The organism is Arthrobacter sp. SAFR-044 (assembly GCF_059414985.1).
Genome location: NZ_JBPFDN010000005.1, coordinates 23,050 through 138,392, shown reverse-complemented (window position 1 = coordinate 138,392; position 115,343 = coordinate 23,050). Strand labels below are relative to the sequence as shown.

Below are 115,343 nucleotides of genomic sequence, written 5' to 3'. Positions count from 1 at the left end.
GAACCGCACCTACGACCAGGTCTACGGCGACATGCAGAAGGGCAACGGCGATGCGTCCCTGGCCCAGTTCGGGGCGAAGGTGACCCCGAACCAGCACGCCCTGGCCACCCAGTTCGGCCTGTACGACAACACCTACGACATCGGCACCAACTCGGCCGAGGGGCACAACTGGATGATGCAGGGCGATGACCCCGCCTACACCGAGACGAGCGCCGGCGAATACAAGCGCTCCTACGACACCGAGGACGACGTCCTGGGCCACCAGCGCTCCGGCTTCCTTTGGACCGCGATCCAGGACGCCGGGAAGACCGCCAGGAACTACGGCGAGTTCGACTCCGAAGAGGGCAAGCCCGACGGCGCCACCTGGCAGCAGTACTACTGCGCCGCCACCAGCACCATGGCCGGCGGAGACCCCGCCCAGCTGTTCACCCCGGCGCTGCAGATGCACGCCAGCTCGGCGATCCCCTCGCTCAAGGACATCACCGACCCCAACGCGGCACCCTTCGACACCGCCGTACCTGACATCTACCGCTACTCGACCTGGAAGCAGGACTTCGAGAAGAACGGCCCGAAGAACTTCCAGATGATGTGGCTCTCCAGCGACCACACCGGCGGCACCGCCGACCCCCGGGCCCAGGTCGCCGACAACGACCTCGCTGTCGGCAAGATCGTCGACGAAATCTCCCACTCCCAGTACTGGAAGGACTACGCGATCTTCATCGCCGAGGACGACAGCCAGAACGGAACCGACCACGTCGACGGCCACCGCGCCCCCGTCCAGGTCATCAGCCCCTACGCCGTCCACGGCAAGACCGTCAGCACCTTCTACTCGCAGATCAGCATGGTCCGCACCATCCAGCAGATCCTCGGCGCCCAGCCGCTGAACCAGAAGGTCGCCGCGGCCACGCCAATGTTCGACGCCTTCACGAACAAGGCGGACCTGACACCGTTCACCGCCGTTCCGAACCAGATCCCGCTCACCGAAGGCGTCAAGACCGCCCCGGAATGTGGGCTGGATACCCTGGGTCAGACCGGCCCCGCCGCCGCCACCGTCAACAATGAGGCCGCCAAGGCTGTCGCCGTCCCGGCGCCGATGAAAGACACCGCCGAGAAATGGGCGGACTGGTCAGAGAAGCAGCATTTGACCGGCAACGGCGCGAAGGAAGACGCCGCGGATCCCAACCTGTTCAACCGGTGGACCTGGTACCAGACCCACAACTGGTCGGACCCCTACCCCGGGGACGAAAGGATCTACGGGCCCGACGAGGTCCCTGGCATCCCCGCCGGCTCAACCAACCACGAGGACGACTGACCATCCCCTGAACGCCTGGCCACGGGCCGGACGTAGACAAGGTCCCGGTTCCCTTCGCGGGGGCCGGGACCTTGCCCATCCTGGAGCCGCACCTAATGACCTGGTGCGCCTTCCGGCCGGGCGAAGCCCAGTGACTCTGTGAGTCTGTCGCCCTGTCACCCTGCGGCTCCTAGTCCCGCTCTGGCAGTACCTTCTTGAGCGCATACTGGGACGCCCCTCGGCCGCGGACCACCGCGTCCGCCGGCACTTCGATGCCGAACTTCTTCAGGTAGCGGTACATGGTCGGGCGGGACAGACAACAGCCTCTGCCGCCTCGGCAGGAGTGCCGTCCGCAAGGAGCTGGCGTACAGCCTTAAGCTTCGTTTCGATGGTCCCCTGTTTGGGCGCCTGCCGGCCGAACTTCACGCCCCGGGCCTGTGCGGCCATCACCCCAGATCGCACCCGCTCAGTAATCAACTCGCGCTCGTACCGCGCCAGGCTGGCGAAGAGGGCCAACTGGCGGCGATCGGAGGTTCTGTAGAGTTCACGTGTCTCATGAGACATTGGACTCCTGCTGCACCGCTGGGGCCCGGTGGACTCCACGGGTTCCCGCGATTCGATGCTGACCCGGATACTCTCGGGCGAGGTCGTCGTCAATCCCAAGTGCATCCGGGTACTGGCACCTGGCGAACCCTTCCGGCTCTCGTACCAGCGCCCGGTAACCGGCGCAGGATGAGCGGTTGGTGTTGGTCAGGCAGTACTGGCGTTTCAGCCCTACCGGGCGTCGAGGTCCGTTTCGAGTAATGCGGCCAACTGCTCGAGGGCGTCTTCGGCGCCTGGGCCTTCGGCGCGAAGCACTACGGTGTCGCCGTTTCCGGCGCCGAGGCTCATCAGGGACAGGATGCTTGCGGCGTCCATGGCCTCGTCCTTCAAAGCACCGTCGTGGGCGATGGTGACCTCGGTGTCCAGGGCGGCAGCGGCTTCGGTGAAGATGGCGGCGGGGCGGGCGTGGAGACCGGAGGCGCTGGCGATGACTGCTTTGCGTTCGGGCATGGTTGGCTCCTTAAACAGGGATTGGTTTGGTGCGGTTTGGTTTGGTTTGTAGGGTGCTGGGAGGTCTTGGGCGTATCAGTTAACCGGGGACTTTGACGTCGGTGACGAGCCGGGCGACGTGGAGTGCGAGGTAGGCGACTTCGTCGCGGGTCAGGGTAGTGTTGAGGCCCATTTCCAGTAGGTACTGGATTTTGGCGGCGCACACCACCGCTTCGGGATGGCTCTCGATGATGGCGTCGGCCAGGAGGGATGACTCCTCGGAGATCTGTTTTCCGGAGGCTATCCGGCTGAACAAGTACCGCAGGTGGGTGACAAACCGGGCGGCGTTCATCGATTGCTGATCCACGTCGATACCGAAGGTCCGGTCGACCAGTTGAAAGGCTTGCTTTATCACCCCTGTCATTTGCATGGTTTTTTCCATGCCGGGGGTGGCGAACTGCGCGTTGACGAAGTGCATGGCTAAGGCGACGGCTTCGTCGTCACTCAACCGGATACCGAGCGAGGTCTCGACAAGGCCCAGAGCCTCACGGCCCGTGTCCAGTTCCTTTGGGTAGAGCTGGGACACTTCCCAGGCCAAGGGGAATTGGGCGGGGATTCCTTCTTCGAGCCGCTGCACGGCAAAGTGCAGGTGATCAGCCAGTGGTACTACCAATGCCTGGCTGACCCTTAGCCCGAGGCGTTCCTGCGCCAGCGCGGCCACTTCGCCTGCGGCAGTCAGGTAGTCCAGCGGGATGTCATTCAGGAACCGCGCCAGGCGGTCCATGTTGGTGTTTTCTGCCGTGACAAACACTTGGTCTGCGGTGTCGCGGTGAATGTCATCACCGGGTTTGCGGCCGTGCCCAAGGCCCCGGCCAATAGCAACCAGATCCTTGCCGTCATCATCGACTGCCAGCACGGCGTTGTTGTTGAGCACGCGCTTGATCTTCACGTCTTACCGTTCCTTCCAAAAATGCATTGCGGTGGTGCGGGGCTCTACCCCGCACCACCGATGCGCTACAGCCTATGGTGGCAGTCAGCGTCCGGGCTGAGCTGCCGTTGGGGCCGCATGCTCCAGTCGCTCACCGCGGGATGCGATGACGTCCTGGTACCAGAAGTAGCTGTCCTTGCGGATGCGGGCAAGGTCCTTCAGGTCATCCTCGGTGCGGTCCACGAAGATGAAGCCGTAGCGTTTGGAGATGCCTTGGTGCGTTGACACCAGGTCGATTGCCGTCCAGGGGCAGTAGCCGAAGACCTCGACCCCGTCGGTGATGGCCAGTTGGATCTGTTCCAGGTGCAAACGCAGGAACTCGATCCTGTAGTCGTCGTGCACGCGGCCGTCCACCAGTTCATCGAAGGCGCCCAGCCCGTTCTCGGTAATGATCAGCGGCAACCGGTACCGGTCCCAAAGCCGGCGCATGGTGGTGCGGAACCCCACTGGGTCAATCTCCCAACCGAAGGCGTTGACCGGCAGGTGTTGGTTTTTTTCTGCCCGGTACAGGCCGACTTCGCCGCGCACGACCTGTTGGTCCCCGCCCCGGACCTGGATGTCCGAGGCGTCACCGCGGGAAGCACCCACGGTCTGGGTCGAGTAGTAGTTGAAGGCGAGGAAGTCCGGCTTCGCGCCGGCCAGGAGGTCCAGGTCTCCGTCCAGGATTTCCGGCTCCCATCCCTTGGCCTTGAGGTATACCCATGCCAGCGGGTGGTAGCTGCCGCGCACGGACAGGTCCGTATAGAGCAGGTTCCGGATAGCGTCCCAGTCGTCCGCCGCGATCACGTCCTCGGGCGCGCACGTGGCCGCGTACACCGAAACGATGTTTGGCGCGGGTCCGATCTTAGCCTCGGGAAGGATCTCGTGGCAGAGGATCATGGCTTTGGCCTGCGCCAGGAACATGTGGTGGTTTTGTTGGTACAGCTCCCGCCCGGCGACTTGGCCGCTGCGGCCTGTGGTGCCGATGGCCCGTCCGTGCAGGATCATCATGTTTTGTTCGTTGATGGTGAGCCAGTATTTGACCTTTGAACCGTATTCCTCGAAGAGGATCCGGGCGTACCGTTCGAACGCGTCGATGGTGCTCCGCTCGGACCAGCCACCGCGTTCATCGAGGGCTGCGGGCAGGTCGAAGTGGTACATGGTCACTACGGGCTCGATGCCACGGGCGAGGAGAGCGTCAATCACGCGGTGGTAGTGCGCGATGCCGGCCGGGTTAACCTCTCCGTCGCCGTCGGGGACGATGCGGGTCCATGCGATGGAGAACCGGTATGCGGTGAGGCCCAGTTCGGCGAAGAGTTCCACATCCTCGTCAAAGCGGTGGTAGTGGTCGGCGGCTACGGTGAAGTCGGTGACTCCTTCCGGGCGGTGCATGTGGCTGTCGATGACGGATGGGCCTTTGCCGTCCGCGTCCCAGGCGCCCTCTACCTGGTAGGCGGAGGTGGAGGCTCCCCAGAGGAAATCGGCGGGGAACGGTGTGAGTTGTTCGTGCTGCATGCGGATGTCCCTTTCTAGCGTCCGACGGCGGCGATCAGAGTGCCGGGCACGACGTCGCCTTGGGCCAGTGGCTGGACGGGTGCGTCCTTGGGTCCGTTGGTCACGACGACGAGGACGGTGGCGGGGTGGCCGGCTTCGCGGATGGCGTTGAGGTCAGCGGTGACGAGTCGTTGTCCGGCTTCGACCCGGGTGCCGCGGGCGAGCGGGTTGTGGAAGCCTTCGCCCTGCATGGTGACGGTGTCGATGCCGACGTGCACGAGCACCTCTGCCCCGTCGTCGGTTTTGATTCCGAAGGCGTGGCCGGTCTTCATGGCCACCGCGATGGTCCCGGTGACCGGGGAGACGATGGTGTCCTCGGACGGTTCCACGGCGATGCCGGGGCCCATGGCGCCGGAGGCGAAGACGGGGTCGCTGACCTGGGTCAACGGGACCACCGAGCCTGCGCAGGGAGCTGCCAGTTGGATGGTCTCGGTCCGTACCAGCGTGGTGGTGGCGCCGGCGGTGCCGGCGGTAGCAGCTGATACACGGCGTCCGGAAGCCGCGGGGGCTTCCTCTTCCACGGACGGAGCTGCCTTTTCGTCCGTCGCCTCGATGACGGGCTTTTCGTATTTGAAGGACAGGATGAAGGTCAGCCCGCCGGATACTACTGCGGCGATGGCGAGGGCGATGATGATGTTGATGAGGTTCTGCAGGGAATTATCGCCGATGTAGAGAAACACGGCGGGCAGTCCGGAGGAGCCGGTGGCGAAGCGGTGCGTCTGGGTCAAACCGGCGTACAGGCCGCCGGCGCCGCCGCCGATCATGGCCGCGATCAGCGGGTAGCGCTTGGGCAGGGCGATGCCGTAGAGGATGGGTTCGGTGATGCCCATCAGGCCAGTGATACCGCCTGCGGTGGCGATCTGGCGGGTCTTTTTGTCCCGGACGCGGAAAGCGACGACGAGTGATGCGACGCCCATGGCGATGTTGGATACCAGGGCTCCGGGGCCGAAGATGCTCTCCTTGCCCGTTTGGGCGAGCTGGACGACGCCGAGTGGCGCGATGCCGTTGTGCAGGCCGAACATGACCATGACGGGAAGGGCCGCACCCACCAGAAGGGCGGGCGCCCAGGCGGCGTTGGTGCTCAGGAACCCGAAGAAGGAGCCGAGGTAGCCGCTGAGGATGCTGCCAATGGGCCCGAGGACAACAAGGGCCAAGGTGCCCATGATGAGGAACGTGAGCATGGGCACGAAGACGAGGTTTACGGACTTGGGGACGATCCGGGTCAGGAAGCGCTCTACGTAGGACTGTGCGAGGACCACCAGGATGATCGGGATCACCGCCCCGGAGTAGGTGGCCAGCGGGACCGGCAGTACGTCGAAGAAGCTGACCGGGTCCTTCTTGGCGACCATCGCGGTCCACACCGGGTGCAGCATCATAGCCGCTACCGCTGCGGCGAGGATGGGGCTGATCTTGAGCTTCTGCGCGGCCGTAAAGGCCAGAAGCACCGGAAGGAAGTAGAACACGGCGTCTGCGAACATGTTCACCAGCGCATACGTCTGTGATTCCCGGGACACCAGGTTCAGGACCACCAACACTGCCAGCAGCGCCTTGACCATGCCGGCGCCGGACAGTGCAGGGATTACCGGCTGGAAGACGCTGGCGACGAAGTCAATGATGGCCGTGCCGGCGTGCTTCTTGCCGGTTCTGGCTGGCTGGCCGGTAGAACCGGCGCCGCTTGGGGCGGCCGCTTTGGTCGAGAGGTCACCGACTTCGCGTTCGATCTCCTCGAAGACGTCCTGGACGTGCGTCCCGACAACTACCTGGAAGACGCCGGCATTGGACAGGGACTTGGCGATGCCTTCGGTGGCATTCAGTTCATCGAGGGCGACGGCCGATTCGTCCCGCAGGACGAATCGGATCCGGGTCTGGCAATGGTATGCCTCGATGATGTTGGCTTTTCCGCCGATGAGCCGCACGATTTCGGTGGCTAAGGGAGCATATTTTTTGCTCATGATTTATCCTCGCGTTCTTCAGACTGCTTACTGGCAGTCGGGGGAGGGCAACGCGGCTCGGGAAGCTTTCTCTGGGCACAAAAAAAGCTCAAGCCGGTTGACCGATGAAGGTCGAAGAGCTTGAGCCTTGCCCCGCGCGCAGCGGGTTACATACCCAGGTCTCGAAAGAACCAAGAACAGTGTGGCAGGTGATACGTATCACGTCAACCCGGCATAGCCCGGGACGGCGGATCCGATATTGATGGTCCGTGGCCCGCTCCGTGCCGGACGCCAGGGACAACACCGACGAGCTCACCCGCAATGGTGTGAACACCCAACGGACGGCTTCGGGGAAGCCGGACCAGGACCTGGAATCACAAGCCACTGATCGGTATTTGCGGGGAGTGTCCAACGAAGGGTGCTCCAATTCCAGCGAAGTGGAACACCCTTCGGTGACTGGAAGAGGACGCCTGCTTCTCAGGGGTGGGCGGGGTTGGTTGTGTAGGCGCCGGTGGTACGTCCGATGGCCCATACGCTCAGGGCGATTCCGGCGATGACGGCTCCGGCGGCACAGACTAGTGCCCAGCCGCCGGCGACGTAGAGCGCCGACCCGGCAGCGGATCCGATGGCACCGGCGACGAAGTTGGTGAACACGAAGGCGGTATTGACGCGGCTGCGTGCTTCCGGAGCGGTCTCGAACAGGCGGACCTGGTTGAGGAGGTTCTGCCCCTGCACGGCGACGTCGAGGACGATGACCGCGACGAGCAAGCCGATCAGCGACGTGGGGGCGAAGCCGGCGATGACCCACGCTATGAGGGCGGCGACCCAGGCGATGCCGGTCGCGGGGATGGACCAGCCCCGGTCGGAGAGGCGTCCTGCTCGCTGCGCGGCGAGAGCGCCGACGAGTCCTGCAAGACCGACGAGTCCGATCTGGGTCACGTCGAGGGAGAGCGGTGCTGCGGAGAGTTGAAAGGTGAGGACGGTCCAGAACATGGTGAAGCTTGCGAACCCGCAGGCCCCAAGCGGGAGTGTCCAGCGGACGGCACGGTGGCGTGCCACGACGACAAACACGGAGCCGATCAGTGCCGGGTACGCCAGGGACGTCTTGGCGGGCACTTCCGGGAGCACCCGCCAGAGCACGACGGCGATGACCGCGGTCAGTGCTGCGGCGACGAAGAAGATTGCCTGCCAGCCCGCGACGCCGGCAATCAGGCCGGAGACGGTGCGCGAGGCAAGGATGCCGATCAGGAGACCGGACGTCACGATCCCGACCATGCGACCGCGCGTGGTGTGGTCCGCGAGGTCTCCGGTCAACGGGGTGAGCAGCTGCCCGGACACCGTGGTGATACCGATGGCCGCGGACATCACCAGCAGCACTCCGTAGCCTGGGGCAAGCGCGGCGCCCAGCAGCGCCAGCGCGGACACGGCCATCAGGGCGGGGATCAATCGTGAGCGCCGCAGGACATCGCCCAGGGGAACGAGCAGCAGAACTCCGAGGGCGTACCCGATTTGTGTAAGGGTGACGATCAGCCCGGCGCCGGAGGCGGTGAGCCCGAAGTCGTGCCCGATCAGCTCCAGCAACGGCTGGGCCCAGTAGAGGTTGCCGACCGCGACGCCACCGGCGATGGCGAACAGAACAGCGAGGTTGCGCGTCATCCGCGCTGCTGGCTCCGTTTGAGTGCTCATGCCCCGGCCTCACTGTCCGAGTTGGCCGGAGCGATCTTCACGGTGGCGGCCTTCGCGCGGGCGCCGATCATCGGTGCGAGGTAGGGGCTGCCCGCGTATTTGCTGCGGTAGGCGGCGTCAACACCGTCGCTGACGGCTGCTTCGGCGGGGGTGAAGGTGACGTTAAGGGTGTGTCCCCCGGCGCTGATTCGCCCTCCGCCCTTGCTCATGGCGGAGGCGTGCCACCGCGAGGCGACGCCGTTGTAGGCGCGGACGTACAGGTCGCCGTCGACGACGACGGACCAGATCCAAGTCGGGGTGCCGTAGGTGGTGCCGTCGGTGCGGAACGGGGAAATGTGAAGGTCGTCTGTGCCGGCGATGTCCGCGAGGACGGTCGGGTTCCAGGGTGTCACGGGGTGCTCCTGTCGGTGCGTGAGGGATGAAGGGCGAGGATGGCGATGGCCGCCGCGATCGCGACGAGGCCGGCGTATCCGGCGAACAGCTGCGGGAGGGTAATCAGTCCGGCGAGCCTTCCGGCGATAAGGGCGGGTACGGCGGCACCGGTGTAGGAGATCACGTAGATCGTCGACAGGGTTGCCCCGCGCTGACGGGCCGGAGTGTGCTCGAGGATCGTCCGGGTGCCGCCGGAAGCGACCACCCCCTGGGCGATCCCGCCGAGAAGGCTGCTGATCAGGAACGGGATGATCGCCCCGGCCCAGAGCGCGAGGAGCGCCCCGAGGACGGCGAGGGTGAAGATGATCGAGCCAATGCGGATCGCCCGGCGAGGCCCGAGTCTCCCGGCGATAGGGCCACCCAGTGGGGCTGCGATCATGATCGATGAGAACACGGCCGCTGCAACCAGGACGCTGTCGCTGCCCAGGTTGTCGGTGGTGATCGTGGGCGCGAACGCCTGATAGAAACCCCCGATGCACCAGGTCCCGACGAACGCGGCGCCGACCGCGAACACCAGCCTCCCTGCACCATCGGGGACGCTGATCTGAGGGCGGAGGGAGCGCCGTGCTCCCGGCGCGGGGGTGGATGTTTCCGGCGCGAACAAGAGGCCGACGCCGAGAACAGCGAGGACGGCGGCGATCACAACGAACGGGAGCACCCTGGGCAGGGGCGCGGTCTCGACGAGAACCGCGGCGAAAAGGGCACCGAGCGGGATGCCGAGCATCGGCCCGCTGCCGGTGATCATCGCCGGAAGCCACGCCGGTTTTCCCCGCGCCGTATCGAACACGTACGCGCCCATCCCGGATGCGGCGGGCCCAGAACCGAGGCCTTGGAGCAGCCGGGCGACCAACAAAGCCGGCGTCGTGTGCACGCCGGTCATTAGCAGTGACCCGGCGATGGCGAAGCCGATGGAGCCGAGGATCACGGGTTTGCGCCCGGTGTGATCGGAGAGTCGCCCGAGGACAAGCAACGAAAACAGGGTGCCCGCGAAGTAGCCGACGGCGCCAAAGGCGAGGTCTCCGGTCGCGATGCCGTCCTCGGCCCGGTACAGGTCGTACAGCGGGATGGGCGCCCCGGCGGCAGCGAACACCATCACGAACGCTGCCGCAGCGATGATGAACGAGGCTCCGGCTGGAAGCCGAGCCGCTGCCTGGGACGACGACGGCACGGTTCGGGTGTTCATGCGCGGCTCTCCTTTTCGTGGTCTTGTGGTGGGCGATGTCAGTCGAGGGCTCTGCCCGGGCGCGGCCCGGGAAGCGCCCAGGGTCAGTTCCCGGGGGTGAGGAGGACCTTGATGGCGCGGCGTTCGTCCATTGCTTTGTACCCGTCCGCGACCTGTGAGAGCGGGAGGGTGAGGTCGAAGACCTTGCCGGGGTCGATCTCACGCTTCCAGATCCGGTCGATCAGGTCCGGCAGGAACCTGCGCACCGGTGCGGGACCGCCATGCACATGGATCCCGGCGAAGAACAATTCGTCACCGGGAATTTCGATGCCATGGGCAACACCAACGAAGCCGAGATGCCCACCGGGACGGGTGGAGCGGATGGCCTGCATCATCGCTTCCTGCGTGCCGACCGCCTCAACGACGGAGTGCGCACCGAGCCCGTTGGTGAGTTCCTTGATCTTCGCCACACCCTCGTCGCCACGTTCCTCGACGATGTCGGTCGCACCAAATTCGAGGGCGAGCTTTTGCCGGGACACATGACGGGACATGGCGATGATGCGTTCCGCGCCCAACTGTTTCGCGGCGAGGATCGCGAGCAGGCCCACGGCGCCGTCCCCGACGACCACGACGGTCTTACCCGGACCCGCCTCAGCGGCGACCGCGCCGAACCAGCCGGTGCCGAGCACGTCGGAGGCTGCCAGCAGCGACGGGATCAGGTCGGCGTCAGGTATTCCGGGGGTGGCGACCAGGGTGCCATCGGCCATGGGGACGCGCAGCAATTGTGCCTGGGCGCCGCCGACGAACTCGACGTGCTCGCACCGGGACTGGTAGCCGGCCCGGCAGATCTCGCAGGTGTTGTCGGAGGCGAAGAAGGACCCGATCACAAAGTCACCGACCTTGATCGTTTTCACGTCCTCGCCGATCTGCTCAACGATCCCGACGTATTCGTGACCCATCGCGGTGGGGTTGTGGACCGGGTTGATGCCGCGGTAGTCCCACAGGTCAGATCCGCACACGCAGGAAGCGGACACGCGCAGGATCGCGGCGGTGGGTTTTTCGATTACCGGGTCGGTGCGCTCTTCGAGACGCAAGTCACCGGGGGCATGGATAGTGACTCCATACATTCTTTAGTTCTCCTTCTCGGGGGTGAAGACCTTCTTGGCCACGGCCATTGCGGCCATGCCGTTGGGCCAGCCGGTGTAGAAGGCCAGCTGCAGGATCGCTTCTTTCAGTTCGTCCTCGGTGACGCCGTTCTGGCGGGCAAAGTCGAGGTGGAAGGTGAGCTGGTCGGTCTTGCCCATCGCGGTAAGGGCCGCGACAGTAATCAGGCTCCGGTCCCGCTTCGAGAGCCCGTCCCGTTCCCAGACCTCGTCGAACAGCACCCGGTCGGTGTAGTGCACCATTCCGGGCGCGAAATCGCCGAACGCGTTCTGGCCGCCGGTCCAGCCGGTCTTAGGGGTCTCAGTCATGGTTGGTTCCTCCTGCATCTCTGACGGCGCAGCCGTCTGATGGGGTGTGCGTGGTCTAGCGGACGATGGCGATGTTGAAGTCGAAGGTGTCAAGAGCTCCGACGAGTTCGAAGTACAGCCGGGAATACATTTCCGCGCCGCGGGCTCCGCGGATGCCGCCGAGGTCTACGATCACGTCTTCGTCCCAGCCGAATTCGCGCAGGAGTGCGCGGGCGGTCTCCTTCGCGTCCGCGTCCTCGCCGGCGATGAAGATGTTGTGCTTCCCGGGTACTCGTCCCGGGTCGACCATGACCTCGATGAACACTGTGGTGAGCATCTTCACGACCCGCGCCTCGGGGTGGGCGCGCTGAATCTGCTCAGCGAGGCTGTCGGTGTTCGCGACCGTCAACGTCGGCGGCATGCCCTCGGAGAAGTCGAGCGGGAGGGCAACATCGATGAGGACTTTGCCTGCCAGGTTCTCGGCTCCGGTGGCCTCGAGCGCGGCCAGCGAGAGGGCGCCGTGCGTCGCGTTCACGATGACTTCGGCGCGGGCGCCGGCTTCGGCGAAGGGCAGGAGTGCGATCGTCGAGTGGGCTGTGTGCCAGTCGGAGAACGGCGGGTTCCCCATGGAGTCGGAATCGGTGCGTGCGAGGGTTTGCCCGACGTCCCTGGTGCCGATCGCGACGTCGTGGCCGAGTTCGCTGAGCCGGGCGGAGAGGCCGCGGCCGACCATGCCTGTTCCCAGGACGGTGATGTTCATATCAGTTTCCAATCGTTGATGTTGCGGGGAAGGCTGGCGCGGAGGCGATCACTGAACCGCCTCGATGGTCAGGGTGAAATCGGCTCCCGCATTCGAAATGACGTCGAGGCCGTCGGTGACCGTGCCCAGACGGACGAGTCCCGGGTCCGGGACCGGTCGTGAGTCATCGCTGCGGTAGAAGATCGCGACCTCGCCGGTCGGGGACCAATAAGAGATGTCACCAGGCTCGAACGTGAACACCCGTTCCCCGTCGGGCCCCAGTGGCCGTGGCAGCGGGCCCGGCTTCTCTCTTCCGAACAGGTCGTACATTGTCACCGTCACCGGCAGGAGTGAGGCAAAGTCACCGGCGGTGGGGTTGTCGAATAGCGCCGCCATCGCGCTCCGTCCGTTGACGGTCAGTCGGATCTGCAAAGGAAAAGGTCTCCTGGTCCGGGTGGTTGTTGGGGTGGGTGTGGTTACCGTCGGACGTTTCTGCGGAGTAACAGCAAACGTCGTCGGTACCGGTCCCGCAGGGTATGCGCCCCTGCCCACCGACAGCGGGGCGGATGCTGCCGACGAGCGGATCATGCCCAGCACGGTCGGCGCTGTGACGGGGCTCATGCGCATGCGAGGTCCTTTGTTCCGTGGGGTGTACCTCTATGGAACTTCCTTTAATTGGTGCGTGGGAGTCACTGGTGATAGGTGTACTGACAGGGCATCCCTCCCGTGACGGCTCATGCGTAACGTAGGGGTCATGGACAACCGGAACGAGGTGCGTCAATTCCTCACCAGCCGCCGCGCGAAGCTCACACCCGAGCAGGCCGGCCTCCCTGCTGGTGGCAATCGCCGTGTCGCAGGACTGCGGCGTAGCGAGGTGGCGATGCTCGCCGACACGAGCATCGAGTATTACGCGAAGATCGAGCGCGGGAATCTGGCCGGCGTCTCCGACTCCGTCCTGGACGCCATCGCGCGGGCCCTGCAACTGGACGATGCTGAGCGCGAACACCTGTTCGACCTCGCCCGCGCCGCGAACGGTGCCGCCGTTGCCGTACCTCGCCGCAAACCGAAGCAGTGGGTCACACGGCCGGGGCTGCAGCTCGCGCTGGATGCCATCACCGCGAGTCCGGCGTTCGTGCGCAACGGGCGGATGGACATCCTGGCGGTCAACCCCCTCGGCGCCGCTTTCTACGACGAGGTCCTGGACGGACCGGGCCGGGGAAACCTGGCACGCTATAACTTCCTTGACGAACGCTCCCAGATTTTCTACCCGGACTGGGACGCCGCAGCTGACGTCTGTGTCTCGATCCTCCGTACCGAGGCAGGCCGGGATCCCCGCGACAAGCAACTGCACGACCTCATCGGGGAACTGTCCACCCGCAGTGATGAGTTCCGTACCCGGTGGGGTGCGCACAACGTGCGCCGGCACGGCTCAGGGACGAAGAACTTCCACCATCACGTCGTGGGAGAACTGACCCTCAGCTACGAAGGCCTCGAACTCACCGCCGAGCCGGGATTGTCGTTCCTGATCTACACCGCCGAACCCGGCTCGCCCTCCCACGAGCGTCTCCAGCTGCTCGCCAGCTGGGCCGCGACCCAGCAGGCGTCCGCCGGGGAGAGCACCACCCGTCATCGTCACGCCACAACGAACGCAGAGAAAAGCGCCCCATTGAGCGCAACCAGAAGCATTGAGGAGAAATACTGATGGAGATCATCCCGAAGACCGCGACGAGCAAGGGCCCGGCGGAGACCTTCACGGGCGATGTATACGTGGATGCGATCGCCGCACCGCGCGAGCCGGACCAGCGCATGCTCGTTGCCCGGGTCCGGTTCACGCCCGGCGCGCGCACTGCATGGCACTCCCATGCCCTGGGCCAGACACTGCACGTAACCGAAGGCGTCGCGCTGCTCGGCACCCGTGACGGGCAGGTCATCCGCGCCACCCCAGGTCAGACGATCTACACCCCGCCGGGAGAGGAGCACTGGCACGGCGCCACACCCGAAGACTTCATGGAACACCTTGCGCTGCTCGACAACGCTGACGACCCGTCGACCACCACCGACTGGCTGGAGCATGTCACGGACAAGGACTACCGGCAGGGAGCCCGCTGATGCACACCCGCACGCTCGGACAAGGACTCGAAGTGTCCGCCATTGGTCTTGGCTGCATGGGCATGTCCCAGAGCTACGGACCCAACCCCGGGACCCGTGAGGAGATGATCGGCGTCCTGCGCTCCGCCGTCGACCACGGCGTGACGTTCTTCGACACCGCTGAGGTCTACGGCCCCTACGTCAACGAGGAACTCGTCGGCGAGGCCCTCAAATCCGTGCGCGACCAGGTTGTCATCGCCACCAAGTTCGGTTTCGACATCGCCGGCGGCAAGGGCGGACTCAACAGCCGCCCGGAGCAGATCCGACGAGTGGCCGACGACTCGCTGCAGCGGCTGCGCACCGACACGATCGACCTGTTCTACCAGCACCGCGTCGATCCCGATGTACCGATCGAAGACGTCGCCGGAACGGTCGCCGAACTCGTCACCGAAGGCAAAGTGCGCCACTTCGGGCTCTCCGAAGCATCCGCCCACACCATCCGCCGCGCCCACACCGTACACCCGGTAACAGCGCTGCAAAGCGAGTACTCTCTCTGGACCCGAGACCCCGAAGCCGAGGTCCTGCCCACGCTCGCCGAACTGCGCATCGGGCTCGTTCCCTTCAGCCCGCTTGGCAAAGGCTTCCTCACCGGCACCGTAGACCAAAGCACCCAGTTCGCGGCCGGGGACGTGCGGACCACGATTCCGCGGTTCAGCGAGGAGAACCGCACCGCCAACCAGGCCCTTGTCGCGCATGTCGCAGCGATCGCCAAGGCCAAAGGAGCGACGCCCGGGCAGATCGCCCTTGCCTGGCTCCTCGCGCAGCAACCATGGATAGTCCCAATCCCCGGCACCAGGCGCACATCGCGGATCCAGGAAAACGCGGAATCCACCCAAGTGGCGCTCTCGGCCGACGAGCATGCCGACCTCTCGGCCCTCGCCGACCGGGTGGGAGTTGCAGGCGCACGCTACAACGAACACCACCTCGGACTCGTCGGCCGCTGAGGCTTTGGGCAACCTCCATGGGTGAGCTATCGTTCAAGCTCACCCATGGAGATGACTTCTTGGCACAGGTGCAGCCGGCTCCTGAAACGGATGCTCGCCCCGTGCACCGAAAGTGATGAATCAGGTCTTAGGTAGGGTGCATTGCTCAAATGTCGTGAATCCCATGGGGAAAGAGCCGTCTCGCCCGTTTAACCTGTCTCGAAACCTCTTTGTGTTGAAACCCTAGCCATATGAGTCAGTTGGTCGCCGGGGTGCGACATTTAGCGATCACAGAACACCGCCATTTATCGCCGAAAGTCACAGACGGGGCTAAGAAAAATTCACATTGAGCGGGGTGCTCGCGTCTCTACAAAGGATCCTTTATCGAGACAGGAGAAGCGACTTGTCAACCGTTCGGAAGGCCCTCGCTTTGCACCGGTTCCAGAGAACGACGGCGGCTCAACAACGTGTCGCACTTGGGACTGTCTCAATTAAAGGGAAAGTGACCTTTGATGCCCCGGCGCACCCTGATGCATCGCCCTGCACGACCTGGTTAGGAACAACGACACGGTCGGCCTGCTCAATGCCGCAGAGGTAGACCCCGTTGCGACCCATCTATGGGATGTTCCAGAACTTAGAACTGGAACACATCTGGTTGAGCCCGTTCTTCATTTGGTCCGTATCAGGTCGGCGAGTATCAGAGCGGACCAATCGGCGGAGCAGCACGGCGAAGTGCCAGGTTAGAGGGCGGCAGCACCGGGAGTACCTGCCCTCTGTCCAAACACTCAAGGTGCCAGTTATCGGTCCACGCCTGCCCGTCCGCCATGGAGCGCTCCTCCCCCACGCTCTTCAACCCCAGGAGCCGGCTTCGCTGTTGTCCTTCTGACGGCTGCCAAGCGGCTTTCCTGCGCTATCAGGACACTACGCACCGCCAGCAACGCTTAAATTCCCTACGTCGGTCTTCCGCCCGGCGATCAAGGAAAAGCAGACATAAGTGTGGACAGTGTCCACACCCCCTTTGGCAGGACAAACCGCGCGCATACGGCTCGCGGGACGTCTTAGTGGAGCCCACCAAAAAGATTCGCACCCAATTCGACGAAGTCATGTTGTGCCCGCAACCTCTAACCATGAATAGGTGTTGGCCACCCCCGGCCAACCCAACAGAACCGGAAGGAGGGCAGCATAAACCCAGCCACAGCAGGCGGAGGGCCCACCAGCCAGGATCTTGAACCCGCCACCCACACACCTGAATATGCTCAGCGGCAGCCTGGCCACATCCCGCACACCTAGCGTCAGAGGGACGCCACCACAAGCCATGTCAACACGTTAAAGCAAAAACCCCTCTGACGAGGGGATATGCCGTGCCCGAGGTGGGACTCGAACTACATTCCCGCCCTTGCAAACACTGGGAACCCGCGAAAACATAGGGAATCGGAAGCGGTACGGGGTCTGTTCGGCATGGTCAGAGCCGAAGGGCGTTGACACTGTCAACGGGTGTTTTCTCCCCACCTGGAACGTCGCTTCCTGACGGCCCATAATCCAACTTAGGGTGTGGCCAGGGGCCGGAGCGTACGCCCCCTCGGCTTTTATTTGGCGCAAGAGGCAGTCGTATCCGGCGAGAGCCCCAGCTTTAGGCGAATCTTCTGTGCAGTCGCAGCGCGCTCAGGCGGAGTTATCCAGCCGTTCCAAGCAGCAATTAGATTACCTTCCGTTGTTTGGTTGGCAACGTTTTGCGCCCCGCTGACGTCCTCGTACATGCCATTCGCTAATGCGGCAATGTCGGAACTAACAGCCTCAGGCCACATAACTTTTTCGGCGGTAAGGTTCTCGATAGCGGAGCGGTACGCATCCCGCAATGCCCCCGCTTCCGCCTTGGCAGCTTGCAGATCAAGAGGTTTGGTCTGTATAACGGTTGTCGTTTTATCCGCTTGCGCATTACTTGCACAAACAGCAGACAAGTAAGCCTTAGCCGCCTCATCTTTGCTCATGACAGTAGGTGTAGGCGTAGGCGTTGCTGTCGGACTTGCCTCCGGCGTCCCCGTCCCGCTTGCCCCTCCCGATCCGCCAACTGCCTGAGGGCCGCCGCTACAACCCGAAAGTGCAAGTGCCAACACCACGACAACATAAAACTCTTTCAAAGCGCCCCCATTTAAGCCAAAGCAACGATGCATTGAGGCCAGAGTAACACCACCTAAGCCACCTGCTGGTGGACCCTTTACTCCCGCTGCAACGAAATAAGCCGAGGCTAAACGTTTCCCAAATACGGACGTGGACGAGGCAGCTATGACTACCGGTCTGGCAACGCCCGGCTTTGCATTAGCTGTTGTTTGCGAAGTCCCGGCCCGAAAGCTTCTCTACGCGTTCGCGACTAAACGCACTTTGAGGACCAAGAGGCGCTACCGCTGCAGGCTTCGCCATCCTCGCCACGGCTCGTGTGCCTTGCGCGGACTTTCCCGGGAGATTGCCGTGCAGCTCAACGCTGCGTCCTTGCCTGATTATCAGTTCATAAACAACTATATAGATGACCCCTACGCCGTCGATGCCGTCCGCGTTGGGATGCATATTTATGGATCGTCTCGCCCAAAATTAGAGGTGGAAAGGGTAATCCGCCACGTTCCTCTGCTCGGACCTGGGCGGCTCCCCCGCTTTCAGCGATCCCGACCAAATACATGATGGCTGCCGCTGGTTTGTTAATTAGAAAATGTGACAGGACAAACGACCATCCGAGGGCTACCGCACAAGAGATTGACTAACGACTCGATGTTCCCGCCTCGACACCGCAGCACAGTTTTGACGCCAAAGTCAGGAATTACCGGCCATGCCCTCGGAGCAGTTGCTGACCTGGGGTTGGCGGCTTCCGTTCTGGGCCTCCGCCATCGTCGTCGTCGCTGCATACCTGATCCGCCGCCACATCCAGGAGCCGCCCGAGTTCGTAAAGGCCCAGGCTGCCAAGGTGAACGTCGCCCCACTCCGGCATCTTCTGCGCTTCCACTGGCGCGCGGTGCTGCGGATTGTATTCTGTGCGCTCATCGCGGGCACGAGCTACATGATGCAGACCTTCTCGGTGGCATTCGGTACCGCCGGGTACAAGCTGGATAAGCCAACCATGCTCCTGACGACCACAGTCTCGGCAGTGATCGCCCTCGGAGTCACGCCCCTGGCAGGATTCCTTGTGGACAAGATCGGCCGCAAAACGATGTTCCTCATCGCAACGGGCGGCGCAGGCATCACCATGGTGCCCTACCTGTGGTCAATCACGACCGGCAACTGGTCGCTGATCTTCCTGTTTGGCATCATCAACTACTCCCTCTTCTACTCAATGGTGAACGCGTCCTGGCCCTCGTTCTTCGCAGAGATGTTCCCCGGCCGGCTGCGCGTCTCCGGCCTCGCCCTGGGCACCCAGATCGGCTTTGCCATCTCGGGCGTCATCGGCCCCGTTCTCTCGACAGCACTCGCTGGCCCCGATCTGAAAGATTGGGTTGGGCCGTCCATGGTCGCACTCGGGTTCATGGTCCTGGCAGGGATCTCAGCCCTCACCGCCAAAGAGACCAAAAAGTACACGCTCAAGGAACTCGACGAAGTGCAGCAGGGCGAGCGGGAGACGGCCGTCCTCACGGCCGCGACCGTGTCTCCAGGCACGGCTACGCACGGTCTCGCTGGTTAGCCTGCCGTGTGCAAAAGTGACGGGTAAGCGTCCGCCTGAGCCGATCGCGCACCAGCTGTACTGGGTCAGGACGTTCGTTACATCGTGAATACGGAAAGACCTCTTAGTTTGGTGGCTACCACACAGCCAACGACTAAGAGGTCTTACCGTCCAGCCCGTAATGCCCGCTTGGCATAGGGCCCTCCGCGCCCGGGGGTGGAGGTGCGTAAGCCAGAGGTACACCCCAATCTGACAACGGAATGTCTGGGGGTCTGGACTTCGTTGTAGGAGGGCTCTCGAACTGTCGGTGACGGTCGAAAACTGAGCCATCGTGACGGTTGAAAGCTGAGCCACCTGTTCCAAACGATTGGGTGGGTGATCACAGTGGAGGATTGGGCGCTTATTCGGCGGTTGCATCTTGCCGAGGGTGAGTCGATGAGGTCGATTGCTGCGCGGCTGGGGATCTCCCGGAACACGGTCGCGAAGGCGGTCAGTGCGGAGGGTCCACCGACGTACGTGCGTGCGCCGCAGGGGTCCGGGATCAAGGCGATCGAGCCGGCAATCCGTGCGCTGCTGCTGGAGAATCCGCGGATGCCGGCTACCGTGTTGGCTGAGCGGGTGGGCTGGTCGGGGTCTCCGGCCTGGTTCCGGGAGAACGTGGCAAGGATCCGGCCCGAGTATGCTCCGGCTGATCCCGCGGACCGGATCAGCCGCGAACCCGGGGATCAGGTCCAGTGCGATTTGTGGTTCCCGGAGGTGCGGATACCCGTCGGGATCACCATCAATGGGATCACCTCAACCTCGGCCGGCCGGTAACCCAGCGACTCAAAAAAGAAGGACTCCACCGGAAGCGATAAAGCCCTTCCTTTATGTAGGTCTAATTCTAAGGATTACCGGCGTTCGCCATGATGAGCACGACGACCAGCAGCCAGATGACGCCAGCGATTGTGTCGATCCAGCCTAGGATCTTTCCAAGGGTGGCCGAGTGGTGCAGCGCTTCTGCCTTTCTTGCATTCGAGATCGCGAGGGGGCCGAAGACTATACCAAGAATGAAGAAGCCGATCACACCGAAGATGGTCGCTTTTTCCTTGAACTTCGAGCCCTGAAAATGTTCCAAGGAGTTGTTCTGCTGCACGTTCGGGTAATTCGGGTACTGGTAGGGCTGTTGTTGGCTGGAGCCTTGCGGGTAGGACATGACGGACCTTTCTGAGTGCTGGTTACGCGGGGCTTCCCGCGCTACCGCACCTGTCGGCCGTCGATCGTCCCCCGGCTAGAACATACCCTGCAACGCAGTGCTGGAACAGACTTTGCCCTCGATTTTCGGAATTTGTGCCCGCGATCCAGAGCGAAAGTTCTCCCTCTTCGCCTGCGTTCCTCAAGAATGGCGCAGGAAGTACTCACGAAATGCTCAAGAATTTATCAAGGCGGCGATCCAACCTCGGTCAATGGCATGCGCGCAATAGCTCCACGAACATAACTAAACGGGACGCCCGCCCCCTCCGCCGCACAAAGAAGCCCTCAATAAATGACAATGCGCTATCAGTAATCTACTGGGTATGTCACCGGACCCTTCATCAAGGTCATTTCTTCTTTTTATTACGAATACTAATAGTTTTGCGAAGTCCCGGGCGATGGGAATTTTGTCCCATTGCCCGACCACCTGCTACACATTGTCTACTTGGCTTGACGCGGACCAAATAGAAGGCACGCCCGCGCTATTGGCCTGGACGGTGTTATCCATGCCTTCTCACCGACGCTCGGTGAGGTGCGTGACTACGCCCCCAAAGACCAGGAATACGTCCAGAAATCGGCGCGCAAGTTGCTGGGCTGCGGGGCCGGGGCTGCTGGCACTGCTGGGACAGCCTGGATCGCGGCCATGGAGGTGGGTGCCGTTGCGGAGGTGCGTGAGCACGCCGTCGACCCGAGCAGGATAATCGGCTTCACGACTGCGCCTTTGACCCTCCGCCCTGTGGGCGATCCCTTATCGGACGACTTCAAGTCAGGCGAGCTGTCGACCTCCGGAAGCTTTCAATGCTGACGCAAGAAGTGAAAGACTCCACACATGGCGAATGCTCGGGGTGGTGCGATGTCCAACGAACAGGGGATCCGGAAATACATCCTCGTTTTGCAGTGGCCAGCAACATCTGAAGCGGACTTTGATGCGCTCATCTCGATGGAGGGGGCTCTGCTTCAGTCCGATCTCCTGGATGCATACGGCGTCGTAGATGGGCACGACTTTGGCGCCGGCGAGATGAACATATTTATCCACACCGACCGACCGCTAGAAGCTTTTCAGCACGCGATGACGTCACTGGGCACTGATCCGCGATGGCCCAGTGTACGGGCGGCATATAGGCCGGCAGATGGAGAACGCTATGTGGTCGTTTGGCCGAATGCGCTTCAAGTGTTCTCAGTGTCGTGATGCCAGAGGCCGAAGGTGCGGAATGAGTCTTCGGACCAGTTCGAACATTTGCAGCCTGAGGACGGATGCGCACCTGCTTTTTGCGACCGGCTTCTTTTCGACGATCGCTGACATTCCCCTTGGGCTGTAGAGATTGGCGCCCGTAAGCCGGTGGCCCAACGGACGCAGTGCCCGACAGGGGGTGGCTGAGCGGACGCCGCGTCCGGTAAAGGATGGCCTAACGGGCGCTCCTGCGTTCGATAGGGGATGGACTAACGAGCGCTCTAGCGGCGCAGTAGGCAACCGGCTTATTAAGTGGAAGGCTGTGCCTATCACGGCATCAAGGCCGTAATTCGATGGGGGACGAATATGCAGTGGAGCAAGCCCAGACCAGGCAATCCTTGGCCTCAAGACATGCTGATCAGGGTCACGGACGACCCTCACAATCTGACCCTGCTGCTCTTTATCCGGCACGCGTGGTCCATCGCTGGAGACGTGGAGCTGCCCGAACTCGCCCCTGTGCCGAATACAGGTCGTTCGAGCCTTCCGGCGTCCCCTGGTCGAGCCGAGTGGGAAAGGCGGTGGAAGGAATCGTGGAATCAGGCGTGGCAGTGGTTTGAGATTGAGGATCCATCGCGCCATCCCACGTCCTCTGCCGAGTTCCGGGAGCTGACAGACCCAGCTCTTGGCCTCAATCCTGTTATTCCTCCTTTCTGGACGCAGCAGTACGAATGGGAAGGCTTGGATAGTGACGCCTATCAGGCTTGGGATCAAGGTCTCGTCCCGAAATTCCCTCAAGACGCCGAACGACAGGTCCTTTCCGGCGCTGATCCCAGCATGGGAAAGCGGCATCGACAGCATCATCGTTCTGCCTTATCGCGGTTACTTTGCGCGGCGCATAACCCGCCGGCACGTGGTTGTCTCTGCTGAAGTCAGAAGCACTCCCGAGCAGTACAGCCGGGCGCTAACGGAAAGCATCTCCGCGTAGGCCGCCCGCGGCCGGAGTAACTAGGGCACCTTAAGGCGAAGGAGCCGACACATGTGCCGGCTCCTTCTGGGCCTTGGCCCGACCGGCCAATCAAGGATGCGTCTCGCTATTGGTGGCCTCGGAGGTCGCTTGTGTAGTCGCTCCGGCCATAAGACTGATTCTCCACTGGAAGGCTGGTCTGGTTATCCTCTCCGCGGAGCGCCCGGTGAAGGATCCCTTGTCGGGCGGCATATCGCCTGTCAGGAACAGATATTGAGAAAGCCTGTGGCACCGGGACGAACAAGGAAGGTGACGATGTGGCCATTGTCGTCCCGAAATACAGCCTTTGAACCGGACACGGTCACAACGCCGTCCTGATGGGGGTTTCCCCATCCCGGAGGTGGATTGCCCTGACCGTCGTCCAATGGTGTTTCGGCAATGAAGAATGTGTCCTCGACGCGCAATTCCTTGATTCCGCAGTGGGTATAGAGCCGGCTTGGCATGCCCGAAGCAGCGGGGATTGGTGTTTCCGGGGAGGCTTTAGTCACCGGTGTGGCGGGACCTGCGCACGCACACAGGACAGCCGATAGCGTAAGCGCCAATGATGACAGTCTGACTTTTTCGGCCATTCGACCGCACCCCAATTCCCGATCAGGCTCAAGAGTATGCCGCGGGAAAGAGCGCCACAATGCTAAAGCTGATCACGTTTTCCTCACGGCGTCCGGTAGAGGATCCCTCCACCGGGCGCTTGAGACGCCGGTAGGGCCACCGGCTTCCGGCGCTTGTGTTCAGAGGAATGCAGTGAATTGGGTGGCCTATCGTGTTGCTGACCGCTGTTGTAGGCTGCGGCCATGTCAGAGCCGGAGGGTAAGCGTCTTCAGCCGAGAATGACGCGTGGCAGTTGGCGTCTCTCCGTCTGGTCATCAGGCCTGATGGTTCTTTGTTTCTCCGTCCTGGCAATCTGGAGGTTGACTGCCGTTGATAGGGACATCGCTGCACTGTGGATCTACTGTGCAGTCGTCCTGGCCAATGCGGTCTATTTCCTTTACCTCCTCCGTGTCCGTCGAAACGATGCCATTTTCTGGGTCGATGAAGAAAGGCGGAGAGCAGAGTGGGACCGTCGTGGCAGGAAACTGTGAATCAGCCGGCGTCAACGTTCTTCTAAGGATTCCTTAGCCGGGCGCCGATGAGGTCCGTAAGGGCTGGGCTAGACGATGGCTCCGTCGTTGAGCCGTATCCGCCTGGAGCGGCGCGGGAGCCCGCGCGCCCAGAATGCCATCATGAGGCCGGCTGTCGCGGCTCCTCCCGCTTCAATCCAGGATGACGACCAAGATCCTTCCGGGGTGGGAATCGCAAAGGCAACCACCACCACCGCGAGCCCCAGCAGAACCTCCACGCCGGCCTGCAACGGTCTGGCGCGATACTCGGGGTAGGCTAGCCGGACCAAGGGGATGATCGGCAGTACGAATAATCCAGGGCTGAAGACCACGAAGATCACGTTGAATGTGAAGATGAGCAGGCCGAGCACCAGCAGGCCCAAGAACTTCAGGACTTGCAGCACGGGGAGACGGTTCGTTGGTGTCCATCGGCTCAGCAGCAGCCCCCAGGCGGGCAGTCCAAGAAGCCAGCCGCCGGCCCAGAGGCCCAAGTTCAGCAACGCCAGGACCACGAGCAGGGCACCAGGCAGCAGGAATGCCGCGGCCTGTCGCAGCGACGGACGCCTCCCAGTCGGGACGAAGATGCACGCACCGATCAGGAGATATGCGACCACATACCAGGGCAGGAGCTGTATCACCGGCACCTGGGACAGTCCAAACACCAGCAGCGTCAGCGAGGCGATCATCACGCAGACCCCAGCGAACGCCCAGGGCCGGCGAGAAAGGTTTGGTACGGCATCCCCCAATGTCATGAACCGCACTTTACCGGCTTGATGCGCCCGAAAGCCTTGCCATATGTGACAACCGTGCTGCAGTGATGCAGCGCCCTGTGGGGGATCCGCTTACGGGCCAAGCGCTTCAGCTATTGCTGCATCCCGGAAACCTGCAGGTAGTGTTCGCGTACTTGGAACCAGTCGTTTGGTCCAGGCTTCCCGGGATAGGGCAGTGGTGTCATGGCCAGCCGTAATGAAGGGATGACGCCCACCTGCCATTGGTCTTGGTAAACGATCTGGCCAGGATCACCTGAAATTTTGCGCTCCCATGCGACGTTCTTTGCATCGAGGATGTCAAGGAGGGGTTTAAGGGGGCCTGTCATACCGTCAGCGTGCTCTCTGAACCATGTGACCGCGCCAATGGAGTTCCCATCTCCATAGAATGGGGGGTTTGGCAGGTTCTCCTGGAACCAGGCATCGGCTAGGGCGTAGCGGTATATTTCCTCCTCGCTGAGTCGACCCGTGCGGCGTAGATGGTCCACCGCGACGAATACGCCTACGGGCGCGCCTGTGCGTCCCACATACTTCGCCTGGAACCGCTGGAAGATCGCCACACCCGCATGATTTCACCATCGGGCCTCGCAACACCACCCCAAGCAACGAAGGGTGCTCCATCAGCGAAGCTTCTCATAGAGACGTTCCGGGAGCTGTCCGGTAAGCCGATCCCTTACCGGACGCCTCATGGGCTCCCAGCGGCCGTATTGTTGTTGAAACCTAGCCCATTAACGCTTGATTGATTTGGGCCAGCCGATGCAGCGAAATTCCCGTCTGTTGTTCTCTAACCAAAGGGTGGTCGATGGACGGGTCGAGTACACAACAGGGAACCACTCCTGGTTCCCTGTTGTGTACGTGCGTTGCTAGGGACGTCGTGGGCTGGTCGTAGGGCAGCTCGTTGCATAGCCAGCCGAACACAGGGGGCATCGAGGCTCGCGCGGGGTCATCCCAGTGGTCTGCTATTTTCTGGACGCTTTCTTGGCTGAGTGAGACCCAGGCAGACCAACTAAAGACTTCACCGGGTGCATCAACAAGAGGGATTTCAATGTGTCCTCTAAGGAAGTAATGCCGTTCCCGGGACTGCCCCGGCTTTTGTTGACTCGGGGTCTTAGGCCGCTGTGAGCGCGGTCCGGTTGACGGGGAATTAATTCGGTTCCTCTCCTGCTGGTGACACCGCATTCAACTGGTGGGCAGTGGTTGCTGACCTGCTTTGGAGCATCCAGAGGGCGAGCCAGACGACCGAGGCGCCCAGTAGCGCCAGGGCCAGATCAAGTGCCAGCTCCGGGACGAAGTTGCGTAGCGCGATTGGAATGGTTGCGATGCCGGAGGCGATTGTTGGGATCCGGGGTGCTTTGCCGTCCCGTAGCAGCGCCAGAGAATACAGGATTGATCCGAGTAGGAAGATCATTGAGGCTGCCACAAAGGCTGTTCCGAGCGGACCTGCCCGCAACGTAGCGATCTGGGAGGGGTCGAGTCGGACAAATACCAGGTTGATCACCCATTCCACACCGGTCGCGGCGGCGAGTCCCAGGACGTTCAGCACGAGGGCGACCGCGGAAAACTTTGATGATTGGCGCAGGGCAACCGCGGCTAGACCGATGACCAGAATGATTGCGAGTGCCTGTGCCAGGGGCGCAGCAAGCTGCGTCGCTGAATTGAGTGGAATCAGTTCGGCACGCTTGGCCGCATTGACGAACAGGACCGCGGCTGCGGCCAGGCCCGTAACTGCTGCGAGGCGGACCGGAAACGGGGCAGGTGTTTGTCTGTCGAGAGTTGGGCTGGTGGTAGTCAACATGGGGTTCTTCTTTCGTGGGGGTGTAGCGGATTGCGGCGATGGGACTGGCGCATCCTTTGTCAGGACAGGTCAGTTTCCTTATTGGATGTGAAAGTGCGCATTTAGATCTGATCCTTTTCAGGATGCGGGTGTTTTGATCGTTAGGCGGGGGCGTCACTGCGGGCGGGCGTCGTGACGGCAGGCGCCATTCCTGTCGTGATGGGACTGGGCCTGAAGCCTTTGGCGACCAGCCAAATGCCCAGCGAAAATTCCCAGAGCGCAAGCAGGAGTGCGCCGATCCCGGACAGTATGGACACTGGTCCCCAGAGTCCGAACAGCGTTCCGGCAACAGAAGCGACGAGCAGGGGCGCTCCAATAAATCCCAGCATGGGAAGAATCCGCGGCACCAGCCGCGACTTGTACATCAGGGAGCCCAACAGCAGGGCGTTCAGGGCCGGGAGGAAGCCCTGTCCGAGGACCGTGGTCCAGGTGTGCAGGGAGAGCAATGCCTGCCCTGTGATCAACGCATCTGCTCCGGCTCCGGCCTGCCGCAGGGTCACAATGGCGAGGAGGGCCACGACACCGGCGAAGATGGTGGCGGCCTCCAGTACCCGCACGCTGACGAAGCCCAGCGCGAGCCCTTCGTTCTGCCTCTTGATCACCGGGTACAGCGCGACGCCAGTGCCGATGCAAGCAAGGGCCACGATGATCTCGAGGACGCCACCGAAGATGATGGCGGTGTCCGGTCCCGGTCCGGCGATGTAGTTAGGGTCCGTTCGCACCGGACCGTAGAGAGCGAGTGTCGGGATCGAGATAAAGGTGATCAGGTAGAGCACGCCCGCGGCCAGCGCGGTCTTTCGCAGCGAGCCCATCGGGACTCGTTTCGTTGCTGCTAAAGGGTCGATGCTTGTCATGGTGTCGCTCTCCTTCGTGGAATGCCTGGGAAGCATGAGCTATCGGGGCTCTGTGGTGGACTCGGGCTTGTCGGGTTCAACCTGAGTGACAGAAATCAGCGGCAGGCCGATATCGCGCACTTTTTGGAGCAGACCATGCAGTGCGGCCTGGTCAGCCACGTGGCCGTGGAGGATTGTGGTGCCGTCGTTTTCGTTCGTCAGGCTCAGTGCGTCGAACCAGGCAGTCCACCGGGAATCCAGGTGGCCTTCGAGTCGAATGTCGTACCATCCGGAGTTGTGGTGATGGCCGGTCGGTATTTCGCTCACGGCGCTCCTTTCACTGTGTCCGACTGGATGGACCTCAGCCGGCGTTGCGGCTGTTTCGTTGTCCTGATCGAACGGTAGAAGGAGACCTAATGACCACGCGTCATCACACATGGTGATTAGCGTGGTGATTTATTCACCGGGCCTTGTCATGCCATATTCCGTCCATCCGCGGCGGCCCGGGCTGGCCGGTCGCTGGATCAGGACAACAGGCCCAGTTCTTCGGCCCTGCGGACCGCTGCGCGACGGCTGTTCACGCCGAGCTTGGCGTAGATATGACTGGTGTGCGTCCGCACCGTGTTCAGGGACACCGTGAGTTCGTGAGCGATGCCCGGACCGTCGAGGTCCGTTCCGAGCAGCCGGAGAACGTCCAGCTCGCGTTCACTCAGCGGCTCGATCAAGCCCTGATTGACGGGTGCGGTCTCTTCGGTGTTGTTGTTCATTGCCGTCAGGAGCCGGCGGAGGTAGCCCGGGGCTGTCCGTTGTTTCACAGCCGCCCTGAGCAGTGAAGCCATCGGTGCGCCTTCATCAGCGAAAATACGAACGTAGCCCTCCGGCTCGGACAACGCTGCGGCTCGCTGCAGGAATGCCAGCGCCGCCGGGATGTCCCCTCGCATCTGGTCGGCAAGCGCATGAAGCACGAGGATCTCGATGATGCTTCCCGTTCTCCCGCCATCCTCTGCCGCTTGCAGAAGGCGGCCCAGCAGTCGGATTGCCTCGTCAAGGGAGGGCGTTGAGCGCTCTGCTGTGTGCCGGGCAAGGAGCACCCGGGCAAGAGTGATGTGCTCGAACTCGCGAAGGTAGCTGAGTTCATCTTCCGCTGTCAGGGCCCGCTCCCGCACCCAGCCGAGCGCTTGCCCCAACCGCCCTTGCGCGACCCAGGTCCGTGCTCTCAAAGCCGGCACCGGACGAACATTGGGGAAGTAATCGCTGACGTAGAGCCGGTCAGCCTCAGCCAGGAGGTCGAGCGCTCCGGCCAGGTCTCCTTCCGCCTCCCGGATCCGAGCCATCGCGACGCGCCAGCGATACAGATTTTGCGGCAGCTCGCTGAGGGGACCGAGCTGCTGGCTGCGCACTAAGAGCCGGGCTGCGCCCTGCAGGTCGCCGCGCTCCCGGCAGACCCCGCTCATGCCCACATACATGTCGGCTGTCCCCCGCAGAGCCGATCCGTGCTGTTCAGGGACGCGCTCCAGGGCCCGTTCGTAGGTGCGCATGGCGTCATTGAGATGTCCCTGGGCCAGCCGGATGTCCGCCAGCGCGATCGCGCATCCGAAGGTGTCGGCAAGGTGCCGTGCACGGTGCAGGCCGGCCATGCATTCGGCATACGCCCGATGGGCTGCCTCGAGCTCCCCACGCCCCCAGTAGGCGAGTCCCAGCAAGCCGGATGCGGCGGCACGGCTGAGATGATCCCCCTCAGGTGCAAGCTCAAGTGCACGCTGGGCATGACCCGCCGCCCCGGATCCATCGCCCCGGCCCAGCGCCAGCGCGGCCCGATACACCTCAATCGTCTCGGGAAGGCGGCGAAATTCCTCCTCGTCGGCGACGACCATTTCCGCTGATCGGCCTTGGATTTCCTTACTCGTATCCGTCGGTGACTTCAGCCACCGTTCGACCTCCCGCAGCCGGGCCTCGGCTTCCTCGACATCGCCGCTTACGACCAACGTCCCGACCAGCCCCACGCCCAGCACGGGCCTGACGCGGACCACATCGTCCGGGAGCACCTTCAACCAGCCGCGCAGCACGGCCTCCTGCCGGTTCCGCCGAATGGCGGGAACCGCTAGCTCGACGAGGTGCGCCGCCCGATCGAAATCCTTCGCGGCCACGGCATGGCGGACAGCATCGAAGGCCTGACCATTCTGTTCGTACCAAGTGCTCGCCCGCCGATGCAGAACCGGGAGCTCTTCGCCGGGCTCCTCCAGCAGGCGTGCCCGTAGAACGTCGGCAAAAAGCTGGTGATAGCGATACCACTGACGGCGGTCATCCAAGGGAACCAGAAACAGGTTCGCTCGCTCCAACTCCACGAGCCTGAGCTTGCCGTTGTCCTGTCCGGTGACGGCATCGCACAGCGGGCCGGTAAGCCGATCCAGGATGGAGGTTTCGAGCAGGAAGCGTTGGACATCCTCTGGTTGGCGCTGCAGGACCTCCTCGGCCAAGTAGTCGACGATGTATCGGTCGTCCCCGGCAAAGCCTGCGATGAAGGCGGCGAGGTCTTCGCGACCCTGCATCGAAAGCGCAGCGAGCTGGAGCGCCGCGATCCACCCTTCGGTGCGTCCTTCCAGCGCTACTATATCCCCTGCCGTCAGCTCCAATCCCATGGCGCCGTTGAGGTAAGCCGCCGCCTCGTCCGCAGTAAATCGCAGATCGGCGGCGCGGATCTCGACGAGCTCGCCCCGTGCCCGTAACCTTGCCAGCGGCAACACCGGGTCGGCTCGGCCGGCGATTACGAGATGCACCTGCGGTGGCAGGTGCTCCAGCAGGAAAGCAATCCCGTCGTGTATATCGGGTGCATCGATAACGTGATAATCATCGAGAACCGAGACCACATCGTTCGAGACGGCGTGGAGGTCATTGAGCAGGCTGGCGAGCACCGCTTCGATGGGCGGCTGCGCCGACTGCAGGAGCGAGAGCGCAGCGGCGCCAACCCCATCGGACGCCGTCTTCAACGCCGTGATGAAGTACGTCCAGAACATCGTGGAATCGTTGTCACGCTTGTCAAGCGAGAGCCACGCCGCCGACCATCCATCAGCGGAAGTGGATGCGAGCCACTCCGTCAGCAACGTCGTCTTACCGAAGCCGGCCGGAGCCGACACCAGCGTCAACGTGGACTCCGCTCCACGGTTCAGACGCTCGCTCAACCTCGGACGCTCTGTCAGACCCCGTCGCCGTCTGGGGACGCGGAGCTTGCTCTCAAGCAGTGGGCCCGCCATGACCGCCTCCCCTCTGCAGACAGTGTACGGCTGCCACGACTGGTGCCAACGGCCCATTCCGAGTCGGCAGGGCGAAATGCTCGGCCCGGGTGATCATCAATGTGGACTGTGAACGCCCAGTACTAGCCAGCTTCTACATAGCAAGACATAACCCCGTTCACCTGACCCGGTTTTTCACATCCAAGGATGAGGCGATGACCTGGCTGACGGACGGTCTTTTGCTGACCTGCCACCTGTAGGGCAGGGGTTACGGTTTGGTCGTCATGGTTGGAGGCAACCTATCCAGCCGTTCGTCTCCAGCTGTCCCCGGGCGCCTTCACGAAGCGCTTCCACACGTAGTCCCAGGGCGTCACGGCCAGGATGGCGGTTACAAAGAGAATACTGAAGAGCATGTCGGAGGCGGCCTCGTCCATGTCGTTGGCGATGAGGTGGGGCAGGGCTACGATTCCCAGCCAGAGCACTTTCCAGATCACTTCGAACATGAGAATCGGGAGCATTCCGATGGGGTACCTGAGTCCCAGGAGCGCCAGAAGCGACATCGCTGTCAGAATGCAGACGACTACGCCGTCCATTACCGGCATTGACGCTGCCTGGAGAAGCAGGGGCCATTTGACGATGATGAGCCCTACTGCCATCAGCAGGTAACCGCCCCGCATCATGTGCAGGCGGAAGGTCGGCAAAACCGCGCCGGCCGGGCCGTCCTTCCCGGGTATAACTGTCCGGGGATGATGATTCAGGGGCAGTGAGGATGCGGCGGGCTGTGACATGGTCAGAATCCTTTGATGTTTGGTGGTCCGGCCCGCGGATGCGTTGCCGGGGCCCGTGGCTTTCCGTTATCCGCTGCCGCAGCAAAAATCATGGCCACCTACCTTACTACCGAGCAGTACAGGTGGGGACTTCATAAGATACGTGACGCGAGGGCCGGAACCGGCCCGACGTTACGCAGCTTTGGGCGGGGGCTGGGCGGGCCGGGCAGAAGGGCCGGACGCCGGTCCGGGTCCGTGGGCGCGGCGGTAGATGAAGTACTCGGCTACGGCGAGGCTGAGAACCCATGACGCCCCGATCAGTAGCGCCAGGGTGAGTTCGTCAAATGGTCCTATCAGCAGGATCCAGGGGATGGTTACTACGACGATGGTTCCCTGGGCGATGCCGATGGCGTATGCCCGGGACATCCACTCACTGTGCCGGACGTAGTTCCGGCGCCGCACGGCGATGAATCCCAGGACAATGAAGGCCACCATTGCGGAGCCGAAGACCAGGCGGAGGGCGAGCAGCAGCGGCCCGTCAAGGGGTGGGAGGTCGTAGAAGATTGCCATCCACAGGCCGGACAGGGCGGCGAGCAGACCGGTGGGGGCAAGAGTGCGTCCGGCAATTTTGTGCCAACTGGTCCTGCCGCGCTTGCCCCGGCGAAGCGAGGGAACGAACTGGAACGCCCCGAGCACCAGGTACACGGTGACGGTGGGGATGTGGATCAGGACGGGGATGGGCGAGTCGAAGAACGCGGCGTTATCCGGTGTGATCTGACCTCCCGATAGTTCGGTCAGGCGCAGTCCGCCGGCGATGATCGGGACGAGGCTAAGGAGTATCAGGGAGGAGGGTACAAGCCATCGGGCCCGGGGTGGCTTGGGACGGGAGCGGGGAATGGTTTCGGCTGTCATGGTGTCGCTCTCTGGTGGGTGCGCTCACGCACTCGTCGGGTTGAGTCGGTCCAGGAACCCCCCAGAGTCCCCTTGTGGTTGTGCTGCAACCAGGCTTGGTCACCGCGTGGCCCCGGTCGGCATCATGCAGGTGTGGGAGACCCAGCAGGGTTCGTTGGAGGATCGAGCGCGGCCTTGGTCGAGCCGGAACGGAGGGTACTTGTCACTCATCAAGGCCGCGTACGTGATGGTCCGCACGGTCCAACGGTTAATGCCCATCAGCAGGTCGAAGATCCCAAGACGGTAAACGCCGGTGAAGAGCAGGATGACTGCGGCGATGCATGCCAGCAGGCTCAGCACTGAGATGCTCGCCGTCGATGACGATGACACGCTTCCTGTGAGGGCGGTGACGATGAGTAGTTGTGGCAAGGCGAACAGCCAGGACTTGAAAAGTACCTTCCAGTGCGAGAGCTTCACCGGGTAGGCAACGTCCAATTCCGCCGGATAGTCGCTGCGGGCGAGGGTGAAGGGCGGATAGCGGTCCGTGGCAAGGGCGCCGTATGCATAAAGCGTCACGCGCCAGTTCCAGCGGAGTACTCCGACGGTGAATTGGAAGAGCGAGGCCGGATAGCGGCCGGTGAACAGGATCGCAAAGCCAGCTGCCACGGTCACGACCAGGAATGCGACCCACAGCAGGGCAAGGATGATGTAGTGGGGAATAACGAGGATCCATTTGGCCAGCCAGAGCCATCTCGACAGCCCCGGGTCAAGGTGCCCGGTAAGTTCGGACGGTTCGTTCCCAATGCGGTCGGCCACCTGCGAGGCCCCGGGCGCGATCCCTCGTCCCGGGCCCCCGGCTCCCGGCTCCCAGAAGAATTAGGAGTACCGCCGTGCCGATTAGTAGGAGCGCGGTGGTGAGTCCATCCATTTCCCGCGGAAGCGAACGGTAGGCCGACAGCGCACCCACCGCGGCGAGTCCGAGCAGGACCCCCAGCATCAGGATGGCCATGGGCAGCGCGGGCATTCTGGCTACTGGTGAATTGGGCCCGCGGGCAGGATTGTCGGGCATTGACGTGGACATGGCTTGCTTCTTTCATAAAGGGCTCACGGTTGGAGTGCCAAGAGCCGGCGACCGGATTAACCGCCCGCCACAGCACAGGTTTCGTACTGCGTACGGTCAACATACCGTACCTAGTACGAACACGCGATAGGGAGAGGGGCGGACAGGTACCGTTACCGCCGGGGGTGTGGCTCAGTGGGGCTGATATTCACGCGATGCGCCTGTGTATCGGACCGCCGTCAACGACCGTCCCGGCGTGGCGGAAACCGCGGGCGATGAGCCAGATACCGAAGACCACTTCAAATAGCCCTCCGGGAACAGCTCCGATGAGACCCGCACCTTTGACGCCCAACAGCTCCAACAGCGAGCCGGCGGCAAAGAACGCGTATCCAACAAAGCCACATCCCGCCAGGAATCTGGGAGTCAGGCCTGAGCGGAAGAGGACCGCGCAGAAGAATAGGCTGCCGATTCCAAGTCCGGACATTGCGACGTTGTAGGCGACGAAATTCCCGGAGATCGCGGCTGAGCCGTTGAGTAACAGCAGGCAGCCGACACCGACGGCGAGGCCGATGCCCTCAAAGATCCTGGTGGCCAGATACCCCAAGGCAACGGCCTTGCTGTGCGGCTGCAGGATGGGGAGCATCAGCACGCCGATGCCAATGACGACGAAGGAATTGGTGAGCATGAGCGCGGCGCCGACGACGAGCATTGCTCTGGAGCTTTGGTCAACAGACCCGGCCAGATTCGTTGCGATGGCGTTGCCGATCCCGTAGGTCAGGAAGCCCGCAAGAAAGAGTGTCCCGACGATCCGGGCTGTCGCCCGCACGCTTCGGGTTAACGGCCGCTTAGGGATGCTGGGTTGCCGGAGGTATCCGCTCGGCATTGAGGCTGACATGGCTTTCTTCTTTCGGGAATGTCTGGCTGGGGGTGGTGTGCAGGTTCGGTCCGGCGGGAATTCGACGGGTCCCCTGCCGAATGACAGTCGCCGGCCAGTCTTAGTCGCGCTTTTGGCCGCTTGGACGGGGTTCCGTGTAGGGAGGTTCCGGATCATCCCCGGAAGGTCCTGAAGATTGGTTCATGGAAGAGATGCGTAAGGAGCTCTTCGTACTTTGTACGCTGAGCATACCGTACTAAGTACGACAAAGCCATAGCGCGGCGGTACCAGTCGACGGCGTACGGGCTGCGCGATAAGCCGCGGGGACCCATTGAAGTGCCGGGCCTGCATTCGCCGTGTTCCTTCGACTCCAGCTGCAGGGCACCTCCCTGTCGTTACCTGCTTTTGGGATCCATAGGCTCCGCGGACGTGGTCACTCCTGGGAATCGGCCGGCCAATCGCAGGAAGCCGGATGGTCGAGTATTCGCCCTCCGCTCTTCACCACACGGTTCGGCCGTGATGGGTGTTCGTTCCTTTACGTCGTCTGCTGCGACTGGTCCTTGCCGCTGCTGGGGATCGCCCGTGTGAGCCCGTCGAGAATGACGTTCAGCCCGAAATCGAACTCGTCCCCGAAGTCGTACCCGGGTTTGAGGACGTGCTCAGTGGCGATCTCAACGAGATGGGGGTACTGCCCGCCTGAGAAGCGTTCAACAATCGAGGCGGTCACCTCGACGGCGGCGTCCGGGCCATGGAAGGGCAGGGCGGCTTCCTGGAGGGCTGCTCCGTAGATGTAGCTGTCGAGGAGCGCGTAGGCGTGGGCCGTCATCTGCACGGAGAATCCCGCGGACCGCAGGGTAGCAAGGGTCGCCTCGTGATGGCGCAGGGTTGCAGCCCCAGGAGATGCGCGGGCCTCCAGCAGCCCCACGGCCCAGGGGTGGCGCTTGAGCGCAGCCCGCACTGCGTGCGCCCGTCGGTGCATTTGGTCACGCCAGTCCCCCGCCGGGGATGGCGGCTCTATTTCGTCGAAGACCATGTCCACGATGCCGTCCAGGATCTCATCCTTGTTGGCCACGTAGTGGTAGAGCGACATCGGCTTCGTCCCCATGCTGTTCGCGAGGGAACGGATGGTTAAAGACGCGATTCCCGACTCATCGGCGAGGTCGAGGGCGTATCTGAGTACCCTTTCCCGGCTGAGTGGAATGCGTTTCGGGGGCAGGTTTTGCGTGCTGACTGACATCGTGACTCCCAGCCGTATCGGTTTAGTACTATGTACGCTACCATAACCGTACAGCGTACGAAATTGCGCTTTCAATCCAGCATCTAAGGAGAGCGGCCATGACCTCACCGGATCAGAGCGTCACAGAAGGTCTGTTAGGACGCCCAGCGTCAGCAGGGGAAGTGCCCATGCGGGCCATAGTGCAGGAGGCCTACGGACCCGCCGATGTCCTGCACCTGGCGCACATTGCCCGCCCCGCCATTAGCGAAAAAGAGGTTCTGGTCCGTGTGCACGCGGCGGGACTGGACCGGGGCACCTGGCATGTCACCACCGGACTGCCCTACGCCTTGCGGTTGGTCTACGGCACCCGCGCCCCTAAAAACCCTGTCCCGGGGCTGGACCTTGCCGGCACGGTCACGGCAGTCGGGGCAGCCGTGACCAGGTTCTCGGTCGGGGACGAAGTCTTCGGTTTCGGAAAAGGTCCCTTCGCTGAGTTCGCCGCCGCCCGGGAAGACAAACTCGCCCGCAAACCTGCCAACCTGACCTTCGAACAAGCCTCGGTCGTTCCGGTCTCGGCCAGCACCGCCCTGCAGGCGCTCCGCGCCGCCCGCCCCATAACGCCGGGGCAGAAGGTGCTGGTCCTGGGCGCCTCAGGCGGGGTCGGCAGCTATGCCGTGCAGTTGGCCAAGGCGGCCGGGGCCGTGGTCACCGGCGTGGGCAGCACCGCCAAAATGGACCTGATTCGCTCCCTCGGGGCCGACCACGTCATCGACTACACGCGTCAGGACTTCGCTGACGGCACCGCACGATACGACCTGATTCTGGACATCGCAGGAAACCCCACCCTGGCCAGTCTCCGCAACGCCCTTACCCCTAAGGGAACCGCTGTCATCACCGGCGGGGAGGAAGGCGGATCCTGGACCGGCAGCATGGACCGGCAGCTCCGGGCCCTGGCCCTCAACCCGTTCATCACCCAGCGGCTGACCATGATCACGTCAAAGCAACGCGCGTCGGACCTCGAGCACCTCACTGGACTTATCGAAGCTGGCACCCTTACACCGGTCATCGATCGGGCCTACCCCTTAGAGCAGGTCCCGGACGCCATGCGCTACTTCGACGCCGGCAAAGCCCGCGGAAAAATCTCCATCACCATCCAAGCCCCACTAGCCTAAGAGAGAAGCCCGCCATGTCAGTATCAGCACCCTACGGTTCCCTGGACGCCACCGGCAACCGACTCACCAAATCCCTGCGTGCACCCAGCCTGGTTGCCGGAACCGCGCTGCTGCTCATGGCGGTACTGTCCGCCTGGGGCAACTTCGGTATCCTGGAAAACCTCATCACCACAGGGGACACAGCCAAAACCGTCGCGGATATCTCCGCTTCAGAAGCACTGTTCCGCATGGGCGTAGCCGCCCTGGTCGCCGTCGTCGTTCTGGACGTCATCGTCGCCGCAGCGCTGTTCGAGGTGTTCGAGTCCGTGGACCGGGGCCTATCGATGATGGCGGCCTGGTTCCGGCTCAGCTACTCAGCGGTCTTCCTCGTCGCCATTTGCCGGCTCCTGGAAGTGCCCGCACTCCTGAAGAACGACGGTGGGCAGGCGGTGCGTATGCTGGACGCCTTCGATGCCACCTGGAAAGTCGGGCTGGTCCTCTTCGCCGTCCACCTGCTGCTGATCGGCTACCTGGCCGACCGGTCCGGGTTCATGGCAAGGATCTTCGGCGTCCTCCTCACCATCGCCGGACTGGGCTACCTCGCTGATGGATTCGCCACCATCCTCGTCCCTGATTTCCCGCTTGGCTTCGCCGTGTTTGTTTTCGGCGGCGAAGTAGCACTCATGTTCTGGCTGCTCATCAGGGGCCGCCAGGTCCGGGTCCCCACCGATTCTTCCCCGGTTCCCGGAAAAGACATGCCATGAACACGCCCCTGCCCCCGGCCCGGAACATCAGCCGATCCTACGGGCGCGCCACCATGCGCTTGGACGCCCTAAGGGGAGTTTCGCTTCAGATTTGTGCCAGTTAATCCCTGGCCATCGTCGGTAAGAGCGGCTCAGGAAAGTCGGCGTTCATGCTTCTACTGGCCCTCCTGGACCTGCACGACGGCGTCGCAGTCCTTATCGGAGGAGGAAAAGACGCCACTGGCTACTCAAGCACCCGGCAGGGCAACCCTCAGCACAGAGGAAACCAACCATGAAACAGGACCACGGCCACGCAATGAATGGCCCGATCGTGCTGACCACCACCGCCACCGAAGGAAGTAGGAACGCCCAAAGGGACCCGCACGCAGGCGTTGGATTGCCTACCTTCCGCTTGAACCTGATGCGGGGCGGTTACCTGCTGATGGCAGTGGGCCTCATCATCGTCAAATGGCCCCTCCTCCGCCAGGCCGCTTCCATGCCCGTGCCTGACGGAGTGATCGTCTGCCTCCTGACAGCGATGTCGCTCCTGGCACTCCTGGGCCTCAGATATCCCATCGGGATGCTGCCGATCCTCTTGTTCGAGGTAATCTGGAAAGTGCTGTGGTTGGGGATCGTAGCGCTGCCCTACCTTCTCGCCAACGACATGGACACCGCCACGGCCGACATGCTCTTCAGCATCCTCTTCGTTGTCGCCATCCTGGCCGTGACCCCCTGGGACTACGTCTGGAAGCGCTACGTACTGACTCCCGGGGACAGTTGGGGACGAACCGCCTGACGGCGCTTACGTTCGGGTAAGCCCATCGAGCACTTTGTGAAGTCCCCATCTGTACTGCTGGGTAGAGACGTAGGTGGCCATAATCGCTGCCGCTTCAGCGGAGAGGGGGTAGCTGGTGGCCGGTATTGCCGAAAACCCCTCCAGGCGGGAGGCAATTTTCTCCGCTTCCGAAATTCCCCTGGGCCCATCACCCAGCTCTGCCGCCTCGAGGGCTATCGAGCCGAAGACGTAGACGATCAGCAGGTAGGACGCCCTCGCGGCCTCGCCGGCGTCGAGCCCGGAATCCCGAAGCGTTTCCATGAGGTGTTCGTTCAGGGCAAGAGCCCGCGGGCCGTCCATGGGCCCGCCGATCATCAGGTTCACCGCTCCCGGATGGGCGGTGAGCCGCTCCCTGAGTTCCAACGCCAGGGATTCAATGCGCTGGCGCCACGGAACGTTGCGGTCCGAGAATACGGCCAGGTCAACCTGCCCCAGCAGGTGCTCAACAATGGCTTTGATGACTGCCGCCTTATCGGGGAAGTACGTATAGACGGCGTTCGGGGCGACCCCGACCCGGGCAGCAATCCCCCGCACGGAAGCGGCATTAACTCCGCCCTCGTCGAGAAGGTCAAGGGCTGCGTCCATGATCGCGTTCTCGGTCAGGGTCCTGCGGGGCCCCGGTTTCGAACTGCGTGCCTGCGTCGTCATTAATTCCTCTCTTGACTTTCCTCTGTACAGCGTACACTATTTGTACAGCGTCCAGATTGCACGCCGTACAGAAATAGGCAGGAAGACCGCCATGAACACCGCGCCAACCACGAAACTTCGCATCACCACCGGTGGGCTGTTTGCCTTCAGTGCCCTCGCGTTCGCGGCAGCGGCCACAGCCCTGTCCGTGATGTTTGACTGGCCGGACGTATTGCGGGAGCCGGCCGAGGTGGTGCTGCCTGCCTTTACCGCCGGCGGCCCCGCCCTCGTGTGGGCCTGGTTCGCGGCGGCCTGGACCTACGGGCTCCTCGCCATCCCGATCCTGCTTCTGCCGGCAGCTCTCGGCCTGCAGGGGAATCCCATTGTGAAGGTTGCCACCTATGCCGGGGCTGCCTCGGTACTCCTGTCACTCATCGGGTTCCTGCGCTGGGTGTTCGTCGTCCCGGCACTGGCCAGCACCTACGCGACAGGGGACGGGCAGACGCGGGCTGCGGTGGCCGCTGCCTGGACAGCGCAGCACCAGTTCGGCGGTGCACTACTGGGTGAGCACCTGGGCCAGCTGCTGGTGATCGGGTGGTCCGCCGCCGTCAGCATCGTGATCCTGCGCAGCGGGATTCTTCCCCGATGGATCGGCGCCGCCGGCCTCATCACTTCCAGCATCTATCTGCTCAATCAGGGCGACATCCTCGCCACCGCCGTCCCGGGATTTCCCGTCTGGGACCTCGCCGGCCTTCTCGGCAGCACAGGTTGGGGCCTCTGGGTTGCAGGGCTCGGTATCAGCATTCTCATAAAGCGTTCAGTGGCTGCAAGGCCTGTGCTCACCACGCATTTACATCCTGCCCAGCACGGTATGGCCTAATGAACGGACATCATGACCCACACAACGACTTCGCGGGCAAGCACGATCCGTGCCTGGCTGCTTTGGACCACCAGCTTCTTGGCACTGCCAATCGGCGGATACGCCGGCACCATGATCAGTGGCCGCATCGACGACCCGCTTTCTGCGGTCATCGGTGGGGCCACCGCCGGACTCATCATCGGTAACGGGCAGGCACTGACCAGCAGCCACAGGGTCCGGCCCCTGGCCTGGATCCCGGCGACCGTCCTGGGCATGGGCGCCGGACTGGCCCTGGGCGCCGCGGCCGCAGGCTACGGCACCGCCCTTCCTGACCTTGCCCTGATGGGCGCACTCAACGGGCTCGTCCTGGGTTTCGCCCAGGCACGTGCCCTTCCACGGCAGGTGGGCCGGCACCGCTGGATCTGGGCAGCGGCCATGCCTGCACTATGGAGCCTCGGCTGGACAGTAACCACGCTGGCCAGGATCGCTGTCGATCAGCAGTTCATCGTTTTCGGCGCCAGCGGAGCCCTCCTCGTCACCGCGATCACCGGCCTCATCCTGAACCGGTTGCTACCCGTCCCGCTGCTCAACAAGCCGGCCATGTCCCCCACGAACGCAAAGGTTCAGTCATGAATACCGGGCTCCACGTCATCTTCGGTACCGGTGCCATCGGGCTGGCCGCGTTCGACGCCCTCCGGCGGCGAGGCCGGACCGTCCGTCTGGTCAACCGGTCCGGGCAGGCCACCGTGCCCGAGGGTGTGGAAGTCATCGCCGGAAACGCCGCCGACCCCGTCTTCGCCGCCCGCGCAGCCCACGGTGCCACCGTTATCTATCAGACGATGAACCCGCCCTACCACCTGTGGAGCGCACAATTCCCCGCACTGCAGACCGGAGTGCTTGCGGCGGCGGAAGCCACAGGCGCCCGGCTGGTCAGCATGGAAAACGTCTACATGTATGGCCGCCCGGCAGGACGCCCACTGACCGAAGACCGACCCAACAATGCCCACACGATCAAGGGCCGGCTCCGCGCCGCGATGGCTGAGGAACTCCTGCACGCCCACCATGCAGGCCGCGTCGAAGTAGCCATCGGCCGCGCCTCCGATTACTTCGGTCCGCGCGGCGGAGCACAATCGAACCTCGGCGACCGCGTCTTCCCGGCAGCCCTGGCCGGAAAAACCAGCACAGTACTGGGCGACCGGCACCAACCCCACACCTACACCTACATTCCCGACATCGGTGAAGGCCTCGCCGTCCTGGGCGAACACCCGGACGCGCCCGGCCAAATCTGGCACCTGCCCAACGACCCCCACACGCGCAGCACCCAGGAACTCGTTGACACCATCTACCGTCAGGCAGGCCAACAGCGAACCAGGATCCGCGCCGTCCCGCCATTTCTCCTGCGCGCTCTGGCCATCACCAGCCCCGTCGTGCGTGAACTCCTCGAAATGCAGTACCAGTTCGAAGAACCCTTCATCGTTGACAGCAGCAAAATCACCACAAGGCTCGGCGTCACAGCCACGCCCCTGGACGAGGCCATCGCAGAAACACTCAATAGCTACACCGACACCAGCCAGCCCTACCCGGAACGAGCACAGTCATGAAAAACAAAAACATGAGACCCATGGCGGGCAGGACAGTGGTCGTCACCGGCGCAACCGGAGGCATCGGCAAGGCAACCGCCCACGGTCTGGCTCTGATGGGGGCCCACGTCGTCATCATCGGCCGGGACACCAAACGCGCGCAAGAAACCGCCGAAGAACTGCGTTTGGCCGGCGGCGGAAAGGTGGACGCCTTTGTTGCCGACCTGTCTTCCCAAACCCAGGTACGCCGGCTCGCCGACGAGCTGCTCACCCTCCCCCGCATCAATGTGCTGATCAACAACGCCGGAGGGTATTGGAACACCCGCCACACAACAGTCGGCAGTGCCCGCGGCGACCCCGACGACGAGGTCGAAGCCTGCATCCGTTGTTAAACCATGCCGGTAACCGTTGATCCACAGCAGCAACACCATGAGCGTTCATGCCGTCCATTTGTTGCCATCAACGAGTGGACGGGGACCGGGCGACCGACTCCCACAAGGCGGCCGTCTTCACCGCCAATTCCGGATAGGCTTCCGCGCGCATGACAACCGTAGCCAGCCTGGCCAATGCCGAGGCCAACAACCCGACATGACGGATATGGAAGCCCGTACCGATCAACTACCTGAAGAGGGTCCTCAATGTCCAGGTACGCTGTCACGCGCCCTCAAGGCGCTTCAGCAACTCAGCATCATGACTCATTACAAAATCAAGGCCCTCGCTGATTTCACGGCGCCGCGTGTGACGCTGCAGAACCAACTCAGCACCCTCCAGCAGAAGCGCGGACTTGGACGTGTGCTCCTCGGCAGCCAACTTCTCCAGCCGCCGATCGAGGTCTTCAGGAACACGGAGATTCATAGCCATGTCCTCATGGTACAAAAACGGTACCGGCCTGGATCGCTTGGCTGCTGATCCCGGAAGTGTGGTTCCTTCCGGCCTTACTCTAATCCCCTCGAGCCGACGCCCGCTCCCATGTCTCATAACCAAGGATGATTACCAGATGGTGGCTACGAAGTTAAGAGACATAGTTACGAGAATCGTCCTTGCCATCGCGCGTCGAAGACTCTGTGGAAATTCAGCGACCATGCAGGCCGGACGCCTATTCGTTCGATGAGAGACATCTCGTTTCCCGCGGGTTACGAGACGCAGTTGCCGTCGGATCTCTTGAGCCAGTTAGGCCCGGGCGGAGTAAAGCTGGCACCAAATTCGGCATTTCAACGCTGCCTCAGGGCGGTCCTGTCATTTCGGGGGTGGCATGAGTCGAAGCTGGTCTCCGTACAACTCTTCATTGTCACGGGTTCTGTGCTGGAGGAGACTTGATGCAACGGCCCCCCATTTCGGGCCGCCCGCGGGGCCACCCGGCTGCGGGGCCTCACAGCACCCTGTAGCGGCCTTGGTGGATCGATGAGCTCCATGACACTCCTCGAAAAGGCCGCTCAGCGGCCCCTCCACCTCTTGCCCCTGCTGGCTATCGCACTGATTGGATTTCTCGGGGGGTGCCAGTATGAGTCCAAGGACGTCCCCCTCCCGTCCTCCAGTTCTCCGAATACGGAGGCTGGCACGCCCCCACCGCGGCCGGACGGCGGCGGCACCGCCACGGTCCCACCGCTGCCGAAGAGTGGCGCTATCGGCGCCGGCACGTACCTCGTCACCAGCTTTGCAGAGAATTTCGAGATTACCGTCCCAGACGGCTGGTCGGCCGACGGTGATGGCCTGGGAAAGGACGACCCGAATCACCCGGATGCGATGGGGGTCTTCGTCGGTTGGTGGCCCTCAAACCATGTGCCGAGGGACGCGTGCAAGTGGCAGGGCTCGCTCGTCGAGGTCAAGCCGTCGGCTAAGGCCTTTGTCGACGCGATGATGGCGCAGACGTCCACGTCCAGCACCCCTCCCTTCGAGGTCAAAGTGGGCGATTACTCAGGCGTCGAGTTCGACCACTCCGTCGAGGGCGACGTGGACATCAGAGCCTGCGACAACGGTCAGTTTTGCGTCCACTCGGAATATTCGAACCTATGCACACGCTGGTACTCGAGCGCCGCTGAGCGCGAAACCTACAGAGTGGTCAACCTGAACGGCACGCGTGCCATGTTCTGGGTGGTTCAATTCCACGAATCGATCCATCCGGAGCTGACGAGCCAGGCACGCACCGTCTTCGACTCAATCGTGTTCAAGCTCCGACAAGTGACCAGCTGATGCGATAGGCGATCCCGCCCTCGGGCGCCGCCTCCTTCTCTGAAACCCACCTGTACGTCTCATAACTAAGGCGCCTCAAATCCCAAGGGTTTCGAGACAGCCGGGGTGTGTAGCGTTTAGGGCACCTTCACCGGGCATTTATGCGGGCGGGGTATACGGGACACCTCGAAATCCGTCCTCGCAAAGCCGCACGTCAGAACCAGGTTGTCGCAGTTAGGGACCGGCTTACGGGCGGTCGGTGCAGCCAGGTAGGACCTACCATCGAGGAGTGATAGAAGAACAGGTCAAAACGCTTCGACGACAGTATTCGGGCCATGGCTGGACTCCAATCAGCATCGGCTGCTCTGGCGCACTGGTTTATAGGCTGGACGGAGCCACCGACCTGTATGTGAAGGTTGGCGGCCTGACAAATAAACACGACGCCGGGTACGACCTGGGCGCCGAGGCGGAGCGTCTGCGTTGGCTTGCGAAGGTTGGGATTCCTACGCCGGAGGTCGTCGAGTACGACGTCTCTGACGACTGCGCCTGGTTAGTCACCACGGCAATAGCCGGCCGTTCCGCCGCCGAACACTGGCCGGCCGACCAGCGCACTAACGTGATAGACGCACTAGCCGATTTCACCCGCACGCTGCATGACCTTCCGATCGAGGATTGTCCCTACGAACGGAACCTCGCTGTCATCATGCCTGCCGCCGAACATGCAGTGCGGCAGCATTTGGTTGATCTGGACCGGCTGGACCCCGCCTATGTGGATTGGACACCGCAACAACTCCTCGATGAGCTTTTCGCCACCGTTCCCACCTCCGAAGACTTAGTTGTCTGCCACGGTGATCTCTGTCTGCCGAACGTACTGCTCGACCCCGACACGCTCACGATTACAGGGCTCGTCGACGTTGGTCGCCTAGGGAGGGCCGACCGGTATTCCGACCTCGCCCTGGTCACCAGGAGCATCACCAGCGCCCAGAACCCCCAGTACGGCCTACACCACGCGGATCGGTATCTCACCCGTTACGGCATAGAACAGGCCGACACCAACCGCCTCACCTTCTACCGGCTCCTTGACCAGTTCTTTTAAGAATGAAGGGGGTCCCCGCCCGTAGCGTCCGGTGAGGGATCATTTGTGAGACCGGTCCCCACCGTGCCTATTTTTTGCACATCCCGCCGGACGAGGTCCGCCTCAGACCGAAGCGCCTGCAACCGACGTGTCAGTGGTAACGCATATTCTGTGATGATGGGCTTTACCCGGAAGATCGATTCAGCAGAGCCCGTGGATCATGGATCGTCCACCGTGAGCCACTCTGCTGGGGCCAACCGCGGAATGGTTGTTGATGCGCTCTAAGGTTGGATGATGGGGAACGAAAACGGACGCTCGGATCACGAGAAACACCAAGACAGTGCCAGTGAACCTGACTTATTTGCTCAAATAAGGGCCAGCTCGAACTGGCATGCCTGCCGCCAGCTGTACCTCGGATGGACCCGGCAACAAACTATTGAGCGGATGCAATCCGTCGCACCAGGGTTCCCACTCGAAGCCTATGAACGGGAACTCACTCGCGCGATGGAATGGGCGGAGAAAAACAGGCAAAACGGTCTCCGGCGCCGGCAATTAGAAATTGAGGAAGCCAAGACTCTGGATGTGCTGAACGCAGTATTCGTCCTTTACCTCCTCAATACGAGATACGGCAGCCACTACGTCCAGGATGGTCTGGGCTATATCGACATACAGCACGAGCTGGGCAGCCTTTTCTCGTCACAGGAGATCGAAGCGGCCAAGCACAGAGCGGACGACGTTATCAAATACGCTTCGAACCTAGTCTGGCGCTCCTGGGATGGCCCCCACTTAGAAGACCTGCGAGCAAAGTTTCCCGAGTGCAACGACAACAACCTTTCAGTAGCAATCGGGCACGCGTACTGGCTCAACCGATAGCCAGTCCCTGTGAAGGATGGGCTTACGGGCGTGGAGCTCGCTTGGCTAGGTGGCGAGGACCTGGAGGTGGAATTATGCCGGTATGGCGAAATTCCACCGGTTCCAGTCGAACTATGTCGGGCGCACAGGCGCCCCTGTCGGCGTATTCGTGGCGGTCGACCATCTTCGACGCGTGGGGCGACTCAGCGAGGAGGAAGTCGCCTGCTACGCCTTTACCGATGCCTGGTTTCAGGAGAACCTGCCCAACCCGCCGTTTTATGCGGATGGGAACACCATCGGCGCGGTTACCTGGTTCAAGGAGCAGACAGACGGTATGGCGGAGCGTCTTCGGCCGCTTCTAGAGATGCTTGAGGCAAAGAGCGTTTTTTGGGAGTGCGAAACTTCAGCTGATCCTGGTGAGATCGTTTATGAAGATCAGTGGCAGGTGGGCGTCATTCCTTCATCGCGGTTGGCGATGACACCGTTGCCCTATCCCGGGAAGCCCGGGCCCAATGATTGGTTCGAGGTCCGTGAACGCTACCTGCAGGTCGGCCGGGCTGGGCAATAAATCGAGCGCCCGGTTGAGGATCCCCTTGCGGGCTCAGCTCATGCGCCAAATAGCGCCGCCAGAACGCCGCCACTTATCGCCGAAAGTCACAAGCGTGGCCGCGCCCTAGGGAATTCCCGGGTGAAGCCATCGGGCTACCGGAATGTTCTCAGGATGATGTCCGCAACCTTTTTAACGATGTCGCGAGTGACAGGTTGGCGGACCATCCAGGTTTCCAGCGCCATGGTGGGCTCCTTGAGTTGCTTCCACTGCCAGTCCGGCAAGAGGCGGTTGGCGCTGGCCTCGGTCAGCATCACAGCTACCGATGACGTTGCGTCAGCGCAGGCGCGGGCATGCTCGTTGAAGGTGGCAATTCGCCAGGCGGGGGTTACTCCTAGCTCATGTGATGTGGCTAGTAGGCGGTCATGGCCGAGTGGGAACTGTTCCCGCGAATGAATCAGCACTCGTTGGTCGTGAAAGTCGGACAGCCGGCAGTGCTCCTCCTCTTCATTCGCCGGCAGGCCGGGACGTAAGGCAAGGCCGAAGAATTCTTTCCTTACGTGCCCGCCGACAAGGTCTTGGGAGGGCTCCTGGTGTACGAGGCCGATATCCAGACGCCCTTCCCGGACCATTCTCAGCTGGACGGTGGTGTCTCCATCGGTGAGCTCAAGCTCGGCGAGGGGAGCCTGATCCGCCACTGCCGTCAGAAGCCGGTCCACCCACTCACCTGGCAGCCCCGGAGCGAGTCCAAGCGCGACGGGCTGCCGCACCGGCCCCGCTTGACGCGCTACATCCCTCGCCGAACCCGCCATGGCCAGCATTGTGAGCGCATGCTTATGCAGGGCAACACCGGCGGGGGTCGGGAAAGTGCCCTTAGGCAGCCGTTCAAACAACGGTGTCCCGCATTCATGTTCCAGCAGACGGATCTGACGGGTTAAGGCCGGCTGGGATATGAGCAACTGTTCAGCGGCACGGGAAATCGACTTTTGGTTGAACACCGCCACGAAGTAGCGCAGTTGTCGAAGTTCCATGCTCGGCTTCCTTTCCAGTGGGCACCATCTGAAGAACGGCCTGGTGCCATAACTTCAGGGTATGCCCCGGCGTGGAAAAGGGTATTGGATAACGCTGCTCAGGGGCTTCTATATTGTGATGTGTGACATAGACGCACGCCGCTAGTTATGGCTCCGGATCTAAGCGTCACAACAGGGACCAGCTGCAGCCCTCCCCTTTCCCTTCTGTCAACTGCCTCAAAGAAAGAAAGTCAATGACGACTTCGCTACCCGCGATCCGCCAGTCCCCATACCGTTGGGTGATCCTGACCTTGGCCTGGGCTGCCTTCACCATGACCTCTGTTGACCGCGCTACGTGGGGCCCCGCTGCGAGCTTCGTGGGGGAGGACCTGGGCGTGGCTGTGGCCGGCCTGGGCTTGTTCGCCACCACGTACTACATCGGTTACGTCGTTTCGAACCTGTTCGGTGGTTTCCTTGCCGACTGGCTTGGTGGCCGGCTCATCGTCGGGCTGAGCATTCTGCTCTCTGGTTCCTTCATGCTCGCCTTCGGCGAATCGACATCCAAAGACATGGGTCTTGTGTTCCAGGCGTGCGTCGGGTTGTTCGCGGGTGCAGAATTTGGCGGCGGCGTCCGGTTGATCGCCAACTGGTTCCGGCCAGAGAAGCGTGGCACGGCCATGGGTATCTTCATGACAGCAACCTCTCTCGGTCTCGTGATCGCCAATGCTGTGGTTCCTTCCTTGATCCAACAGTCGAGCTGGCGGACTTCCTACCACCTGTTCGGGTTCGTCTCCCTTGGCCTCGGTGTTCTCTGCCTGATCTTCCTGCGCGGCGGAAAACGTCAAGCAGAACCTCAAGAGAAGACGCGGCCCCAGATCATGCCACTCCTGCGGAACAGGAACCTCCTCATGCTCGGCCTGGCCGGTTTCGGCGCCCTCTGGGGCACCTACGGTTTTGTCACCTGGTCAAACCTGCTCATGACCAAAGGCATCGGCATCAGCCCGGTTCAGGCTGGAGTTGTCGTCGTGATTTTCGGTTCCGCGGCTATTTTTTCGAAGCCCCTTATCGGTTTCGTTTCTGACGCGATCAAGTTGACCCGGCGGAACCTCACCATCATCATCCTGTTGGCGTTCTCGGCCACCCTTGTTGCTTTCAGCATGGCCACCAACAACGTGCAGTTCCTCTGGATTGCACCGCTGCTCGGCATCGCCGCTTACGTCTACAGCCCCATCATGCTCGCCATGATCCCCACCCTGGCCGGCGAAAAACTTGCCGGTTCCGCTGCCGGCGGCATCAACGCCTTCTGGCAACTGGGGAGCACCATCGTTCCCACCGTCATCGGCATGGTCTTCGGTGCCACCTCCTCCTTCCAACTCGCTTTCCTGACCCTGGCGGCAGGGCCGCTGTTGGCAGTGATTCCCATGCTGGCGATCCGCCCGGTGAACGCAGCCACTGGCAAAACCGTCCCGGTAGCGGCCTCCCAGCCGGCCCGGTAACACCCCGAATCTTAAGCAATACCTTGAAAGGCAATACTTTGAATCAGCAGTACGACGTCATCATCGCCGGCGGAGGATCGGCTGGAGTCGCTGCAGCCATTGGCGCCAGCCGCGCCGGGGCCCGCACCCTCCTCCTTGAAAAAGGACCTTGCCTGGGCGGAGCCGCCACCCTGCGCAACGTTGTGACCTATGCCGGGATCTTCACGCAGGAAGATGAGCGGCAGGTTGTGTTCGGCGTGATGGAGGACGTTTATGCCAGGCTGCGTGCGATGGGCGCTGTCAGCGCGCCCCGCAAGTACAACGCAGTAACGGTGGTCTTCGAACCCGAAGACGTCAAGTTCGTTCTCGACGAGCTCTGTGCAGAAGCCGGCGTCGACGTTCGGCTACACACCCTCATCGTCGGCGCCGAGGCAGATGATGCCGGAACGATCACCTCAGTGCGCGTCGCAGACCACGAAGGACTGCACCACTTCACCGCAGGAGCCTTCGTGGATGCCACCGGTGACGCGGACCTGGCTTGCCACAGCGGTGCCGAAGTACGCTATGGCCGCGACGGGAAGGTGCAGAACGGCACCCTGGGCGTCCGCTTCGGTGGGATCCCGCTCGACGTGGACGCCGGACGGGCCGCACTCAAGAAAGCCGTCACAGCCAGCAAAGCGGCAGGCATGCCAAACCTTCTCGCTGAAACCGGGCTGGTCGCCCGGCTGCCTGTCTCCGGGGACATCATTACCTACCTTGTGGACGAGGGCTACGACGCCCGCAGTGCAGTGGACACCAGCCGGGCCGAAGCCCACGCGCGCCTCCAGGCGCAGGCCTACCTCCAAGCGCTCAAGACCGTCCCGGGGTGTGAAAACGCCTACATCGTCTCCACGGGACCCGAACTCGGCACCCGGGAATCCCGCCATGTCGTTGCGCCCCTGCGCCTCACCGAAGAAGATGTCCTGCTCCCGGAACCCCGTGAAGACACGGTCGCTATCGGGGCCTGGCCCATGGAGTACCACCCGGGCCCCGGCGTCCCGTCGATCTGGAAGTTCATCGCCGACCCCGGTTACTTCGGTATTCCCCTGGACTGCCTCAAGAGCGTGAACCGGACCAACCTCTTCGCCGCCGGCCGCCTTCTTGATGGGGATCAGGCCGCAGGATCTTCGTTGCGGGTCATGGGAACCGCGTTCGCTACCGGCCACGCAGCCGGCATCGCCGCCGCCCATATTGCCCTCGGCAAGCCCTGCGACACCTCCTCCGTGCAGACAGAACTGCAACGCCAGGACGCCAGGCTCCCGCTCCCCGTCACCACTGCAGCTCGTACCGAAGTGGCTGCTTCCTAGTCCTTCACCAACCACATTTCCTGGGTGGCCCATGCCCCCGATCCCGCTTCACCTATGTCAAAGGAAAGAACTTTCATGGTTTCCAAGATCGCCCTTGAAGAGCACTTCGGTGCTACCGACCCCAACATCGTTGCGCAGTCAGCGGAACACTTCACCGCCGACGCCTGGCCGGCACGTCGGGACATGCTGCTGGACATCCACGAAGACCGGCTTCGGCTGATGGACCAGTGCGGCATCGAAAAGTCCGTACTGTCCCTGCTCTCACCCGGCATCCAGTCCCTTCATAATTCCGAGCAGGCAGTGGACTGGGCGAAGCGCCTGAACGATTACGCCGCCAAGCAGGTCTCCAACAACCCTGATCGTTTCGCTTCCTTCGCCGCGCTGCCGATGCAGGACCCCGACGCCGCCACCGCGGAACTGCGCCGGGCCGTGACGGATCTGGGTCTGGTCGAGGCCTTGGTCAACGGCTACTCTCAGGTCGGCACGGAAGACATTGTGGTGTACCTGGACGACGCCCGGTATGCCGAGTTCTGGGCCACGGTCGAAGAACTCGATGTGCCCCTGTACCTGCACCCCCGCGACCCGCTGGCTTCGCGAAGCCCGCAGTACGACGGTCACCCGTGGCTTTACGGGTCGACCTGGGCCTTCTCCGTTGAAACCGGAACCCACGCGCTGCGGCTCATGGGCAGCGGACTGTTCGACCGGCACCCCGGAATCCAGATCATCCTCGGCCACCTGGGCGAGCTGCTGCCTTTCAACATCTGGCGCACCGACCACCGGGTGGCCGTCGCCCCCCGCGGCATCTCCATCGAGAAAACCTTCGGGCACTACCTACGGAACAACTTCTACCTCACCACGAGCGGGAACTTCCGCACCCCCGCGCTGCTGAACACCATCCAGGAAATCGGTGCAGACCGGTTGCTGTTCTCCTCCGACTACCCGTTCGAGCGGATGGACGAGGCAGCAACCTGGTTCGACAACCTCGAACTCAACGAGAACGATCTGACCAAGATCGCACGCACCAACGCAGCGAAGCTCCTGAAGCTCTAGCGCACCCACGACAGCCACCTGAAGTATTAGGAATAAAAGACATGAGCGCACAAGCAACCGCTGCCGCCTCCGGCGCCAACGCAACACAGCGATTCCGTGAGAACAAGCAGACCAGCGCAGTCGCCAACCAGGAGCGTGTAGCCCTGCTCGCCGGCCGGTTAATCAAAGCTGCAAACGACATCGTGCTCGAAGAAAGGGTCACGTACGAGGAGTACAACGCCCTCAAGGCCTGGCTGATCCAGGTCGGTGAGGATGGGGAGTGGCCGCTGTTCCTCGACGTCTGGCTGGAGCACTCCGTTGAGGAGGTCGCAACCAGCCACCGGAAGGGCAACAAGGGATCCATCGAAGGTCCCTACTATGTCCCGAACTCGCCGGAACACAACAGCCCTGCCACCATCGAGATGCGGCCGGAAGAAAAGGGCACCCCGCTGCTCTTCCAGGGACAGGTGCGCAGCACCGACGGCAGCCCCCTTCCGAACGCGAAGATCGAGCTGTGGCATGCGGACGAGGACGGCTTCTACTCCCAGTTCGCCCCGAACATCCCGGAGTGGAACCTGCGCGGGACCTTCATCACCGATGAAGAGGGCAACTTCCAAATCAACACGATCCAGCCGGCCCCCTACCAGATCCCCACCGACGGGGCCTGCGGCCAGCTCATTGCAGCAGCAGGCTGGCACGCCTGGCGCCCCGCCCACCTGCACCTGAAAGTCTCAGCCCCCGGTTACGAACTGCTGACCACGCAGCTCTACTTCCCCGGTGACCCGCACAACGATGACGACATCGCCACGGCCACCAAACCGGAGCTGATGCTTGACATCCAGCCAGCCGCCGGCCGCCAGGGAGTGCAGACCAGCTACAACTTCGTCCTGGACCCCGAGGCCTAAACACGGGAAGAAATGGGCTAAACCCTGAACTGCCGTTGCGGGATCCGCCCCCAAGGATCCCGCAACGGCTCTCCACGAATACCTGAGTCCATGCCTGACCCCTGCTTACACGCACATCCCAAGCCGGAAGAACCGCCCGTGAAAATCGAACGGATCGAAGCGATCCCATATGCGATCCCGTACACGCATCCCCTAAAGTTCGCCAGCGGGGAGGTCACCACCGCAGACCACGTCCTCGTCCGCGTCTTCACGGACGAGGAAGTCGTGGGAGTCGCTGACGCTCCACCCGGCCCTACACCTACGGAGAGACCCAGGACTCCGTCACGGCGATCATCGACAAGGTCTTCGCGCCACAACTCTTGGGCCCCGAGATTCTGGACCGGGAACGAATCCACGCGGTACTGGGCCGGACCGTTAACAACCACGTCGCCAAAGGATCAGTGGACATCGCCGTATGGGACGCCATCGGTAAGACCCTCGGGACACCCGTGCACAAGCTGCTCGGCGGATACAGCGACCGGATGCGCGTCAGCCACATGCTCGGCTTCCGCCCACCAGAGGAACTGCTCAATGAGGCGCTGCGTTTCGGCGAACTCTACGGCATCACCACTTTCAAGCTGAAGGTAGGGCGCCGGCCCCTCGCGCTGGACCTAGACGCGTGCCGCGTGCTGCGGGAAGGGCTGGGGGAGGACGTCGAAATCTATCTCGACGCCAACCGCGGCTGGACGGCAAACGAGGCCCTCGAAGTCCTCCACCGCACAGAAGGCCTGGGCCTGACACTGCTGGAGGAACCCTGCGACGCCAAAGAAGTCATGAGCCGCCAGCGCCTCGTGGACAAGTCACCAATACCAGTGGTGGGTGATGAATCAGTCCCCACCGCCGGAGACGTCGCCCGCGAGCTGTTGTCCGGAAGCTGCAACGCCATCTGTATCAAAACCGCCCGCTCCGGATTCACCGAAGCCACCCAAAATACTCGGGCTCTGCACCGGTTTGGGAGTCGATGTGACGATGGGCAACCAACTCGACACTCAAATCGGTGACGGCACGACCGCCGACCGGGATGCCCTTGGGCTGGCGGTTCAAAAATGCGTTCACGGCCAGATTGTGTGCGGCTGCCCTTGTAAGTGCGCAAATTAAGTGTGCTTAGGACGGCATGACGCTCACGTTTCCTCGTCTAGGGGAAGGAACGTCACGTAAAAGGGGCGGACTTTCCGGTACTCCTGCATGCGGTGTGAAATCTGGAGCGGATCCGAAGGAACGCGTTCGAAAATATCAAGCCCACGATCGAGGAGAATTCTCCAGCCGCTGTTGGCCACGATCGTCCGCCAGTGAAGATCGGATTCGATCCTGTATTCAAATCGCAGCGGCGTAGCTTTCATACTTGCTGCTACTCGGTCCAAATACCGGGTCTGCGACAGGTCTTTCTTTTCGTCGCCGTCTTTGTCCCGCTGCGTCCTAAGCAGCACCGAAGTCTGAACCCTGCCCCCTTGAGCGCGCACGAGGTCTTCCAGTAGTTCCAACAGATTTCGGACCTGATCCAAGGTGATGATGAAAGGGTCTGTGATTGTGATTTCAGTGGCATCGATGAGATAGGGAACAATCAGCTTTTCGAAGCTGATTCCAGTGTCGCCACGTTTGAATTCGACGTGCTTCTGTTTCAAAGCCGCACTGGATACCGACCCCGATTCCCCTGGGCCATAATCCTCGATCGCATGATGAGTGGGTTGAAGCGTGGTCTCGCGTGTTGTACCGTCCCCTGGTGTTCCCGGATTCATTCGAGGCCCGACCTGTTCAACCAGAAGTGCCCCGCTTTGCGGCTCGCCTGGTGGGGCGATAGAACGCCGCAGTGCGAAGGGATTGTTCCCCGGCCTCGGGCCGCCTGGTGGCCACGTCCTCTCTACCGGTGGAGGGGACAACTGGTCAGCTAATTCCCTCATTCGAGGGGTGAGTGCCGCTCCAGATGCTGCCCATCCGCGGACCTGAGTTACGGTGGCTGAATCCAAAGTAGAAGACGTTGAACGGCACGGAGTCCCTGATGAACGAACGAAGGTGACCAGGTCCTTGGAAGCGAGGTTAAGCTCTTTGGCGAGTTCATGAACTCTCAGTTTCGCCATCGTTGCATCCCGTTCCTGACGTTCTAATCGACATTGCGCCCAATTTTACGGCCCACTTGAATTCGCCTTTCGGACTTGCGGCCGATTGTCGCGATAGCAGCCCTTACCGACCAATCTCCAAAGACATTCCGCAGTGAGACCCGGGACGTGTACTGGATGCTGCCGTGCCGGAACAGCTTCACCGCCAGGGCGATGGCCGCGGTACCGAGGATGAACAGTTCGGCGATGACGACTGCCGCCTCTCCCCCGCTGAGCGAGCCGAGGCCGTTCCGCAGCATGGCGGTCACCGGTGCTGAGAACGGGAAATGGGTGAACAGCTGCGCGACCGGAGAACCGGGGTCGCTGAGGATGAGTGGGATCGCATACAGGGGCACGAACATCATCACAACGATCGCGCCGAACAGGCCGCTTGCTTCCTTGGCGGTGGGCATGACCGAGCCAATGGCGACCAGCGTCCCGGCGAAAAGGACGAAGCCGCCAACCAGCAGCAGCGCCCCTACGATCATTGCGGAGGGCTCTGGAACGAGTGCGGCCAGGGAGATGTCGGGGATGCCGGCGTGTCCGCGCAAGAGGATGAAGGCGGCGGCAGCCGGTATTCCTACGGTGAGCATCTGGACTGCGCCGGTGGCCAGGATCGCGAGGATCTTCCCGACAATCAGTGACGTCGGGTTCACGGAGGTCAGTCGGCTGCAGCAGAGCGTGTTGGCTGTCCGTAGGATTCGTGGATGAGCTTTGAGCAATGCAGAATCAGTTGCCGTCATGTACTGCCAGCGATGCGCTGTGAGAGCACGGTGGCCAGTGCTTAAGCCCTGGAAGTTTACGTGCGGCAACATCCAGGCTGACGAAGAGGGCTATTACTGGTTGCTCAACGGCGTTGAGCGAAGAGACAGGAACGACAGCCTAGACGTACTGGAGCGGGATCTGGACAGCATTAGCGCTACACACATGCGACAGATGTACCGGAAACTGCAGAAACATCAAGGTTCGGATTGGGCCTTCTCCGATATGGTTATTCGCGCTGGCCAGGAGCCTCAGGTGCCCCTGGACTTCGATCCTCGCGATCTTGAACTCCTGCCCGTCACCGGCGTCAGCTTCTCCTTTGATGAGGGGGAAATCCTGCTTGTAATTGAATGTTTCGTAGAGCATTCCAGCAAGTACAACACTGAGACTGACCTCGATGTAGCAACTCTGATATGGCCTCTACTGAGCAGAAAACGCCTATCGCTTATAAGTGCTGAAGTCGAACCATACCCCGATGTCGGCAGGTTGATAACCGTGAGGATCGGATTCAACCCCCGCAGCCGCTGGTTATCCGAGCTGTACGCCGATGGTCTGGATATCAAAGCGTTGCTTGAGGCGTCATCCGGTGACCTAACCCGCGAAACGGTCGCAGAGTTGATACGAAGCGGACACGTCACAGCGCTACTCGGCCAACCTGAAGGCGACTGGCTCGAGGCAAAAAGTCAGCACGCTGACCTCACAACGGAAGTCGGAAAGATACGTCTCGCCCAGTGGGTTTCTCAGTTTGCGAATGCCCGTGACGGTGGCGTAGTAGTTTTGGGGCTAGCCACAAAGAACAGGGGCAGCGGAGACGTGATCACCAAAGTCACGCCCTTGCCGCGCGAATCCGGAATCCGTAGAAAGTACGTCCAGGTCCTCGATTCCAAGGTGATACCACCGATCGAAGACCTTCGTGTCGAAGTTATAGCTCACGGCGGCGACGATCTGGTACTGATCGAAGTGCCCCCTCAAACCGAGGAAAACAAGCCCTTCCTCGTTCATGGCGCCGTCATCGAAGGAAAGGCCCAGGGAACCTTCTTCTCAATTGTGCGACGTCGGAACGATGAAATGGCATCCACCCATCCGGCAAATGTCCACGCCAATCTCACGGTTGGAAGGGCTCTACTACGACGAGGCGAGTTCCCCAAGACTTAGCCATGGCAGCATGCAGTAGGGCGGTTCCTTACCGCGCATAGACCGTGGATAGAGTGATGCCATGAACGGTAGCGGGACTCAGAAAAAGGGGAAATCCAAAAGTGAGCAGCCTGAATACTTAGCAAGTGCCGATTACACACTTCGCGCGGCAAACGCTGTTCTGGCGGTCGACCTCCGGGAGGTGCCAGTAACGCGAGTCAGTCAGTTTGCCGTCGGTTGGCTTCGAGCAGCTTTCGAGCAAAGCCGGAGCATCGCGGTTCTTACAGCATCCGGATTGGGGTACGCAGCTGCTCCCAATAGGCGCGCGTTCTGGGAGTTGACCATTCGTTTTCTCTGGCTAGCAGGCATGCCACAGTCAGAGCGTGCTTTGGCAGCCGACACGATGCTCGACCACGAACGTAAGACGGAAACCAAAACTGACGGATATATGCGGACAAATGGCCTCCCCTCGGACATTGACGTCGCTGAGATGGCAGCGTTCGTCTTGAACGTTTCTGAGGACAAACTGGTCGCATCACAGGCGACAAACCTTACCCACGCTGTAAAAGGCGCTGGTACCAACCTCTGGATGGTTTACCGCCTTTGGAGGGAGGACTCGACTTGGACCCATGCCACGGGCTTCCTGGCTGGTAGCTACGCTCCGACCAATGATGGCGACATGATGGGGAACGGCGAGCCTCCCCACATTGACCGGAATTTGGAGGCGCACAAAATCGCAACGGCGGTCATCACGGCGACCGTTGCCGATCTTCTCCTAGACGAAGGTGCCCCCAGCAACTTGGCTGGAGCCCCGTTGTCGGCCTTTCTACAAGCGAACTGACTGAATCCACCCGTCGCCCAGCCCATTAGGCGTACGGGGACGAAGTTCGCGGGTGGATGCTCTGATCGGGGTAGATGATCGTGCCCATGTTCATGTTGTTGGCTGCGAAAACGGCCGCAAGGCTGACGCCGTGCCGGAGCGCGATCCCGCTCATCGTGTCTCCGGCGACGACGGTGTAGGTGCTGGTCGAGGACGGTTGCAGTGGTGCATGGAGGGCGGACGGGGCGGCGGCATACGCGGAGGTTCCGCTGATCAGGGTGGACAGGGCAACGGCCGACATGGCGGCCCCTGCGGTGACGGCGACGCTCAGGCGGCGTGCGGGCTTGCTCATGGGTGGTTCCTCTATCGTGGCGGCCCGGCCGCACGTGTCGGTCGGCGGGTCAGGGCAGTGGAGAAACCACCGGCGGAAATCCGACGGTGGTCTCGGCGCGGTGCACGGGAGGCCACGAAGGCCGCGCCGGGTCACCTCACGTTATGTGTGCGGTACCGATGCTTAGCCTAACCGCAGCGTTTTTCACCCCTCGTTTCGCCTTTAGGGAAAACCACCCTTGTCCGGCCCTTGGTGCGGGTCCATACCTCCTGGATGGACGAGTCGGAGCGCCGCATCCGGGAGGAAAAAGCCCAACGTGAGGCGGCCGAGGAAAAACGTCATGAAAACGCTGTCAAGCATGCCCTTCCGGCATGGGGCTTCGCTCCGGCTCCCCTAGCTGGTTTCGTGGGCTCGGGAATTCTGGAATTTGGCAGGCTTGAGTGCTACGGCTCCATGACTGGGGGCTATCGACGGATCGCGGACCATTGGTGGTGCGACATGATTCCGGTTTCAGCGGCCAACGACTCCAACTACGGAAACGTGCTGGGATTCGTGATTGGCCTTGTCGCCTACGCCGTCATCTACGCAGTGGTGTACCTCAGGTCCTGACAGCAGGCGGGTTACGCCGCGTCGCGCCGGCTGAGCCGGTCAGCGATGTACGTCTCTTAGAGTTCCCGGCGGGTGGGCAGGATGATGAGCTGCACGGCCACGATCAGGACCAGTGTGGCCCAGTAGGAGGCGGTGGTGTCGCCATCCACGGAGCCGACCTTCTCCAGCCAGGGCAGCATCAGACCGTCCAGGAAGTGGGTCAGCGGGAAATGCAGGATCAGCAGGACGCCGCAGGCAAGGGACCGGGCCTGGCTGATGAAGATCCCGTCGGCGCGGGCGCAGGTGACCAGGGAGATTGTCGAGATAGCCGCCACGATGGAGCCCACGACGACTGTCAAGACGGTACACGCATGCCGAGCCGACGGTCCGCCTGTAGCCGGCCCTGTCTCACTTCACGGTTGAGCAGTACACCGTCTTGGCGGCGACCAGAAGTATCAACGCGTCGTTCTGGCTAAGCCCGTGGGCCTTGACCTTGTCCAAGGCCGCCTGGGCGGAGACCCCCGCAGCAAGGTCTGTGCAGATTCCCCGCCCCATGGAGATCAAGGTCGCGTCATCGATGCTGGAAGGGACCATCTTCCGGGCTCCTGAAAGGAAAGCCTGGTCCAAAGTGGCATCATCAATCGTTCCCTTCCCCAGGGGCTGAGTTGTCACCGACGCAGTCGCGGAAGGGGTGACCGTCTGTGTGGGGCTTGGGGAGGCGGGCACAGTATCAGCTGCTGAAGGCGCTGCGGCTCCTGGCTGTGAAGAACAACCTGCGAGAAGCAGAACAGCGGCAATACCCAGGACGGCAATCTTCATCGGGTTCTTTCTTTCAGTTTCGAGCTGCACGACTCCATCATGCTGGCTCGACGGCTATAGCTCTGGCATTTACCCTGTCAGCCTGTTGCCTGACGTCAGCGACCGACCGATGGCAGCGGGCGAAGACATTCCGAGATTCAGACGGCAGTCGGCCTATCAAACCTGGCCTGGATGGTCATCGTCGCCGTAACCGTTCTCCTGGAAAAGACCTGGACCCAAGGCCGCATAGCCAGCAAGATCGTCGGAACTGCGCTCATCGTATTTGCGGTCTTCGTCCCGGCAAACCCCGAACTCCTGCCCGGACTGTATTCAGCTGCACCGATGTAGCTCCCGCCGCTGGAGAGCGGATCGACGGAACCGGTTGAGCCCAGTACAGAAAACCTGGCAGGCCCGAACACAGCGGCGGGAACCGGGCCGCGACGCACACCAACCTGGGCGTCTGCATCACCACCTATGCAAACTGCGTCATTTCCCAGTCCCTGACGTAGTCGACCGGACCGCAGCGGCGGGTCCGAACACCGGTGACCTCGACCAGTAACCCACATTGATGACCAGAAAGTACGGCGCTGCGCCGTCGCGGGTTGTGTAGGACTGCAACAGCCTGCCGTCGAAATAGACGTCGTTTCGGCCCGCGTTCCGGTGCAAGCCACAGGTGTGCTGACTCGGACTATGCACCTTCGGGCGGTGACGGTACGACAGCTCTGCCACGCAAATCGGACCCGGTATACGCCTCATGCAAAGTCATGTCAAGCTTTGTCAACACTACTCACGCCAAAAGCCGCTGACATGCGGAAACAACGTGCCCGAGGTGGGACTCGAACTAAATTCCAGCCCCTGCAAACACTGGGAACCCGCGAAACATGCGGAAACGGCGGCAGTACGAAGGCAGTAAGACTCCATCCGAAGCAAAAAGTGTGGACAACGTCCACACTTTAATTCTGACCCTTCAGAGAACTCAAACCCCACGGCCACACCCTTCAAGGACAGGGTGCGGTCTTTCTTTGTCCTGACGCAATCGTCACTCGTCGCTCTCGCCTTTCCTCTCCCCTCAACGCGGCGCACCAGTCCTGCACCGCGCGGCCACCGTCGAACGGTCCACATCCCTCAAGGACGCGCAGCACGCCGGGCGTCTATCGCCCAATGAGCTTCGAAACCGGCCCAACCGTCACAACTTATGACGCTCTCTACCATGTGCCGCAAGGCCTTTCGTCATCGGCAGGGCTGCCAGCGGCACTTTCTAATGAAAGGGCCACCGAATAACGCACCGATAACGCGGACCATTCAAACTAGGGTCAGATTTTGAGCCCGTCACTTGGGGTGTGAAATGAGTACGATACCGCGCAAACCGGACGCGCCGCCGGGTGCCGGGGTCCAGACCTCCGTTGCCGCTTCCGCGGCGCAAGAGTCTCTACCGGAGACGCCCACATCGAACGTGCCCGTTGTGGATGTCCGCGAGCTGGAACACCCCTACCAATTCAGTCGGTTTCTGCTGGCGCTGTCATCCACGGTTATCGTGTTCGGGGCATTAGCGCTTTGGGGCTTCATCATCCTACCCGAACTGGTGGTGCCCTACCTGGCGCCCGTCGTCACCTTCGTTCTCATAGCGGCACTCTCCATATGGGTGCTGGTCCTAATCCACCGTTCTCGGTTACTCGGCAGCGCAGTGCTTGTGGCGCCCGAAACCCTCCCGCGGCTTGCCGTGATTATCGAGGAGGTGCGGACCAGCCTGGACTACCGGCGCCGGGTTGACGTCTACGTTGCGGAGAAGGCATCGAGCCCGGCTACCACGTGGAATTTCCTGGGAACGCGGATCATCCTTTTGGAGGGCGGCCTCGTCGCAGACCTTCAGGAGGACGAAAAGCGTCCCCAGCTCGTATTCCTGCTGGGTTCCCAATTCGGGCGGTTAAAGGCACGCCACCGGCAGTTTACGCTGCTGGAGGCATGGCTAGATGGTCAAGAGAACCTAAAGTTCCTCAACCTGTTCCTGGCCCCGTACTTCAGGGCCACGACATATTCAGGCGACCAAATCGGCACAGCGTGCTGCGGCGACATATGGGCGGCAGCAGCCATGATGAACCGTCTCTTAGTGGGCAAAGAGCTGATTCCCAGTCTAGAGGTCAGCGGAGTCTTAGATCAGGCGGCAAGGGTGAGCTCCCGTTGGCTGCCGCGATTGGCCCAACTCGCGATGAATGAGCCGCATCTGACCAACCGCTACCTGAACCTCATGGCGTTCGCGCAGCGGAAGTTCCCCGATGCGGCCCAAACGTACTTTGACACTTTGGAACCAGCCACACGCGAACGCTTGATGCAGGTAATCGAACGGTCCCCGCACCGGCGGAATGCTGCCGCTGTGCGACGGGGCGTGCCGGCACTCATCGCCGCCGGGGCGACGCTGGTCGCATTGGTCTTGGCAGGCATTGTGGGCACCCAGGTCAAGGTGCTGCTGCTGAGCAATGAGACGGATGGGCTGGTGAAGCCGGAGGAATCCATCCCGCCTAGGAAGACCCCCGAAGCTGTACCACCCACCGCGGCTGAAGTGCTGCTCAGCCACCTCCCGGAGTCGTTCAACGGCCGATGCCGCCAGGAAAGCGAGCAGGATCCCGCCCAGGCACAAGGCCTGGTAGTCGAATTAGCCTGCACACCCGCTTCCGGCGACCCTCACCGGATCTACTTCCAGCAGTACGAATCGGTCCAAGCTGTTGAACAGGTTTACTCATACCTGAGCGGCGGAACGACGATGCCGACAAGCACATGCCTTTCCATCAATCCGGGCCGGGGCGTCTTCATCGACGGGGCGACGACCACCGGCAGGTATGCATGTTACAAGACCAATGCCGGCGAGAACGTCTACCTCTGGACCGATCTCAAGCTGGGTATCGTGGGCGCGGTCGCCGATTCGTCAATGACGTTCATCGAATTGCGTACGTGGCAGGGCGTTAATGCCCAGTTGAGGTAGCGATAAAACTGCGTGACGGGCTGGACCGTAACTATTCGCCCGAGGGCCACAAAACAACCGCAGGCCAAAAGTTTCTTTAGAAGTCCAAGGCCTTCTTACGACGCTTGCCTAGGAATCAGGCTCCGTCAGGTGTCGGGCGCTCCACGAGAAAACACGTCTTGGGAGATCCCTAGATGTACTCAGCCAGTAGGTTGGTTGCACCTGCTGATGGGTGGCTTGCCTCCGAGGCTCCCGTGGGGCCGGTGGTTGTTGTAGAAGTTTAGCCAAGGCTGCAGGGCGTCTGTCCGGGCCTGGTTTGAGGTGAATGGTTGGCGGTAGGCCCAGCCTTCCTGGAGGGTGCGGTTGAAGCGTTCTGCTTTGCCGTTCTGCCAGGGGTGGCGGGGTTTGATCAGGATGTGTTTAGCGCCCAGCGCAGCGAGTGCGTCCTGGAAGTCGCGGGAGAGCCGGTAGGCGAAAGCGTTATCCGTCATGACGCGTTTGACGGGCGCGCCGCCGTTCGCTGCCATGGCGGCGGTGGCCCGGGTGAGGAACCCGGCGCAAGTCGGGCCTTTCTCGTCGGGCAGAACCTCGGCGTAGGCGAAGCGGGTGTAGTCGTCCACGGCGACGTGGACGTAGTCAAAGCCCATCCTCTGATGCGACTTGCGGTGGTTTGCCGCGCTCTGGGAAGGGTCGGCTCGCCAGCCTCCGCCGTCGGGGATCCGGCCAAGTTTCTTGACATCGATATGGATCATGTCCCCTGGGGCGTCGTGTTCGTAGCGGCGGTCGGTTGCCCGGGAAGCCCGGATCCGTTCCCCGGTCACCGGGTCCAGATCCCACAACCTGGGCATGCCCGCCCTGGCCAGGATCCGGGAGACCGTCCGGGCGCTTGTGCCGCAGCGCAAAGCCAGGTCCATTGGCCCTTCGCGGTACTCCACGCGCTGGGTCAGAACATCGGCAACGACTTCCGCCGAGGTGGCGTGGGGGCAGGATCTTGGTCGGGAGCTGCGGTCCTCGAGGCCGTCCCAGCCGTGGGCACGGTACCGGCTGAGCCAGCGGTGCGCGCAAGTCCGCGAGACGCCCATTTCCTTCGCAACGTGAGCGACGGGACGGCCTGCGAGGACGCGCTCGACGAGGATCCGCCTACCATTCCGGGTCAGGCGGGCATTACGGTGGGACATGAGGACCTCTTAGTCGTTGGCTGTGTGTGGTAACCACCAACCTAAGAGGTCCTCACCTATTCACGATGTAACCAACGTCCTGACTCAGTACACCTAGAGGGGCGGCGAAGGAACCGGCTCCGGCGCGTCCCTTCCAAAGCTCAACAGCCCATTGAGAACCTACGGCCGTACAGCTGAAGCACGCAGTACCGCGCCCCCAGGCCTGAAGAATGCGGCCCCTGCGGTTGGGGGTACTGCCGCCCCCGAGACACGGACATACCTCTTTCCCATATACAGAAAAAGACAATTCCCTTTGGAGACGCTGGTTGCATTCCGATGATGAGGGTGGTCTTGTCGCTGCAACCGGTCCACAGCTGCCTGGGGGTTTGTCGCCAAAGTCCGGGCATGCCGTGGGTGGACAAGGTGCACACCCCAATTCCGGCTCTAGAGAACATCAAGCCTCGCCCCACACACCTATGGGTCGGGCTGGGTTTTTTGCCTTGAAGGCATGCCGCCAGATATCCAGACGCGCTGTCGAAACTGAAGTATCAAAGCTGCCTGTTATCTGATGTGTCCCTTGATCGGTAGCCGGGCTGGCACTTGCTGCAATACCGCTTCCAGAGCAATTGGCATCATAGTGCGGGCAATCTTGCGTTAATTTTGCAGAAAGACGGGACATACTCCTGATCCAGCATGGGCAGGATCAAAGCTAGGCAACGAAGGGCTGCTAGCAGGCGGAACACCGTCAGACTGGCAGAAGATCCAGGATACATCCCCGCCTATTGTCGAGGGGCAGTAGCCCGCATTATGAAAGGGAAAAAGCGTGTCGGACGACCACGGGTTTGATTCTGCTAACGGTACTGGCGCAGATCAAGGCGCCCCGACCACCGCTGTCATGGTGATCCGAACATGGCATGAACTTGGACAGCGTCCAGGCTTTCGAGCTCGGGTAACCTATGGGCAGTCATCGGAACCTTCCGGGAAAGAGATATCCAGTTCAGACCCCGCCGAAGTCTTAGGTGTTGTCAAGCGCTGGCTTGCCGTCCAGGCTGGAGCCAGCGGCGGCTACTAGGCTTCTCTTCGGGCGCGTGTCTGATTGCTAAGCGCACCGGCAATAAGGGTCTGCAAAGATTCGGACGGCACGAGGGCCATATCATTGGCGAGATGCTTGCGAAAGCGCTCGTAAACGCGAAGCGCAGCAGCGAAGCTTCCGCGCTTCAGTTCTGCGGAAATCAAGTTTCGGACAGCATCCTCATAAAGCGGCTCGATCTCCAAGGCCGCCTCGGCAGCGGCTGCGGCAATGTCTGAATCACCCGCGGCGAGGCTCTTGCGAGAAAGCACGGTAAAGGCGCGCAGCCGATCCTGCTGCAGCCGGTTCTGTTCAAAAATAACCCAGTCCTCGAACCAACCTGGAAGCAGGACGGCATCCCGGCACTCATGTAGCAGGAAAAGATCAGAATTCCCTACCACCTGACTGTTTGTCGCAGCGTTCACAGCGGCGCGGAGCCTATCCAAATCCACTAGCACGCGACAGTTCAAGGAGAGCAACTGCCCCTCGTTCACTATCAGTCCTGGAACTTGCCGTGAAATCAGATGGACACTAACTCGCAAGCTCTCCAACGCCCTGACATCCGGGTACTCTGGCCACAGCAAACCAACAACATAACTACGAAGACACGGACCTTTTATGGCTAATGCAGCGACAAGACGCTGTTGCCGCGCCGCAACGTGCAAATGCACTCCGTTCCGAAGCAATCGCCAAGAGCGGAGCAGCCCTAATTCCAATTCGCCAAAGTCATCATCGCCCATGGGAACCCAGTTTCGATGCCGTCAATTCTGATGATTCAACTCGTAGCAACGAGGATCCTCATTCCACAGACCCGTGTCAACGTGCCGTTCTCCCCTATTTTGACGGTGAGAGAACTCTCTCCCAAAAGGCCGAGAACCTGCCGCCGTTCTGCAAACGCAAAGAAGACTCTTGATATTTCTGCTGCTTACATAATTCGCCTGAGGCGCCCTGCCATGCCGGGCGGTACGGCTCCGAGGCGTCCGACAACCGCAGGGAAAAGGTCGATCCCCCTATTGTTTCCCCAACACCAGCAGCATCGGACCTGATTCCCGTGAACGACTGAACCCGCAGGCGCCTTCCTCGGAGCGTACATTGAGCACGGCCCGTGAGCGGGGGCTGTCCCCTAATGGCCGTTCCGTTTGCATCGCGATACCGGTCGCACGTCCGAACGGCGCTCATTGCCGAGCGGCCGGAAGCTAACGCCCACGGCGCTGAGCCCTTACACTCGTGAAGGTCGCGGAGAGCTATGCTCTTAATGGCAATGCAGCTAACACACCCACTTCCGCGGGTCTACTTAAGGCCTGCTCGCAGCCGCATCTCCGCGGATGATACTTTCCGATGCGAGCTTGCCAGCACCTGGTGGTAATGGTTCAGCGTTTGTCCCCCCTGGAAGGCCTTCGACGAGCTCTTGCGCCCGCTTGTCCAGCAGCCGCGAAAGTGCCTGTTGTCCGAAACCGAAGAGGAGAGCGTAGGCCAGGATCTGCCCCTGTGAATCTAAACGCGACAGGCCCGGCACAAAACTTCCCTGGATAGCCACGACCCCCAGAATGGCAGCAAGCACTCCAAGCGGAACCTTGAGAAAGGCAAGTGCGACGGGCACGTCGTACGGTGTCGAGGTCCCCTTTAGATTCCGTATGGCAAGAGTTGCGGCAGTGGTACCCCCCAATGCGCCCAAGAGTGCGACGACTAGAACGTCGTTTCCGGTTGGCACTGCTTGAGGCCCTGAACTTGTTGGGCAATGTCTCGTCTGAAGCACGTTTGCTCCATTGGATGACGGCTCGCCAGGGAAACAGAAGGGGATGAAACTTGGGTTCTCGGCAACAAACCACACGGTCGGGACCAAGAGGAGCACGAGGAAGCAGGCAGATATCAGGACAATATTCCGGAAGCTCCGGAGCTGAGCGTGTTCAAGGTCAAGTCGCTCGTAGCTGTCTGCGACCACGCGCCGCATCCGGGGCCGAAGATTTTCAACAGTTTCCTGCTGAAGTTCATCGATGGTAATGCGTCTTGGATCGTCACGATGAAGCGTGGCATTAGCACGGGCAACTACCATGGGTATCTCTGCGCGAAGCTCCGCCGGGCTGTACAGGTCGATTATTTGGGCTCGGGCTGCGTGGAGATTTCGGTACGCGGCCTCAACGAGGGTGCCTCGCCACCAGTTAGCTATTGCCCGCGGTACAGGATCCTGTCTATTAGCCGCAAGCCAAGCTTTATGGGAAAAGGAACACACGGCATCAGCTATGGATTCTTGATAGGGGGTCAACCTGGGCTCACGCTTACGCATGGCTGCTATGCGGCTCTCAAGGCGAGCCGTGTCGACGTCTACGTGTTGGACCCAGATCCGTCGGCGCTTCGTTGATCCGACGTCTTTGCTGGCCGTCCGGCCTTGCACAGCGTGAGTCTCGGGACCTTGCTCGGTCATGGCTACACCCTTGGAGAGCGACGGTGTGTTTGCATTAAGGGAAAATCGGTTACTACTGGTCAAGTTCAAGGCTCAGGGTATGGGCAAACTAATGCATGCCGCGTTACTGGCACGTTACTGGTCGCTTCGCGGGCCGGCGCGATTTGAGCCGCCAACATTACCGAGCCGCAGGCATGCCGATCGGTGTCAGGTCCCGAACTCCCGCCCACGAGTTTAATGCCGTAGCCGCCCGCTCCCACAGGGCGAAAGGCGAGCAATCGGAGGTAACTCGGGCGGCAAGTTGATGCGTTTTCGGTGTGGGTGGGCACCGCCGGAACGTTCGATAGTGCCGCGGCGGCAGTGTGGCAGTGTGCGGTCAACCCGTTTGGCTCCGACAGCCCCGTTCTGCGGTAACGCGGCGATAACGCCGCTTCGCTAGATTTCACTGCGCTGGGCTTCCGCCCGCCCGCGTCGCCGACTTCCGCTGTTTTTGGAACGCCCATTCGGTGGCGCCGACAGCATTGAAAGAAGGAATTGTGATGCAGCAAAAGGTTCCGGGCAGCGACGGCGCTTCCAGCATATTCCCAGGTGATCTCTGCGCGGTTTCCATGAGCCCCGATGCGAAAGCACGCTTGAACGAAGAAGTTTCCCGACTCCGTTCCGTTGAGGAAAGGGGAGTTACCTCCCTCCTGGGCTTTGCCGCCCACAGCCGTCCGCTTGGTTTTGACGATGGCTTGATCTTCCCGCCCGAGCACTTCGCACCCGGTACTCCCGCACGTTCGATGGCTGCGGCGGCAGCAGCACGGGCGCCATTGCGAGGAACGGTCAGGGTCATCGTCGTCCTCGTCGAATTCAGCGACAAGCAGCTTGGTCAGACTGCCGCCCACTTTTCGGAGCTGTTCTTTTCCACGGGCGTGCTGCCGCATGGCAGCGTTCGCGAATACTACTCCGAAGTTACTGGAGGGCTGGTGGACCTTTCCGGCGAAGTTGTGGGGCCATATACGCTGCCTCAAACGCTCGCGTGGTATGCCAACGGGAATTTTGGGATCGGCAGGCCCAGCGGTACGGCAAGGGCGAACATTATGGCCGATGACGCGGCCGCTGCAGCCGATCCCAATGTGGACTTCGGCCCGTACGACAACGACGGCAACAACTACGTCGACGCCTTCATCGTCGTGCACGCCGGCCGTGGCGGAGAAGAAACGCTGAACCCGGGCGACATTTGGTCACACAAATGGAACCTGCCCACTGAGCGGTCCGCCGACGGCAAGAAGATCTTCGCCTATCTTACGATTCCTGAGGACAGCAGGATCGGCGTCTGCGCCCACGAACTTGGACACTTGCTATTCGGCTTTCCAGACCTCTATGACACCGACGACACGTCGGAAGGCGTGGGCAACTGGTGCCTGATGGGCGCAGGCTCCTGGAACGGCGGCGGCGATATTCCTGCACACCCCTCGGCCTGGTGCAAGGTCCAGCAGGGGTGGTCCTCTACCATCAACGTCTCGACCGCGGGCACAGTCAGCCTTCCGGACGTGAAGATCAGCCGCAAAGTCCACCGGCTATGGAAAGACGGCGGCAGCGGGCCGGAGTACTTTTTGCTGGAGAACCGCCAACGCACTGGCTACGACTCCGACCTTCCCGGTGACGGACTCCTGATCTGGCATATCGACGACAACCAGCCGGGTAACACCGACGAAAACCACTATAAGGTCGGGTTGGCGCAGGCGGACGGCAAACGGAATCTGGAACTCAACCAGAATCGGGGGGACGCCGGAGACCCCTATCCCGGCACGGCCAACAACACCGTCTTCAACGGCAGCAGCACCCCTTCGTCGAACTCCTACACGGGCCAGGCAACGTCCGTCTCCGTGACATCTATATCCCCTTCGGCGCCCACTATGACAGTCAGGATCTCTGTTAGCACGAAGGGGCCGCGTAAGGAACTGAAGGACTCCAAGGATGTGGTGACGTCCAAGGAGTCGTTCAAAGAACTCAAGGACCGTCAGGACAAGCCGCGGTTGCTGGACAAGTCAGTCGTCAAAGACCTCCGCGACACCAAGAGCGGGGTAAAGGATTACAAGGATCAGCATGACAGCGCGGCCCCGCCAGTCTCCTCTTTGCCGGATGCATGGGCAGACGACGCCGGGACCACCCCCCTCTTGGGAGCAATTAGTGAACTGGAAGACCGGGTCGCAGCATTGGAGGGCCTTCTCGCATCGTCCTTGGGCGCTGTCGAGCCGTTCATCAGTGCGGATCAAAGGCCGGACTTGATCGGTGGAGGGGGCTCCCCCGGCTCCGGCAGCGATTTGACCAGCCGAATGGAACAGGGAGACAGGGACGCGAAGGTCTCCTTTGACGCGCCGCCCCCGCAATGAGCATCGCATTCCTCGTCATTGCCGATCCGCAGGATAGTGGAGCGGCGCGGGTGACGCGCTGCCTCTCCATCCTGCACGGCGGACAGGGCGTGCTCCAAGTCAGCCCGAAAGCACTCAGCCGAAGCAAGTGGTTGCACACTGTATCTCCCACAGGTGCGTGCCACACCACGATCGTTGTTCCGGACGGTCGAACAGTGGATGACCGAATTCTCCGTTCGGTGTTGAACCGGATGGCTTCCCCGCCTTTCGTGCCGGCTTTCACGACGGCTTCGGTGAAAGACCGGGATTACGCAGCGGCAGAATTTCAAGCCCTTCTGACGGGTTGGCTGGCGAGCCTCGGTCCCCGAGTCATAAACCGGGCGGGTCCTGGCTTGCTGGCTGGTGCCTACGGGCCACCCCTGTCGTGGATCGTTCCGGCCGTTGCGGTGGGATTAAGAGTACATATTGCCCCCGCCGCAACGCCCGACCTGATTCTATACAGCGCGACGGACACATGTCTTCAGGATAGGTGCGCCGGTAGTGACCTACTAGTGGCAGGACAACGGGTTCGCGGTCCGCTGGCACCCGTGTTTGGACTGCAATGCCTGGAGGTGGCCCGGCGGCTAGGGCTGGTGCTTGCCTCGTTCAAGTTCGTCCAGTCCGAGGGTGAGCTGAAGCTGGCTCGCGTGAACTGCATGCCGCCACTGGCGCAGGACGGGGAAGTCGACGTCGTCGTGCACCTGATGGGGGAGGAACCCGAAGGGAGGGGCCTTGATCCTTGTCTTCGGGCGGCCTGATGACCCACCCATTGCACTGCTGCTGGACGCCCTCCAGCGACGAAACGCCAGCTACATCTTCATCGACGACAGACATCTTGCATACGCGAGCTTGGCAATCAACCTTGATGGCGGACAAGTGGACGGCCAGTTGAGGGCGGCCGGCGAGGACATCGAGCTGTCGGCCATCGGATCCGTGTACGCGCGACTGCTCAGCCTCGTCATTCCGACCGACCTCGACCAGGCGTCACACATCCAGACATTCCACGCACTGTTTACACAATGGTTAGACCTCACCCCTGCCTTGGTCGTCAACCGCCCCTGGGCCATGGCTTCAAATGCCTCTAAGCCGTACCAGTCCCAGCTGATAGCCGCGGCAGGACTGGAGGTCCCCGAAACCCTTGTCAGCAACGACCCGAAGGAGATTGAGAAATTCCGAAGGGGCGCGGGACATATTGTGTTCAAATCAATCAGCGGCGTTCGCTCAATTGTGGCTGAACTCGGCAATCGCCATCTGGAACGCTTGCCGTTGGTCCGGATCCTGCCTACCCAGTTCCAAGTTTCCATTCCCGGTACAGATGTTCGAGTGCATGTGGTTGGCAGCCGCACTTTCGCCACCGAAATCAGCTCTGATGCTGACGATTACCGCTACGCCGCCCGGTCTGGCACCGAAGTCCAGCTCACGGAAATCGACCTCGACAGCGGTATACGAGATGCCTGCATTCGTCTGGCCACCAGCCTTGGACTTCCCCTCTGCGGTATCGACTTACGGCGCACCCCGAGTGGTCGGTGGGTCTGCTTTGAGGCCAACCCGATGCCAGCCTACAGCTACTACCAAGAACATACCGGAGCCGACATCAGTGGCGCCCTGGCCTCGCTGCTGCTGGACTCTGCCCATCCCCCAACGGACAATAGCTCCATGGTGCAGGCCATCGAAAACCTCGCGAACATCACCGGAACAGTGCTGGCAGTGGAAGAGCATCCCCGTCTCAACGGGTGGAGCATGGTAACGATTCAGCTGGAGACCGTGCAGCCCATCAAGGGCAGCCCAGAGATTTGGAACGGCCGGGTGGGACAGGCGCAAAAAGTCGCCATCCGCAATGGACTGCTGAAAGCGCCCGGGAGACAGTCTGCTATGGCCAGGGCCGAAGCCTCTGCTCTCGTCAATTTGAAGCTGCGCTGCCCCGCCCAACTGACCGTGGACGGCATAATGTGCAAGCCCTACCCGGCAGAAGGCACCTTCAACTTGGGTTCACAGACCAGTGGCAGATTTGAGCTGTAATGCAATCTTTCGCCTCTTCATGCTTCTGTTTGGCGAAAGTGGTAGGAATCTGGCCGCCCGCAAAAGTGCAGGGCTTCGTCGCAGCACGAAGGACACACTTCCTGCTAAGACTTGTGATGACTTGAGGTCGGCGGTGCCAGCGGCGCATTCCGCACTGGAGACCATACGCCACCCACGGTTTGGGCTCAACGAAAAATCGGCCCCAGCCGTCACCGCAAATCTACCAGTCCACGATTCAATAACTGGCAACCCGACTCGAACTGGCAACCCGACTCGAACTGGCAACCCGACTCGCGCTTTACATCCTCTCCCCTAATGTCTGTCCTGCCACACGCAAAAGCCTGCCAGAGTGTGCAATGCCTGGAGAAACCGCCCTCCTAAAATCCAGTCACCGAGAGCATTGCTACTAATGCAAAGTGCTGATCACCGCCAGAAACAGGGTCGCTCCTGTCCCCAGTGTCAGTGGAGTTCGTCCTTTTGGGGAGGTACGCGTGAATCTAGGACAAGTCCATCCATCCCTGAATGCCAAACTCATTTATGGCATATGTGCCGCGGATTCTGGTAACGCCGTAGTAACGCGTCATTGTCCATCATGTGCTTGCTTTAAGCGCTGGAGTGAGGCTTCAGGTGCAGTAGGAACTTACGGGAAGGCGTCAGATGTCCAGGAATCTCGTCCTGTGTCTCGACGGTACAGGTGCACAATTACGTGCCAAGGGCAACACCAACGTCGTCCTGCTGTACAAAATGCTCGATCATTCAGATCCCGCCAAACAGATCGCCTATTACGACCCAGGGGTGGGCACTTTTGCGTCTGCTGGCGCGTGGACTCCTCTCGCTAGAGGAATCTCTCGACTAGGTGGCCTCGCATTCGGGTGGGGTCTGCGGCAGAACCTGGCCGAGGCCTATACATGGCTAATGCAAAACTGGGCGCCGGGCGATCAGGTTTTCATTTTCGGGTTCAGTCGTGGAGCCTACACCGCCCGCGCCCTCGTCGGCATCCTTCGCACCGTCGGCATGCTGAGACCTGGATCGGAGAACCTCGTCCCGTACGTCATCGCAACGTATGCCCGCCGAGGCGGCGAAGACAAGATCGACTGGGACGAGGTCCATTACACCTCCGAGGTGTTCGCGCGCCAGGTGGGCGGCAAATCCACGGTACCGGTGAAGTACTTGGGCTTATGGGACACTGTCAAAGCCGCCGGGTTCCTGCGCTGGGAGATCACTTGGCCTTTCACCCGCGAACTTCCCAACGCTGCGCGCATCCGCCACGCCGTGTCAATCCATGAGAAACGAGCGCCCTTCAAGGAGTATCTGGCGGACGCGCGGACAGACGGATCGGTCGAAGAGGTTTGGTTCGCCGGGGTCCACAGTGATGTCGGAGGAACCTTCGACGACGAACCAGGCCCTGGTCCTTCACACAGACTGCACAAAGAGACTCCTAGCCCTCGGCTCTCTACCATCCCGCTGAAGTGGATTGTCGAGGGTGGAATTGCGAACGGTCTGCTGGTTCGGTCCCGTGCTGCCGAGGCTACCTGCTCGGTCACGGCGGCAGATGCATCTGCGAAGCTTCACCGCCGCGGCTGGGCATGGGTATTCCTCGGCACACGCAGCAGGAAAGTCCCCGCCGGTGCATCGGTCCATGAAAGCGTGAATGCCCGAGCCCTGGCGGATCCCAGATTCAAGGCACCGGCCAACGTGGTCTGGGTCGACCCACACTGGGCCGGGCACCCGGCTGTACCCGCATCGGCGGGGCCTCAGCAATGACAACCACGAAGAAAAACCGGCCTGAGTCCCTGTTGCCGGCCCGGCGGCTACTACGTGCTTACGCATTCGATCCCATGTCGACTCGTCTGTCCGGCCGATTTCTCATCATTGACATCGCATTCGAAACAGACCTCAGGCCGGGACCGTCCGGACGACTCTTGCAGGTCGTCGATTATGACGGGGTCCGCGGCCTCTGGTATTTGCCGGTTGACCTCAACGCCGCCGCACCTCTCGCCCAGCAAGGGATGCGCCCCACCGAAAGCGACCCCAGAACCCACCAGCAAGTCGTCTATGCAGTGGCGATGAGCGTAATCGAACGCTTCGAACGTTTTGGCGGGTTCCGCTTCCGCTGGCGTGGCGACGACAAGCTCCGCATCGTCCCGCACGCCTTCGAGGGACGGAACGCCTACTTCGACAAGGATCGGCGCGCTGTCCTCTTTGGCTACTTCCGTGCCGACTCGAGGGACCCCGGCGCTAACCTGCCGGGGCAGATGATGTTCACCTGCCTGTCCGTAGACGTTGTCGCCCACGAAGTCACTCACGCCATCGTGCACCGCATGCGCAAGTACTTCTCCGAACCTACCCACCCCGACGTGCTCGCATGGCATGAAGCAATCGCCGACCTCGTTGCGTTGTTCAACCACTTCAGCTTCCCCGAAGTCGTCTCCGACGCGGTAGCTAAGTCGCGCGGGTCGCTCGAGGAAGGGTCTGCACTCCTGGACCTCGCAATCGAGTTCGGCGAGTCCACCGGCAGGGGCGCGGCACTGAGGTCAGCAATAGGCTCCCCCCGGAGCCCGGATGCTTTCCTGAAAGCGGTTGAACCGCACGATCGAGGTGCCTGCTTCGTCACCGCGGTATTCGATGCGTTCATTGACACATACACATCGCAGATTGCCGATCTCCGGCGCATCGCCAGTGCAGGCACTGGCGTTCTGCCCCCTGGCGCGCTGCCGCCCGACCTGGTCGCACGCGTCACCGCCGCAGCGGCGACGAATGCCGACCGTATCCTGGGAATGGTGATACGCGCTTTCGAATACCTCCCCGTGGTGGACGTGACCTTCGGGGATGTCGTCCGAGCGATCGTTACAGCCGATCAAGGACTCTATCCCGATGATGCTGCACAACTCAGAGCAACACTGGTCGAGGCGTTCCGTCGACGTGGCATTTTCCCGCCGAAAGTGAGCTCGCTTGCCGACGAGGCCCTGCTCTGGCCCAAACCGCCGCTGGACCTCAACCTAAGCCGAGGAATAGCTGGCGTCGACTTGGCACCGCTGTTCTCGGCAGCAACCCTCGAACTTGACCCCGGCAGCACCGTCCCCTTCGCCGATGATGCGGACGCCCTTCCACCTCCCCGGGAATCCGCTCCGGCTCCGGCGGTCCCCAGACAGGCAGTACGTGCCCATCTAAGCTCGCGGGTCACTGCGAGAAATCTTCGGGAAGTCATTCACCGCTGGGGCGAGGTGCACGCCTACGAACTCGGCCTTGACCAAGCCGCGGGAAAGATCGAGATGGTCAGCGCCCAAGCCGTCTACCTCCAAGCCTCCGACCGGCAACCTCGGCCCATTGTCGTCATCCAGTTCGCCCAACGCCGTGACGACCTGGAAGATCAGAGGACCGACGAGACCGGGGCGCAGATCCCGCGGATCCAGCGAGCAGCTATACGCGCTGGCACAACCGTCATCGCCCGCGTGGACGGCCGGGTCGAATTCCTCGTCACCAAACCCTTGCCACTCTCGGACCGCACGAAACTCGACGATCTGTCGGCGGACATCAAAGAGGCCGCCCTCGCGTTCGACAAGAGTGGCACCGAACGAGTGCAAGCGATTCGCGACTGGATGGGGGAAGTCGAAGACAGGGACGCGCTCTCGGCCTGGACAGTCGAACCGGCTACACTGCGGCTGTCCTTCGCGCGCCTGCATGCTGTCATGGATGGAGCCTGAACATGCCCGCTTCCTCTGTCACCGTCCGCATGTATGATGTCGGCTTCGGCGATGCCTTCCTGATTACCGTCAAGCAGGGCGAACGGGCATGGCGGATGCTCGTGGACTGCGGCGTCCATAGTCTAGGCAAGGCACGACCCCTCCTCGACGTCGTCCGGGCGATCATTTCGGACCTTACCGAAGCGGCCCCACCGGGAACACCACCGACCCTTGATGTGCTCGTGGCAACACACCACCACGCCGACCACATCACGGGATTCGCCTACGATGACTGGGACGCAGTCCACGTTGGCGAAGTCTGGGTGTCATTTGTTGAAGACGAGACCGACGACGACGCCAAGAAGCTGAAAAACGGGCTCGTCCGCGCAGCGAAAAGCTTGCACACCATAGTCGGACGTGCACCCACGGCCCTCGACGGCACATCGCAAACCGTGGCCCTTCGCCTTGCCGGCACCCTGGCCCTGAACTCCCTTGGAAACGAGGACGCCATGGACCGTCTGCTGGGACGCAACGGCAAACACTTCCTCAACATCCCGAAAGTTAGCTACCTCCCCGACAGGATTGCCGAGCTCAACGTCATCCGCACTTCACTGCCAGGTGTCACCGTGCACGTCCTCGGACCGTCACGGGACCCGGACCAGCTCAAACGAATGAACCCTCCGGCATCGGCTCAGTGGCTCGCCATGCAACATACCCTGGAAGAGGAAACCACCCACGAGCCGCCCGGTCCACTCTTCGACGATATCTACAGCGTCACTCCGGACGAAGTGAACCAGCACATCGGTATCGACCTGGTCAGCACCCTGCCGTCGCTCAACCTCGGGACACTTAATGATGCTGCGACTGAACTTCTGGCGGCGGCATCCATACTCGAGCGCTCCGTTAACAACACCAGCATCTTCTTCGTTCTGGACGTCGACGGCACCAGGCTCGTCTTCGTGGGTGACTCACAACAGGGCGCCTGGGAACACGTCCTGCAAGACCCTGCGGCCCGCGCACTCGTAAAAAACCCCGCCTTCTATAAGATCGGCCACCACGGGTCCCACAACGCCACTCCGCGCGATTACGTCACCAACGCCATCGGCAACCACGGTACCTACGCCATGCTCCCGTATGGGAAGGTCGACCAGTGGGGCGACATACCCAACGGGAACCTACTGGCCGCTCTGGCCGAGGTGAACGCGCAAGTCGTGCGAGCTGATGCACCCGTTGCCGATGCGCGCGTTCAGGTCGGGCCCCAGAACCTGTGGACTGAAATCACCTTTCCTGGTTCGGATTGATCGGACGGCCGATCTGTCCACTCAATGGCAACAGGGAGGGTGGTAGCACCTTGGTGCTGGTTCCACCCCAAGGTCGTGTCCTTGGTGTTGCCCCTTCCTGCTTCGGCTGGCGCAATGCGAGGGAAAACTCACCGCGGGTAGGTACGAGGATCCACCTAATGCCGCTTTCAACACATGCTTGATCTCCTAACTTCCCGTTCAAATATGGTCAGGAATGCGCCTTTGCCGCTGCAACCAGCCCGGCAGACAGCAGCCTCGCATGAGGCTGGCCTCTCAGCCCTCCAAAGCGTCGCGGTCCTCAGTAACGCCCCAGTAACAGGGCGCATGTTCCACTTTTCGCGGCAGCAGGCTCACCAGGATGCGTGGTAGGCCTCAGAACCGAACCGTTTAGGAGTAACAAATGGCCGACACCACGACTCGCCCACACTGCAGCGTAAAGCCGAGAACTGTCCGGTTACTGCCCAGCGAACTGCCGGCCAATCGGCTGGAGCTCATACGCGTCCTGGCATCCAAATGGGTCAACGGCACCGTGCTGCACTACTTTCTGACAGAGGGGCCTGAACCGCAGCATCAGGCCGTCCGGGACGCGTTCAGCGAATGGAAGAACCTGCCGATCGGACTGGAATTCGTGGAAGTCACGGACCGAAGTGAATCAGAGGTACGGGTCGGGTTCGACCAGGCCGACGGATCCTGGTCCTACGTCGGTCGCGACATCCTCGGTATCGGAACCACGGAGACGACCATGAACTTCGGTTGGGACCTGACAGACGATTACGGCCATACCACTGCCCTTCACGAGATCGGCCACACTCTCGGCCTCCCCCATGAACACCAAAACCCGTTCGCCGGCATTGTCTGGGACGAAGAAAAGGTCTATGGGTACTTTGGGGGCGCCCCAAACAACTGGTCCAGGGACCAGACCTTCCAAAACGTCCTGCGGAAAATAGATGCCGGCGAAGTCGAAGGCTCCAACTGGGACCCGAACTCGGTCATGGAGTATTGGTTCCCTGCAGGGCTAATCGTGCAGCCAGCGCAGTACCACGGGGGCCTTATTCCGGCCGGCGGCCTCTCCGCGACCGACAAGGATTGGGTCAAACGCTTCTACCCGGCCCTTCCAAACGTACTCCCGAAACTCGAGCCGTTCCAGACAAGGACCCTGTCGCTGAAACCCGGGGAGCAAGCCGACTTCAGGCTTGAGCCCTCGGCATCGCGAACCTATCAGATCGGCACTTTCGGCACAGCTGACTCAGTCCTCGTCCTATTCGAGGACGTAAACGGTGAATTGCGGTACGTGGCCGGCGACGACGACAGCGGGCAGCAACGCAATACCAGCATCTCTGCCAAACTCTTCCAAGGCCGAAACTACGTTGTCCGCGTACGCATCTACTGGACCGGCGGTTCCGGCCAGGCTGCGATCATGTACTGGTAACCCAGGGCCCCACTGGACCGAAGAAAGGCCTCTCCTTTCAAACACAGACGGGGACGTCAGCACAGGAAGACCCGGCAACAGCGAAACGCGGTAACCAAGCGGGTCGCTCCGGTCATGGCGGTGCCTTGGGCTTTCAAAAAGCGGACAATGATCGGGGAAATTCGGCGAGCTCAGGGCGTCCGTGCCGCGCTCGTCGTCGCTGCCATGTTGATCTTGGCGGTGACGTGGCCCCTCAGACCCCTCTCTATGCAGAAGCGGATCCTGACCCCGACACGGGCACCGTTAATGAGGCAATCACTTACGCGGGACTTGACGCTGGATTCGATTCCGAGCGGATCACCCAATTCGAACCCACCACCTTCAGGGGGACAGTCATCTACGGAACTTCCTCGCCAAGTTTGCCGACACTATAGGTTGCCTGGAGGAACGAGACCCAACTTACGGCTGAAAGTGAGGGGACCTTTGACATCGAACCGACATCAGCGTCCCTGCAATTCCTCGACGCCGGCAGACGGCGTTCAAGCGGTGGCTAAGAGCTGACATGAACTTGGAACGTGGCGCCCGTCCTCTCGGGAAACAGACGCCCCTACTCAAAATTCTTCCCGTCGTTGTCGTAGAAGGCGAAGTTGTTCCGTGCGGCAGAGAAAAACTTCGGTCAATATGTGTAAGCTGGCGAATTCTTTAGGCATTGTCAACGGATGTGACGGCATGTACCTGCGACTCAGCAAGTGCTGGCAGTAACGCTGAAGTAACGGCCCGCGTGCTGAACTTCCAGAATTCTCAGAACTCTTACAAAGCTTCCTACCTTTAGGGGGTTGCATTGGAGGCACGGTACCCCGAGGCATAATCGCCGTCGTGCTGGCAGCGGCACTATCCGGCTTGAGGCGGAGCTGTCACCTATGTCCCACAAGTCGCGAAACTGCTATTGCGGCGAAACCCTCCACTTGACATCGCCCAACATCCTCACAGGGAAATAGTGTCACTTCCCAGCTTTCGAAATTTAGACAAACCAACGAGAGTGATCTAGATGCCTAATAACAACGCCGGCACTAAAGGTGTTCGGATGATCTTTGAATACGACGGCGACGACATCCGCCTTATCCACCGCTCCGAGGTCGATGTCGCCCTGACCGGTTTCGACACCCCACCCGAGGTACGCTCGGGCCGGTTCGCAGAGGTCCGGGACGCTGAGGGAAAGGGCTTAACGAGGGTTCCGGTCAGAGTCGAAACGACCAGCGCGGAAGTCTTTCCCGAGACCCCAGGTGAGCCGATCACCCGCGTGACGGTAGATCGACCCAAGGGCGCCTTCACGGTTATCGTCCCGGTACCCGTTGGCGCGCATTCTGTAGCTTTGCTAGACGTCAGGAGGCCGACTCCGCCGCCCGAGGGATTGGCGGCACCATCGCCTTCCGCCAAAGGCGAAGAAACAGTACTTGGAGTATTCAACCTTGAGCTCGGAGGGCGAGAACAGTGACCACGTCAGATGGCTCGGTGACCGGCACGACGCAGATCAGCGGTTCAGCCCCCCGCAAACGCGCGTTCAACATCGTCATGCTCGGGGACGGCTTCCAAACATCCGAACAGACCAGTTTCAACTCCGCCTGCACATCATTCGTGACCGCACTGCTAGGCGCGGCTCCATTCAGCGACTTGGCTCCCGTCATCAATGTCTTCCGGGTGAACGTAAATTCCACAGACTCGGGGGCTGATGACCCGTCGTCGGCCGGCGGTACAGGCGCAACAGCCCGCACGTACTTCGACGCGACGTTCGGCGGGAACGGCATCCGTCGTCTGCTGGTGTGCAATGCCTCAACGGTGCTGATGGTGGCCGCCGCACAAGTGCCAGAATTTACTGTCGCGATCCTCGTCGTCAATTCAACGGTCTACGGCGGTTCCGGGGGCTCCGTGGCCACGTATTCGCTCGCGGGCGGGGCCACTGAGATAGCCATCCACGAGTCCGGCCATACAGCCTTCGGTCTGGCCGACGAGTATCCCTATTATGCAGGCGGCAACGAGACCGGCCACGACCAGCACCCCGCGAACGAACCCTCCGAGCCCAATGTCACGGTCAACACCAATCGCACCACGCTCAAGTGGCGCTGGGCCGTAGCCGCGACGACTGCGATACCCACGATGTCGAACCCGAACTGCTCGACAATTGATGCCAGGCCCAGCCCAGTTCCCTCCGGGACTGTCGGCGAGTTCGAAGGCGCCCACTACTACCACTGCGGCGCATACCGCCCGGAATTCGACTGCAAGATGCGCAACCTGGGCGTACCGTTCTGTGCGGTCTGCCGAGCGGTCATTTGGAACAGGTTAGCTCCCCTGGCCACCCTCGATGCACGGCGCCGGACGCCAATATCAGTGGTGGCGAGATACCCGGAGCACCTGGACGTGTTCGCCGTCGACGCGGCTGGCCGGACTGTGTCCGATTGGTGGGACGCCTCGAGCGGATGGGCCGGCTGGTTCCACCTCTCGGGCGGGATAGCGTCACCGGGCGGTCCCGGATCCCCTGTAACGGCAGTCTCCCGCTACGCCGGTCATCTGGACGTGTTCACGGTGGGCACGGACAACCGCGTGTACAGCGCATGGTGGGATGTGAGCGCGGGCTGGTCACAATGGTTCGCCCTCGGCGGCCTCGTCGCCAGGCCTGGATCGACCGTGAACGTCGTCTCGCGGTACACCGGGCACCTCGACGTCTTCACGATCGGTTCCGATGGTCGCGTCATGTCCTGCTGGTGGGACCAGGCCTCGGGATGGTCGGGGTGGTTCAACGTCTCTGGAGGCATCGCGGCCTCCGGCGCACAAGTTACGGCCATAGCCCGCTATCCATTCCACCTGGATCTGTTCGTGGTCGGTACCGATAACATCGTTTACAGCTGCTGGTGGGACGAACGGACCGGCTGGGCGGCCTGGTTCCGGGTTCGCAGCCAGGCCGCGAAGCCGGACGCGACCGTCAATGTCGTCGCCCGTCACCGTGACCAACTAGACCTCTTCACGACCGACCCCTCCGGCCGCATAGTCAGCACATGGTGGAACGTCCGCAGCGGTTGGGGAACATGGTTCCAAGTGTCCGGAGGAGTGGCGTCACCCGGGTCCCAAGTGACCGCGATCGCGAGATACTCCAATCAACTGGACCTCTTCACAGTGGGGACGGATAACCGGATCTACAGCACCTGGTGGCATGACACCTCCGGCTGGGCTCCCTGGTTCGTGGTCTCCGGCGGAGTCGCCTCACCAGGAAGCACCGTCACGGCCATTTCCCGGTACAGCGAGCACATTGACGTCATTGCAGTCGGCTCGGACGGCAAAGCCTACAGCTGCTGGTGGGACGACGGGGCGGGCTGGGCTAACTGGTTCCAACTATCAGTCAGCTAACCGTGAACAGAACTGCTCCGGATTACGACGTAAAACATTCACCCCCTTAAAAAGCCCAAATTCGCGTAGTGGTTCCGACTCTGCAATACGCAACAACATTGACAAGCAAACTGGCGAAGGGTTCATCCGAGGTAAGGCGTCAGCAGACTTTGACCACACCGTCGCCGTCGTTGCGCCCGTAGAGGCTTCGTGGCGCAACGCATTCCGCGTCAAGTTCCTTTGCAGCCGCTCAGGAGAACTTCGCGGTGTGGTCGGCACTCCTAGATTCCTGACGGATCAGGGATCGGTCCTCGCGCCGAGCCACTCCGTAAGACGTGATCTGCATCCGTTGCACAAGCAAATCCAAAGCGTTGTGGCGGACCGGTTGGCCAACCTGTCGCCCGGCTGTGCGGACATACGCAGACGTGCAGTACGTCTGCCAAGTTGGTACGACGGCTGGGCCATCTTTGGGCAAGCACGACTGAGCTATCTACCACCAAAGCAGGAGGTAAGACCATGAGCGACGGGCAGAGCAACGGGAATTCTGAAACCCTTGTCTCCGGTGCGCGACTCAGACGGTGTCTGGATAGCACCGAATTCTGGGTTGTCCAACTCCCACAATACGCCGATCGAAACCAGCGCAGAGCCGACTTCTGGGCGATCGCCGCTGGCATCTTGGCAGCGGTCACCAGTCTCGCCATCTGGCCAGCTCTCGGTGAAAGTCCTACGATCGAAGCCAAGATTCTCGTATCAGTGGTGTCCTTGGCCGCCGCGATCTGCGCTTTAGTCCCCCGGATCAAAGGGCATGGGGAGCTGGCCGGGGCTGCACGGGTCCTGAGCGCGCAGTATGGCAGTATCCTAGGCCGTTTAGTCGATCTGCTCGCCGAGCAGCCTCTCAATCAGGAGACGGCCAAGGTTGTGGTCAACGAATTCCAAGCTGTGAAAGAGAAAAAGGATGCCTTACGAGGCCTGCCTATTCGCGCTGGCGCGCAGGCCGCCCACCGGGAGTAGGAGCGTCCGCCTCGGCTTCACCTAGTCAGATGCAGCCCAATATGCCGTCGGGCCGGTACCGAAGACACATGAGGTTGAGCTCAGAGGCGTTTTTCAGACATTCTGGTAGTGAAGTCTGTAAATCCAACCCGGCACTGGACCTAACCCTCACATGCCTCGGAAAAACCAGGCATGAGTGTGGACATTGTACACACCCGGTTGGACAGGACAAAGCAACACAGGCCACTCTCCGATTGTCCTTTAGAGCCGCCGGCCGCCGTGTAGGAGAGCAGATTCGCAACAGTCATGTCGTTCCTGCTCCCCCGGCACATGAATAGGTGTAGGCCAACACCGACCTACCAAACAGAACCGGAATGAGGAATCGCAAAACCCGAGCTCAGCACACGGAAGTCTCACCAGCCAGGGACTTGGACCCGCCACCCCACGCACCTGAATAGGCTCCCCGGCAGCCAGGCCAAAGCCAGCACCCCTAGCGTCAGACGCGCCCAAGCACGAGCTTTGTGCACACGTCAAAGCAAGAAAGCCCCTGACGAGGCGATCTGTTGTGCCCGAGGTGGGACTCGAACTACATTCCAGCCCCTGCAAACACTGGGGACTCTCGAAAACATGCGGAAACCGGAGCAGTTCGTGGGGGTACGAGGTACTCCCGATACGAAAAGTGTGGACATTGTCCATAACCTCCGCTGGGGTCAATTTCTCGAACTCGCTCGGTCGTTTTCTGGGCGAATTCACGCTCCCCGATCACCGCCGCCCGCAGCTCCGAAAAGGGTAGTCGGCCAACGATTCCACTCGACGGGAGTGTAGTCATTCTGAACGGCCCGATGATAGCTGGGTGGGTCCTCCGCGCAACCAGGGCACATCCGAGCCGGCCCCGAGAACCGGAAACTTCCCCCCAACGTGACTGCTACCTCGGCCGGACGAAGTTTCCGAACCCCGACGCCGGTCCCCCAAGTTGCACTCCAGCCCCTCCACCCAGCAACTACTCCGCTACCAGAACGACGAACTAACTCAACGATTCCGGGCGGGTAGTCCCAGTCAAAGCCTCCGGCGAGCACCGCGATAGTCGCCTGTCCTTTGCCCTGGCTTCCGGCCAGCACGGCGCGATGGGCGTGGGCGTCGACGCCGTAGGTTCTCTAGCCCGTTGGCGCTGTTGCAGTGCACCTCCCGAAGCCCAGAGCACAACCCTCATGAGTCACCGCGCATGGAGGGTAGCCGTGCTCAGCCAGCCGACCACCGAAGTCTTGCAAACCGCGAGCGGAAACAGGCCATCGTGACACAGCATGGAGGGACACCCCTCGCGTGACATTCCGCATCCGAACCGAATCCGTGGAATGCCGCGTCATATTGTTGGCCCGGGAAAAGTGCACGATCTTGCCCGAACATGCTGCACGACATCCCTGCGACTCGTCGGGGTTTAAATTAACACAGCAGCGTCAACATCCAACCATTTATCGACTGTGTCGAGATAGATTTCGACACGTGCGGAATACGTCGCCTTGTCAAGTCCAACCAAAATCTAGGTCCAAGCCGGTCCGACACTGAATCGAGTGGTAATTGAGGTATTAGCGGAAAGGTCCCAGATCCGCAGCAACACCTTCAACGTTGCCTTGACCGGGAGCGGATTTCAGCCATACCGAAAATTGTAAGGAAGTGGCGACAGCCGCATAAGTCGGGAACACGTTGCCACTTACAATATTGTTGAATATATGTTGGCAACCTTACATCCTGGGCCACGGATCCACCCTGCCGAGAAGTTTTGAACCGCATAAACTTGTCGCCCTGTTTGGCTTCACCCGGACTTGTGACCAAGGAAGTTGTCACGGCTTGGGAAAGATTGAGCGGCTGCCAAGCGCCCAGGCCTGATTCGAAGTTTCCCGTACTCAGGAACATTTCACCATCTCTCCCCGTTGTGGACTAGGGCCGGCAGTTCGGCCCCCGAGATTATTTTCCCCCCACGTGGTTCCTCATAGGTTGGTGCTGAACTCTACTCTTTAAGCTCCAACGAGTCCAGAAATCGACCAATTCTCCAGAGAGCTGTTGGGTAAGGCATCAAGATCAACTGCTGTCGTTGGAGCTGCGATTTGGTTAAAATCGCGCACCCGCGAAGAAAGGAGAAGTCCCTTAGGCCGCCGGTGACAACGCTACCTCGAGAGTCGGCCTCAGTCGCTTACTTAGTAACCATCGCAGCGACAGAACGTTGGCTTTCGTCGGAAAGCCACACCTGCTTCCCGATATCACCCCGCCGCGCAGCAGTTCCTTTCCGCCGCATCTACAAATGATGGCCGTCGGCGGCCTCAGCGTCTAACCGGGTAGCGGTTTTGAGGGCGATCAGGTGCTGCCGAGCAACCGGGAAGGGAGCATAGATACACGGCCGTGGGGAACGAGGGACTGTTCGAGCGAGTGCCCAAGGCTCACCCAGATCGCTACCGCCGCAGCCAACTTACGACGGCGGATACCGTTGCCCCAACCACCCGACGGTGCGCGGACATCCACTTCCTCATGCCGGCCACCCTGCGCGTCTTATCTGTCCACGAGGCAGCTGGCGGGAGAGGAGCCGCGCTGTCACCGTAGTGCGTATCTGCTGGTAATGGGTTTCCCCGTTCCAGTCGACGAAGTCATTAGGGCAACAGATCCAATAAGATTATCCGCCCGTAACGCCGCAGTAACGCGCCAGCTGTTCAGATGATCACGTACTCGAGGATCCGTTCCTGAGAGGTGAACAAAGTTGAGTAACCCCCTAGTCGACATCGTCCCTGCCGCCGTTCGGAAAATTGCCTACGCAGTTTATGCGGCCGTTGGCCTAATCCTAGGGTGCATTCAGGTCGGCATATCGGCCGCCGGAGGCAGCCAACCGGTCTGGTTAAACGTTAGCCTCGCCGTCTTTGCTTTCCTCGGCGGCGCCTTGGGCTTCACCGCCGCATCCAATACCCAACCAATCGAGAAGCCCGTGCGACACCCCTAGGGCAGGACCGATCTGTGGGCCGATATGCAGCTACCACCCAATAAATAGTAGAAACCTCTACTATAAGTGCCAGCCAACGGCGACTCGGCCCGTGCGTTGCGTTTCCGGCGCTGAGTAGTGCGCGAGTTGTTACATGCTCCCGCTCGGACTCTAATACCTCTGTGATGACAGATGCACACCCGCGCCCCGGTCGCCGCAACCAGGCCGGCGTTCGCGCCGGAGGTCACCAACTTCACCCCGTTCAGGCCGCGGGCAGTGAGGTCGCGGAAGAATCCCAGCCAGCCCACGCCGGCCTCGGCCGAGGATGCGCATCGGGTCGGGGGCAAGCCTGGGTGGGCTGTGCCGTTACACCAAGCTAAAGCGTACTACTCATGCCCAATGATTATGCGGAGGAGTTCCGTCAAGATGTTATTGATGTGGCCCGCAAGGGCGAGGCGTCGCTCGTGAAGATTGCGAAGATTTCGGGCTTTCAGTCACGCCGTTGAAGCGTTGGATTGCCCTCGCCGAGCGTAAGGACTCCGGGCCGGCCCGGCAGCGGTGGAGTCCGGCCGACATGCGGGAACTTAAGAAGCGCAACCATCTGTTGGAGCAGGAGAATGAGATCCTGCGCCGGGCTCCTGCCTATTTGGCCAAGGACATCAAGCCAAAATAGTCTAACCGCCGGTCACGGATGTTGCCGCCGACGGTGTCCCCGTGGCAGTGACCTGAAGGGTGTTGGGATTCAGCAAGCATGACTATCACCGGTGGAGGGCCAGTCCGGTGGCGGAACGGGACTGGGAGGATGCGCACCCAGCCTCCTGGCATGCACGCCGATGATCCCGCCCGGTTACCGGTTCATCGCCGACGAACCCCGAGAAAGGCATTACGGCGGGAGGAACAGGGTCCAGCGCTTCTGCCGTGACCACGGCATCTGGGCGGTGTTCTCCAGGAAGCGGAGCGGGACCGAAAGCCGGGACCGCCGGGTCACGACGACTTGGTTGAACGGTACTTCGCCACCGCTGCACCGAACGACCTGTGGCTGACCGACATCATCCCCGTCAGGCCCACGGCCCGGCGGGGCGAGCCATATACACCGCTATTTACACAGTCCTCCCATCAGCGGATACCAATCGCCGTCTCTTGCATTGGAGTGGTAACGACCCAGTAACGGGGCGCATGGGATCCTAGATCCGGCCTGACGTCTGCGCCGGTGCGTAGCCAGCCTTGAGCGTTTTCACGGTGAGTCACTCGACACCTAGGAGGCCGACGATGGGGGGAGCTGGGCGCGAAGGAATCGTTCTGATAGGTGCACTCATCTACGCCGTCGTGTTTGGTATCCGGAAAATGCACGACGGAACTGAAAGCGAAGTCAAAACGGGCCAGCGCATCTTGGCTGCTGTTGCGGCCGTCGTCCTCCTTTGGGTGGCACTAGCCGTGATTTTCGCCCTGAGCTAATGAAGTACCGGTGCAGGGCCAGATAGGCCGTTAGGTGGTACCCGACCCAGCTCCTGCCGCTACCAATGGCTCCAGCGTCCATTTACGCCGGCCCGTGTAGAGTGTCCGCAACCACCGTTAGACGGTTGGGGTCGATACAGAAACCGTGCTCAGAATGCTCAAGTGGAAAGGCTTGTGCAAGGGGCGTCATTCTTCGACTGACTATGTTCAGAACGGAATCGACCGCCGAACGAAGCGCATCTGGATCCAGCTTCTCAGTGAGCAGCTCGGCTTGGTTCTTGCCAGAAGCGACCTGCTCTTCTAACGCCGACATCGTGTCGTCGCGTTCGAGGGAGGTAGTTTCAAGCAACCTACGAACAGATACAGTTCAGGATCCGTTGGATCATCCATCCGAAATCGCATTGGATGCCTGGGCCCTGCTTTCGGATCTGCCGTGACAGGCGAGCCTTGCCAAGTCGTTACCAGATATCCTGTGTCGGAATCATGTGTAAACCGTGGCGGGCACCGAAAACCTCACCCTTCCGAACGAAGAGATCCTATTTCCCGAAGTTCCAGGCGCGAAGTGGGCTGCCCAAGGGAGCAAAAGCTGGGCATTCACCCTTCCAGGAGCCGCCGTCGCCGGCAACACCGACATCTCAAAGGGCTTCACCGGCGGGGCTGACGCGATCTCGCTTGTTTACAACCGAAACTTAGATGGCTACGCCAACGAGAACCTGCTTCCTACGGAGCGCAGAGAGAACGTTGTCCCGACACCTGGTCCGGGAACATTCTCTTGGAGCATAAAAGGGGCAATTATGCCAGCGCCAAGCGGTTACGTGACGGACCTGACGCGAGACGGTATCCAAGCTCAAGTGACGTTTGTCATTGGGGCTGCGGGCGGGCTCCGCACCGGCGATCGCACCTTGGCTTCGAGATAAATTCGAGGGTCTATTCTCGCGACCGAGGCTGCAACGTTTCCCGGCACACCTGAAAGTGCTAGGGAACGGAAGAACCGTCCTCCACCCGGGCGTCAATCGTGCCCATAAAACCCCACCTCAGGGCCCCGGGTCAGGCGGCAAGGACACGATGCGTCTGACATGGGATAAGCGGCAGATGACCACGTGGCCTGCGCCTGGATCTGCTCCCCCGAGGAGGCATGGCCGCGACCCCGGGCCGTTCGGTGAAAATCGCTTTGATCCCGGCGCCTCGAGAGAGACTTAGGGTGCCTGGGTTGTTACGGGGTGGACGTTGCACTGGGTACCGTCGGAGTCAGGTCCCCGGACTCTCGCTCCCGAACGAGCGCAGCACCCGGCCGCTCCCACAGGCGAGAAAGGCGATCAGTCGCGGGCAACTCCAGGGCAGTTCCTGCGTATTGGTACGCGCGCAGTACGCGAACCGGTCGATGCGCCGATTCGAACTCCGCATGGCGCTGGGGTACGAACCCCGAACAGGCACCGGCCTCATTTGACCGGGTCTGGGACTGCCCGAAGGCCGCTCGAGCGGAAGAGCCGAAGTAACGCTGCAGTAACGCTGAGCGGCGATAGTTTCATAAGGCGAATGCGGAACGGAGTCCAGAGCTCATGCGCTGGCCCGATCATCCGGGTCAGCGCCCCGATCACGCCTGCCGCCCGATGATGTTCAGCCTCGGACGGGGACAGGATTCTCAAAACTAAACGGAACACGCTGAATGGACAGTGACATGGATCGAGTTAGAGACACTGCAAACCGCGTCGATGGATCAGGAGTTCCGGTCCATGGTCTGAGTGACTTCGCGGGCGCAGCACTCCTAAACGGCGATAGCCTTGAAGCAGCCAACGAAAACTCGACGGCACTCACCGGAGCAACAGGTGTCCTCCCGAAAGACATTCCCCCGTCAGTGACCATTATTGTTCCATCGGGCGTGCCCGTCGGTGCCCCGTTTAGCGTGCGCGTTAAGGCTAACCCGGGAACGCATTACTATTACACGACCGGTGATGACCCCAGCAACCCCACAAAGCCCCAGCTTCAGGGTGATGACATTGTTCAGTACGAGGGCGGATTTCGCCTGCAGTTCGATAGCGGGGAAACGGCGACCGCCACGGACGTACAGCTGCCGGCCACTGTGACACTGAACCGGCCTGGCTACCACGTGGCCCAGGTAAGCGCACTGATTGCCGGGGGCGGTTCCATCGATTCCCGTGCCGCTCAGTTCATCGCAGGGGCCGTATCCGTTGTCGTCACAGCACCCGGGGAACAGAATCCCCCGGCCGCCGTACCTCTGATGGAAACAGGTGCCGGCGTTACCGTCACGGCCACCGCAGACTGGCTGGGGGGGCTGGCAGTGACCGCCCAAAGCGGACAGAACACCGTCGGCCTTTCTGCCACAGACGCGGCTGGGACGAACTGGCAGGGAGTGCTGCATCTGGATCCGATGCCTGTGGGCCCGCGTTCCATCACAGTAGTGGCCACCGCAACTCTGGATCAGCAGCGCACCAGCACGGTCGTGCGCACAGTCACGGCAATCGACGCGGCGGCACCTCACGTGACGGTGAGCCATCCGACCTCCGGCGGTAAGGTCCTGCTCGGCACCTCCGGCGCCGTGAAACTGAACGGGGTGTGCAGCGACACGCAGAGCGGCATGAGCGGCGGAAAGGCCGCGGTCGGTGTCTCACTTTCACCGATCGGGCCGTTCGCGGCCGCAGAGCCCGGTTCCCCCAGTGATTTCTCCCTGTGGTCTGCGACAGTCACAGCACCGGGCATCGGACCGTTCACCGTATATCTGCGGGCCTCCGACGCGGCCGGCAACGCCGCCGAGATCCTGCCGTGGCCGCTGGAGGCAGTCAGCGACTATCTCCCGGCCACTGTAGACGATCGTCTGAGCGAGACCGAATACCTCGCCGCCCTCATGGTCTTTGCCCGCGACGCCGTGCTCACGCCCGGGGGCCAGGTCAAGACGGCAGACCTCACCGCGGCGCTGCAGCAACCTGTGGACCGGATGAGCCAACCGCTAAGCGCGGCGGCAGTCGCCGGCCTCGCCCCGGTGAATGAACTCCGCCTTCCCGTCGAGCTTCTGCGCGCACGGATTGCCTCCGGCGGAATCCCGCAAGCACCGGGACGGCAGGGGGAAATCGACTACCTACAGACGGCATACCAGACACTGCTGGTCGCTGCCGGAACCAGCTATGACGAGATGCGGCAGGCCCGCGGCGCCGACACCGCAACTCGGGCGGCCTTGGCGGCACGACTAGGCCTCACGCTGCATGGGCCGGCAGGATCGGCAGAGGGCCGGCCTGACCAGCTAGATACCCTCACCCTGGACGGGGCCGCGTTAACCGAGGCCGAACTGGAGCGCCTGTTCGCGCTGCCGCAAACCACCGCAGGTCTCGATCCATTGCGCCCGATCCAGCAGTCCCAGCTGCTCACCTGGCAGCTGGTCACCCAGGCCTCACAGTGGCAGGCCGAAGACCTCAACCCGCCCTCTAATCGGGCATTCACAGTCGTGGTTGACCCTGATGTGATCACCACCGCTGATATACGAGCCGGCAGCACCCTCGCGACCCGCATCGACCAGCTGTTCAAGGCCCGTTCCGGCCTCCTGGCCGAGCATGCCGTCAGCCTCACGGCTACGGTGGCTGGCGCCGCCGATCCGCCGGGCTCGCTGGCTGCTTTACTTGCCGCCGGACTCCCCAACGGCACCCCTGAGCTGCTTTCTGGGTGGCAAGCCCAGGAGGCCCAGGGCGTCGACATCAGCGATCCCCTCGCTGCCGCCGGACTCGACCGCACCGGCTACCGGTATCTGCTCAGCCTGGCAGGCCTAACAGCGGTCGCCCACCCTACCGCCCGGGAGTGGGACGACGGGGTGCAGGTTCTCACCGGAGCCTTCCGACGCCGGAAGTACCCGGAATGGCTGTCCGAGGAAAGCGGCATCATCCTCTCCCCCGAATTCTTCACCTGCGGGACGGAGCGCCCCGATGCGGGCATAGTCCGTATCGACCCGCGCGCACGCGCCGACTGGACCGGCGTCCTGTCTGCACGCACGACACGCCGGCAGAACCTTAGCGACGCCGCTACAGCAGTCATAGCAGCGGCGGAGCAGCGTTCCCTCCCTGTCCTGCGGGACGCGCTGCTCGCCGATGTGGCAGCCACGGTTACCGGGGACGTGGGTGAATTCCTGACCGGCATGTATCAGGTCGACTTCCGCGCCAGCGGAGCGGTGGCCACGACGCGGATGGCTCAGGCCATCGCGAGCCTGCAAACATTGCTGGAACTGGTCCGGTCCGGTGATGTGAGTGCCGCCTCGCCGGCCCATGTCTGGACGCTTGGCGACAGTCAGGCCTTCGACGTGGCGTGGACCTGGATGGGTGGCATCGACAGCTGGCGTCAGGCGATATCTGCATTCCTGTTTCCCGAAGCGGCGCTGGCGCCTCAGGTATTGGACCCTGCCGTGGACCCAACGTCCGGTGCCTCAGAGGAGTTCCACACCCTGGTTCTTGCTTTCCAGGACCTGCCAGGAGATGCCAGCCCGTCACAAGTCCTGGACTTGGTAACGGACTACTGCCGTGCACGCTCCCCCTGGCTGATCAACCAGAATCCGCCCGAGCCCGGGCAGCTGAGCTATCTCAGCGGCCGTAACCGGGACCACCAGGGGCGTCTTGCGGCGTGGTCGGGGTCGCTGCTCGTCCAGGGGAACGACGTCGGACCCGCTGCCGCTGGTGAGATTTTTTGGGCTGTACCCATGCTGGCCGCCCAGCGGCTGCTCGCGGCAGGCCATCACCAGGAGGCGATGGACTGGCTATGGGTCGTATACCCCTACAACGATCCGCAGGCGGTGTCCATTTACGAGCGCATCAACGATGAGGGCGACATGGCGCCCACACCGCCCGATATGAGCTTCCCGCCGAACTGGACCAAAGACCTGAATCCATTTCACCTCATCGCCGCCCGGGGCGGCAGGCCCGCCCCCTACCTGCGCAACACGCTGCTGACAATCATTACCGGCCTCATCGACTACGGCAACAGCGAGTTCAGCGTAGACCGCGACGCCTCACTCGGGCACGCCCGCACCCTCTACCTCACCGCCCAGGGACTGCTTGCCCATCCGCGGTTCGTGCCTGTACAGCCATCGGGCCCCGGCGAAGCAGCCCTTGCGCTGCCGCAACTGGACATCCTGACCACACGCGTGCAAACTCAGCTGGCCAAACTCCGTCAGGGCCGCAACATCGCAGGTCTGCCCCGGCTCGTGGCTGGAGCACCCAGCAGCAACAACGCCATTCGCCAACCCACGCCCTACCACTTCAAAATCCTGCTCGCCCGCGCCCAACAGATGGCCCAGCAGGCCGGACAACTCGAAGCACAATACCTGTCGCTCCTAGAAAAATACGATACGGGCACCCTCAAGCTCAGTGACGCACGGTTCGCCGCGGGCCTGGCCGAGCTCCAATCAAAAGTGCATGAGGCGCGCGTGCAAGAAGCTGACGACGCCGCAAAAGCCGCCGACACGCAACAGACCAAGGCCACCGTGATGGAAGCGGCCTACCGTCAGCAACTGGAAGCCCCCCCGAACCAGTATGAAACTACGCTGCTGGATCAGTACGGTCAGCTGCGGGACTTGCAGGACGTCGTCTCCGTCGCTAACGGCGCCATCGGCATCGCCCAAGCTGCCGCCAGCGCGGCTAGTCTCGATTCGGCGATCTTCAGTTTCGGAGCCAAAGTCGCTCTCGGGGGTATCCAAATTGCCGGATATGGCGTCAAAGCCGGAGCGGAGATCTTCATCAACGACCTTCAGTCCCAGATGCAGGCCAACCAGCTCAGGGCCGGTATTGAGACGCGCCGTGAAGAGACGGCTATTCAGCACACGTCCGCGGCGCAGGACGTGCTCGTAGCCACCGCCCAGCAAACCGTCGCCAAAGACCAGAGGACCATCGCCAAGGCGGAGCAGGACGTGTCCACCCGACAAAACGAACAGGCCAAGGCGACGCTGGCGCTACTGACCAGCCAGTTCACATCCCCCGATCTTTACCTGTGGATGAGCGACACTCTCGGGTCGGTGTACCGATACTTCCTTCAGCAGGCCACGGCCACGGCGCGCCTCGCTCAGGACCAGCTCGCCTTCGAGCGTGCCGAACCGGTCAGGACCTTCATCGGCGTCGACTACTGGAAGGCACCGCAGGGCAGCCGCAAGGCGCCGGTCATGGACACCAAGGGCATGACAGGAGCTGAACTTTTGCTCCAGGACCTGCTGCGGCTTGACCAGTACGCATTCTCCACCGATGAGCGAAGGCTAAACCTGTCCCAGACGTTTTCCCTCGCCCAGATCCTGCCGATGGACTTTCTGCAGTTCCGCCGTACGGGACAGCTAAGCTTCGCAACACCTATGTCCTGGTTCTCCCAGGATTTCCCCGACCATTACCAACGGCTGATCCGGCAGGTCCACCTCAGCCTTATTGCCCTTGTGCCGCCCGACCGCGGCATCCGCGCCACCCTGAGCAATACCGGAATCTCGAGGGTGACGACACCGGGCATATTCGGATCTTTTACCGACGTCGTCCTGCGCCGGGACCCCGTGTCCGTGGCGGTGACTTCACCGTTGAACGCGACGGGTGTTTTCGACCTGGATCTGCAGCCAGAGATGCTGCTCCCGTTCCAAGGCAGCGGGGTCGCGACGCAATGGCAGTTCAGCCTACCGAAGGCGGCCAACCCGTTCGCGTTCGCGAGCATCGCCGACCTGCTCGTCCGTATCGACTACACCGCGCTGGCCGACCCGGACTACGGGGCCCTGGTCATCCGGGAGCTGAACGCGAACCTCGACAGGTCTTCCGATTGTGTGTTCAGCCTGGCCCGCGACTTCCCCGACCAGTGGTACGAGCTAAACAATCCCGGTCCAGACGGCGTCCGCAGCACAACACTGACCCTGTCACGCAACAACTTCCCTGCAGATCTTCAGGGGCTGCTCACAACCCAGGTTGCAATCGGTCTGTCCACTGCCGGAACAGACCCGGTGCCCCAGGTCCAGCTCTCACTCAACCGCACTATCGGCGGCACGTCGGTGGGTGGCAGCACGGAAACGGACGGAAACGGCATCGCCAGCACACGGCGCGGCGCTATTGCATGGTCGCCGTTGGCAGGAACGGATCCCACGGGCAGTTGGCAACTGTCCCTGGGAGCGACGGCCGACCCGCTATTCACCGCCAGCCGGGTGGAGGACCTGCTGTTCGTCATCAGCTGGCACGGCCGCGCACCCGCGTGGCCCGCCTAACCCCGACACACCTATACGGAGGAGTAATAATGAGAAGCCGCTCCGATGCCGTCGTGGTTCCGACGGCCAGTACGGGTCATGCCTGGGCCTGGTTTAGTGATGCATTTCCTCCAGGGGGCGCACGAGGGCTCGAACAGGCCTTGCACCGGGTCTTACGCCATGCGGGCACGCATGAGGCCTTTCTCTGCCTTAGTCGGTGGCTCCGGGGCGTCCGATGAGCGGGCCGAAAATGGGCGGGATCAGTGTTCCCAAGGGTGGCGGGGCACTGACCGCGATAGGCGAAACCTTCCAGCCCGATTTGCATACCGGTACCGGGAACCTGTCCGTTCCCATTGCCCTTCCGGAGGGACGGAAAGGCCTGACCCCATCAATGTCCCTGGCCTACAGCACGGGGGCCGGCAACGGGGCCTTTGGGCTGGGCTGGACCCTCGGCATACCGCAAGTGGCCCGGCGGACGGACCGGGGCATCCCACGCTACGATGACGCGCTGGATACGTTCGTGCTCTCCGGTGCTGAGGAACTGGTGCCCGTACCGGAGGGCACCGCTGCTCCGGCGGCGGGGGCCGTGGGTACGGTGAGCCGATACCGGCCCCGGACCGAAGCCGCTTTCGCCCGCATCACCCACGTAACTGGCGAGAGCGGGGACTATTGGGACGTCCGCAGCAAAGACGGGCTGCGCAGCTACTACGGTACCCCCCGGCCAGCGGACGCCTCGGCCGACTGGGCCGATCCCGCCATCGTCGTCAACCCTGCCGGTGGCATCTTCACCTGGCTGTTAAGCGAGACGAGTGACCTGCTGGGTAACCGGATCAGCTACACCTACCGCCCCGACCCGACGGGTAGCCCGCAGCTTTATCTGGCCGGTGTGCGCTATGCGGACTACGGCGACAAAGCGAACCCGGCATACCTGGTCAGCGTCCGCATCATCTACCAGGACCAGGACCCGGACGGCCCACCACAGCGGCCTGACCCGTTCTCGGATCGGCGGCCCGGCTTCGAGCTGCGCACCACGCTGCGGGCCAAACGCATCGAAATCTGGATCCAGACCGACACACCGGTGCTGGCCACCAGCATCGCCCTGAACTACGTCGATGAAACAGGAACACCCCCGAGTAACAGGGTCTCGCTACTGGGCCGGATCCAGGTCCGCGGTCACGACGGTGCCGCGGAGCAGGCCCGGCCGCCGCTCGAGTTCACCTACAGTGACTGGGATCCGGCTTCCCGCAGGTTCCGGCTGCTGGACCCCGTTCTACCTCCAACCCCGCTCGGTACCGGCGGGCTGGAGTTGGCCGACGCGTTCGGTGACGGTCTGCCGTCCCTGCTGCAGCTCAACGAAACGGCCCGGTACTGGCGCAACCGCGGCGGCGGCCTTTTCGATCTTCCCCGTTCCATCGCCGACACCCCCGCCGGAGTTTCCCTGGATCAGCCCGGAACGCGCCTGACCGACATGAACGGGGACGGCCGACCCGAGCTCATCAGCTCCTCGGCGACCCGAACCGCATCTTGGTCCCTGGCCGCGCCACGTGACGTGCCCGGAGCACAGGCAGGCTTCGACCTGTCCAGCTACACGGCCAGGACCGCCCCGACATTCCCGCTGACGGACCCTCAGGTCCGGCTGCTCGACCTTGACGGGGACCACCAGGCGGACGTGCTGCGCGGAGGTAACCCGCCGATGATGGCCCACGGTGACGGCCACGCCGGGTTTAGCGGCCTGCAGCGACTGCCGGCAACAACGGACCTGCCGGTCCTGGACTTCACCGACCGGCGGGTGCAAACGGCCGACATGACCGGCGATGGATTGACCGATATCGTCTTTATCAACAACAGGTCGGTGATCTACCGGCCCAACCTGGGCTACGGGCGGTTCGGACTGCCCGTAGCCATGAGCGGTGCGCCTGACTTCAGCGACGCCGCCTCCTACACCCGGACCGGATTCGATCCCCGCCGCCTGCTCATCGGCGACGTGGTGGGCGACGGCACCGCTGACGTGCTCTACATCGGTGAGGGCCAAGTCACCCTCTGGGTCAACCAGTCGGGCAATGGATTCGCCGCCCCTGTGATCGTCCACGGAACCCCACGCACCACCGATCTGACCGCGGTACGGCTGGCCGACCTGAACGGCACGGGGGCGCCCGGCATCGTATGGTCAGGGGTCGGCCAGGAGAACCGGACCGCCTTCCTGGACCTGACAGGCGGGAGCAAACCCTACCTGCTCACCGGCATCGACAACCACGCCGGGGCAGCAACCACGATGAAGTACGCGACCTCGACCGCCTACGCCACCGCCGACCGGACCGCCGGGCGCCCGTGGCGGACCACCCTGCCCTTCCCCGTCCACGTGGTGGCCAGTGTAACCACGCATGACGCGTTCGCCCACACGGTACTGAACACCCGGTTCAGCTACCACGACGGTTATTGGGATCCCGGGGATCGGGAGTTCCGTGGGTTCGCCCGCGTCGAACAGACCGACGCCCTTCTCCCCGTCACTTCTGAACCGCTGCCCCCGGTAAAAATTGAACCGCTCGACCCCCTGGCCGCCCCGGCCAACGTGCCAATAGGATTCGATTCGGCCGCCGCGGGCAACCTGCTCGCCAACTTCAGCTTCGACGCCCCCTCCCCCGGCGGCCCCAGCACTCTAACCACGACCGGCGACCACCCGTCGGGCGGCGGCCCATCAGCCGCTGATTCCTGGACCGTCTGGAACAACGCTGCCACAACCACAACCACCGAACTGCTGGCCTCAACCCTGCCCTACGGCCGGGGCGGGTCGATGGTGCACGTCACCACCGGCGCCGGCGGCTGCGGCATCGTGCAGACCTTCCTTCCCGCGCACACAGGCCCCGTCCACGTCATGTCGTCCGCATGGCTCTACGTGATGCGGGGCAGCGTAATGATAGGCACCGGCGACGGGGGAAATACCAGCGAAGATGCCGTCTGTGCCGAAACGGGCCGCTGGATGCTCATGGAGGCTGGCAATCAGAGCACTCCTGGTAATGAGATCGTCATCTACTCAGCCAGTGCAGACGGGGCCGAGTTCTACATCGACCACGCCTGGGTCCGGGAACCGTCCGGACCCACAGAGCCCGTGGACAGCCCTCCGCTGCGCACCGTCACCTGGTTTCATCCCGGCCCGGTCGGGCCGCCTCATGGGGCCTGGCACCAACTCGACTTCAGCGAGGAGTACTGGCCCGGTGATCCACAGCTGGCCGTACACGTCGATTACACGGAATTACCGGATCGGCTGCCACGCCCCTCGCTCCGCGAAGGCGTCCGGGCAATGCGCGGCCGGGTGCTGCGCACTGAAACCTACGCCCAAGACAGCTCTGCCCGCGCCAAGAGCCCTTACGAGGTCCACGACTTCGCCTACCAGGTCGCGCCGGTGCTCGACGGTCGTACCGCCGAGCATGCGGACTGGCAGGCGTCGCCCGTGGTCACGGTCCATCCAACCATGTCCCGGTCGGTTGTGTGGGAACGCGGTATAGATCCCATGACAAGGCTCCTTCTCACCGGAGGCTACGACAGCTACGGCCGTCCGCATGCCAGAGCAGACATTGGGGTTCCCCGCGGCAGAGACCCCCGCGCCCCAGGCGCTGCCTGCCTGGCCACCCTCACCGCCACCGAGTACGCCACCCGCGATGACGCCGGGATCTACCTGGTCGACCGGGTAGCGCGCACCGTCCGGTACGAATGCGGCGACGACGGGACCGGACCCGTGCTCGCGTTCGGGCTGGCTACACTCACCGGCGCCACCACGACGAATCTGCGCGGACTCGAGCTCTCGTACTATGACGGTGAGGCCTTCACTGGTCTGGACTTGGGCCAACTGGGGGACCACGGGCTACCAGTTCGCACCGAACACCTCGTTATCACCCCGGCGCTCCTCACCCAGTCGGGCCAGCCCGGACCCGGCGGCACCGGCATCACACTCCCGCCCTACCTCAGCCTCGATGGGAGCGCTGCCCCGGCCAGCTGGCCGGCAGTCTACCCCGCCGCCTTCCAGCAGGCCATCACCGGTGCCCCCGACACCCGGGGGCCGCACCTGGGCTACAGTTGGCATGAGGATGTCGGAGACTACGTTGCCGGCTACTACGCCCAAACCTCCCGGGTGAGCTACGACATCCACAACAGCCCCCACATCGGTCGCGGCCTAGTCACCGTGTCCCTAGACTCGGTTGGCGCAGAGATTGCCACGAGTTACGACAGCTACCAACTGCTGCCGATCAGCATCACTGACCCGGCCGGACTTACCACCACCGCCGACTACGACTACCGGCTGCTCAGGCCGATCCTGGTCACAGACACCAACGGCAACCGTACCGCCGTCGGTTACACCCCGCTCGGATTGGTCGCCTTCACCGCCCAACTGGGAAAGATTGCAGGAGCGGAGGCTGACACCGTCGCGCAACCAGGCGTGTCCTACGAGTACCACTTGACAGCCTGGGACGACAGCGCACCCACCGGAAATTCCCCCGCCAATGCCCGGCAACCCATAAGTGTCACGACCGTGCGACGGGTCGAGCACCGGTGGACCATCGTAGACCGGGAAAATTCGCGCCGCACCGCCGCGGGCCAGCCGCCACTGACCGACCGGGACATCGCCGCCTTGTTCGGTCCGGAGGAGCAGACCAGCCACCCGGAACGGTTCATTCACATAGTCGAGTTCAGCGACGGACTTGGACGGCTCCTACAGACCCGCACCCAGGCGGACGACTTTATTATCGACGACCTTGGTCTGACCGACGACCCGGCAGTGGCAACCGGTACCGTCACCGGCCACAATGCCGTGCCTGAGTCCCCGGCGGTCGTCGTCAGCGGCTGGACCGTCTACGACAACAAGGGACGGCCCGTCATCGGCTACGAACCATTCTTCGACACCGGATATGGCTATCTGGGGCCCGCTGAGGGGCTTCTGGCGTCTCTGGCGCGTACTGTCCGGCATTACGACCCCCGCGGGCTGTGCATCCGCACCGTCACGGCCGATGGGACGGAAACACTCACCCTCCGCGGCGTTCCTACCAGCCTCGCCAACCCGGACGGCATGGAACCGACCCCCTGGGAAACCTGCACGTATGACGGCAACGACAACGCCGGCCGCACCCACCCCACGGTCAGTCTGGCGTTCGCCGACCACTGGAACACGCCCTCCAGCACCGTTCTTGACGCGTTCGGCCGGACCACTGCTACCACCGCCCGCAACGGTACCGAGATACAGGTCACCACCACCAGCTACGACATCGACGGACACCCGCTGACCGTCACCGACCCGCTGGGTCGCGCATGCGCGGCCACCTTCTATGACCTTGTCGGGCAGGCGTGGCGCACCTGGCTGCTGGATGCAGGCACCACCCACACGATCCGGGACGCCGCCGGCGCCCCAGTCGAACAACGAGACGACAAGGCCGCACTCACACTGTCCGCCTTCGACCGTGCCCATCGTCCACAACTTGGCTGGGCCTCCGAGCATTCCGGCCAGACACCCACGCTGCGCCTTGTCACCGTCTATGGCGACGACCCGACCGGGGCCGGACTGACCCTCGAACAGGCACGCGGCGCCAACGCACTCGGCCGACCCGTGCTTATTCTGGACGAGGCAGGGGCGCACTCCATCAGCGGCTACAACCTAGATGGCAACCCGGTGACCGTTACGCGCCGCATCTTGCAACTGGAACTGCTGCTCGCTGCCCTCCCCGCATCAGGCACAACAGGCGGTGTCTGGGACAACACGAGCTACGCCGCGGACTGGCAACCCGCGAGCGGCAAAAACTACACCGAGCACGCGGACGCCTTGCTAGATCCCATCAGCTACCAGACCGACAACGCATGGGACGCGCTCGGACGCAAAACTGCTGAAACAGGACCGACCGACGTGACAGGGACACGCAGCCGGTACGACTACAGCTACGGCCGGGGCGGCGGCATCACCGCCATCGCTTTGGACGACACTCCCTACCTGCAATCGGTCGCGTACGACGCCCACGGCCGCCGCCTCCTGGCGCATCTCGGCAACGGCCTTCTCCTTCGCTACCGGTACGACCCGCAAACATTCCGTCTCTCCCGCCTCCACACCGCCAACGCCACCCAGCTAAACCCCGTTAGCTGGCAGCCCCACGGGCCAGCACAGCAGGACCACACCTACCGCTACGACCTTTCCGGCAATCTCCTGACGATCGCCGACCGTACCCCCGCATGCGGAATTCCGCCAGCCAACCCGAACGCGCTCGACCGCCGATTCAGATACGACCCGCTCTACCGGCTAACCGCCGCCACCGGCCGCGAAACCGACATCCTGCCCGATCAGCCATGGTTGGAAACACCCCGCAGCCAGGACATCACCCGCGCCCGCGCGTACACGGAAACCTACGACTACGACCGTGCCGGCAATCTTCTTACCCTCCGGCATGCCGCGGACGCCACAGCGGCTGGCGCCTACACGCGCACCTACACCGCCACCGCCGGCAGCAACCGACTCGCTACGCTCGCCACCGGATCCATTACCGCAAGCTACACATACGACCCTGCCGGGAACCTGACCTCCGAAACTACCAGTCGCCTCTTCGAATGGGACCACGCGAACCGGCTCGCCACCTACCGCACCCAGGCCGGGCCCGAACCATCCGTCTACGCCCAATACCGCTACGACGCCTCCGGGACGAGGACCATCAAGCTCGTCCGCAACCAAAATGGACCCGACACCGTCACCATCTACATCGGCGCCGGGTTCGAACGGACTCTCCACACCCTGCCAGCTGCGGCCGCGCCCACCACCCACGACGCAGTGCACATCCTCGACGTCGCCAACCGGATCGCCACCAGCCGTAGAGGCGACCCGCTCCCCGGCGACGTCATGCCACCGATCATCTACACGCTGCCCGACCATCTAGGGAGCAGCACTGTCGTCACCGACCCCGCGGGTTCGCCGCTCAACAAGGAAGAATACACACCGTATGGCGAAACGTCGTTCGGCAGCTATTCACGAAAACGGTACCGATTTACCGGCAAGGAACGCAATGAAGAAAGTAGCCTCTCTTACCACGGAGCGCGCTACTACGCCTCCTGGCAGTGCCGGTGGGTAACTTGCGATCCGATACCAACCACCGGTGGCAACGTATATGGCTACTGTCATGGCGCGCCGCTCGTGCAGAGAGACCCTGACGGGCGAAGCCCAATACCCGTAGTGGATGGCATCGAGAAACACTCGGGCTCAACCGTAGCCGTTTCCCCTTCAGGATCTCGGGCAACGCCCGCGCCCACCCAAGCGAGTACAACGAATGGGCCTGGAACGCTTCCGGACGGACGGACGGATTGGGGCTGGGTAGCTAAAGAGACGCTGAAGCAAATTAACCCTTTCTCCACGCACGAAGAAAGAGTTCAGAAAGTCAATGCAGCACTGGCGCGCAACACGGACTCACTCAGGAGGGCCGGACTTCCTACCGATAACGGTGAGGGAATTCTGTCGGGATGGAGTCTGCTGGGACAAACCTTAGGGGCCGTTGCGGCCGGACGGCTATTGGGTCCCGTCCTGAACAGATTCCTCGTACCCAAGCCCGTGTCGGGCGTGAGGTCAGTTGTCCTGCCGAAGGCGACCGCCTCTACGGAAGCAGTCGTTCCGGAGACCGCAAAATCACCACTAGTAATCGACGTTTCAGAACAAACCCTTCCCGAGCCTATCCGGAGGGCAAAAGCACTTGATGAATGGAATGAATATTTGGGCCCGAACCAGACAAACGTCCACCCTCGCACTGGACTTCCGGACGCCGACCGATTGGTGTCGTCGGATGGCCTACGGAGCATCCGCTTTGGACAGCATGAAATGAATAGTAGCCGCCTGCATTACCACATGGAGGAATGGTTCCCGGATCCAGATCCTGAATTGCCGACACTTATGATTACCAATGACGTTAGAAACGTGAACAAATGAACCTAAACTCGCGTGCAGTCATAGGGCCGCTCGCGCACGAACCGCTGGGTGGCGGCCGACGGCGCTGCTGGTGCGGGTCCGCCCTTACAAATGCACCGGGTGCGGCCGGGTGTGGCGGCAGGACAGAGCGCCTTCGCCCCGTCGGTGACTGTTTTCATGCGTGCCTTACACACGGGGTCCATGAGATTCCTCGCTTTCGCCCACCACACTCAGCGCCCGCGTTCACGAACTGAAGTGTGGAGGCGGCCCGGTATTCGGCAGCCTCCGTGGTTGGAGCCGGAATGATCTTGGCGGGCACTCTAGGCGCTCTCAAATGAGGCACCAGTCGGGATGAGCCACAACGCCTTTTCGTCCGTAGTGCTTGTCCTGGTGGGAGTCGCGTTGATCGCTTTCAGACGTTCTGTATCCCAGCTTCAACTCACAGCACTGGCCAGTGTTGAGTATTTCAGGAAGAACCCCAAGATCCATCTCAAGCGGCTGGGTGCGGCCGCGGTAATTTTCGGGGTGCTGTTCATGCTTATCGGCATTTTCAGATATTTCGCGGTTTGAATCCTTCTACGAGAGTTTCATCCATCTGTGCGTCTAGCGATGGAATCTGCAACACTGACGGACCAGTGGGACTCTGGCTCTGTCCGTGACGGTCGAAAAGCGAGTCTTTGTGGGGGGGCAGCGAATGGGTGAAGGCGTAGTTTTCGCGCTGGTGGCCGCTGTCTGGTTCGTCTTCCGTAAGCGGATAGCGGCATATCAAGTGTTCCTGGTTACAGAGAAGTTTAAACTTCTCCCCGTCAGGGACAAAGCCGAGCAGCTGCGGGGCGTGGAACTTGTAGGCACCTTGTTCTGCGCACTGCTCTTCGTTGCAGGGGTCTTGTTGATGGTTCTCCGCACACAGCTCGGGTAGACCGTTGAGGCGTCCGCTGCTGGATCCTTTTACGGGCGATCAAGTCCTTCGCGAAGTGTCTCAAACCCGAAAGCGCCGATCTGCCTTTCTGGCCTGAATACCGGCAAACAGAACGGTGGACAATGTTGCTGGACACCACCCCGACAGTGGTCCCGGACCCCCGGCAGCAACAACGGCAGGCATGGGAAACGGCAAAGTGGCAGCCGGACACCTGGTGGGAATTCCCCGCCCTGCACTCGACCAACACCACCACCGACGACTGAAAGAGTCCGTACAATGACGTACACCCACAACACAGCTTCCGAAGGCACCGGGGACGACCTGCCAACCACCCTTTACAAAAAGCTTGCCTGGCGAATTCTGCCCCTGGCCTCCGTCTGCTACGCCGTGGCCATCATCGACAGGGTCAATATCGGCTTCGCCAAACTGGAGATGAGTGCCGACATCGGGCTCTCGGCCGCGGCCTACGGCCTTGGCGCTGGCATCTTCTTCCTCGCCTATATCTTCTTTGAAGTGCCCAGCAACATGATCCTCGAACGGGTCGGCGCAAAAGTGTGGATCGCGCGCATCATGGTCACCTGGGGCGTTGTCACTATCGCTACGGGGTTCGTCCAAAACACTGGACAGTTCTACACTGCCCGGATCTTCCTGGGCATCGCAGAAGCGGGCTTTTACCCGGGGATGGTCTATTTCCTGTCCCAGTGGTTCCCACGCAAACGCCTCGCCCAGGCCTTGGCGCTGCTGGTCATCGCAGGACCCATCGGCAGCATGTTCGTCGGTCCTCTGTCCGGGTGGGTCATGTCCGGCCTGGGGGGACTCGCCGGTCTCGCAGGCTGGGAATGGCTCTTCGTGATGCAAGGCATACCGGCTGCCCTCCTTGGCATTATCTTCTTCTTTGCTGTTGCCAGCTCGCCGAAGGACGCCGTGTGGCTCACCGCTGAGGAAAAGGCCGCCATCGCGGCAAGCCTCGGTCCCGCCGGGGCACGTGAGAAAGCGTCAAAACAGTTCAAGAAGGCCATCACCACCAAGCGGGTTTGGCTCCTCGGCTTCATCCTGGCAGCCAACTACATAGGCATCTACGCCGTCGTCTTCTGGATACCGAGCATCATCAAAAACACCGGCGTTACGAATGTAATGACGATCGGGTACGTGTCCTCGGTCCCGTTCGCTGTCGCTGTCGTGGCGACCATCGCCCTTGGCATTTACTGCGACCGTAGCCAGGCGCACCGGCGGGTACTGGTCACGGGCATGGTACTGGCCGCGCTGGGGCTCGTGATCAGTGTGGCCACCGGCGACCAGCTGGCCCCCACCCTTATCGGCATCTCCCTCGCCAGTGCACTCTTCACCGCTACGGGCCCCATCATTTGGGCGGTCACCAACCTCGAGCTCAAGGGCATGACGGCGGCCGCCGCCGGCATCGCGCTGATCAACACCATCGGCTCCATTGGGTCCTTCCTTGGCCCTTACGTCATGGGGCTCGGCCAGGACTGGACGGGCAATGTCATCGTTCCCCTCCTGTTCATCGGAGGCGTGGCGGTAGCCGGGGCACTGGCTGCCCTTGCCATCCCCCGCACCCCAAGGAACCCGGAACACCTCGACAGAGGGCGTGACACTGCCCTGAAACCGGTCCCCCAAGGGAAAGCGGGCGCCCAGTAGTGAACACCCTCTCCGAGACAGTGCGAACCGTGATGGAGGCCTACAACAAAGGCAACCCGGAACCCCTGATCGCCACTTTCCACGACGACATTCAATACACCATCGTCGAACTCGACAGGACATACCGGGGCCTAAAGGCAGTCAGCGCCCTGGCCCGCGAGGGGGCCGGACAAACACGGTTTCACCTGCAGGAAGTCACATCGCACGGGCCGTTGATCGCCTTCACCTACGACCACCACAACCCTCTTGCCGGAATGAGCTACAACGGCCCAGGACTGGCCGTCCAAAAGTACGACGACGACGGACGGCTGCTCGGACAATGGGCTTATAGAGCCTGAAAACCAAACAAAGGACGACGGCGGGATTCCCGCCGTCGTCCTTTGTCATTCTGATCGCTGCTATCGCAGCAGCCCCGAGCCACTACGCCCGAAGACCTGCCGCTGTCAAGCTTTGTCAACACTAGGCACGCCAACAAACGTTTGACCTGCGGAAACACTGTGCCCGAGGTGGGACTCGAACTGCATTCCGGCCCCTGGAAACAGTGGGAGCCCGCGAAAACATGCGGAATCCGGGCCAGTTCGAAGGCTATTGGGCCCAGTACGAGAGGAAAGGTGTGGACATTGTCCACACCCCGTTTCGGGGGTGTTCAAGGACTACCGGGGCACCAGATGTCTGGAAATCTCGGCGGCAGAGTCCAGCAAGTCGATGGTGCCCGCGGCGACTCCGACGACGAGGTCGAAGCCTTCATCCGTGGTGAAGCCATGCCGGTAACCGTTGATCCACAGCAACAGCACCATGAGCGTCCACGCCGTCCGTTTGTTGCCATCAATGAGCGGATGAAACCGGGCGACCGACTCCAACAAGGCAGCCGCCTTCACCGCCAGTTCCGGATAAGCTTCCGCGCCCATGACAGTCGTCGCCGGCCTGGCCAATGCCGAGGCCAGCAACCCGACATCCCGTATATGGAAGCCGTACCGATCAACTACCTGCAGGGCATCCTCAATGTCCAGGTACGCTGTCACGCGTCCTCAAGGCGCTTCAGCAGCTCAACGTCATGACTCATCACGAAATCAAGGCCCTCGCTGATTTCACGCTGGCGAGCGTGGCGCTGAAGAACCAACTCAGCCCCCTGCAACAAAAGCGCAGACTTTGACGTATGTTCCTCGGCAGCCAACTTCTCCAGCCGTCGATCGAGCTCTTTAGGGACACGGAGATTCATAGCCATGTCCTTATGGTACCAAAACGGTACCCGTCCTGCCGCCGTCATGCTGTGCGATCTCTGTGCAGTCAGGACGCGTTGTAAGCGGCAGCACTTCCAAGCTTTATGACGGTTCCATCATCGGCTCTTTAGCAGAACGAGCAGAAGCGGATTAGACGACTCGTGGACGCAGTCCCGTAGAGCTCTGAAAGGCAACCCGTGTGCTTCCTTAAGGCGCAAATGGAGGCAGGAGCTCTTGTGGTGTGACTGCGCTGGGGCAGGCACACTGCCTCCATGCCGGGGGTGTCACTGCAAAGCCGCTGTGCGCTGGCGTCGCTCTTCGCGGGGAATCATCGGAGAGGTTCCGTTCAGGTCTGGAAGTAAAAATGCGTGTGGGCCGCACACCGCTCGTTCAGTCGAGCGGCACAGTTGGGGCACGATGTGGTCGACAGATAAGCGTTTATGGACATCTCGCTTTTGCACACACCGCACAGGACTGCTGGCTCTGCCCACTCGTTTCTTGGCCATGTTAGGGCCGGGTGGTCTGCCTCCTCCTCGTGACAGAGATGGCAGGGATAGTACCGAAGACAGCACTTGAACTTTATGGCTATGACATCTACGTCGGTGTGATAGTGAATGCAGCGGGTTTGGTCGTCTACGGTTTCCCCGAAGATCCTCATAGCCATGCTCCGGCCTCGCTTACTTCACGCGGCGCACGAGGATGTCCGGGAAGGCCTTGTGGGCGGCCACCGCGGCGGCGGATGCCAGTGCGTCCTTTAGGATGTCGCCGGGGTAGAAGATGAGGTCACTGGCGAAGGCAGCCTGCCATGACAGCTTGAGGTTGACCATCATGCCGAGCACGCCGAGCAGGTGCGATGCGACCACGGTGACCACTACCGCGGCGAGGAAGAACCAGAGGCCGCGCCGCTTGGCGGGGAGGCGCCGGATGATTTGCTCGGCGGCTATGCCAACGAGCAGAGCGGCGAGGAGGAACCCCACGATGTATCCGGCGGATCCGCCGGCGAGGACGGCCAGGGCCGCCCGGCCGCCCGAGAAGATCGGCAGCCCGGCGAACGCAAGGAGTAGGTAGAGCGCCACCGCTGCGGCGGCACGTGATCCGCCCAGGACGAGGCCTGTCACCATGATGGCGAGGGTCTGCAGCGTGATGGGCACCCCGAAGCCGCCGACGGGAATGCCTGGGACGATCGCCGAGGCTGCGATCAACGCGGCGAACACGGAGATAAGGGCCAGCGACTGCGCATCCCACAGTGGACGCGGCGTGCGGGGGCTGTTCTGGGCCGGGCGGCGCGGTGCCGAGGTCGAGGTCGTCTCGTGGCTCATGGTTCCTCCTGTGAATGGTGGTCGGTCCTCCGAAGAAGGCTACAGAGCCCTGTCTACGGTCATTTTGTAGCGAAGCCACGACTGCGCCGATGATCTATGGATCAATTGCCACAAACCAGCCATCTGCCTTGCACAGCTCTCGTCCAAGGCCTCACGCGCAAAGGTGTCCGCGTCGAGTTCGTGAAGCAAAGCCTGGTCTCCACAGGCGAGGACTCTCCCCCATGGCCAACCTGATGCTCTCGGTCATGGGCGCCTTCGCCCAGTTCGAACGTTCCCTGATCGGGGAACGGCAGCGGGAAGGAATTGCCCTGGTGAAGCAGCGCGGAGTCTACAGTGGGCGGAAGAAGACCCTGCCCCCGAACGGGCAGCCGAACTCGTGAATCGCGTTGAGAACGGTGTTCCGAAAGCCGTTCTGGCCCACGACTACGGGATCAGCCGTGAAATGGTCTATCAGTACCTTCGTCTGGCCAGGGTCACCTAGAACTCCTGGCAGACAGGTTCACAAACCCTCTTATGACAGCGCCAAGACTGCCAGTTCCGCACTTCGGCAAGCTGACGGAATCTCCATTATCGGCTATCAAATTTTGCCGGGGGAGTGCCCTCAAAAAGGGGCTGCTTCCGGCCATCATTCGTGGCTTTTTCTCCAGGTTCCGTACTTTCAGTGACACACCATGGAACAGGCTCCATTCCTACCGATTCTAGGCGCCGTTACCTTTAGCAAGGTCCATAGCTGCAGTCTTGTCTTAGGGAAGGTTTGCAGTATGAAGGACGCGTTTGATCATTTGCGCCGTCTCGAATTCGAGCCGGCCGTTGTAGAAGCTGTCAGGCTGGATCCGGGAGCCAGAGAAGAATCTGTTTTTGAACACCTGGATAGCTCGATCCGTGCCGTCGTCATATGTGCTGCTTCCAGCGGAAGGGATCGCATATCCGATGGCAGCTAGATCGGATTTGACCTCGGTGACCACTGCGCTATAGTTCGGGGGCTGCCCTCTTCTAATGGGCAGCTTGATATTGGTATCGGCCTTGAAGATGGCGCCGTAGATGTCCTCCACTGGGTTTGACGCTGTGAAGATTGTTGAAGCGTCTGCCGGGGCGAGGCCGAAGCCTGCGGTTTCCAGTCTGGGCCAGTCCAAGCGCTTTCCTGGGTCGAGTGCCTTTCGTCCGACATCGCCGTTTGGATGCAGTCCGATGTCGCTGTGGCCAATGAAGTTTTTCGCTTTTGTTGCCGGGTAAGTGGCTTTGAGTTGGCCCAGTAGCGCAAGGAGGGCGACATACTGAACCTCTTCGTAAGCGACAGTGTCATTGAGGTGGACGATTTCAATACCGATGGACGAGGTATTGAGTGATGGCCTGCCTTTCCACATTGATCTTCCGGCATGGTTGGCGGCGTCGGATGCCTCGTGAGCCATTTTGATTATTTCGCCCGTCCGGGTAATCACGTAGTGCGCTGCTGCCTTCTCAGTTGCCGTCGGGTCCACGAAGTGGGGCGGCAGGTCACTGTTTCCGGCTGTGTGGTGCAGAACCACATAGTCTGGCGATACTCCTGTCGGGCGCGAGGATTTGTGTGGTGTTTTGGCCCAGAGGGGACGGAGTTTGACCGTTATGCTGTCGCCGCGAAGCACGATATTGGGATTGCCGGTGATAGCCGTGATGCGGTTCCCGGTGACCGTCACTTCCGCGCGTTCTTCCAGCCACATCCTGTCAGGTAGCGGGACGGCTGCCGTTGCGGCGAAGCCAGGCCAGTCCGCTGGTTCGGTGACAGAGTGGTCAGGTGTGATGGTCAGGTCGTGGACTCCGTCTTGAAGTTTCTCGTTCACGTCCTTCCAGGTGTTTCCCTTGACGTTGACGGTGAGGTTCATGCTCCCACTGACGATTGAAGCTTTGAACCGGACGTCCGTGTCGGTTGCCAAGAATTTGTTGACGCCCTGGATTCTGAAGGTACGTTTCGCCGCACCGGTTGGAGCGGTTGTGCCGGCGTCAGCCTCCAGTCCCGGCAGGTAAAGGATCCGCCAGTCTTCGAAGATGGCGAGTTTGCTCAGGTCTCCGCCGTTGAACTTCCGGTTGAGCTCGTCGACCGACAGGGTGATGGCTGTTCCTTCATTTGGTGGATTGAAAACTGTTGGGTCGCTGTCGAATGTCTGGCTGATGTCCCATGGGTCGAGAACCTCGACGCGTGCCCCGGTCGCCGTCTCGTCCCCGGCTATGCCGTGAATGACTATTGCGTGGGAGGAAGGTTCCCCGACAACCGTCACGTAGAGGGGGCCCCGCTCGCGCAGCCATTGGCGCCATTGCGCCGCGGTGGGGTATTGGCTGCCGACGAGTTGGATGTCTTTGAAGCCGTAGAAGTCCTTGACGTCCTCCAGGCGGTCCCATCCGTATGACTGCTCGAGGCTGTAGCCTACTTCTGCTGCCAGATGAGTGGCGGTGAGCACCACGCTGGCGGAGGCAGCGATGCTGCGCCGGTATCCCTCAAGCATCGCCATTGCAGCAGCCCAGCAGGAGGTTTTGTTGGGCTGTGGGACCAGTGCTACATCGTAATGTATCGGTTCCTGCTGTTGCGATCGCCCGGAGCTAACTTGGACCTCTTCGGTGCTTCCGTCCGAGTGGGTAGTCTTGGCAGTTACGCTGCGGCCGTCATCGAGGGCTTCCACTGCTGCCGTTGTGAGCGATGGTCTCCGGCTTGCTTGCGCGGCTGTTTCAGCTTGTTGCCGGGCGCCGCCGTCGATCTGCTGGCCCAGGTGGTCTCGGACCAGTTGGCGGTACTCGGGGTCAGTGATGGCTTCGGCATCGTGTGCTTCTTCCAAGGACCGCATGATGGAGCGGGAATTGGCTGAATTGTGGTCCTGCATGGCCATGGTCTTGGCCATTTCCGCGAAGGCTTTCGCGTTCTCCTGGTTTGAAAGGTAGGTGCGAATGACGTTTTCCTGGTTGCCGGCAAGGCCTGTAACGTCCCGGAAAGCTTGGCTGTTGACGAGGGCCGTTGACAGCCCTTCCAGTCCGCTGCCGGGTGCGGGGGCTTCCCTCGGGGTTTGCATTGTTACCAGAGGCTGGGCGAATTGGGCCCAAATCGCTTTCCAGTCGGTCCGCTGGGGTGTGGGTGTGACGACCTGCTGGATCGCTGTTGGTTCTTCGGTTCGGAAGAGGTCCCAGTCTTGAGAGGAGTCCGGCTTGACCTCTTCGCAGGCGTCGCACTGCCCCATCAAAGCCTCCATGTAGACTCCCCGGGTCGGGACGCTCAGACGGTAGGGTTCGACCGGGTGGAGGGGCAGATAGTGATCACGCAGGGTTGGCGTTGCTTCTTCCTCTTCCTCTTTGTTCTCGACGATGAGGGCCTGTGAGACGTTGTATCCGTCGGCTACGGGAAAGACCAGCGAGTTCCCTGCGACAGTGATCAGTTCGTGTTTGACTACGGATGACAGGCTTCGATAGCCGAGGGGTGCCCCGAAGCGGTTGAATATTTGAATGTTGAATCCGTCTAGCAGCATGAAGCGGCGGTCGGCGTCAAGAGTTCGCCACAGTGCCTTGTTGTAGTGCTCGAGGTTGGAGTTCAGGTGGGCCACTAGTTCCTCGACCAGGTAGGTATCTTCTTTGCGGGGGTTGCGGCGGTCCTGGGACGTCAGCGGTGTGGCGAGCAGAGCCCCGCTCGTAGCGAAGTCTTCGTCCAGCAGATCGTTGCCGGAGTAGCCGTTGTGGATATCACCGCTGTAATGCGCTGTTATATACCGGATGCGCACTTTGTCCACGATGAGCGTGGCTAAACCAGCACTCCGTAAGCCGTGGATTACCTGGCTGTTGGAGTGCAGACGCATCTGCTCCGGCAGATCCTTGCGGGGTACGGTGCTGCCGCCGGACAAGCGGATCTGCATGGCGCGTTCTCCACCGTTGTACCTGCTCATCGCTGTCAAGTCGAGATTAAGTGTCCCAATTCGGATAGTGTCAACGATTTTATTGAAAATCAGCGGTGCAATATCCCGATTGAATATTCCTTCCCATTCAGAGATGAGCCGTCCCGCAAAGTAGTTGTCGAGCATCTGGTGAACATCACTGAATTCTCCCAAGATGTTCGAGTAAGACTCCCACTGCTGTCGATCGATGGGGTTCTGAAAAAAGTCGATAATGAATGAATTTCCAGAGATCTCGATTGTCTTTGGGGCAAATGACTTGACACGTATTGCATCGGCTGGGCGCACGGATTGGAAGTTGGCGTCCAGGTCCATGAATGCATCGAAGATACGCGTCTTGACCAGGACTTCTTCTTCCACCGTGTTGGTACCGGGCCCCCCCAGCAGGGATAGGCCCCCAGTGAAGACCGCCACGGCGGCGGTCTTCACGATATCGATTTCTTGGCGTGACACGGTCTTGGTAACGACCGGGAGGGAGACGATGCGGTCGTATCTGGTTCTCGGGCGCGGAAGGCGGGTGCGTAGAGTGAACTCGCCGGTGATTTCGGTGATGGGGTCTTCGGCGTAGCTATTCAGCGGGAAGTCTACCCTTGAGTATCCGCTCAGGATTCGTTCGTTGGCGTCGAAGGCGCGGGTCAATGGATGCTGCTGCCGCACGCTGCCGCGCAGCAGCATGGGACGTAGATAGGTGCTGGACGGCATGGGGAGAAGGTGTGTCGTCAGGACGTCTTTCCATTTTGAGATGTTCCTGCTGTTGAACTCGGTCAGCAAAAATGGGACAAAAACGCATTCTTGAACGTCGGCGAGTTCCTGCGAGATTGCGTAGTGCCGCAGGACTTCGAAATACATCATCGTTATGGAGTGGCAGTGGTTATGGTTGGACACGACTTCGGTGGTGACCGCGTACTCCTGCCCCTCCTTCACGGTGGTCACGACGGATGCGTTAAGGCGTCGGTAGCTTTCGGCGTTCTGTGACAGGGCTTGTCGGAGTTTTTCACCGAAGAATTGGGTGATGCCACGGGACCCGCTTTGTGAGGCCGAAGAGTTTGAGTTTGCGTAGCCTCCTGCGACGCCGAGGGATCCGCTGATGGCGCCGATGGATCCACCTAGGCCAAGGCCGGCGCTGATCCCTGAGGTTGAGGCCGAACTTTGCCCGGCAAGGGTTTCCCGGATTCCGCCGCTGAGCACGTCCGTGATGCTGCGGTCATCCACGAGGGTTGCGCTGAGTCGTTCACTTTGGGTAAGTCTTTGCTCTTCGCTGGCTTCGAGCGTGTTGGCCATGTCGTATGAAACGATCTGCTTTTTTTGTCCTGGGGCCAATGGCAGGGAGTAGACCAGATCACCCAGAGAGTACCCGTCGGCCTTGAAGACGGCTTTGTAGAAGAGTATGTGTCCTGTGGAGACGGTTACCGCCTGGTAGAAACTCAAGGCATCACCTGCCAGTGGCGCGTCCTGCCAGCGGATTGGGTTGCCCAGGTCAACTGGGGCCCGGTTGATCTTCTCGGCTCCCCCGCTTAGTTGGAATGAACCATCGCCATTGCGGGTCAGCGTGTAATTGGCTACGTCCGGGTCGGAAACACGGACGATGGCGTTATATGCATACTCCTGCAACGTCCGGTTGGGTGTGGTGATGCTGATGCATCCACCCCCCAGATCTTGGGAATACTCGTCTGAATTGATTAGATCCGACTGGTCAGGCAGCCGCGTCACACCGGTATTTTTGGTCGCGCAACCGCAGTCCTCCGGATGCTCGGCATGCCCTCCGTCGTCGAGAAGAATGTAGATGAAATCCTCAGAAACCGTCTCCTCCGCGGAAGTGGATGCGATTCCGACATCGACCGCCGCATCGGGAGCGGCGGAAACAAGCGCTTGAGCGGCCACGAACACCCCGCGGGGATAGGGCATCGAAAAATAGCCCCGATCGTTTGTCTCCGCGGCTGACACAATCCGCCACACCACGTCGGTAGCGGTTTTCCCTTGAAGGACGACGGTAAGGCCGCGGACCCGCGTACCGGCGTGGCGGGCTAGCACCTGCCCGCGGATGCGTTTACGGGCAGTGCTGCTCCCCGATCCCCCAGTTCCTTCGATGACTCCCGGGCGGTGAGCCGGAATTTCAATTTTCAAACCATGAAGCAGCGGATCCGAGGCGCCGAAGTCCTGACTCCAGAGCGTAGCCCCGTCGAAGCCTTTGACCCGCACCCGGACCATCCCCTCGACGCCCTCGGCAAAAAGAGTTGGTTGGGTCAGCATTTCGAAGTTCACTGGAACATCGAGAGGGTCCGCCAATGTTCCCCAATCAGCGGTCAACGTACGAACCTCGATGGATCCCGACGCCGACCGGACGGGCACGTCCGCAACAACGCTGTAAAAATCCAAGTCTTTCCGGGTTAGCGGCTCCCCATCTGTTTTCACCAAGAAAGTCCCGGCAACTGTAACTGGTGTCAGTGAGCCCAAGTCAATCAGAAAAGACGTCAATTCATCGAAGCGGGCGTGCACGGATTTCACGAACTCAGCAGACACACTATGCCTCTGGGCCAGTTCCTGGAATTCAGCTTCTGACAGGGAGTCAGCTTCAGCGGATTCCGACGTGAAGGTACCGATGTTGACCAAGAGCCTAAGCAGATAGTTACTGCCTTGCCGTGGCGGGGGCGGGTTGTCAAGGACCATCCGGTCATAGATTGCAGCATTGACTAGGAAAAGCTTATTGGCGAACTCCAGCGTGTCATTGGAGTCGTCATGGGGCCCCACCCGAGGGCCGATGTCCAAAAAAAAGTAGGCACGAAGCGCCCCTCTATCGAGCACAGTCCCGGTTGAGTCAGAAACTGCAAAGGGAACTTCCAATTGCAGCTTCTCGAGGTCCCCCTCCCCCACCCAACCCGTGAACATCTGTCGGTCATCGCCAACAACGAACCGGCCATCATACGGGAACAAAAACGTCTCGTTCGGCACTACCCGGTGAGTCACAGGCTCATGGCGATCCAGGTCCCTTCTGACCCGAAGCACCTCCCTCTCCTCACCAGCGATGTAAGAGTAGACCGGAAGCCGCAGAGTCAGTCTTGTGATAGGTATCGAAGCGCTTCCCGTGTCAATGCGGAGGCTACCTGTCACAATAGCCATCGTTCAGGCCCCCATCCCAGCACCAGGCCACGATTGCGTCGACTCGCGGGAGCCCAACATCTGGCCACGCCGACCGACTGCTTGGACATCGGGTGGAGTGGTCCAGGCCGTTCTCGCCAACAGTTCAGGGCCCCGGCGTCCTACCGTGGATGTCGACGCTGCTGGGCAGAAGGACGTGTAGCAGTTGAAAGGTGTGCTCATCGCGCGCCGCCTATCCGGGCTTTCATGGCAGTAGGAACAGCCCAGCCTATTCAGCGACGTGTTACTGCAGCGTTACTGCTGGCAGCGCACGAACTGCCCATTCCAGACATACGATGGCCACCCAGCGTCAGGGTGCTTATAAATGCACCTTGCAAGGCATAACCCCTAGCCAAGAAGGTCACAACGCCTCCACACTGATTGCACCAGCCTGCTGGGGAGCACCTAAAATCTAGGAGGCTAAAGAAGTGGCACGCTTTTCAACTCACGGGGTAGCCGCGGTCGTCGAGTTCCCGACAAATGTCCGCAGAATCATGCACAACCTTCAAGGAACAACGATTTTTCAAAGCGCCCGAACGGATAACTGGCTACATCTGCCGATAGCAGCGGAGCATTTATCCATAGGTATTCAGCAGCGTGTATCCGAGGTGTTCTTTAAATGCACTTTGAATGAGAACGCACGTATTGATGAGGTTCGCCTGACCGATGAAAATCAAATTGTTTTCCGAAGGACAATCAATTTTGTCGGCGAAGATGTCGATGAACGCATGAGGTTCACCGAGGTACCTTTTGTCGGCGGTCTGGTGCTCACCCTCCATGTTGAATTCCTGGACGGCACTCCTGAGGGAAGGATGGAATTTAGGAACGGCGGCGCCACCACCAGGGCTGTGGGTGTATTTCCAGTTGGGGGATCCGGCGCTTAGCTGGCCATGGAAAAATAGGGTTCCTCCTGGTCCGAGCAGGCCTCATCGCCTGCGTTCGCCGCTTCCTCCCACCGATGTAGTCGCTCGAGAGGTGGGTCTGCCCGTGCTGCATCAGGCCGATCAGGGACTGGGAGAAGCAGCCATCGTAGGAAGACCTCCGTTAAAGGTGGACGTCAGGATTTGCATGCGCTTCGATCCCGGGATGTCTCGGGCCTCTGACATGATCTCGACGGCGCCGGTCCCCGAATGGCAGGCGTCAAGAATCAGGAACATCCCGTCAAGCCATTGCTCAGGCCCGGACAAGAGGGTTTCCACGTGGGTTCCAACCTCATAAGCGGTTCAGGACGTGGATTTTCCGGATTCCCGTCCTTGGGGAGCAGGAAAAACCGTGTGCCTCCTCTGGACTTGTCCCTGGTAACCCCGTGTCCAATGAAGACGATCAGCAGGCTCGCCTGCGCGGAAGCGGCGGACACCACAGCCTCTTCAACACTCGGATCCAGCCGGTGAATGCGACCGTTTCCTTCAGCTTGACATCCCCCACGGCGGGGATCGGTCAGCAATTCAAACAACCGACTCACCCGGTCGGGCACGAAATCCAGATGCTCCAGAGCGTCACACTGCGAGCCGATGACCAGGGCTGACCATCGGCAGCCCACTCGGGTTGCGCACCATCATCTACGACCGCATCTCACCGCAGCCCCCCGAATACCCGGCCATGGTACGGAAGTGGGTCAGCATCGCCGACCGCAACGATCTCGTAGCCGCCGAGCCGGACTTGACCAGACTCTTCGATCGGAACAAACCCGCCGAGGCCGTCCTCGAATCCGCATGGACTGTCGACAATGGAGCCAAACCCCATCAGGGCGAGTACTACCTCGGAAAAGCACAAGCCGGTCGACCGATTGCCGCCGCCCTGGGTAACCGGGAAGCGTCCGATTAGGACTGTGCTGCCCGACCCGTGCTGAGTTGCTGGCAGCCTGCCCCGCAAACTGCTGTGGTCGGGGAGTGTGCCTCGTCGATCATCCGCACAGGAGGCAGTTCGCTCCAGAGCGTCGTACTCATTAATCGGCCGAGGCAGTTGTCATCACTAACTACGACCCCTATTTCCGACGAAATTCACGCCGTCGCCGGCCGCCCGGACGGCCTCACCTCCGCTGCAGTCCCGCTGGCAAGGGATCCACCCGGCTCTGACGCTGTCAAGGGAGGGGGACATCAGTAGCAACGCGCCCTTAGACCGGATAGCCGTTCTGCTCACTCCAGTAGACCAGCCGGTCGCGGGTGGTGAGGGTGTCGGGGTGGTCGGCGCCCTGGATCCGGATGCGGTCTGTCAGGATCCGCCGGTACTCCTCTGAAGCTTCCGTGGCCCCGCCTGTCTCCGCCGTCAAGGTGGCTTGACGTCAGCGGTGTGGGTCAAAAGAACTCGATGTTGGAATTCCTTCGGCCCAGGCGGGGCGATACCAACCCGATCGGCCAGGTAGGTGTTCTTCTAATTATGACTAGTTTGGTTCAAGAACGATGTCGTGGCCGCTGCCAGTGCCATGGCCATCCCTTGAACGGCTCATCCTTCTCATTGAAAAAGGCGTTCCTCTCAACGTTGTCGGCTTCCGTCATGAAACGTAGGTTATCCACTTTCAACCAGAGGTTCTCGCCCGTGCTGCCCGGAATCTTGAGTTTGAGGCTGCCCGGAATCTTGTGATCGATTGACAGTCGAAACTGCTTCGGTGAGTCATTTGAATCGCGATTCGGAAGTAGGTCAAGAATCGGCGCGCCTTCACCTCGGCCAAAGTTATATCCGGCGAGTTCCAGCATCTTCCGAACCTCGTGCGCGTTTGCATCCTGATCTGATTCATTGTGGAGTATCTTCCAAAACTCGTTTCGCGCCGCGTCATACCCCCGCCTAGTATTCGGCTGCTCACTACTCGCACGCTCCCAAACCTCACGCAACGCCGTGGTCTGTCCGAAGTCCGAATGGTACGCCTGGATAGCGGCATACAACTGGGCCCGGTCTTGTGCTTGCTTCGCCGTGCCCTCTTCCTCGCGTCGGAATGATTCGGCTCCGGCGTCGGGGCTCAGCGGTTCGACGGTGCGTTCGGGCTGGGCTTCGGCTTTGGCCCGTTCTGCCCGCTGGATGTCCCGCTCGATCTGCTGGGACTGGCCCCGGTTGAACTGGGAGACCCAGTCGTAGGTTTCCCGGCCGGCCCGTTCCCGTTCGGCCCTGCGGGCCTCTTCCTCGCGTCGGAATGATTCGGCTCCGGCGTCGGGGCTCAGCGGTTCGACGGTGCGTTCGGGCTGGGCTTCG

Annotated in this window: 93 protein-coding genes and 6 pseudogenes (1 of these 99 running past the window's edge); 51 read left to right on the top strand and 48 right to left on the bottom strand. The window is 61.6% G+C overall.

Annotated elements, in window-relative coordinates:
• On the top strand, positions 1 to 1,312 hold the final stretch of the coding sequence (locus ACR65J_RS09815) for an alkaline phosphatase family protein (RefSeq protein ID WP_440168179.1). 1,589 nt of this gene lie to the left of the window's left edge; only the last 1,312 of its 2,901 coding nucleotides appear in the window; the start codon falls outside the window, past its left edge; the stop codon is at positions 1,310 to 1,312.
• Between the two features lie 264 nt (positions 1,313 to 1,576).
• On the opposite strand, the gene ACR65J_RS09810 is transcribed toward ACR65J_RS09815, so the two are convergent.
• The 12 genes from ACR65J_RS09810 to ACR65J_RS09755 all read right to left on the bottom strand — a co-directional run bounded on the left by ACR65J_RS09810 (position 1,577) and on the right by ACR65J_RS09755 (position 12,677).
• A complete protein-coding gene (locus ACR65J_RS09810; RefSeq protein ID WP_440168177.1) occupies positions 1,577 to 1,855 on the bottom strand; it encodes a recombinase family protein in 279 nt (92 codons plus the stop codon).
• A 210-nt stretch (positions 1,856 to 2,065) separates the two neighbouring features.
• The gene (locus ACR65J_RS09805) at positions 2,066 to 2,344 is read right to left on the bottom strand and encodes an HPr family phosphocarrier protein (RefSeq protein WP_440168175.1); all 279 of its coding nucleotides are present in this window, start codon (positions 2,342 to 2,344) and stop codon (positions 2,066 to 2,068) included.
• A gap of 79 nt (positions 2,345 to 2,423) precedes the next feature.
• A complete protein-coding gene (locus ACR65J_RS09800; protein ID WP_440168173.1) occupies positions 2,424 to 3,272 on the bottom strand; it encodes a PRD domain-containing protein in 849 nt (282 codons plus the stop codon).
• A gap of 84 nt (positions 3,273 to 3,356) precedes the next feature.
• A complete protein-coding gene (locus ACR65J_RS09795; RefSeq protein ID WP_440168171.1) occupies positions 3,357 to 4,805 on the bottom strand; it encodes a glycoside hydrolase family 1 protein in 1,449 nt (482 codons plus the stop codon).
• A 14-nt stretch (positions 4,806 to 4,819) separates the two neighbouring features.
• Positions 4,820 to 6,796, bottom strand: a complete 1,977-nt coding sequence (locus tag ACR65J_RS09790; RefSeq protein WP_440168169.1) for a glucose PTS transporter subunit IIA — start codon at positions 6,794 to 6,796, stop codon at positions 4,820 to 4,822.
• A 456-nt stretch (positions 6,797 to 7,252) separates the two neighbouring features.
• Positions 7,253 to 8,461, bottom strand: a complete 1,209-nt coding sequence (locus tag ACR65J_RS09785; protein WP_440168167.1) for an MFS transporter — start codon at positions 8,459 to 8,461, stop codon at positions 7,253 to 7,255.
• Positions 8,458 to 8,853 carry a DUF2255 family protein gene (locus ACR65J_RS09780; RefSeq protein WP_440168166.1) on the bottom strand — a complete coding sequence of 132 codons (396 nt, stop codon included), beginning with the start codon at positions 8,851 to 8,853 and terminating at the stop codon, positions 8,458 to 8,460. The genes ACR65J_RS09785 and ACR65J_RS09780 overlap by 4 nt, the downstream gene beginning before the upstream one ends.
• The gene (locus ACR65J_RS09775) at positions 8,850 to 10,076 is read right to left on the bottom strand and encodes an MFS transporter (protein ID WP_440168164.1); all 1,227 of its coding nucleotides are present in this window, start codon (positions 10,074 to 10,076) and stop codon (positions 8,850 to 8,852) included. Before ACR65J_RS09775 ends, ACR65J_RS09780 begins: the two co-directional genes overlap by 4 nt.
• Positions 10,077 to 10,159: 83 nt before the next feature.
• Positions 10,160 to 11,182 carry a zinc-dependent alcohol dehydrogenase family protein gene (locus ACR65J_RS09770; RefSeq protein WP_440168162.1) on the bottom strand — a complete coding sequence of 341 codons (1,023 nt, stop codon included), beginning with the start codon at positions 11,180 to 11,182 and terminating at the stop codon, positions 10,160 to 10,162.
• 3 nt (positions 11,183 to 11,185) lie between these two features.
• Positions 11,186 to 11,527, bottom strand: coding sequence for a carboxymuconolactone decarboxylase family protein (locus ACR65J_RS09765; protein ID WP_440168161.1), 342 nt, complete (start codon positions 11,525 to 11,527; stop codon positions 11,186 to 11,188).
• 55 nt (positions 11,528 to 11,582) lie between these two features.
• The gene (locus ACR65J_RS09760; RefSeq protein ID WP_440168159.1) at positions 11,583 to 12,266 is read right to left on the bottom strand and encodes an NADPH-dependent F420 reductase; all 684 of its coding nucleotides are present in this window, start codon (positions 12,264 to 12,266) and stop codon (positions 11,583 to 11,585) included.
• A gap of 48 nt (positions 12,267 to 12,314) precedes the next feature.
• Positions 12,315 to 12,677, bottom strand: a complete 363-nt coding sequence (locus tag ACR65J_RS09755) for a cyclophilin-like fold protein (protein WP_440168157.1) — start codon at positions 12,675 to 12,677, stop codon at positions 12,315 to 12,317.
• A gap of 322 nt (positions 12,678 to 12,999) precedes the next feature.
• Here ACR65J_RS09755 and ACR65J_RS09750 point away from each other — a divergent pair, with 322 nt between their 5' ends.
• The 3 genes from ACR65J_RS09750 to ACR65J_RS09740 are packed head-to-tail and all read left to right on the top strand — an operon-like array spanning position 13,000 to position 15,337.
• Positions 13,000 to 13,947 carry a helix-turn-helix transcriptional regulator gene (locus tag ACR65J_RS09750; protein WP_440168459.1) on the top strand — a complete coding sequence of 316 codons (948 nt, stop codon included), beginning with the start codon at positions 13,000 to 13,002 and terminating at the stop codon, positions 13,945 to 13,947.
• The gene (locus tag ACR65J_RS09745) at positions 13,947 to 14,354 is read left to right on the top strand and encodes a (R)-mandelonitrile lyase (protein WP_440168155.1); all 408 of its coding nucleotides are present in this window, start codon (positions 13,947 to 13,949) and stop codon (positions 14,352 to 14,354) included. The genes ACR65J_RS09750 and ACR65J_RS09745 overlap by 1 nt, the downstream gene beginning before the upstream one ends.
• On the top strand, positions 14,354 to 15,337 hold the full coding sequence (locus ACR65J_RS09740; protein WP_440168154.1) for an aldo/keto reductase: 984 nt from the start codon (positions 14,354 to 14,356) through the stop codon (positions 15,335 to 15,337). Before ACR65J_RS09745 ends, ACR65J_RS09740 begins: the two co-directional genes overlap by 1 nt.
• A gap of 1,565 nt (positions 15,338 to 16,902) precedes the next feature.
• On the opposite strand, the gene ACR65J_RS09735 is transcribed toward ACR65J_RS09740, so the two are convergent.
• The gene (locus tag ACR65J_RS09735) at positions 16,903 to 17,304 is read right to left on the bottom strand and encodes a hypothetical protein (RefSeq protein WP_440168153.1); all 402 of its coding nucleotides are present in this window, start codon (positions 17,302 to 17,304) and stop codon (positions 16,903 to 16,905) included.
• A gap of 830 nt (positions 17,305 to 18,134) precedes the next feature.
• Here ACR65J_RS09735 and ACR65J_RS09730 point away from each other — a divergent pair.
• Together ACR65J_RS09730 and ACR65J_RS09725 are read left to right on the top strand one after the other, a co-directional pair.
• Entirely contained in the window at positions 18,135 to 18,980 is an 846-nt protein-coding gene (locus ACR65J_RS09730) for an MFS transporter (protein WP_440168151.1), read from the top strand.
• Positions 18,981 to 19,343: 363 nt separating this feature from the next.
• Positions 19,344 to 19,727: pseudogene (locus ACR65J_RS09725) on the top strand (IS21-like element ISMyma9 family transposase); the annotation flags it as partial.
• Positions 19,728 to 19,842: 115 nt separating this feature from the next.
• On the opposite strand, the gene ACR65J_RS09720 reads toward ACR65J_RS09725, so the two are convergent.
• Positions 19,843 to 20,154 carry a hypothetical protein gene (locus tag ACR65J_RS09720; RefSeq protein WP_440168149.1) on the bottom strand — a complete coding sequence of 104 codons (312 nt, stop codon included), beginning with the start codon at positions 20,152 to 20,154 and terminating at the stop codon, positions 19,843 to 19,845.
• 1,954 nt (positions 20,155 to 22,108) lie between these two features.
• On the opposite strand from ACR65J_RS09720, the gene ACR65J_RS09715 reads away from it, so the two are divergent.
• On the top strand, positions 22,109 to 22,348 hold the full coding sequence (locus ACR65J_RS09715; protein ID WP_440168147.1) for a hypothetical protein: 240 nt from the start codon (positions 22,109 to 22,111) through the stop codon (positions 22,346 to 22,348).
• 239 nt (positions 22,349 to 22,587) lie between these two features.
• Here ACR65J_RS09715 and ACR65J_RS09710 read toward each other — a convergent pair whose 3' ends face one another.
• From ACR65J_RS09710 to ACR65J_RS09650, 13 genes are all read right to left on the bottom strand, one after another.
• A complete protein-coding gene (locus ACR65J_RS09710) occupies positions 22,588 to 22,956 on the bottom strand; it encodes a hypothetical protein (RefSeq protein ID WP_440168146.1) in 369 nt (122 codons plus the stop codon).
• A gap of 578 nt (positions 22,957 to 23,534) precedes the next feature.
• Positions 23,535 to 24,236 (bottom strand): hypothetical protein, encoded by a 702-nt coding sequence (locus tag ACR65J_RS09705; protein WP_440168145.1) that lies wholly within the window; start codon positions 24,234 to 24,236, stop codon positions 23,535 to 23,537.
• A 110-nt stretch (positions 24,237 to 24,346) separates the two neighbouring features.
• Entirely contained in the window at positions 24,347 to 24,811 is a 465-nt protein-coding gene (locus ACR65J_RS09700; RefSeq protein WP_440168143.1) for a hypothetical protein, read from the bottom strand.
• Between the two features lie 160 nt (positions 24,812 to 24,971).
• Positions 24,972 to 25,430: a DUF2199 domain-containing protein gene (locus ACR65J_RS09695; RefSeq protein WP_440168142.1), complete on the bottom strand. Its 459-nt coding sequence runs from the start codon at positions 25,428 to 25,430 to the stop codon at positions 24,972 to 24,974.
• Positions 25,396 to 26,046, bottom strand: coding sequence for a hypothetical protein (locus tag ACR65J_RS09690; protein ID WP_440168140.1), 651 nt, complete (start codon positions 26,044 to 26,046; stop codon positions 25,396 to 25,398). Before ACR65J_RS09690 ends, ACR65J_RS09695 begins: the two co-directional genes overlap by 35 nt.
• Positions 26,047 to 26,186: 140 nt before the next feature.
• Entirely contained in the window at positions 26,187 to 26,939 is a 753-nt protein-coding gene (locus ACR65J_RS09685; RefSeq protein ID WP_440168139.1) for a DUF4386 domain-containing protein, read from the bottom strand.
• Between the two features lie 39 nt (positions 26,940 to 26,978).
• Positions 26,979 to 27,245, bottom strand: a complete 267-nt coding sequence (locus ACR65J_RS09680) for a DUF8691 family protein (RefSeq protein WP_307427566.1) — start codon at positions 27,243 to 27,245, stop codon at positions 26,979 to 26,981.
• Between the two features lie 197 nt (positions 27,246 to 27,442).
• Positions 27,443 to 30,097 (bottom strand): winged helix-turn-helix domain-containing protein, encoded by a 2,655-nt coding sequence (locus ACR65J_RS09675; protein ID WP_440168137.1) that lies wholly within the window; start codon positions 30,095 to 30,097, stop codon positions 27,443 to 27,445.
• 350 nt (positions 30,098 to 30,447) lie between these two features.
• Positions 30,448 to 30,936, bottom strand: a complete 489-nt coding sequence (locus ACR65J_RS09670) for a hypothetical protein (RefSeq protein WP_440168136.1) — start codon at positions 30,934 to 30,936, stop codon at positions 30,448 to 30,450.
• A 171-nt stretch (positions 30,937 to 31,107) separates the two neighbouring features.
• Positions 31,108 to 31,827: a DUF2306 domain-containing protein gene (locus ACR65J_RS09665; RefSeq protein WP_440168134.1), complete on the bottom strand. Its 720-nt coding sequence runs from the start codon at positions 31,825 to 31,827 to the stop codon at positions 31,108 to 31,110.
• A 99-nt stretch (positions 31,828 to 31,926) separates the two neighbouring features.
• Complete coding sequence (locus tag ACR65J_RS09660) at positions 31,927 to 32,622, bottom strand: DUF4389 domain-containing protein (protein WP_440168133.1); 696 nt, start codon at positions 32,620 to 32,622, stop codon at positions 31,927 to 31,929.
• Between the two features lie 452 nt (positions 32,623 to 33,074).
• Positions 33,075 to 33,761, bottom strand: coding sequence for a DUF4386 domain-containing protein (locus ACR65J_RS09655; RefSeq protein ID WP_440168131.1), 687 nt, complete (start codon positions 33,759 to 33,761; stop codon positions 33,075 to 33,077).
• 514 nt (positions 33,762 to 34,275) lie between these two features.
• A complete protein-coding gene (locus ACR65J_RS09650) occupies positions 34,276 to 34,977 on the bottom strand; it encodes a TetR/AcrR family transcriptional regulator (protein ID WP_440168129.1) in 702 nt (233 codons plus the stop codon).
• 167 nt (positions 34,978 to 35,144) lie between these two features.
• On the opposite strand from ACR65J_RS09650, the gene ACR65J_RS09645 reads away from it, so the two are divergent.
• The 3 genes from ACR65J_RS09645 (at position 35,145) to ACR65J_RS09635 (ending at position 37,646) form a co-directional block, all read left to right on the top strand.
• Entirely contained in the window at positions 35,145 to 36,128 is a 984-nt protein-coding gene (locus tag ACR65J_RS09645) for an NAD(P)-dependent alcohol dehydrogenase (protein ID WP_440168127.1), read from the top strand.
• A 14-nt stretch (positions 36,129 to 36,142) separates the two neighbouring features.
• Complete coding sequence (locus ACR65J_RS09640; protein WP_440168125.1) at positions 36,143 to 36,871, top strand: DUF4386 domain-containing protein; 729 nt, start codon at positions 36,143 to 36,145, stop codon at positions 36,869 to 36,871.
• A gap of 271 nt (positions 36,872 to 37,142) precedes the next feature.
• On the top strand, positions 37,143 to 37,646 hold the full coding sequence (locus ACR65J_RS09635; RefSeq protein ID WP_440168124.1) for a hypothetical protein: 504 nt from the start codon (positions 37,143 to 37,145) through the stop codon (positions 37,644 to 37,646).
• A gap of 6 nt (positions 37,647 to 37,652) precedes the next feature.
• On the opposite strand, the gene ACR65J_RS09630 is transcribed toward ACR65J_RS09635, so the two are convergent.
• Positions 37,653 to 38,333: a TetR/AcrR family transcriptional regulator gene (locus tag ACR65J_RS09630; protein ID WP_440168122.1), complete on the bottom strand. Its 681-nt coding sequence runs from the start codon at positions 38,331 to 38,333 to the stop codon at positions 37,653 to 37,655.
• A 91-nt stretch (positions 38,334 to 38,424) separates the two neighbouring features.
• On the opposite strand from ACR65J_RS09630, the gene ACR65J_RS09625 reads away from it, so the two are divergent.
• Genes ACR65J_RS09625 through ACR65J_RS09610 form a run of 4 tightly spaced genes read left to right on the top strand, consistent with a single transcriptional unit; the run spans position 38,425 to position 41,143 of the window.
• Positions 38,425 to 39,192 carry a DUF4386 domain-containing protein gene (locus tag ACR65J_RS09625; RefSeq protein WP_440168121.1) on the top strand — a complete coding sequence of 256 codons (768 nt, stop codon included), beginning with the start codon at positions 38,425 to 38,427 and terminating at the stop codon, positions 39,190 to 39,192.
• 12 nt (positions 39,193 to 39,204) lie between these two features.
• Positions 39,205 to 39,804 carry a hypothetical protein gene (locus ACR65J_RS09620; RefSeq protein WP_440168119.1) on the top strand — a complete coding sequence of 200 codons (600 nt, stop codon included), beginning with the start codon at positions 39,205 to 39,207 and terminating at the stop codon, positions 39,802 to 39,804.
• Positions 39,801 to 40,772 carry an NAD-dependent epimerase/dehydratase family protein gene (locus ACR65J_RS09615; protein ID WP_440168118.1) on the top strand — a complete coding sequence of 324 codons (972 nt, stop codon included), beginning with the start codon at positions 39,801 to 39,803 and terminating at the stop codon, positions 40,770 to 40,772. Before ACR65J_RS09620 ends, ACR65J_RS09615 begins: the two co-directional genes overlap by 4 nt.
• A 20-nt stretch (positions 40,773 to 40,792) precedes the next feature.
• The gene (locus tag ACR65J_RS09610; RefSeq protein WP_440168117.1) at positions 40,793 to 41,143 is read left to right on the top strand and encodes an SDR family NAD(P)-dependent oxidoreductase; all 351 of its coding nucleotides are present in this window, start codon (positions 40,793 to 40,795) and stop codon (positions 41,141 to 41,143) included.
• Positions 41,144 to 41,405: 262 nt separating this feature from the next.
• Here the strand turns inward: ACR65J_RS09610 and ACR65J_RS09605 are convergent, their stop codons facing one another.
• On the bottom strand, positions 41,406 to 41,612 hold the full coding sequence (locus ACR65J_RS09605) for a ribbon-helix-helix protein, CopG family (RefSeq protein WP_440168115.1): 207 nt from the start codon (positions 41,610 to 41,612) through the stop codon (positions 41,406 to 41,408).
• Positions 41,613 to 42,152: 540 nt separating this feature from the next.
• Here ACR65J_RS09605 and ACR65J_RS09600 point away from each other — a divergent pair.
• The 4 genes from ACR65J_RS09600 (at position 42,153) to ACR65J_RS09585 (ending at position 45,415) form a co-directional block, all read left to right on the top strand.
• Positions 42,153 to 42,941: a hypothetical protein gene (locus ACR65J_RS09600; protein WP_440168114.1), complete on the top strand. Its 789-nt coding sequence runs from the start codon at positions 42,153 to 42,155 to the stop codon at positions 42,939 to 42,941.
• 271 nt (positions 42,942 to 43,212) lie between these two features.
• Positions 43,213 to 44,016, top strand: coding sequence for an APH(3') family aminoglycoside O-phosphotransferase (locus ACR65J_RS09595; protein ID WP_440168457.1), 804 nt, complete (start codon positions 43,213 to 43,215; stop codon positions 44,014 to 44,016).
• Positions 44,017 to 44,289: 273 nt separating this feature from the next.
• Positions 44,290 to 44,868, top strand: a complete 579-nt coding sequence (locus tag ACR65J_RS09590) for a hypothetical protein (protein WP_440168113.1) — start codon at positions 44,290 to 44,292, stop codon at positions 44,866 to 44,868.
• 82 nt (positions 44,869 to 44,950) lie between these two features.
• Entirely contained in the window at positions 44,951 to 45,415 is a 465-nt protein-coding gene (locus ACR65J_RS09585; protein WP_440168112.1) for a hypothetical protein, read from the top strand.
• 134 nt (positions 45,416 to 45,549) lie between these two features.
• Here the strand turns inward: ACR65J_RS09585 and ACR65J_RS09580 are convergent, their stop codons facing one another.
• On the bottom strand, positions 45,550 to 46,425 hold the full coding sequence (locus ACR65J_RS09580; protein ID WP_440168110.1) for a LysR family transcriptional regulator: 876 nt from the start codon (positions 46,423 to 46,425) through the stop codon (positions 45,550 to 45,552).
• Between the two features lie 233 nt (positions 46,426 to 46,658).
• Between ACR65J_RS09580 and ACR65J_RS09575 the strand changes: the two genes are divergently transcribed.
• From ACR65J_RS09575 to ACR65J_RS09555, 5 genes and pseudogenes are all read left to right on the top strand, one after another.
• Positions 46,659 to 47,900 carry an MFS transporter gene (locus ACR65J_RS09575; protein WP_440168108.1) on the top strand — a complete coding sequence of 414 codons (1,242 nt, stop codon included), beginning with the start codon at positions 46,659 to 46,661 and terminating at the stop codon, positions 47,898 to 47,900.
• Between the two features lie 38 nt (positions 47,901 to 47,938).
• The gene (locus ACR65J_RS09570; RefSeq protein WP_440168106.1) at positions 47,939 to 49,225 is read left to right on the top strand and encodes an FAD-dependent oxidoreductase; all 1,287 of its coding nucleotides are present in this window, start codon (positions 47,939 to 47,941) and stop codon (positions 49,223 to 49,225) included.
• 75 nt (positions 49,226 to 49,300) lie between these two features.
• Positions 49,301 to 50,275 (top strand): amidohydrolase family protein, encoded by a 975-nt coding sequence (locus tag ACR65J_RS09565; protein ID WP_440168105.1) that lies wholly within the window; start codon positions 49,301 to 49,303, stop codon positions 50,273 to 50,275.
• A gap of 41 nt (positions 50,276 to 50,316) precedes the next feature.
• The gene (gene catA / locus ACR65J_RS09560) at positions 50,317 to 51,159 is read left to right on the top strand and encodes a catechol 1,2-dioxygenase (RefSeq protein ID WP_440168103.1); all 843 of its coding nucleotides are present in this window, start codon (positions 50,317 to 50,319) and stop codon (positions 51,157 to 51,159) included.
• A gap of 138 nt (positions 51,160 to 51,297) precedes the next feature.
• A pseudogene (locus ACR65J_RS09555) lies at positions 51,298 to 52,209 on the top strand (enolase C-terminal domain-like protein); the annotation flags it as partial.
• A 110-nt stretch (positions 52,210 to 52,319) separates the two neighbouring features.
• Here ACR65J_RS09555 and ACR65J_RS09550 read toward each other — a convergent pair.
• The 3 genes and pseudogenes from ACR65J_RS09550 to ACR65J_RS09540 all read right to left on the bottom strand — a co-directional run bounded on the left by ACR65J_RS09550 (position 52,320) and on the right by ACR65J_RS09540 (position 53,947).
• Complete coding sequence (locus ACR65J_RS09550) at positions 52,320 to 52,934, bottom strand: MIT C-terminal domain-containing protein (protein WP_440168455.1); 615 nt, start codon at positions 52,932 to 52,934, stop codon at positions 52,320 to 52,322.
• A 210-nt stretch (positions 52,935 to 53,144) separates the two neighbouring features.
• Positions 53,145 to 53,273: pseudogene (locus ACR65J_RS09545) on the bottom strand (translation initiation factor IF-2 N-terminal domain-containing protein); the annotation flags it as partial.
• Positions 53,274 to 53,296: 23 nt separating this feature from the next.
• Positions 53,297 to 53,947: an ABC transporter permease gene (locus ACR65J_RS09540; RefSeq protein ID WP_440168102.1), complete on the bottom strand. Its 651-nt coding sequence runs from the start codon at positions 53,945 to 53,947 to the stop codon at positions 53,297 to 53,299.
• A gap of 58 nt (positions 53,948 to 54,005) precedes the next feature.
• Here ACR65J_RS09540 and ACR65J_RS09535 point away from each other — a divergent pair, with 58 nt between their 5' ends.
• Positions 54,006 to 55,208: a hypothetical protein gene (locus ACR65J_RS09535; RefSeq protein WP_440168101.1), complete on the top strand. Its 1,203-nt coding sequence runs from the start codon at positions 54,006 to 54,008 to the stop codon at positions 55,206 to 55,208.
• Positions 55,209 to 55,269: 61 nt separating this feature from the next.
• The gene (locus ACR65J_RS09530) at positions 55,270 to 56,028 is read left to right on the top strand and encodes a hypothetical protein (RefSeq protein ID WP_440168100.1); all 759 of its coding nucleotides are present in this window, start codon (positions 55,270 to 55,272) and stop codon (positions 56,026 to 56,028) included.
• A 25-nt stretch (positions 56,029 to 56,053) separates the two neighbouring features.
• Here the strand turns inward: ACR65J_RS09530 and ACR65J_RS09525 are convergent, their stop codons facing one another.
• The gene (locus ACR65J_RS09525) at positions 56,054 to 56,359 is read right to left on the bottom strand and encodes a LysM peptidoglycan-binding domain-containing protein (protein WP_440168099.1); all 306 of its coding nucleotides are present in this window, start codon (positions 56,357 to 56,359) and stop codon (positions 56,054 to 56,056) included.
• A 252-nt stretch (positions 56,360 to 56,611) separates the two neighbouring features.
• On the opposite strand from ACR65J_RS09525, the gene ACR65J_RS09520 reads away from it, so the two are divergent.
• The gene (locus ACR65J_RS09520) at positions 56,612 to 56,947 is read left to right on the top strand and encodes a hypothetical protein (RefSeq protein WP_440168098.1); all 336 of its coding nucleotides are present in this window, start codon (positions 56,612 to 56,614) and stop codon (positions 56,945 to 56,947) included.
• Positions 56,948 to 57,003: 56 nt separating this feature from the next.
• Here the strand turns inward: ACR65J_RS09520 and ACR65J_RS09515 are convergent, their stop codons facing one another.
• Positions 57,004 to 57,285 carry a hypothetical protein gene (locus ACR65J_RS09515; RefSeq protein ID WP_440168096.1) on the bottom strand — a complete coding sequence of 94 codons (282 nt, stop codon included), beginning with the start codon at positions 57,283 to 57,285 and terminating at the stop codon, positions 57,004 to 57,006.
• Positions 57,286 to 57,334: 49 nt separating this feature from the next.
• Positions 57,335 to 57,745, bottom strand: coding sequence for a DUF732 domain-containing protein (locus ACR65J_RS09510; protein ID WP_440168453.1), 411 nt, complete (start codon positions 57,743 to 57,745; stop codon positions 57,335 to 57,337).
• A 135-nt stretch (positions 57,746 to 57,880) separates the two neighbouring features.
• Between ACR65J_RS09510 and ACR65J_RS09505 the strand changes: the two genes are divergently transcribed.
• Both ACR65J_RS09505 and ACR65J_RS09500 read left to right on the top strand, forming a co-directional pair.
• The gene (locus ACR65J_RS09505; RefSeq protein ID WP_440168451.1) at positions 57,881 to 58,072 is read left to right on the top strand and encodes a copper chaperone; all 192 of its coding nucleotides are present in this window, start codon (positions 57,881 to 57,883) and stop codon (positions 58,070 to 58,072) included.
• A gap of 997 nt (positions 58,073 to 59,069) precedes the next feature.
• The gene (locus tag ACR65J_RS09500; protein WP_440168094.1) at positions 59,070 to 60,701 is read left to right on the top strand and encodes a M48 family metalloprotease; all 1,632 of its coding nucleotides are present in this window, start codon (positions 59,070 to 59,072) and stop codon (positions 60,699 to 60,701) included.
• Positions 60,702 to 60,880: 179 nt separating this feature from the next.
• Here the strand turns inward: ACR65J_RS09500 and ACR65J_RS09495 are convergent, their stop codons facing one another.
• The 3 genes from ACR65J_RS09495 to ACR65J_RS09485 form a co-directional block, all read right to left on the bottom strand.
• The gene (locus ACR65J_RS09495) at positions 60,881 to 61,858 is read right to left on the bottom strand and encodes an IS481 family transposase (protein WP_440168093.1); all 978 of its coding nucleotides are present in this window, start codon (positions 61,856 to 61,858) and stop codon (positions 60,881 to 60,883) included.
• Between the two features lie 1,047 nt (positions 61,859 to 62,905).
• The gene (locus ACR65J_RS09490) at positions 62,906 to 63,331 is read right to left on the bottom strand and encodes a bacterial transcriptional activator domain-containing protein (protein ID WP_440168092.1); all 426 of its coding nucleotides are present in this window, start codon (positions 63,329 to 63,331) and stop codon (positions 62,906 to 62,908) included.
• An 869-nt stretch (positions 63,332 to 64,200) separates the two neighbouring features.
• Positions 64,201 to 64,506, bottom strand: coding sequence for a hypothetical protein (locus ACR65J_RS09485; protein WP_440168090.1), 306 nt, complete (start codon positions 64,504 to 64,506; stop codon positions 64,201 to 64,203).
• A gap of 303 nt (positions 64,507 to 64,809) precedes the next feature.
• On the opposite strand from ACR65J_RS09485, the gene ACR65J_RS09480 reads away from it, so the two are divergent.
• The 10 genes from ACR65J_RS09480 (at position 64,810) to ACR65J_RS09435 (ending at position 80,503) form a co-directional block, all read left to right on the top strand.
• Entirely contained in the window at positions 64,810 to 65,265 is a 456-nt protein-coding gene (locus tag ACR65J_RS09480) for a hypothetical protein (protein ID WP_440168089.1), read from the top strand.
• A 548-nt stretch (positions 65,266 to 65,813) separates the two neighbouring features.
• Entirely contained in the window at positions 65,814 to 67,685 is a 1,872-nt protein-coding gene (locus tag ACR65J_RS09475) for a M6 family metalloprotease domain-containing protein (protein ID WP_440168087.1), read from the top strand.
• 750 nt (positions 67,686 to 68,435) lie between these two features.
• Positions 68,436 to 69,722, top strand: coding sequence for an ATP-grasp domain-containing protein (locus ACR65J_RS09470; RefSeq protein ID WP_440168086.1), 1,287 nt, complete (start codon positions 68,436 to 68,438; stop codon positions 69,720 to 69,722).
• 657 nt (positions 69,723 to 70,379) lie between these two features.
• The gene (locus tag ACR65J_RS09465; RefSeq protein WP_440168085.1) at positions 70,380 to 71,486 is read left to right on the top strand and encodes a T6SS phospholipase effector Tle1-like catalytic domain-containing protein; all 1,107 of its coding nucleotides are present in this window, start codon (positions 70,380 to 70,382) and stop codon (positions 71,484 to 71,486) included.
• Positions 71,483 to 73,426 carry a gluzincin family metallopeptidase gene (locus tag ACR65J_RS09460; protein WP_440168084.1) on the top strand — a complete coding sequence of 648 codons (1,944 nt, stop codon included), beginning with the start codon at positions 71,483 to 71,485 and terminating at the stop codon, positions 73,424 to 73,426. The genes ACR65J_RS09465 and ACR65J_RS09460 overlap by 4 nt, the downstream gene beginning before the upstream one ends.
• A gap of 2 nt (positions 73,427 to 73,428) precedes the next feature.
• Positions 73,429 to 74,706 (top strand): ComEC/Rec2 family competence protein, encoded by a 1,278-nt coding sequence (locus ACR65J_RS09455; protein ID WP_440168083.1) that lies wholly within the window; start codon positions 73,429 to 73,431, stop codon positions 74,704 to 74,706.
• Between the two features lie 400 nt (positions 74,707 to 75,106).
• Positions 75,107 to 76,135 (top strand): M12 family metallopeptidase, encoded by a 1,029-nt coding sequence (locus ACR65J_RS09450; RefSeq protein WP_440168081.1) that lies wholly within the window; start codon positions 75,107 to 75,109, stop codon positions 76,133 to 76,135.
• Positions 76,136 to 77,198: 1,063 nt separating this feature from the next.
• Positions 77,199 to 77,609 carry a hypothetical protein gene (locus ACR65J_RS09445; protein ID WP_440168079.1) on the top strand — a complete coding sequence of 137 codons (411 nt, stop codon included), beginning with the start codon at positions 77,199 to 77,201 and terminating at the stop codon, positions 77,607 to 77,609.
• A complete protein-coding gene (locus tag ACR65J_RS09440) occupies positions 77,606 to 79,513 on the top strand; it encodes a M64 family metallopeptidase (protein WP_440168078.1) in 1,908 nt (635 codons plus the stop codon). Before ACR65J_RS09445 ends, ACR65J_RS09440 begins: the two co-directional genes overlap by 4 nt.
• 495 nt (positions 79,514 to 80,008) lie before the next feature.
• A complete protein-coding gene (locus ACR65J_RS09435) occupies positions 80,009 to 80,503 on the top strand; it encodes a hypothetical protein (protein WP_440168077.1) in 495 nt (164 codons plus the stop codon).
• A gap of 3,138 nt (positions 80,504 to 83,641) precedes the next feature.
• On the opposite strand, the pseudogene ACR65J_RS09430 reads toward ACR65J_RS09435, so the two are convergent.
• Positions 83,642 to 83,770 (bottom strand): annotated as a pseudogene (locus ACR65J_RS09430) (transposase); the annotation flags it as partial.
• Between the two features lie 66 nt (positions 83,771 to 83,836).
• Between ACR65J_RS09430 and ACR65J_RS09425 the strand changes: the two are divergent.
• Positions 83,837 to 84,495, top strand: a pseudogene (locus tag ACR65J_RS09425) (transposase family protein); the annotation flags it as partial.
• A gap of 318 nt (positions 84,496 to 84,813) precedes the next feature.
• On the opposite strand, the gene ACR65J_RS09420 reads toward ACR65J_RS09425, so the two are convergent.
• A complete protein-coding gene (locus tag ACR65J_RS09420; protein ID WP_440168076.1) occupies positions 84,814 to 84,981 on the bottom strand; it encodes a DUF3732 domain-containing protein in 168 nt (55 codons plus the stop codon).
• Positions 84,982 to 85,393: 412 nt separating this feature from the next.
• On the opposite strand from ACR65J_RS09420, the gene ACR65J_RS09415 reads away from it, so the two are divergent.
• From ACR65J_RS09415 to ACR65J_RS09380, 8 genes are all read left to right on the top strand, one after another.
• Complete coding sequence (locus ACR65J_RS09415) at positions 85,394 to 85,816, top strand: hypothetical protein (RefSeq protein ID WP_440168074.1); 423 nt, start codon at positions 85,394 to 85,396, stop codon at positions 85,814 to 85,816.
• Positions 85,817 to 86,754: 938 nt separating this feature from the next.
• Complete coding sequence (locus tag ACR65J_RS09410) at positions 86,755 to 92,112, top strand: Tc toxin subunit A-related protein (protein WP_440168073.1); 5,358 nt, start codon at positions 86,755 to 86,757, stop codon at positions 92,110 to 92,112.
• A gap of 214 nt (positions 92,113 to 92,326) precedes the next feature.
• Positions 92,327 to 100,030: a SpvB/TcaC N-terminal domain-containing protein gene (locus ACR65J_RS09405; RefSeq protein WP_440168071.1), complete on the top strand. Its 7,704-nt coding sequence runs from the start codon at positions 92,327 to 92,329 to the stop codon at positions 100,028 to 100,030.
• A gap of 330 nt (positions 100,031 to 100,360) precedes the next feature.
• Positions 100,361 to 100,579 carry a hypothetical protein gene (locus ACR65J_RS09400; RefSeq protein ID WP_440168069.1) on the top strand — a complete coding sequence of 73 codons (219 nt, stop codon included), beginning with the start codon at positions 100,361 to 100,363 and terminating at the stop codon, positions 100,577 to 100,579.
• Between the two features lie 85 nt (positions 100,580 to 100,664).
• Positions 100,665 to 100,928 carry a hypothetical protein gene (locus ACR65J_RS09395; RefSeq protein ID WP_440168068.1) on the top strand — a complete coding sequence of 88 codons (264 nt, stop codon included), beginning with the start codon at positions 100,665 to 100,667 and terminating at the stop codon, positions 100,926 to 100,928.
• Between the two features lie 122 nt (positions 100,929 to 101,050).
• Positions 101,051 to 101,191 carry a hypothetical protein gene (locus ACR65J_RS09390; RefSeq protein ID WP_440168067.1) on the top strand — a complete coding sequence of 47 codons (141 nt, stop codon included), beginning with the start codon at positions 101,051 to 101,053 and terminating at the stop codon, positions 101,189 to 101,191.
• Positions 101,192 to 101,204: 13 nt separating this feature from the next.
• Positions 101,205 to 102,584, top strand: coding sequence for an MFS transporter (locus tag ACR65J_RS09385; RefSeq protein WP_440168066.1), 1,380 nt, complete (start codon positions 101,205 to 101,207; stop codon positions 102,582 to 102,584).
• Entirely contained in the window at positions 102,584 to 102,922 is a 339-nt protein-coding gene (locus ACR65J_RS09380; RefSeq protein WP_440157629.1) for a nuclear transport factor 2 family protein, read from the top strand. Before ACR65J_RS09385 ends, ACR65J_RS09380 begins: the two co-directional genes overlap by 1 nt.
• A 315-nt stretch (positions 102,923 to 103,237) precedes the next feature.
• Here ACR65J_RS09380 and ACR65J_RS09375 read toward each other — a convergent pair whose 3' ends face one another.
• From ACR65J_RS09375 to ACR65J_RS09360, 4 genes are all read right to left on the bottom strand, one after another.
• Entirely contained in the window at positions 103,238 to 103,606 is a 369-nt protein-coding gene (locus ACR65J_RS09375) for a type II toxin-antitoxin system death-on-curing family toxin (RefSeq protein ID WP_440168064.1), read from the bottom strand.
• Complete coding sequence (locus ACR65J_RS09370) at positions 103,603 to 103,809, bottom strand: ribbon-helix-helix protein, CopG family (protein ID WP_440168063.1); 207 nt, start codon at positions 103,807 to 103,809, stop codon at positions 103,603 to 103,605. The genes ACR65J_RS09375 and ACR65J_RS09370 overlap by 4 nt, the downstream gene beginning before the upstream one ends.
• A gap of 341 nt (positions 103,810 to 104,150) precedes the next feature.
• The gene (locus ACR65J_RS09365) at positions 104,151 to 104,462 is read right to left on the bottom strand and encodes a CHY zinc finger protein (protein WP_440168061.1); all 312 of its coding nucleotides are present in this window, start codon (positions 104,460 to 104,462) and stop codon (positions 104,151 to 104,153) included.
• Between the two features lie 19 nt (positions 104,463 to 104,481).
• Positions 104,482 to 105,123, bottom strand: coding sequence for a biotin transporter BioY (locus tag ACR65J_RS09360; RefSeq protein ID WP_440168059.1), 642 nt, complete (start codon positions 105,121 to 105,123; stop codon positions 104,482 to 104,484).
• Positions 105,124 to 105,216: 93 nt separating this feature from the next.
• On the opposite strand from ACR65J_RS09360, the pseudogene ACR65J_RS09355 reads away from it, so the two are divergent.
• Positions 105,217 to 105,604: pseudogene (locus ACR65J_RS09355) on the top strand (recombinase family protein); the annotation flags it as partial.
• A 262-nt stretch (positions 105,605 to 105,866) separates the two neighbouring features.
• Here the strand turns inward: ACR65J_RS09355 and ACR65J_RS09350 are convergent.
• Entirely contained in the window at positions 105,867 to 111,974 is a 6,108-nt protein-coding gene (locus ACR65J_RS09350) for an N-acetylmuramoyl-L-alanine amidase (protein ID WP_440168057.1), read from the bottom strand.
• A 614-nt stretch (positions 111,975 to 112,588) separates the two neighbouring features.
• Here ACR65J_RS09350 and ACR65J_RS09345 point away from each other — a divergent pair.
• From ACR65J_RS09345 to ACR65J_RS09335, 3 genes are all read left to right on the top strand, one after another.
• Positions 112,589 to 113,044, top strand: coding sequence for a DUF6623 family protein (locus ACR65J_RS09345; protein WP_440168055.1), 456 nt, complete (start codon positions 112,589 to 112,591; stop codon positions 113,042 to 113,044).
• A gap of 422 nt (positions 113,045 to 113,466) precedes the next feature.
• Entirely contained in the window at positions 113,467 to 113,685 is a 219-nt protein-coding gene (locus ACR65J_RS09340) for a hypothetical protein (protein WP_440168053.1), read from the top strand.
• Between the two features lie 20 nt (positions 113,686 to 113,705).
• On the top strand, positions 113,706 to 113,984 hold the full coding sequence (locus ACR65J_RS09335) for a hypothetical protein (protein WP_440168051.1): 279 nt from the start codon (positions 113,706 to 113,708) through the stop codon (positions 113,982 to 113,984).
• A 289-nt stretch (positions 113,985 to 114,273) separates the two neighbouring features.
• On the opposite strand, the gene ACR65J_RS09330 is transcribed toward ACR65J_RS09335, so the two are convergent.
• The gene (locus tag ACR65J_RS09330; protein ID WP_440168050.1) at positions 114,274 to 114,429 is read right to left on the bottom strand and encodes a hypothetical protein; all 156 of its coding nucleotides are present in this window, start codon (positions 114,427 to 114,429) and stop codon (positions 114,274 to 114,276) included.
• Positions 114,430 to 114,550: 121 nt separating this feature from the next.
• A partial coding sequence (locus ACR65J_RS09325; RefSeq protein ID WP_440168049.1) for a hypothetical protein occupies positions 114,551 to 115,343 on the bottom strand: 793 nt, incomplete at its 5' end.

Coding starts and splice junctions, on each gene's coding strand:
- ACR65J_RS09650 (WP_440168129.1), bottom strand. CDS start 34,977: ATGTCAGTCAGCACGCAAAACCTGCCCCCGAAACGCATTCCACTCAGC.
- ACR65J_RS09770 (WP_440168162.1), bottom strand. CDS start 11,182: ATGTATGGAGTCACTATCCATGCCCCCGGTGACTTGCGTCTCGAAGAG.
- ACR65J_RS09670 (WP_440168136.1), bottom strand. CDS start 30,936: ATGTCACAGCCCGCCGCATCCTCACTGCCCCTGAATCATCATCCCCGG.
- ACR65J_RS09500 (WP_440168094.1), top strand. CDS start 59,070: ATGAGTACGATACCGCGCAAACCGGACGCGCCGCCGGGTGCCGGGGTC.
- ACR65J_RS09685 (WP_440168139.1), bottom strand. CDS start 26,939: ATGACAAGCATCGACCCTTTAGCAGCAACGAAACGAGTCCCGATGGGC.
- ACR65J_RS09615 (WP_440168118.1), top strand. CDS start 39,801: ATGAATACCGGGCTCCACGTCATCTTCGGTACCGGTGCCATCGGGCTG.
- ACR65J_RS09630 (WP_440168122.1), bottom strand. CDS start 38,333: ATGACGACGCAGGCACGCAGTTCGAAACCGGGGCCCCGCAGGACCCTG.
- ACR65J_RS09710 (WP_440168146.1), bottom strand. CDS start 22,956: ATGGCCGAAAAAGTCAGACTGTCATCATTGGCGCTTACGCTATCGGCT.
- ACR65J_RS09585 (WP_440168112.1), top strand. CDS start 44,951: ATGGCGAAATTCCACCGGTTCCAGTCGAACTATGTCGGGCGCACAGGC.
- ACR65J_RS09625 (WP_440168121.1), top strand. CDS start 38,425: ATGAACACCGCGCCAACCACGAAACTTCGCATCACCACCGGTGGGCTG.
- ACR65J_RS09790 (WP_440168169.1), bottom strand. CDS start 6,796: ATGAGCAAAAAATATGCTCCCTTAGCCACCGAAATCGTGCGGCTCATC.
- ACR65J_RS09695 (WP_440168142.1), bottom strand. CDS start 25,430: ATGCGGTGTCACCAGCAGGAGAGGAACCGAATTAATTCCCCGTCAACC.
- ACR65J_RS09575 (WP_440168108.1), top strand. CDS start 46,659: ATGACGACTTCGCTACCCGCGATCCGCCAGTCCCCATACCGTTGGGTG.
- ACR65J_RS09580 (WP_440168110.1), bottom strand. CDS start 46,425: ATGGAACTTCGACAACTGCGCTACTTCGTGGCGGTGTTCAACCAAAAG.
- ACR65J_RS09495 (WP_440168093.1), bottom strand. CDS start 61,858: ATGTCCCACCGTAATGCCCGCCTGACCCGGAATGGTAGGCGGATCCTC.
- ACR65J_RS09745 (WP_440168155.1), top strand. CDS start 13,947: ATGGAGATCATCCCGAAGACCGCGACGAGCAAGGGCCCGGCGGAGACC.
- ACR65J_RS09785 (WP_440168167.1), bottom strand. CDS start 8,461: ATGAGCACTCAAACGGAGCCAGCAGCGCGGATGACGCGCAACCTCGCT.
- ACR65J_RS09600 (WP_440168114.1), top strand. CDS start 42,153: ATGAGCTCCATGACACTCCTCGAAAAGGCCGCTCAGCGGCCCCTCCAC.
- ACR65J_RS09775 (WP_440168164.1), bottom strand. CDS start 10,076: ATGAACACCCGAACCGTGCCGTCGTCGTCCCAGGCAGCGGCTCGGCTT.
- ACR65J_RS09450 (WP_440168081.1), top strand. CDS start 75,107: ATGGCCGACACCACGACTCGCCCACACTGCAGCGTAAAGCCGAGAACT.
- ACR65J_RS09405 (WP_440168071.1), top strand. CDS start 92,327: ATGAGCGGGCCGAAAATGGGCGGGATCAGTGTTCCCAAGGGTGGCGGG.
- ACR65J_RS09455 (WP_440168083.1), top strand. CDS start 73,429: ATGCCCGCTTCCTCTGTCACCGTCCGCATGTATGATGTCGGCTTCGGC.
- ACR65J_RS09605 (WP_440168115.1), bottom strand. CDS start 41,612: ATGGCTATGAATCTCCGTGTTCCTGAAGACCTCGATCGGCGGCTGGAG.
- ACR65J_RS09465 (WP_440168085.1), top strand. CDS start 70,380: ATGTCCAGGAATCTCGTCCTGTGTCTCGACGGTACAGGTGCACAATTA.
- ACR65J_RS09530 (WP_440168100.1), top strand. CDS start 55,270: ATGAACGGTAGCGGGACTCAGAAAAAGGGGAAATCCAAAAGTGAGCAG.
- ACR65J_RS09370 (WP_440168063.1), bottom strand. CDS start 103,809: ATGGCTATGAATCTCCGTGTCCCTAAAGAGCTCGATCGACGGCTGGAG.
- ACR65J_RS09435 (WP_440168077.1), top strand. CDS start 80,009: ATGAGCGACGGGCAGAGCAACGGGAATTCTGAAACCCTTGTCTCCGGT.
- ACR65J_RS09640 (WP_440168125.1), top strand. CDS start 36,143: ATGTCAGTATCAGCACCCTACGGTTCCCTGGACGCCACCGGCAACCGA.
- ACR65J_RS09760 (WP_440168159.1), bottom strand. CDS start 12,266: ATGAACATCACCGTCCTGGGAACAGGCATGGTCGGCCGCGGCCTCTCC.
- ACR65J_RS09520 (WP_440168098.1), top strand. CDS start 56,612: ATGGACGAGTCGGAGCGCCGCATCCGGGAGGAAAAAGCCCAACGTGAG.
- ACR65J_RS09565 (WP_440168105.1), top strand. CDS start 49,301: ATGGTTTCCAAGATCGCCCTTGAAGAGCACTTCGGTGCTACCGACCCC.
- ACR65J_RS09525 (WP_440168099.1), bottom strand. CDS start 56,359: ATGAGCAAGCCCGCACGCCGCCTGAGCGTCGCCGTCACCGCAGGGGCC.
- ACR65J_RS09655 (WP_440168131.1), bottom strand. CDS start 33,761: ATGTCAGCCTCAATGCCGAGCGGATACCTCCGGCAACCCAGCATCCCT.
- ACR65J_RS09365 (WP_440168061.1), bottom strand. CDS start 104,462: ATGAGGATCTTCGGGGAAACCGTAGACGACCAAACCCGCTGCATTCAC.
- ACR65J_RS09385 (WP_440168066.1), top strand. CDS start 101,205: ATGACGTACACCCACAACACAGCTTCCGAAGGCACCGGGGACGACCTG.
- ACR65J_RS09360 (WP_440168059.1), bottom strand. CDS start 105,123: ATGAGCCACGAGACGACCTCGACCTCGGCACCGCGCCGCCCGGCCCAG.
- ACR65J_RS09510 (WP_440168453.1), bottom strand. CDS start 57,745: ATGAAGATTGCCGTCCTGGGTATTGCCGCTGTTCTGCTTCTCGCAGGT.
- ACR65J_RS09690 (WP_440168140.1), bottom strand. CDS start 26,046: ATGTTGACTACCACCAGCCCAACTCTCGACAGACAAACACCTGCCCCG.
- ACR65J_RS09665 (WP_440168134.1), bottom strand. CDS start 31,827: ATGACAGCCGAAACCATTCCCCGCTCCCGTCCCAAGCCACCCCGGGCC.
- ACR65J_RS09805 (WP_440168175.1), bottom strand. CDS start 2,344: ATGCCCGAACGCAAAGCAGTCATCGCCAGCGCCTCCGGTCTCCACGCC.
- ACR65J_RS09730 (WP_440168151.1), top strand. CDS start 18,135: ATGCCCTCGGAGCAGTTGCTGACCTGGGGTTGGCGGCTTCCGTTCTGG.
- ACR65J_RS09445 (WP_440168079.1), top strand. CDS start 77,199: ATGATCTTTGAATACGACGGCGACGACATCCGCCTTATCCACCGCTCC.
- ACR65J_RS09550 (WP_440168455.1), bottom strand. CDS start 52,934: ATGAATCCGGGAACACCAGGGGACGGTACAACACGCGAGACCACGCTT.
- ACR65J_RS09420 (WP_440168076.1), bottom strand. CDS start 84,981: ATGGACGCTGGAGCCATTGGTAGCGGCAGGAGCTGGGTCGGGTACCAC.
- ACR65J_RS09620 (WP_440168119.1), top strand. CDS start 39,205: ATGACCCACACAACGACTTCGCGGGCAAGCACGATCCGTGCCTGGCTG.
- ACR65J_RS09750 (WP_440168459.1), top strand. CDS start 13,000: ATGGACAACCGGAACGAGGTGCGTCAATTCCTCACCAGCCGCCGCGCG.
- ACR65J_RS09810 (WP_440168177.1), bottom strand. CDS start 1,855: ATGTCTCATGAGACACGTGAACTCTACAGAACCTCCGATCGCCGCCAG.
- ACR65J_RS09460 (WP_440168084.1), top strand. CDS start 71,483: ATGACAACCACGAAGAAAAACCGGCCTGAGTCCCTGTTGCCGGCCCGG.
- ACR65J_RS09610 (WP_440168117.1), top strand. CDS start 40,793: ATGGCGGGCAGGACAGTGGTCGTCACCGGCGCAACCGGAGGCATCGGC.
- ACR65J_RS09765 (WP_440168161.1), bottom strand. CDS start 11,527: ATGACTGAGACCCCTAAGACCGGCTGGACCGGCGGCCAGAACGCGTTC.
- ACR65J_RS09720 (WP_440168149.1), bottom strand. CDS start 20,154: ATGTCCTACCCGCAAGGCTCCAGCCAACAACAGCCCTACCAGTACCCG.
- ACR65J_RS09705 (WP_440168145.1), bottom strand. CDS start 24,236: ATGACATTGGGGGATGCCGTACCAAACCTTTCTCGCCGGCCCTGGGCG.
- ACR65J_RS09795 (WP_440168171.1), bottom strand. CDS start 4,805: ATGCAGCACGAACAACTCACACCGTTCCCCGCCGATTTCCTCTGGGGA.
- ACR65J_RS09390 (WP_440168067.1), top strand. CDS start 101,051: ATGTTGCTGGACACCACCCCGACAGTGGTCCCGGACCCCCGGCAGCAA.
- catA (WP_440168103.1), top strand. CDS start 50,317: ATGAGCGCACAAGCAACCGCTGCCGCCTCCGGCGCCAACGCAACACAG.
- ACR65J_RS09645 (WP_440168127.1), top strand. CDS start 35,145: ATGCGGGCCATAGTGCAGGAGGCCTACGGACCCGCCGATGTCCTGCAC.
- ACR65J_RS09590 (WP_440168113.1), top strand. CDS start 44,290: ATGGGGAACGAAAACGGACGCTCGGATCACGAGAAACACCAAGACAGT.
- ACR65J_RS09635 (WP_440168124.1), top strand. CDS start 37,143: ATGAAACAGGACCACGGCCACGCAATGAATGGCCCGATCGTGCTGACC.
- ACR65J_RS09735 (WP_440168153.1), bottom strand. CDS start 17,304: ATGAGCAAAGATGAGGCGGCTAAGGCTTACTTGTCTGCTGTTTGTGCA.
- ACR65J_RS09400 (WP_440168069.1), top strand. CDS start 100,361: ATGAGCCACAACGCCTTTTCGTCCGTAGTGCTTGTCCTGGTGGGAGTC.
- ACR65J_RS09740 (WP_440168154.1), top strand. CDS start 14,354: ATGCACACCCGCACGCTCGGACAAGGACTCGAAGTGTCCGCCATTGGT.